This is a genomic window from Microvirga terricola, assembly GCF_011777495.1.
Lineage (GTDB): Bacteria > Pseudomonadota > Alphaproteobacteria > Rhizobiales > Beijerinckiaceae > Microvirga > Microvirga terricola.
The window spans coordinates 622,344-736,526 of the sequence record NZ_JAATJS010000002.1; the positions used below are offsets into that span (position 1 = coordinate 622,344).

At 62.4% G+C, this 114,183-nt stretch carries 106 protein-coding genes, 1 tRNA gene, 1 other RNA gene and 2 pseudogenes (2 of these 110 running past the window's edge); 61 read left to right on the forward strand and 49 right to left on the reverse strand.

From position 1 onward, the window contains the following. From ftsZ to HB375_RS07370, 8 genes are all read left to right on the forward strand, one after another. On the forward strand, positions 1-373 hold the end of the coding sequence (gene ftsZ / locus HB375_RS07335) for a cell division protein FtsZ (protein WP_167672310.1). Its footprint begins 1,367 nt before the window's first position; 373 of the gene's 1,740 nt are visible here — the last part of the coding sequence; its start codon lies beyond the left edge, outside the window; its stop codon occupies positions 371-373. A gap of 277 nt (positions 374-650) precedes the next feature. Further along, a complete protein-coding gene (lpxC, locus tag HB375_RS07340) occupies positions 651-1,598 on the forward strand; it encodes a UDP-3-O-acyl-N-acetylglucosamine deacetylase (RefSeq protein ID WP_167672311.1) in 948 nt (315 codons plus the stop codon). A gap of 176 nt (positions 1,599-1,774) precedes the next feature. After that, complete coding sequence (locus HB375_RS07345) at positions 1,775-2,671, forward strand: outer membrane protein assembly factor BamD (protein WP_167672312.1); 897 nt, start codon at positions 1,775-1,777, stop codon at positions 2,669-2,671. A gap of 12 nt (positions 2,672-2,683) precedes the next feature. Continuing rightward, positions 2,684-4,357, forward strand: coding sequence for a DNA repair protein RecN (gene recN, locus HB375_RS07350; protein ID WP_167672313.1), 1,674 nt, complete (start codon positions 2,684-2,686; stop codon positions 4,355-4,357). A gap of 100 nt (positions 4,358-4,457) precedes the next feature. Beyond that, entirely contained in the window at positions 4,458-6,614 is a 2,157-nt protein-coding gene (gene ligA / locus HB375_RS07355; RefSeq protein ID WP_167672314.1) for an NAD-dependent DNA ligase LigA, read from the forward strand. Between the two features lie 152 nt (positions 6,615-6,766). Next, the gene (locus tag HB375_RS07360) at positions 6,767-7,630 is read left to right on the forward strand and encodes an AraC family transcriptional regulator (RefSeq protein WP_167672315.1); all 864 of its coding nucleotides are present in this window, start codon (positions 6,767-6,769) and stop codon (positions 7,628-7,630) included. A 65-nt stretch (positions 7,631-7,695) separates the two neighbouring features. Beyond that, complete coding sequence (locus HB375_RS07365; RefSeq protein ID WP_167672316.1) at positions 7,696-8,406, forward strand: AzlC family ABC transporter permease; 711 nt, start codon at positions 7,696-7,698, stop codon at positions 8,404-8,406. After that, entirely contained in the window at positions 8,403-8,702 is a 300-nt protein-coding gene (locus HB375_RS07370) for an AzlD family protein (RefSeq protein ID WP_167672317.1), read from the forward strand. Before HB375_RS07365 ends, HB375_RS07370 begins: the two co-directional genes overlap by 4 nt. Here HB375_RS07370 and HB375_RS07375 read toward each other — a convergent pair. Further along, a complete protein-coding gene (locus HB375_RS07375) occupies positions 8,699-10,519 on the reverse strand; it encodes an aminopeptidase P family protein (RefSeq protein WP_167672318.1) in 1,821 nt (606 codons plus the stop codon). The two genes, HB375_RS07370 and HB375_RS07375, sit on opposite strands and share 4 nt — an antisense overlap. A gap of 289 nt (positions 10,520-10,808) precedes the next feature. Between HB375_RS07375 and HB375_RS07380 the strand changes: the two genes are divergently transcribed. Further along, positions 10,809-11,033 carry a hypothetical protein gene (locus HB375_RS07380; RefSeq protein WP_167672319.1) on the forward strand — a complete coding sequence of 75 codons (225 nt, stop codon included), beginning with the start codon at positions 10,809-10,811 and terminating at the stop codon, positions 11,031-11,033. Between the two features lie 162 nt (positions 11,034-11,195). On the opposite strand, the gene HB375_RS07385 is transcribed toward HB375_RS07380, so the two are convergent. The 3 genes from HB375_RS07385 to HB375_RS07395 form a co-directional block, all read right to left on the reverse strand. Next, a complete protein-coding gene (locus HB375_RS07385) occupies positions 11,196-12,125 on the reverse strand; it encodes a 50S ribosomal protein L11 methyltransferase (protein WP_167672320.1) in 930 nt (309 codons plus the stop codon). Between the two features lie 128 nt (positions 12,126-12,253). After that, entirely contained in the window at positions 12,254-13,951 is a 1,698-nt protein-coding gene (locus HB375_RS07390; protein WP_167672321.1) for a sensor domain-containing diguanylate cyclase, read from the reverse strand. Between the two features lie 397 nt (positions 13,952-14,348). Beyond that, on the reverse strand, positions 14,349-16,721 hold the full coding sequence (locus tag HB375_RS07395; RefSeq protein WP_205800086.1) for an ATP-dependent helicase: 2,373 nt from the start codon (positions 16,719-16,721) through the stop codon (positions 14,349-14,351). Positions 16,722-16,800: 79 nt separating this feature from the next. Between HB375_RS07395 and HB375_RS07400 the strand changes: the two genes are divergently transcribed. Beyond that, positions 16,801-17,118 (forward strand): hypothetical protein, encoded by a 318-nt coding sequence (locus HB375_RS07400; RefSeq protein ID WP_246728378.1) that lies wholly within the window; start codon positions 16,801-16,803, stop codon positions 17,116-17,118. A gap of 26 nt (positions 17,119-17,144) precedes the next feature. On the opposite strand, the gene HB375_RS07405 is transcribed toward HB375_RS07400, so the two are convergent. Continuing rightward, positions 17,145-17,687 carry a thioesterase family protein gene (locus tag HB375_RS07405; protein ID WP_167672322.1) on the reverse strand — a complete coding sequence of 181 codons (543 nt, stop codon included), beginning with the start codon at positions 17,685-17,687 and terminating at the stop codon, positions 17,145-17,147. A gap of 182 nt (positions 17,688-17,869) precedes the next feature. Between HB375_RS07405 and HB375_RS07410 the strand changes: the two genes are divergently transcribed. Both HB375_RS07410 and HB375_RS07415 read left to right on the forward strand, forming a co-directional pair. Next, positions 17,870-19,285, forward strand: a complete 1,416-nt coding sequence (locus HB375_RS07410; protein WP_167672323.1) for an FAD-binding oxidoreductase — start codon at positions 17,870-17,872, stop codon at positions 19,283-19,285. An 84-nt stretch (positions 19,286-19,369) separates the two neighbouring features. Beyond that, positions 19,370-22,873: an AsmA family protein gene (locus tag HB375_RS07415; protein ID WP_167672324.1), complete on the forward strand. Its 3,504-nt coding sequence runs from the start codon at positions 19,370-19,372 to the stop codon at positions 22,871-22,873. A gap of 9 nt (positions 22,874-22,882) precedes the next feature. Here the strand turns inward: HB375_RS07415 and HB375_RS07420 are convergent, their stop codons facing one another. The 6 genes from HB375_RS07420 to ssrA form a co-directional block, all read right to left on the reverse strand. Continuing rightward, positions 22,883-23,116: a ribbon-helix-helix domain-containing protein gene (locus HB375_RS07420; protein ID WP_167672325.1), complete on the reverse strand. Its 234-nt coding sequence runs from the start codon at positions 23,114-23,116 to the stop codon at positions 22,883-22,885. Positions 23,117-23,118: 2 nt separating this feature from the next. Next, positions 23,119-23,304 carry a DUF4169 family protein gene (locus HB375_RS07425; protein ID WP_167672326.1) on the reverse strand — a complete coding sequence of 62 codons (186 nt, stop codon included), beginning with the start codon at positions 23,302-23,304 and terminating at the stop codon, positions 23,119-23,121. Between the two features lie 17 nt (positions 23,305-23,321). Further along, the gene (gene fumC / locus HB375_RS07430) at positions 23,322-24,710 is read right to left on the reverse strand and encodes a class II fumarate hydratase (protein WP_167672327.1); all 1,389 of its coding nucleotides are present in this window, start codon (positions 24,708-24,710) and stop codon (positions 23,322-23,324) included. A 196-nt stretch (positions 24,711-24,906) separates the two neighbouring features. Next, the gene (locus HB375_RS07435; protein ID WP_343232375.1) at positions 24,907-27,045 is read right to left on the reverse strand and encodes a hybrid sensor histidine kinase/response regulator; all 2,139 of its coding nucleotides are present in this window, start codon (positions 27,043-27,045) and stop codon (positions 24,907-24,909) included. Between the two features lie 124 nt (positions 27,046-27,169). Then, positions 27,170-27,781 carry an SspB family protein gene (locus HB375_RS07440; RefSeq protein ID WP_167672329.1) on the reverse strand — a complete coding sequence of 204 codons (612 nt, stop codon included), beginning with the start codon at positions 27,779-27,781 and terminating at the stop codon, positions 27,170-27,172. Positions 27,782-27,803: 22 nt separating this feature from the next. Continuing rightward, positions 27,804-28,160: a transfer-messenger RNA gene (ssrA, locus tag HB375_RS07445) on the reverse strand. 80 nt (positions 28,161-28,240) lie between these two features. Between ssrA and HB375_RS07450 the strand changes: the two genes are divergently transcribed. From HB375_RS07450 to HB375_RS07485, 8 genes and pseudogenes are all read left to right on the forward strand, one after another. Next, positions 28,241-29,035 (forward strand): thymidylate synthase, encoded by a 795-nt coding sequence (locus HB375_RS07450; RefSeq protein ID WP_167672330.1) that lies wholly within the window; start codon positions 28,241-28,243, stop codon positions 29,033-29,035. A gap of 7 nt (positions 29,036-29,042) precedes the next feature. After that, positions 29,043-29,348: a DUF2293 domain-containing protein gene (locus HB375_RS07455; RefSeq protein WP_167672331.1), complete on the forward strand. Its 306-nt coding sequence runs from the start codon at positions 29,043-29,045 to the stop codon at positions 29,346-29,348. Positions 29,349-29,363: 15 nt separating this feature from the next. Then, a pseudogene (locus tag HB375_RS07460) lies at positions 29,364-29,864 on the forward strand (GNAT family N-acetyltransferase); the annotation flags it as partial. 92 nt (positions 29,865-29,956) lie between these two features. Beyond that, positions 29,957-30,469 (forward strand): dihydrofolate reductase, encoded by a 513-nt coding sequence (locus HB375_RS07465; protein ID WP_167672333.1) that lies wholly within the window; start codon positions 29,957-29,959, stop codon positions 30,467-30,469. A 134-nt stretch (positions 30,470-30,603) separates the two neighbouring features. Then, positions 30,604-31,752 (forward strand): FtsH protease activity modulator HflK, encoded by a 1,149-nt coding sequence (gene hflK / locus HB375_RS07470; RefSeq protein WP_167672334.1) that lies wholly within the window; start codon positions 30,604-30,606, stop codon positions 31,750-31,752. Further along, on the forward strand, positions 31,749-32,660 hold the full coding sequence (gene hflC / locus HB375_RS07475) for a protease modulator HflC (RefSeq protein ID WP_167672335.1): 912 nt from the start codon (positions 31,749-31,751) through the stop codon (positions 32,658-32,660). The genes hflK and hflC overlap by 4 nt, the downstream gene beginning before the upstream one ends. A 12-nt stretch (positions 32,661-32,672) precedes the next feature. Then, entirely contained in the window at positions 32,673-32,864 is a 192-nt protein-coding gene (locus HB375_RS07480) for a DUF2065 domain-containing protein (RefSeq protein ID WP_167672336.1), read from the forward strand. Between the two features lie 189 nt (positions 32,865-33,053). Continuing rightward, on the forward strand, positions 33,054-34,571 hold the full coding sequence (locus HB375_RS07485) for a DegQ family serine endoprotease (RefSeq protein ID WP_205800087.1): 1,518 nt from the start codon (positions 33,054-33,056) through the stop codon (positions 34,569-34,571). An 85-nt stretch (positions 34,572-34,656) separates the two neighbouring features. On the opposite strand, the gene serB is transcribed toward HB375_RS07485, so the two are convergent. Then, entirely contained in the window at positions 34,657-35,565 is a 909-nt protein-coding gene (gene serB / locus HB375_RS07490) for a phosphoserine phosphatase SerB (protein ID WP_167672337.1), read from the reverse strand. Between the two features lie 15 nt (positions 35,566-35,580). Between serB and miaA the strand changes: the two genes are divergently transcribed. Next, positions 35,581-36,513, forward strand: a complete 933-nt coding sequence (gene miaA, locus HB375_RS07495; protein ID WP_167672338.1) for a tRNA (adenosine(37)-N6)-dimethylallyltransferase MiaA — start codon at positions 35,581-35,583, stop codon at positions 36,511-36,513. Here miaA and HB375_RS07500 read toward each other — a convergent pair. Then, on the reverse strand, positions 36,491-37,318 hold the full coding sequence (locus HB375_RS07500; protein WP_167672340.1) for an RMD1 family protein: 828 nt from the start codon (positions 37,316-37,318) through the stop codon (positions 36,491-36,493). The genes miaA and HB375_RS07500 overlap by 23 nt on opposite strands. 284 nt (positions 37,319-37,602) lie before the next feature. Here HB375_RS07500 and HB375_RS07505 point away from each other — a divergent pair, with 284 nt between their 5' ends. Both HB375_RS07505 and ilvN read left to right on the forward strand, forming a co-directional pair. Beyond that, a complete protein-coding gene (locus HB375_RS07505; protein ID WP_167672341.1) occupies positions 37,603-39,375 on the forward strand; it encodes an acetolactate synthase 3 large subunit in 1,773 nt (590 codons plus the stop codon). 72 nt (positions 39,376-39,447) lie between these two features. Continuing rightward, positions 39,448-39,990, forward strand: a complete 543-nt coding sequence (gene ilvN / locus HB375_RS07510) for an acetolactate synthase small subunit (protein ID WP_167672342.1) — start codon at positions 39,448-39,450, stop codon at positions 39,988-39,990. On the opposite strand, the gene HB375_RS07515 is transcribed toward ilvN, so the two are convergent. Beyond that, complete coding sequence (locus HB375_RS07515; protein WP_167672343.1) at positions 39,991-40,536, reverse strand: DUF924 family protein; 546 nt, start codon at positions 40,534-40,536, stop codon at positions 39,991-39,993. A 281-nt stretch (positions 40,537-40,817) separates the two neighbouring features. Between HB375_RS07515 and ilvC the strand changes: the two genes are divergently transcribed. After that, the gene (ilvC, locus tag HB375_RS07520) at positions 40,818-41,837 is read left to right on the forward strand and encodes a ketol-acid reductoisomerase (RefSeq protein WP_167672344.1); all 1,020 of its coding nucleotides are present in this window, start codon (positions 40,818-40,820) and stop codon (positions 41,835-41,837) included. Between the two features lie 67 nt (positions 41,838-41,904). Here the strand turns inward: ilvC and HB375_RS07525 are convergent, their stop codons facing one another. Both HB375_RS07525 and HB375_RS07530 read right to left on the reverse strand, forming a co-directional pair. After that, positions 41,905-42,249 (reverse strand): hypothetical protein, encoded by a 345-nt coding sequence (locus HB375_RS07525; protein ID WP_167672345.1) that lies wholly within the window; start codon positions 42,247-42,249, stop codon positions 41,905-41,907. 140 nt (positions 42,250-42,389) lie between these two features. Beyond that, positions 42,390-42,911 (reverse strand): DedA family protein, encoded by a 522-nt coding sequence (locus HB375_RS07530; RefSeq protein WP_167672346.1) that lies wholly within the window; start codon positions 42,909-42,911, stop codon positions 42,390-42,392. A 146-nt stretch (positions 42,912-43,057) separates the two neighbouring features. On the opposite strand from HB375_RS07530, the gene pdxY reads away from it, so the two are divergent. From pdxY to HB375_RS07565, 7 genes are all read left to right on the forward strand, one after another. After that, positions 43,058-43,906 carry a pyridoxal kinase PdxY gene (gene pdxY, locus HB375_RS07535; RefSeq protein WP_167672347.1) on the forward strand — a complete coding sequence of 283 codons (849 nt, stop codon included), beginning with the start codon at positions 43,058-43,060 and terminating at the stop codon, positions 43,904-43,906. Positions 43,907-43,910: 4 nt separating this feature from the next. Next, positions 43,911-44,816, forward strand: coding sequence for a PhzF family phenazine biosynthesis protein (locus HB375_RS07540; RefSeq protein ID WP_167672348.1), 906 nt, complete (start codon positions 43,911-43,913; stop codon positions 44,814-44,816). After that, complete coding sequence (locus HB375_RS07545; RefSeq protein ID WP_167672349.1) at positions 44,813-45,544, forward strand: NUDIX hydrolase; 732 nt, start codon at positions 44,813-44,815, stop codon at positions 45,542-45,544. The genes HB375_RS07540 and HB375_RS07545 overlap by 4 nt, the downstream gene beginning before the upstream one ends. 357 nt (positions 45,545-45,901) lie before the next feature. After that, positions 45,902-47,467: a 2-isopropylmalate synthase gene (locus HB375_RS07550; protein WP_167672350.1), complete on the forward strand. Its 1,566-nt coding sequence runs from the start codon at positions 45,902-45,904 to the stop codon at positions 47,465-47,467. A 717-nt stretch (positions 47,468-48,184) separates the two neighbouring features. Further along, entirely contained in the window at positions 48,185-50,539 is a 2,355-nt protein-coding gene (locus tag HB375_RS07555; protein ID WP_167672351.1) for a DGQHR domain-containing protein, read from the forward strand. Continuing rightward, positions 50,536-51,342 carry a DNA adenine methylase gene (locus HB375_RS07560; protein ID WP_167672352.1) on the forward strand — a complete coding sequence of 269 codons (807 nt, stop codon included), beginning with the start codon at positions 50,536-50,538 and terminating at the stop codon, positions 51,340-51,342. Before HB375_RS07555 ends, HB375_RS07560 begins: the two co-directional genes overlap by 4 nt. Before the next feature lie 317 nt (positions 51,343-51,659). Next, entirely contained in the window at positions 51,660-52,031 is a 372-nt protein-coding gene (locus tag HB375_RS07565; RefSeq protein ID WP_167672353.1) for a helix-turn-helix domain-containing protein, read from the forward strand. Positions 52,032-52,040: 9 nt separating this feature from the next. On the opposite strand, the gene HB375_RS07570 is transcribed toward HB375_RS07565, so the two are convergent. Further along, positions 52,041-52,511 carry an Lrp/AsnC family transcriptional regulator gene (locus HB375_RS07570; RefSeq protein ID WP_167672354.1) on the reverse strand — a complete coding sequence of 157 codons (471 nt, stop codon included), beginning with the start codon at positions 52,509-52,511 and terminating at the stop codon, positions 52,041-52,043. Between the two features lie 116 nt (positions 52,512-52,627). On the opposite strand from HB375_RS07570, the gene phhA reads away from it, so the two are divergent. After that, positions 52,628-53,485, forward strand: coding sequence for a phenylalanine 4-monooxygenase (gene phhA / locus HB375_RS07575; RefSeq protein ID WP_167672355.1), 858 nt, complete (start codon positions 52,628-52,630; stop codon positions 53,483-53,485). Positions 53,486-53,609: 124 nt separating this feature from the next. Beyond that, positions 53,610-53,685, forward strand: a tRNA-Lys gene (locus HB375_RS07580). A 245-nt stretch (positions 53,686-53,930) separates the two neighbouring features. Here the strand turns inward: HB375_RS07580 and HB375_RS07585 are convergent. Together HB375_RS07585 and HB375_RS07590 are read right to left on the reverse strand one after the other, a co-directional pair. Beyond that, a complete protein-coding gene (locus HB375_RS07585; RefSeq protein ID WP_167672356.1) occupies positions 53,931-54,407 on the reverse strand; it encodes an SRPBCC domain-containing protein in 477 nt (158 codons plus the stop codon). 2 nt (positions 54,408-54,409) lie between these two features. Continuing rightward, complete coding sequence (locus HB375_RS07590) at positions 54,410-54,754, reverse strand: ArsR/SmtB family transcription factor (protein WP_167672357.1); 345 nt, start codon at positions 54,752-54,754, stop codon at positions 54,410-54,412. 256 nt (positions 54,755-55,010) lie between these two features. Here HB375_RS07590 and HB375_RS07595 point away from each other — a divergent pair, with 256 nt between their 5' ends. Beyond that, positions 55,011-56,492 (forward strand): sensor domain-containing diguanylate cyclase, encoded by a 1,482-nt coding sequence (locus HB375_RS07595; RefSeq protein ID WP_167672358.1) that lies wholly within the window; start codon positions 55,011-55,013, stop codon positions 56,490-56,492. Positions 56,493-56,560: 68 nt separating this feature from the next. Here HB375_RS07595 and HB375_RS07600 read toward each other — a convergent pair whose 3' ends face one another. The 11 genes from HB375_RS07600 to HB375_RS07650 all read right to left on the reverse strand — a co-directional run bounded on the left by HB375_RS07600 (position 56,561) and on the right by HB375_RS07650 (position 66,411). Further along, a complete protein-coding gene (locus HB375_RS07600; protein ID WP_246728379.1) occupies positions 56,561-56,992 on the reverse strand; it encodes a hypothetical protein in 432 nt (143 codons plus the stop codon). Positions 56,993-57,319: 327 nt separating this feature from the next. Further along, positions 57,320-57,787 (reverse strand): transcription elongation factor GreA, encoded by a 468-nt coding sequence (greA, locus tag HB375_RS07605; RefSeq protein WP_167672360.1) that lies wholly within the window; start codon positions 57,785-57,787, stop codon positions 57,320-57,322. Positions 57,788-57,841: 54 nt separating this feature from the next. Then, a complete protein-coding gene (locus HB375_RS07610) occupies positions 57,842-58,879 on the reverse strand; it encodes a branched-chain amino acid ABC transporter permease (protein WP_425515167.1) in 1,038 nt (345 codons plus the stop codon). An 80-nt stretch (positions 58,880-58,959) separates the two neighbouring features. Then, positions 58,960-59,982, reverse strand: coding sequence for a branched-chain amino acid ABC transporter permease (locus HB375_RS07615; protein WP_167672362.1), 1,023 nt, complete (start codon positions 59,980-59,982; stop codon positions 58,960-58,962). Next, positions 59,979-60,704 (reverse strand): ATP-binding cassette domain-containing protein, encoded by a 726-nt coding sequence (locus HB375_RS07620; protein WP_167672363.1) that lies wholly within the window; start codon positions 60,702-60,704, stop codon positions 59,979-59,981. The genes HB375_RS07615 and HB375_RS07620 overlap by 4 nt, the downstream gene beginning before the upstream one ends. Then, complete coding sequence (locus tag HB375_RS07625; protein ID WP_343232367.1) at positions 60,701-61,474, reverse strand: ABC transporter ATP-binding protein; 774 nt, start codon at positions 61,472-61,474, stop codon at positions 60,701-60,703. Before HB375_RS07625 ends, HB375_RS07620 begins: the two co-directional genes overlap by 4 nt. A gap of 9 nt (positions 61,475-61,483) precedes the next feature. Beyond that, positions 61,484-62,674 carry a substrate-binding domain-containing protein gene (locus tag HB375_RS07630; RefSeq protein WP_167672364.1) on the reverse strand — a complete coding sequence of 397 codons (1,191 nt, stop codon included), beginning with the start codon at positions 62,672-62,674 and terminating at the stop codon, positions 61,484-61,486. A gap of 106 nt (positions 62,675-62,780) precedes the next feature. After that, complete coding sequence (locus HB375_RS07635; RefSeq protein WP_167672365.1) at positions 62,781-63,716, reverse strand: DMT family transporter; 936 nt, start codon at positions 63,714-63,716, stop codon at positions 62,781-62,783. 159 nt (positions 63,717-63,875) lie between these two features. After that, positions 63,876-64,712 (reverse strand): universal stress protein, encoded by an 837-nt coding sequence (locus HB375_RS07640; RefSeq protein ID WP_167672366.1) that lies wholly within the window; start codon positions 64,710-64,712, stop codon positions 63,876-63,878. A 50-nt stretch (positions 64,713-64,762) separates the two neighbouring features. Next, positions 64,763-65,560 carry a GNAT family N-acetyltransferase gene (locus HB375_RS07645; RefSeq protein ID WP_167672367.1) on the reverse strand — a complete coding sequence of 266 codons (798 nt, stop codon included), beginning with the start codon at positions 65,558-65,560 and terminating at the stop codon, positions 64,763-64,765. Positions 65,561-65,589: 29 nt separating this feature from the next. Continuing rightward, positions 65,590-66,411: a polyphosphate kinase 2 family protein gene (locus HB375_RS07650; RefSeq protein ID WP_167672368.1), complete on the reverse strand. Its 822-nt coding sequence runs from the start codon at positions 66,409-66,411 to the stop codon at positions 65,590-65,592. 106 nt (positions 66,412-66,517) lie between these two features. On the opposite strand from HB375_RS07650, the gene HB375_RS07655 reads away from it, so the two are divergent. Both HB375_RS07655 and HB375_RS07660 read left to right on the forward strand, forming a co-directional pair. Then, on the forward strand, positions 66,518-67,171 hold the full coding sequence (locus tag HB375_RS07655; protein WP_246728380.1) for a glutathione S-transferase family protein: 654 nt from the start codon (positions 66,518-66,520) through the stop codon (positions 67,169-67,171). Positions 67,172-67,257: 86 nt separating this feature from the next. Then, positions 67,258-67,596, forward strand: a complete 339-nt coding sequence (locus HB375_RS07660; protein WP_167672369.1) for a GYD domain-containing protein — start codon at positions 67,258-67,260, stop codon at positions 67,594-67,596. Positions 67,597-67,610: 14 nt separating this feature from the next. Here the strand turns inward: HB375_RS07660 and ligD are convergent, their stop codons facing one another. The 8 genes and pseudogenes from ligD to HB375_RS07695 form a co-directional block, all read right to left on the reverse strand. After that, positions 67,611-68,528: a non-homologous end-joining DNA ligase gene (ligD, locus tag HB375_RS18130; protein ID WP_246728381.1), complete on the reverse strand. Its 918-nt coding sequence runs from the start codon at positions 68,526-68,528 to the stop codon at positions 67,611-67,613. An 8-nt stretch (positions 68,529-68,536) separates the two neighbouring features. Further along, a pseudogene (locus HB375_RS18135) lies at positions 68,537-69,103 on the reverse strand (DNA polymerase ligase N-terminal domain-containing protein); the annotation flags it as partial. A gap of 43 nt (positions 69,104-69,146) precedes the next feature. Then, positions 69,147-70,775: an ABC transporter ATP-binding protein gene (locus HB375_RS07670; protein WP_167672370.1), complete on the reverse strand. Its 1,629-nt coding sequence runs from the start codon at positions 70,773-70,775 to the stop codon at positions 69,147-69,149. A gap of 1 nt (position 70,776) precedes the next feature. Next, positions 70,777-71,913: an ABC transporter permease gene (locus tag HB375_RS07675; protein WP_167672371.1), complete on the reverse strand. Its 1,137-nt coding sequence runs from the start codon at positions 71,911-71,913 to the stop codon at positions 70,777-70,779. 8 nt (positions 71,914-71,921) lie between these two features. Beyond that, positions 71,922-72,842: an ABC transporter permease subunit gene (locus HB375_RS07680; protein ID WP_167672372.1), complete on the reverse strand. Its 921-nt coding sequence runs from the start codon at positions 72,840-72,842 to the stop codon at positions 71,922-71,924. Between the two features lie 79 nt (positions 72,843-72,921). Further along, on the reverse strand, positions 72,922-74,505 hold the full coding sequence (locus tag HB375_RS07685; protein WP_167672373.1) for a peptide ABC transporter substrate-binding protein: 1,584 nt from the start codon (positions 74,503-74,505) through the stop codon (positions 72,922-72,924). Positions 74,506-74,663: 158 nt separating this feature from the next. After that, positions 74,664-75,098, reverse strand: coding sequence for a GlcG/HbpS family heme-binding protein (locus HB375_RS07690; protein ID WP_167672374.1), 435 nt, complete (start codon positions 75,096-75,098; stop codon positions 74,664-74,666). A gap of 54 nt (positions 75,099-75,152) precedes the next feature. Then, positions 75,153-76,379 carry a urate hydroxylase PuuD gene (locus HB375_RS07695; RefSeq protein WP_167672375.1) on the reverse strand — a complete coding sequence of 409 codons (1,227 nt, stop codon included), beginning with the start codon at positions 76,377-76,379 and terminating at the stop codon, positions 75,153-75,155. A gap of 191 nt (positions 76,380-76,570) precedes the next feature. Between HB375_RS07695 and uraH the strand changes: the two genes are divergently transcribed. From uraH to HB375_RS18355, 7 genes are all read left to right on the forward strand, one after another. Continuing rightward, the gene (gene uraH, locus HB375_RS07700; RefSeq protein WP_167672376.1) at positions 76,571-76,924 is read left to right on the forward strand and encodes a hydroxyisourate hydrolase; all 354 of its coding nucleotides are present in this window, start codon (positions 76,571-76,573) and stop codon (positions 76,922-76,924) included. A gap of 2 nt (positions 76,925-76,926) precedes the next feature. Further along, complete coding sequence (puuE, locus tag HB375_RS07705; RefSeq protein WP_167672377.1) at positions 76,927-78,369, forward strand: allantoinase PuuE; 1,443 nt, start codon at positions 76,927-76,929, stop codon at positions 78,367-78,369. Between the two features lie 109 nt (positions 78,370-78,478). Next, positions 78,479-78,925, forward strand: a complete 447-nt coding sequence (gene lysM / locus HB375_RS07710; RefSeq protein ID WP_167672378.1) for a peptidoglycan-binding protein LysM — start codon at positions 78,479-78,481, stop codon at positions 78,923-78,925. Positions 78,926-78,988: 63 nt separating this feature from the next. Further along, entirely contained in the window at positions 78,989-79,309 is a 321-nt protein-coding gene (locus HB375_RS07715; protein WP_343232368.1) for a rhodanese-like domain-containing protein, read from the forward strand. Between the two features lie 135 nt (positions 79,310-79,444). Beyond that, the gene (locus HB375_RS07720) at positions 79,445-79,879 is read left to right on the forward strand and encodes a c-type cytochrome (RefSeq protein WP_167672379.1); all 435 of its coding nucleotides are present in this window, start codon (positions 79,445-79,447) and stop codon (positions 79,877-79,879) included. A gap of 59 nt (positions 79,880-79,938) precedes the next feature. Further along, on the forward strand, positions 79,939-80,871 hold the full coding sequence (locus HB375_RS07725; protein WP_167672380.1) for a cytochrome c: 933 nt from the start codon (positions 79,939-79,941) through the stop codon (positions 80,869-80,871). A 97-nt stretch (positions 80,872-80,968) separates the two neighbouring features. Continuing rightward, positions 80,969-81,706 (forward strand): CatB-related O-acetyltransferase, encoded by a 738-nt coding sequence (locus tag HB375_RS18355; RefSeq protein WP_167672381.1) that lies wholly within the window; start codon positions 80,969-80,971, stop codon positions 81,704-81,706. On the opposite strand, the gene HB375_RS07735 is transcribed toward HB375_RS18355, so the two are convergent. Continuing rightward, positions 81,696-82,313, reverse strand: coding sequence for a helix-turn-helix domain-containing protein (locus HB375_RS07735; RefSeq protein WP_167672382.1), 618 nt, complete (start codon positions 82,311-82,313; stop codon positions 81,696-81,698). The genes HB375_RS18355 and HB375_RS07735 overlap by 11 nt on opposite strands. Positions 82,314-82,423: 110 nt before the next feature. Then, a complete protein-coding gene (locus HB375_RS07740) occupies positions 82,424-83,356 on the reverse strand; it encodes an EamA family transporter (RefSeq protein ID WP_167672383.1) in 933 nt (310 codons plus the stop codon). A 196-nt stretch (positions 83,357-83,552) separates the two neighbouring features. Here HB375_RS07740 and HB375_RS07745 point away from each other — a divergent pair, with 196 nt between their 5' ends. The 4 genes from HB375_RS07745 to HB375_RS07760 all read left to right on the forward strand — a co-directional run bounded on the left by HB375_RS07745 (position 83,553) and on the right by HB375_RS07760 (position 87,934). Further along, complete coding sequence (locus tag HB375_RS07745; protein WP_167672384.1) at positions 83,553-84,368, forward strand: UDP-2,3-diacylglucosamine diphosphatase; 816 nt, start codon at positions 83,553-83,555, stop codon at positions 84,366-84,368. Then, positions 84,368-85,375, forward strand: a complete 1,008-nt coding sequence (locus HB375_RS07750; RefSeq protein ID WP_167672539.1) for a glycosyltransferase family 4 protein — start codon at positions 84,368-84,370, stop codon at positions 85,373-85,375. The genes HB375_RS07745 and HB375_RS07750 overlap by 1 nt, the downstream gene beginning before the upstream one ends. A 207-nt stretch (positions 85,376-85,582) precedes the next feature. Continuing rightward, positions 85,583-86,758, forward strand: a complete 1,176-nt coding sequence (locus HB375_RS07755; RefSeq protein WP_167672385.1) for an MFS transporter — start codon at positions 85,583-85,585, stop codon at positions 86,756-86,758. A 33-nt stretch (positions 86,759-86,791) separates the two neighbouring features. Further along, on the forward strand, positions 86,792-87,934 hold the full coding sequence (locus HB375_RS07760) for an MFS transporter (protein ID WP_167672386.1): 1,143 nt from the start codon (positions 86,792-86,794) through the stop codon (positions 87,932-87,934). Here HB375_RS07760 and dgcA read toward each other — a convergent pair. Next, the gene (dgcA, locus tag HB375_RS07765; protein ID WP_167672387.1) at positions 87,913-88,896 is read right to left on the reverse strand and encodes an N-acetyl-D-Glu racemase DgcA; all 984 of its coding nucleotides are present in this window, start codon (positions 88,894-88,896) and stop codon (positions 87,913-87,915) included. The genes HB375_RS07760 and dgcA overlap by 22 nt on opposite strands. Positions 88,897-88,981: 85 nt before the next feature. Here dgcA and HB375_RS07770 point away from each other — a divergent pair, with 85 nt between their 5' ends. The 4 genes from HB375_RS07770 to HB375_RS07785 are packed head-to-tail and all read left to right on the forward strand — an operon-like array spanning position 88,982 to position 92,956. After that, positions 88,982-90,127, forward strand: coding sequence for an MlaE family lipid ABC transporter permease subunit (locus HB375_RS07770; protein ID WP_425515166.1), 1,146 nt, complete (start codon positions 88,982-88,984; stop codon positions 90,125-90,127). Between the two features lie 4 nt (positions 90,128-90,131). Further along, positions 90,132-90,932: an ABC transporter ATP-binding protein gene (locus tag HB375_RS07775; RefSeq protein WP_205800088.1), complete on the forward strand. Its 801-nt coding sequence runs from the start codon at positions 90,132-90,134 to the stop codon at positions 90,930-90,932. An 8-nt stretch (positions 90,933-90,940) separates the two neighbouring features. Then, the gene (locus HB375_RS07780) at positions 90,941-92,275 is read left to right on the forward strand and encodes an MlaD family protein (RefSeq protein WP_167672389.1); all 1,335 of its coding nucleotides are present in this window, start codon (positions 90,941-90,943) and stop codon (positions 92,273-92,275) included. Between the two features lie 3 nt (positions 92,276-92,278). Then, entirely contained in the window at positions 92,279-92,956 is a 678-nt protein-coding gene (locus HB375_RS07785; RefSeq protein ID WP_246728383.1) for an ABC-type transport auxiliary lipoprotein family protein, read from the forward strand. Between the two features lie 112 nt (positions 92,957-93,068). Here the strand turns inward: HB375_RS07785 and HB375_RS07790 are convergent, their stop codons facing one another. Further along, positions 93,069-97,718, reverse strand: coding sequence for an apolipoprotein A-IV repeat region-like domain-containing protein (locus tag HB375_RS07790; RefSeq protein ID WP_167672390.1), 4,650 nt, complete (start codon positions 97,716-97,718; stop codon positions 93,069-93,071). Positions 97,719-98,034: 316 nt separating this feature from the next. On the opposite strand from HB375_RS07790, the gene HB375_RS07795 reads away from it, so the two are divergent. Together HB375_RS07795 and HB375_RS07800 are read left to right on the forward strand one after the other, a co-directional pair. Next, positions 98,035-98,355 (forward strand): 2Fe-2S iron-sulfur cluster-binding protein, encoded by a 321-nt coding sequence (locus HB375_RS07795; protein ID WP_167672391.1) that lies wholly within the window; start codon positions 98,035-98,037, stop codon positions 98,353-98,355. Positions 98,356-98,372: 17 nt separating this feature from the next. Next, the gene (locus tag HB375_RS07800; RefSeq protein WP_167672392.1) at positions 98,373-98,798 is read left to right on the forward strand and encodes a universal stress protein; all 426 of its coding nucleotides are present in this window, start codon (positions 98,373-98,375) and stop codon (positions 98,796-98,798) included. Between the two features lie 81 nt (positions 98,799-98,879). Here HB375_RS07800 and HB375_RS07805 read toward each other — a convergent pair whose 3' ends face one another. The 6 genes from HB375_RS07805 to HB375_RS07830 form a co-directional block, all read right to left on the reverse strand. After that, a complete protein-coding gene (locus HB375_RS07805) occupies positions 98,880-99,449 on the reverse strand; it encodes a hypothetical protein (protein ID WP_167672393.1) in 570 nt (189 codons plus the stop codon). A gap of 1 nt (position 99,450) precedes the next feature. Further along, positions 99,451-100,623 carry a vWA domain-containing protein gene (locus HB375_RS07810; RefSeq protein ID WP_167672394.1) on the reverse strand — a complete coding sequence of 391 codons (1,173 nt, stop codon included), beginning with the start codon at positions 100,621-100,623 and terminating at the stop codon, positions 99,451-99,453. A gap of 3 nt (positions 100,624-100,626) precedes the next feature. Then, a complete protein-coding gene (locus HB375_RS07815; RefSeq protein ID WP_167672395.1) occupies positions 100,627-102,423 on the reverse strand; it encodes a cation:proton antiporter domain-containing protein in 1,797 nt (598 codons plus the stop codon). Positions 102,424-102,687: 264 nt separating this feature from the next. Further along, positions 102,688-103,350 carry a glycerol-3-phosphate 1-O-acyltransferase PlsY gene (gene plsY / locus HB375_RS07820; protein ID WP_167672396.1) on the reverse strand — a complete coding sequence of 221 codons (663 nt, stop codon included), beginning with the start codon at positions 103,348-103,350 and terminating at the stop codon, positions 102,688-102,690. Positions 103,351-103,475: 125 nt separating this feature from the next. Then, a complete protein-coding gene (locus HB375_RS07825; RefSeq protein ID WP_167672397.1) occupies positions 103,476-104,762 on the reverse strand; it encodes a cystathionine gamma-synthase family protein in 1,287 nt (428 codons plus the stop codon). 62 nt (positions 104,763-104,824) lie between these two features. Next, complete coding sequence (locus HB375_RS07830; protein WP_167672398.1) at positions 104,825-105,652, reverse strand: COG3904 family protein; 828 nt, start codon at positions 105,650-105,652, stop codon at positions 104,825-104,827. A 136-nt stretch (positions 105,653-105,788) separates the two neighbouring features. Between HB375_RS07830 and HB375_RS07835 the strand changes: the two genes are divergently transcribed. The 8 genes from HB375_RS07835 (at position 105,789) to dksA (ending at position 113,921) form a co-directional block, all read left to right on the forward strand. Further along, the gene (locus HB375_RS07835) at positions 105,789-106,631 is read left to right on the forward strand and encodes an AAA family ATPase (protein ID WP_167672399.1); all 843 of its coding nucleotides are present in this window, start codon (positions 105,789-105,791) and stop codon (positions 106,629-106,631) included. Then, positions 106,632-107,165 carry a SixA phosphatase family protein gene (locus HB375_RS07840; RefSeq protein WP_246728384.1) on the forward strand — a complete coding sequence of 178 codons (534 nt, stop codon included), beginning with the start codon at positions 106,632-106,634 and terminating at the stop codon, positions 107,163-107,165. It abuts the gene before it with no gap. A gap of 63 nt (positions 107,166-107,228) precedes the next feature. Continuing rightward, positions 107,229-108,326, forward strand: a complete 1,098-nt coding sequence (locus HB375_RS07845; protein ID WP_167672400.1) for a hypothetical protein — start codon at positions 107,229-107,231, stop codon at positions 108,324-108,326. A 72-nt stretch (positions 108,327-108,398) separates the two neighbouring features. Continuing rightward, positions 108,399-109,847: a YcjX family protein gene (locus tag HB375_RS07850; protein WP_167672401.1), complete on the forward strand. Its 1,449-nt coding sequence runs from the start codon at positions 108,399-108,401 to the stop codon at positions 109,845-109,847. Then, positions 109,844-110,830, forward strand: a complete 987-nt coding sequence (locus HB375_RS07855) for a YcjF family protein (protein ID WP_167672402.1) — start codon at positions 109,844-109,846, stop codon at positions 110,828-110,830. Before HB375_RS07850 ends, HB375_RS07855 begins: the two co-directional genes overlap by 4 nt. A gap of 119 nt (positions 110,831-110,949) precedes the next feature. Next, the gene (locus HB375_RS07860) at positions 110,950-112,323 is read left to right on the forward strand and encodes an MBOAT family O-acyltransferase (RefSeq protein WP_167672403.1); all 1,374 of its coding nucleotides are present in this window, start codon (positions 110,950-110,952) and stop codon (positions 112,321-112,323) included. Further along, on the forward strand, positions 112,298-113,326 hold the full coding sequence (locus tag HB375_RS07865; RefSeq protein WP_167672404.1) for a hypothetical protein: 1,029 nt from the start codon (positions 112,298-112,300) through the stop codon (positions 113,324-113,326). Before HB375_RS07860 ends, HB375_RS07865 begins: the two co-directional genes overlap by 26 nt. A 175-nt stretch (positions 113,327-113,501) precedes the next feature. Continuing rightward, complete coding sequence (gene dksA, locus HB375_RS07870) at positions 113,502-113,921, forward strand: RNA polymerase-binding protein DksA (protein ID WP_167672405.1); 420 nt, start codon at positions 113,502-113,504, stop codon at positions 113,919-113,921. An 85-nt stretch (positions 113,922-114,006) separates the two neighbouring features. On the opposite strand, the gene HB375_RS07875 is transcribed toward dksA, so the two are convergent. After that, a protein-coding gene (locus HB375_RS07875) for a hypothetical protein (RefSeq protein ID WP_343232370.1) crosses the window boundary here: on the reverse strand, positions 114,007-114,183 show its 3' end. The gene runs 966 nt beyond the window's last position; 177 of the gene's 1,143 nt are visible here — the last part of the coding sequence; the start codon falls outside the window, past its right edge; its stop codon occupies positions 114,007-114,009.

The window sequence follows — 114,183 nt, forward strand, 5'->3', positions numbered from 1 at the left end:
GGCCATCCGCCCCGCCCGGATGCCGCGAATCGATGAGCTGCCGATCCCGGCGCAGAATCAGATCCGCGCCAGCCGCGGCGAGGGCGAGCTGCCCCACGAGCAGAAGCGCGTCTCGCTGCTGCAGCGCCTCGCCGGCTTCGGCCGGAAGGAAGAGGCACACCACGCTCCCGTGGAGCCTGTAATGCAGCGTCCTGCTCCGGAAGCTCCGCGTCAGCCGATGTCGTCGGTTCATGCGGAGTACGCCAAGCGGCCGGCCGCCCCGCAGGGTCACCGCCCGCAGGTCGAATCGCAGGGCCGGATGGCTCCCGCGCAGCGCAACATGGAAGACGACCAGCTGGAGATTCCCGCTTTCCTCCGCCGTCAGGCGAACTGATCGGGCCCACGCTTGTAACAGGAACGCCCCCGGCCGGACGACGGCTGGGGGGGTTCATTTTTTAATGCAATTAAATCAATAGTTTACCAAATGTTCAGTTTGTAACAGACGGTAACCAAGCGTGATTTGGCCTAGCCTGATGCGGGGACTATGTTCCACCCCAGTCAAAGAGGGCGCGTTCATCATGAGCCGCGCATCAGGAAGAGTAACAACGGACGCCATTTTCCCCGGGCGGGTTGATCCCCACGCGAGGCTGAAACGTTCGAGGCCAAAGATAATGAAGCAAAGCCAACAAACCACGCTTCGAGCCGCCGCCACCCTCGTGGGAGCGGGTGTCCATTCCGGCGATGAGGTGAAGATGACTCTTCACCCGGCTGAAGCGAATCATGGCATTGCCTTCCTCCGCACCAATCTTCCCGGCGGTCTCGACCGGCTGATCGATGCCCGGCATCTCGCCGTGACCGCCACCGAACTCTGCACCGTCATCGGCGACCGCGAGAGCGGCGCGGTGGCGACGATCGAGCATCTGATGGCCGCTCTGTCCGGCCTTGGCGTCGACAACGTGCTGGTCGAAATCGACGGCCCCGAAGTTCCGATCCTCGACGGCAGCTCCGCGCCGTTCATCGATGCCATCGATCAGGTCGGCCTGACGGTTCAGAATGCGACCCGCCGCTATATCAAGGTTCTCAAGCCCGTCCGTGTGACCCAAGGCAAGGCCTTCGCCGAACTGGCCCCGAACGACCGGGCGTTCCACCTCGACGTGGAAATCGACTTCCAGACCCCGGTCATCGGCCGCCAGCGCAAGGCCATCGACCTGTCGCCGTCGGTCTTTCGCCGTGAAATTTCCCGTGCCCGCACCTTCGGCTTCATGAGCGATGTCGAGAAGCTGTGGAGCGCCGGCTTCGCCCTCGGGGCGTCGCTGGAGAACACGGTCGCCATCGGCGAGGACGGGATCATGAATCCCGAGGGCCTGCGCTACGGCGACGAGTTCGTGCGTCACAAGATTCTCGATGCGGTGGGCGACCTGTCGCTGGCCGGCCTTCCGCTGTTGGGGACCTACAAGTCCTATTGCGGCGGCCATCGCCTGAACTTCTCGGTGCTCGAGGAGCTGTTCTCGAATCGTTCGAACTACGCCATCGTGGATGGCGCTGCGCGCCGCGAGCCGGGCTATGCCGAGATCGGCAACGGCATCGCTATGCCCGCCTTCGCGCCGGAAGTTCACTAAGCGCATTCCGTCATTTCCCGCGTCTTGGTGCATCGCCCCTTGATGGGCGTTCGATGGGCCCGGGACTTGCGTTCGGGCTTGTCGGATAGGGGGTTGGCTCTTTCCCCGCGCATGGGTTAAAGAGCATTTGGTGCATTCTCGCCATTTCGGGCACGTTTTTCGGAGGGCCGCGAAGTATGTCTGTCGCGAAGGTTTATAAGGGCATGAAGGACGTTGCGGTTCGCGCCCTGGTCGTCGGCGCTTGCGGGTTCGTGCTCGCGGGTTGCGATACTCTTTCGTCGATCAACCCGTTCGACAAGGGCGAGGTCTACAAGCCCGAAGTCGTGGCCGACATTCCTGCGGAGCAGATCTATAACGACGGTCTTGCCCGCCTCCAGAAGAAGGACTTTGAGAGCGCGGCCAAGAAATTCCGCGATCTCGATAAGCAATATCCCTATTCCGATTGGGCCCGGAAGGGTCTGGTCATGGAGACTTACGCCAACTACGAGGGCGGGCTCTATGAAGAGGCGATCGCTTCGGGCAAGCGCTATCTGCAGTCCCATGGCAACTCGCCCGAGGCGGCCTACGTCCAGTACCTCATGGCGTCGTCCTATTACGACCAAATTCCGGACATCACCCGCGACCAGGAGAAGTCCGAGCGCGCGATTCTCGTGCTGCAGGAGCTGATCCAGCGCTATCCGAATTCCGAATACACCGCCGACGCAAAGAAGAAGATTCAGGTCGCGAGCGACCAGCTCGCCGCCAAGGAGCTGGAAGTCGGCCGCTTCTATCTCCAGAAGCGCAATTACTCCGGCGCCATCAACCGCTTCCGCATGGTGGTTTCGCGCTATCAGACGACCCGCCACGTGGAAGAGGCGCTTGAGCGTCTCGCCGAGGCCTATATGGCCATGGGCATCGTCAACGAGGCGCAGACTGCGGCCGCCGTTCTCGGCCACAACTTCCCGGACAGCTCCTGGTACAAGGATGCCTATGCGCTGCTGACCAAGGGCGGCGTCGAGCCGCGTGAGGATTCCGAGTCCTGGATCAGCAAGGCGTTCCGTGGCGTTCCGCAGGTCGGCCAGAAGGCGGGTTAAACCTCTCCTCCCATGCTGATCCAGCTTGCGATTCGCGACATCGTCCTCATCGACAAGCTCGAACTTCATTTCGAGGAGGGCTTGAGCGTCCTCACGGGTGAAACCGGCGCGGGCAAGTCCATTCTGCTCGATGCTTTTGCCCTGGCCCTCGGCGGACGGGGCGACGGCAGCCTTGTTCGGCATGGCGAGGCGCAGGGGCAGGTCACGGCCGTCTTCGATTGTTCTCTCGACCATCCGGCCCGTCGTGTCGCGGCGGATGCCGATATCGATGTGGAGGGCGATCTCATCCTGCGCCGGGTTCAGGTGGCGGATGGGCGCACGCGCGCCTTCGTCAACGATCAGCCGGTCAGCGTGCAGGTACTCAAGGCCATTGGCGCGGCTTTGGTCGAAATTCACGGCCAGCACGATGATCGCGCCTTAGTCGATCCCGTCACCCATCGCGCGATCCTCGACGCCTTCGGTGGCCTGGCGAGCGAGGTTCAGGCGGTCGGCGAGGCGGCGCGCAGGGTGCGTGAGGCGCGTCAGGCCCTTCAGGACCACAAGAGCCGCGTTGAAAAAGCCCGCAAGGAGGCCGACTTCCTCCGCCACGCCGTGGAAGAGCTGACCAAGCTCGCCCCGAAGGCCGGCGAGGAGGAGGCTCTCGCCGGGCGCCGCGTCGTCATGATGCAATCGGAGAAGGTCGCGCAGGACCTGAACGAGGCGTTCGAGACACTTGCGGGCAGCGCATCCCCCATCCCCGAATTGTCGGCGGCGCTTCGCAAGCTCGAACGGCGCGCGACGCAGGCCCCCAACCTCGTCGATCCGAGCGTCAAGGCGCTGGACGCGGCCCTCGTCGCCCTCGATGAGGCGCGCGGCACGCTGGAAGAAGCCATCCGCGCCACGGAATTCGACCCGCGCGAGTTGGAACAGGCGGAGGAGCGTCTCTTTGCCCTGCGCGCCGCCGCCCGCAAATATGACGTGCCCGTCGATGAATTGGCCGCTTTGAGGCAGCGTTTCATCGAGGATGTCGCGGCCATCGACGCGGGAGAGGAAAAGCTCGGTGGGCTGGAAAGCGCCCTAAAAGAGGCGGACAAGGCTTATCTTGCCGCCGCCAAAATCCTGTCCGCCGGTCGCCGCAAGGCGGCCCAGGCGCTCGATGCGGCGGTTCAGGCGGAGCTGCCGCCGCTCAAATTGGAGCGGGCGCGCTTCATCACCGAAATCGCGACCGACGAGGACAGCCGCGACCCCAACGGGTTCGAGCGTGTGGAATTCTGGGCGCAGACCAATCCCGGCACCCGGCCCGGTCCCTTGATGAAGGTGGCATCCGGCGGCGAATTGTCCCGCTTCATGCTGGCGCTGAAGGTCGTGCTGGCCGACAAGGGCTCCGCCCCGACCCTCGTTTTCGACGAGATCGACACCGGCGTCGGCGGCGCGGTGGCGGACGCCATCGGCCAGCGCCTCTCGCGCCTCTCGCAGCGGGTGCAGGTCATGGCCGTGACCCACGCGCCGCAGGTGGCGGCCCGGGCCGAGAGCCATTTCCTGATCGCCAAGGAGGGCGTGAAGGGCTCCGACCGGGTGGCGACCCGCGTGCTGCCGCTCGAAGACACGCCCCGCAAGGAAGAAATCGCCCGCATGCTCGCCGGCGCGACGATCACCGAGGAAGCCCGTGCGGCGGCCGCGCGGCTGTTGGAAGCGGCGCTTTCTTAAGCGGACATATCGTCGTCATTCTGCGGTGGTGGTTAGGCGGGCATCTGGCGACTCCCGCGCCGCGCGCTATGGTTCACCAAAGCTCATTCTCGATTCGACCATGGCCGCATTCAGACACTCGCCCGATACCCCCGTTGATCAACTGACGCTTCGCCAGGCGCGCGCCGAGCATGACGCGCTCGGGCAGGATATCGCGGAGCACGACAAGCGGTATTACGAGGAAGACGCGCCCACCGTCTCGGACGCGGACTACGATGCGCTGCGCCTGCGCTATGAGGCGCTGGAGGCACAGTTCCCTGAGCTGACCTCGGAAGAGAGCCTGACCCAAAAGGTCGGTGCGAAGCCCTCCGAAAAATTCGCCAAGATCCGACACAGCGTGCCGATGCTCTCGCTCGCGAACGCCTTTGCGGATGAAGACGTGCGGGATTTTGTGGAGCGCATCCGGCGCTTCCTGCATCTCGGCGCGGACACGCCGCTTGCCTTCACGTCGGAGCCGAAGATCGATGGCCTCTCGCTGAGCCTGCGCTATGTGGATGGCAAGCTCGTGAGCGCCGCGACGCGCGGCGACGGAGAGGAGGGTGAGGACGTCACCGCGAATGCCCGCACGGTGCACGACATTCCGCACGAATTGCACGGCCATGGCGTGCCGGACATCTGCGAGGTGCGCGGCGAGGTTTATCTTTCGCATGCGGATTTCGCCGCCATCAACGAGCGGCAGGTGGCGGCTGGCAAGCCAATTTTCGCGAACCCGCGTAACGCGGCGGCGGGCAGCCTGCGCCAGCTCGATCCGAGCATCACCCGCTCGCGGCCCTTAAAATTCTTCGCCTATGCGTGGGGGCAGATCAGCGCCGAACTCGCCACGACGCAGCATGGCATGATCGAGCGCTTTGAAGCATTCGGGTTCAAGACCAATCCGTTGACGCGCCGCTACACGTCGGTCGAAGGTTTGCTCGAGCACTACCACGAGATAGAAACCGAGCGCGCCAATCTCGGCTACGACATCGACGGCGTCGTCTATAAGGTCGATGACCTGAGCTATCAGCGCCGCCTTGGCTTCGTCTCACGCTCGCCGCGCTGGGCGCTGGCGCACAAATTCCCGGCGCAAAAGGCCGTGACGGTGCTCGAAGACATCGAGATCAATGTCGGCCGCACCGGCTCGCTCAACCCCATCGCGAAGCTCAAGCCCGTCACGGTCGGCGGTGTCGTGGTGTCCAATGCGACACTGCACAACGAGGATTACATCCGCGGCATCGGCGGCAATGGCGAGCCCATCCGCAACGGAGTCGATATTCGCATCGGCGATACGGTCGTGGTGCTGCGCGCGGGCGATGTCATTCCGAAAGTGCTCGACGTGGTGCTCGACAAGCGCCAGCCGGATTCGAAGCCCTATGTCTTCCCCACCATTTGTCCGGCCTGCGGCAGTCATGCGGTGCGCGAACTCAATCCCCGAACGGGTCGCGAAGATTCCGTGCGCCGTTGCACGGGAGGCCTCATCTGCCCCGCGCAGGCGCGTGAACGCTTGAAGCATTTCGTCTCGCGCAACGCCTTCGATATCGAGGGCCTCGGCTGGCAGCGCATTGAAGAGCTTTATGACGACGACCTCATCAAGAGCCCGCAGGATATTTTCACGCTTCAAGCGCGCAATGCGCAAAAGCTGACGCGACTCGAGAACAAGGAAGGGTGGGGCACCACAAGCGTCGGCAATCTTTTTGTCGCCATCGAGGAGCGCCGGACGATTCCGCTGAACCGCTTCATCTTCTCGCTCGGCATTCCGCATGTGGGTGAAACGTCGGCCAAATTGCTCGCGCGCCATTTCGGCACCTTCGAGGCTCTTCGCGAAGCAGCGAAGCAGGCGGCGGATCCGGCGTCGGAGGCTCACGCCGATCTCACCTCCATCGGTGGCATTGGCCCGGTGGTGGCGGAGACCATCGTCGAGTTTTTCCGCGAGAAGCACAACGAAGAGATGCTCGATGCGCTTCTTGAGCAAGTGACCGCCGTTCCCATCGAAGCGGCGGCATCCGATTCCCCCGTTGCGGGCAAGACCGTGGTCTTCACCGGCTCGCTTGAACAGATGACCCGCGAGGAAGCCAAGGCCATGGCCGAGCGCCTGGGGGCCAAGGTCGCGGGCTCCGTCTCCAAGAAGACCGATATCGTCGTGGCAGGCCCGGGGGCCGGCTCGAAGCTCGACAAGGCGCGAGAATTCGGTGTCCAGGTCATGGATGAGGATGGGTGGTTCGCGCTCGTCGGGCGAAACTAGAACATTTCCTAACGAAGTGGACACCGGTTCGGCGAAGAAAATGCCGAAAAAACAATAAGATAGATCATCCGATCTGATCCTGTCAGGTCGGAAAGTGCGCGACAGCAATCCTGTCCAAGACGCGCCGCCATCGATGTGGCATGGTGGCGGCGATGACAGTGATGACTCCGGAAGTGTCTCTCGATCCGGAACTGGCGGCGGGCGACGAAACCTTTTTCTGGCGAGTGCCGCGCCACCACGGCCTCGGATGCTTGCGCGCGACCTTTCGCCGGCACAGCTACGCCCGTCACACCCACGACACTTATGCGATAGCGGCGGTTCTTTCAGGCTGCGAAACCTTTTTCCATCGCGGCGAGCAGCGTTATGTGTGGGCCGGTTCCATTGCCATCGTCTGCCCGGATGAGATTCATGACGGCGAGCCCTATGGCGGCGGCTTCGAATATCGGACCTTCTACCCCTCGCAGGAGCTGATGCAGGAGATCGCCGAGGACATCGTGGGGCGACCGCTCTCCCGCCCTCCCTGGTTCCGGCAATCGGTCATCGTCGACCCCGAGCTTGCGCGCGCCCATGCCGACCTTCACGCCTGCCTGTGCCATGACAATGTCTGGACCTGCGAGATGGAGCAGGACACGCGCCTTGTCGCGTTTCTCGCGGGCCTGATCGTCCGCTGGGCCGATCTCGACGGGGTGCCGCCGGTCCGTTGCGAAAGCAAGGGCATTGTGCGCGTCCGCGACTACCTTGAAGCCAATCTGGCCCGAGACGTGGAGTTGGCGGAGCTCGCCAAGCTCGCAGGGCTCTCGCGCAGCCATTTCATCCGCGCCTTCCAGCGCGAGACGGGCCTGACCCCGCATGCCTATTTGCTGGACAGGCGCTTCCGCGCCGCCACCCGGTTGTTGGGGCGAGGTAATGCGCCGGGCGATGTGGCGGCGGCCTGCGGCTTCTTCGACCAGAGCCATCTCAACCGGGTGTTCAAGGCACGCATGGGCGTGACACCGGGGACTTTTCGCGCGGCGTGACACGGCACTTTTATCCAAGACGACTCGCCCTTCCTCGCCCATAAGGCGAGAAAAGCGAGTATCTCATGGATCAAGCCAATCCGTTGTCGTCAACCTTCGGACGCGAAGCGCGGGCCGGCCTGCGCGACATCGCGCCTGCCGCCATTGCGGCCATTCCCATCGGCCTTCTCTTCGGCGCCGTTGCCATCGCCAAGGGGCTGACGCCGACTGAAGTTGCCTTCATGTCGGCGACCGTTTTCGCGGGCGGCGCGCAATTCGCCGCCATCGAGGCTTGGGTTCATCCGGCCCCCATCGCGGCCCTGGCCTTTGCGACTTTTCTCATCAATGCACGCCATGTGCTGATGGGCGCGTCCATCGGCCCTAAGATCAAGCTGACCAGGCCGCAAAAGTTCGTCGCCCTGTTTTTCATGACCGACGAGACCTGGGCGCTGTCGGAGCGGCGCGCGCTCGATCGGCCTGTGACGGCTGCCTATTGGGTGGCGATTTCGGCGGCGCTCTACATCAACTGGCTCGCTTCGACGACCGTCGGTGCGGTGCTCGGCTCGTTTCTCGGTGATCCGGCCCGGCTCGGTGCGGATTTCGCCTTCACGGCGCTGTTCATCGGATTGGTCGCGGGCTTCGGCAAAAGCCGCGTCACGCTGGTGACGGCGGCTGTCAGCGCGGTCGTCTCGGCGCTCGTTCATCACTTCATCGGCGCGCCGTGGCACGTGGCGTCCGGCGCGCTCGCCGGAATTGCCGCCGCCTATTGCGCTGCTGATCGGGAGGTGCGCTCATGAGCATCGACATGACGACGTTCGGTGCCATCCTCGCCATGGCAATCGTCACCTACTTCACTCGCATTGCCGGGCTTTTCGTCGCCGACCGCCTGGTGCTCAGCGGGCGTGCGAAAGCGGCCTTTGACGCCATTCCGCCCGCCGTGTTGATCGCGGTCATCGCGCCGACCGCGCTGACGACGGGATGGGCTGAAGCCATCGCCGCCGCCATCACCGCCTTCGTGGCGTTCCGTCTGCCGTTGCTGGCGACGGTCGCGGTCGGTGTGGTGTCCGTCGTGCTGCTGCGCGGCGTGCTCTAACCGATGGCGCGCGTCGCGTCCTCAAGCCATGCGCGCGTTTCCGCATCGAGCTTGCCCGAGAGCTTCTCACGCACCTGTGCGTGATAGGCGTTGAGCCACGCGATCTCGTCCACTGTCATCAGCGACGGTTCGACGAGGCGCAGGTCAATGGGGGAGAAGGTCAGCGTCTCGAAACCCATCATCTCGCGGTCGCCGCCTTCGATCTTGCGCGGCTCGACGAGGATCAAGTTTTCGATGCGGATGCCGTAGGCGTCCTTTTTGTAGAAACCGGGCTCGTTGGACAGCATCATGCCGATTTCGAGGGGCGTGGTGCCGATTTTCGCGATGCGCTGCGGACCTTCATGCACCGAGAGATAGCTGCCGATGCCGTGGCCGGTGCCGTGGTCGAAATCGAGACCCGCTTCCCACAACGGCTGACGTGCGAAGGAATCGATCTGCGCGCCGGTCGTGCCTTTCGGAAAAACCGCGCGCGCAATCGCGATGTGGCCCTTCAGGACGCGCGTAAAGCGGTCCTTCATCTCCGCCGTCGGCTGGCCGACGACGATGGTGCGGGTGATGTCCGTGGTGCCGTCTTCATATTGCGCGCCGGAATCGATCAGGAAAATCTGATTTTTCTCGATGGGCCGGTTGCTGGAGCGCGTGACGCGGTAATGGGGCAGGGCGGCGTTGGGGCCCGCGCCGGAAATGCTCGGGAACGACACGTTCTTGAGAGCACCTGTCTCGACGCGGAAGGCTTCGAGAGCTTCCACGGCGTCGATCTCAGTCAGCGCGCCTTTCGGCGCTTCCTTGTCGAGCCAGGCGAGGAAGCGGGCCACCGCCACGCCGTCGCGCAGGTGCGCCGCGTGCGAACCGGCGATTTCCGCCTGGTTCTTGACCGCCTTCATCAGGGAGATCGGATCAGCGCCGACATCGATCTTGCCGCCAGCAGCTTCGAGGCGGCGGGCGACCGCGACCGAACCGGTGGCGGAATCGACGCGGATCTTGCCGCCCTTGTGGCCGAGCGCATCGAGCGCGCTCTGGAAGCCGCAGATCTCCACGAAATGCGCCAGATCGCCGACTGCCGCGCCAGCCTCATTGGTGATCTTCGTGGGGTCGAAGAAAAGGCTCGCAGGGCCTTCGGCGGGAATGATGGCGTAACCAAGCGGGAGCGGCGTGTGGCCCACATCGCCGCCGCGCAGGTTGAAGGTCCAGGCGAGATTGTGCGGATCGGACACCACGATGGCATCGAGCTTCGCCTCGACCATCTTCTTGCGGATGCGTTCGAGCTTCGAGCGGGCTTCTTCGCCAGCATATTCGATGGGGTGGGGACGGACCGGAGCCTGCGGCGGAGCAGGGCGGTCGATCCAGATCACATCCACCAGATTGAGATCGACGGGAGCAAGCTCGCCGCCAGCGCGGGCCACCGCCTGCTCAAGGCGCTTGAGTCCGTCGGAGGTCAGCAGCCACGGATCGTAAGCCAGCGTCGCGCCGGAGGGTAGGTTCGTTGCGATCCAGTCTTCCGCCGACATTTCTGCCAACTGGACCGGGGTGATGGCTGATGTGTCGACTTGCTCCGCCGCCTGCACGGTGTAGCGTCCATCCACCACGAGCGCGGCCTTGTGCTGGAGCACGATGGCTGTGCCGGCGGAGCCGGTGAAGCCCGTCAGCCACGCCAGACGCTCGGCGCTCTTCGGCACATACTCGCCCTGATGCTCGTCGGCGCGGGGAATGATGAACCCCTCGAAGCCGCGGCGGCTCAGTTCCGCCCGCAATTTCGCGATGCGCGCCGGGCCTTGAGCCGGGGAAGTGGTGTCGTCGAAGGTCTGGAACTGGGCCATTTTGGGTGAAACCGGGGTTCAGGGATGATGCGGGCGACACGCTAGGCGGGAGAAGGCACCGCTGCAACCGTCATGCCGCGCTGAAGGTTGCCCTCTCGGGAGCTCGTTGCGTCTCGGCTATGCACGGAGTGCCTGGGTTTCAGGCTTTCACGAAAGAGAACTGCAAAGAAGGCATAGGTATCATGTCCGCCGATATCTGACGGAAAAGGTCGGAGCGGCTTACCTTTAAAGCAACGATAAAACGAGGAACGCTGAAGGGTCTTCATACCAACCTGTTGGAGATAGACCCATGACCACAGCCGTTTTTGCCCCCAGCCTTGCGAGTGGTATTCAGACCTCATCCGGCGCTTCGACCGTGATCAAGCGCTTCGTCAACGCCCTCGTCGAAAGCCGCATCAGGAGCGCCGAAATCGAAATGCGCCGTCACCGGGCGCTCATTCGTGACCTCGGCGGCCGGCAAGACTTCGCGGCCCAGTTCCTCACGCAGGACGATGTCCTGCCCTACAAACTCTGAGAGGAGAAAACCATGATGATCGCTGCCCTTCTCAAAGTCATGCGCGACATCTGCATCGAAACCTTTGAGCTTCGGCAGGCGATGGCTCAGCGCTATCGCTATGTGACTGTCGAATGAGCTGGCGGGCCCGGAGAACGAAAATCCGCTTTCCGGGTCAGTCTCTCAATGAACAATCCGGCGGGGCCGCGGATGTGCGCCGCCCCGCTTCATGACCAGGGCAGCCCAGCCTTCCAGGTCGTAGCGGCGCTGCAGGTGCCATCCTTGCGCGGAGTAGGCCGAGAGCACGCCCGGCACGTCGCGAGCGAGCAATCCGGACAGGATCAACGTGCCGTCATTCGTCGCGACGCGGGCGAGCGACGGGGCGAGGATGCGCAGGGGCTTCGCCAGGATATTGGCGAAGATCAGGTCGAAATGACCGGGGCGGTCAGCGTCCGCGTGACGGACGCCGGGGCCAACGAACAGCTTCATCAGCGACCCGATACCGTTGAGCCGTGCGTTCTCGCGGGCGACGCGGATCGCTTCGGAGTCGATGTCACCGGCAACCACCGGCCGCTTGAGAAGCTTCGCCGCTGCGAAGGCCAGGATTCCCGTGCCGGTGCCGACATCGAGGATGTGGCGGGGCTTGCGCAGCTTCACTTCGTCGACGAAGGCTAGCAGGCAGCCCCTTGTGGTGCCGTGATGGCCCGTGCCGAAGGCGAGCGCGGCCTCGATTTCGATGGCGGCATCGTTCGGCCGCCGCTGGTCGCGGTCATGTGAGCCATGCACGAGCACGCGTCCAGCCCGCACGGGCGTGAGGCCCTCAAGCGAGGCTTTCACCCAATCCTGCTGCTCCAGCGGTTCAAAGACGCCCTTATCCGCCTCGGCCCCGACGACGGGCCGCACGAGGTCACGGATGGCAGCTTCGTCCGGCTGGCGAGCGAAATACGCCTCCAGCAGCCACGGCCCATCGTCCTCGATCTCGAAGGCGGCGACGGCGGTCTCGGTCGGATCGAAGATCTCGCCGATCAGTTCCGTCATGGCCCGTGCGGAATTGGCATCGGTGGTGATGCGGAAAACATGGGTCGGGCGGTTGGGGTGCAATCCTTCGAGCATTGGCATCCGCTTAGAGCATTTTCGGCAGAAGCGGGAATCCGCTCTGCGTCCGCGACAGTGAGACGATCGAGAGCCTCGTGATCGGAGAGGGCTCTAGCACTGCTCGCGCCGCAGGTCACCCTTTTGCGTCAGGCGGCGGATGTGGCCAGTTGCAGCTGAAGCTCGTCGATGACGGCCCGGTTCCGGCCGGCGGCCTTGGCCTGATAGAGCGCGGTGTCGGCGCGCTCGATGACGTCCTGCACGTCGCGGTCGCTCTCGCGGACGATGGCGCCGCCGACGCTTGCGGTTACCGAGAGCCATTTGTCCTGATGCAGGGTGGAGGTGCTTTCAATGGCGCGGCGCAGCTTTTGAGCGATAACCGGAACCTCGTCGCGCCCGGCCTCACGCACCAAGACAATGAATTCCTCGCCGCCAAAGCGCGCCAACCGGTCCGTTGACCGCAGGGCTCGCTTCATGGCGTGGCCGACGGTCCGGATCACATCATCTCCTGCGCCATGGCCAAAGGTGTCGTTGACGGATTTGAAGAAATCCAGGTCGATCATCAGAATGGCGAAGCTTTCGTCCCGACTTCTGTAATCTTTGAAGGCCTCATTGCCGATGCTGTCGAAGCCGCGGCGATTGAGCAGGCCGGACAGGGCATCAGTCTCAGCAAGTTTCACGAGCGCAGTGATGTCTTTCTCGTGTTGCGAGGAGGCTTCCGCAATGCGTTGTTCTGCGGTGCCCGCGCGGCGGAGAAGTGAGCGAAGAACGGCGGAGAGGCGCACGATTTCCGCCGATCCGCCGGTGCGGGGCAGGGAGGTCACGTTCGGGTCGCGGCCGATGCTGTCGGCGGCCTCGATGATCCGCCGCAAGGGGTCCGCCACGCCGCGCGCGATGATGAGCGCGAAGATGAGACCGAAGCACGCGACGATTCCGTCGATGGTCAGGATGGTCATGACGATGCCGTGGGCGGCCGCGAAGGCGATCTTGTCCGGCTGGCGCGAAATGACGATCCAGCCGAGCCCCGGATAGTCGCGATAGCCGGAGGTGAGAGCGAACCCGGTCAGAACAGCCTCGTTTTCCGTCACGTCTTCGAAAGCGCCGTTCTGCTCGCGGCGCATGTTCTCGATCTCCTCCGGCGAGAACGGCTTCTCGCCCAAGGCGGCGCGGCCGAGAGTAACGGTTCCGTCGGATGACAGAATCCAGACGGACTTGCCGCGCTTCTTCTCCGGCAGGGCGAAAAGGACGCGACGCTGTTCTCTGGCCCAGTTCCAACTCAGGTGCGCACCGAGGACGCCGATGAGTTCACCCTTGCTGTCGTGAACGGGCATGGCGATGTCGATGAGACGGAGGGGCTCTCCGTTAGCACTCGAGGGGACAAGGCTTGCAAGCAGCTTGGCTTCGTGGACGTCGCCGACCATCGGAGCCTTCAGCCCTTCCCGAAACCACGGCCGCTCCTGAACGGATTGTCCTTCAAGCATGCCGCGTGTTGCCGCTCGCACTGTTCCATCGGGCGTAGCAAAGCCGAGCCAGGCATAATCGGGGAGGGAATTTTGGAACTGCTCGAGAAGCCGACGTGTGGTGGCGGAGTCTCCTGTCCAGACTTCCCGCAAGGGCGTCATCTCGGCAAGGTTCTGTACCTCGCGGAAACGCTCGTACATGTTGCGGTCAAGGAGGGCGGCCATTGACGCAGCCGTCTCGGCGGCGTCGTGCATGACGATTTCCCGGGTACGTTGCTGCACGACATAGGAGGCGCCGATGGCCGCCGCGGATACCAGGGCTATGCAGAGCAGACCGACCAGGATGGTGATCTGCCGTCGCAAAGACAGGTTCCGCATGATCGCCATGGCCATTCCCTAAAGTTCGCCCCCGCAAAACCTAGTAGCCGGCCCTGGCTCGAAGCTTTCGGTGGCCCATCTAAGTTTTCTTTAGTTGCGCGGGTCTTAACTTGGTATTTCTTAAGGTCAACTAAAGTTTTGTGACTTTGGTTATTCATTGGAATGGGAAATGATGGGAAGGTCGGCCTTCCGCTGCGCTCGAAATATTCTTACACAAACATCGACTTGGTATCTTTCGACCGTTCAAGTCATTGAATTTGTTTAGCCTTATGTTCGGCTGCAAAACGGGGCAGTATGCGCGCGGGGCGTGGATAGCGCCTGCGGTTAAGACTTCGCGGCCTCTTGCGAAACGGCGGGAGAGGATTCTTAAAAGCCGATTCAAAACGACGTGCTGGCGGTCCAGGCGTCAGCCCAACCGCTCCACGAAGCTGTCGAGCACCATCTTGCGTCCAGCCTTGTCGAACTCGACGGTCAGCTTGTTGCCATCGACCGCTTCGACGGTACCAGGGCCGAATTTGGAATGCAGGACGCGGCCGCCGACAGCAAAAGTGGAGGCTGCCCCGGTCGATTTTGCCACCAGCTCGCCCTCAATCAACATCGGCCCGCGCCGCTCGCCGCCGCGCGCGAACGTGCTGCCGCTCTCAGTTTGAGCGCGATGGGCTTGGGCGCGCTGCCATCCTGGCGTCTGGTAGGATGAGCCACTGAACGGAGCCATGCGATCGAAGCGCGAGCCGCCGAACCCGCCTTGTGAAAAGTTCGCGGGCGCCTCGACGATTTCCACGCTTGCTTCGGGCAGGTCGTCGATGAAGCGGCTTGGCACTGTGGAGTTCCAAAGGCCGTGAATGCGCCGGTTGGAGGCGAAGTAGATCTTGGCCATCCGCCGCGCGCGGGTGAGGCCCACATGGGCGAGGCGGCGCTCTTCTTCCAATCCGGCGCGTCCGCTCTCATCGAGAGCGCGCTGGTTGGGAAAGAGGCCTTCCTCCCAACCGGGCAGAAACACCGTGTTGAATTCAAGGCCCTTGGCCGCGTGCAGCGTCATCAGACTGACGCGCTCCGACGTGTCGGTCTCATTGGCTTCCATGACGAGCGACACGTGCTCAAGGAAGCTTTGCAGATCAGGGAATTCTTCCATGGAGCGCACAAGCTCCTTGAGGTTTTCCAGCCGTCCCGCCGCATCGGCCGATTTATCTTTCTGCCACATGTCGGTGTAGCCGGATTCCTCCAACACCATCTGCGCGAGGTCTGACTGTGTCATCGTCTCCGACAGCTTCGCCCAGCGCCCGAAGGAGATGAGGAGATCGCGCAGCGCGCCGCGCGGCTTCGGCTTCAACTCGTCGGTTTCCACAATGAAGCGGGCGGCTTCCGTCAGCGGCACGCGGGCGGCGCGGGCGTGGTTGTGCAGCACCTGAACCGTCGCGTCGCCCAGTCCGCGCTTCGGCACGTTGACGATACGCTCGAAAGCCAGATCATCGGCGGGCTGGTTCACGACACGTAGATAAGCGAGCGCATCGCGAATTTCCGCGCGCTCGTAGAAACGCGGACCGCCGATGACGCGATAGGGTACGCCGAGCGTCACGAGCCGCTCTTCGATCTCGCGCATCTGCGCCGAGATTCGCACCAGGATCGCGATTTCTGACAGCGGGTGCCGCTTGGCATGTAGCGCTTCGATCTCCTCGCAGATCAGGCGGGCCTCATCTTCGGAATCCCACGCGCCGGTGATGGTTACCTTTTCGCCGGGCTCGTCCTCGGTGCGGAGAGTCTTGCCGAGACGGCCCTGGTTCTTGGCGATGAGGAAGGATGCGGCTGCAAGAATGTGGCCGGTCGAACGATAGTTGCGCTCCAGCCGGATGACGGTCGCGCCGGGAAAGTCGTGATCGAAACGCAGGATGTTGTCGACCTCGGCCCCGCGCCAGCCATAGATCGACTGGTCGTCATCGCCGACGCAGCAAAGGTTCTTCCGCGCCTGGGCGAGAAGGCGCAGCCAGAGATACTGCGCGACGTTGGTGTCCTGGTACTCGTCCACCAGCATGTAGCGGAAACGGTTCTGGTATTGCTGGAGAATATCCGGGTGCTCGCGCCACAGGCGCAAGCATTCCAGCAAAAGATCGCCGAAATCGACGGCGTTCAGAACCTTCAGTCGGTCCTGATAAGCGGTATAGAGCTTGCCGCCTTTGCCCTGGGCGAAGGCTCCAGCTTCCCCGGCCGGAATCTGCGCTGGGCCCAGGCCGCGATTCTTCCAGCCGTCAATCAGGGATGCGAGCTGGCGTGCGGGCCAGCGCTTTTCATCAATGCCTTCCGCCTCGATCACCTGCTTCATCAGGCGAAGCTGGTCATCGGTGCCGAGAATGGTGAAGTCGGAGCGCAAGCCCACCAGCTCCGCATGGCGGCGCAGGATCTTGGTGCCGATGGAGTGGAACGTGCCGAGCCATTGCATGCCCTCAGCCACCGGGCCGATGAGCGCCGCGACACGCTCGCGCATCTCGCGCGCGGCCTTGTTCGTGAACGTGACGGCCAGGATGTCGAAGGGGCGAGCCTTGCCGGTCGCGATGAGGTGCGCGATGCGCGTGGTGAGCACGCGTGTCTTGCCGGTGCCAGCGCCTGCAAGCACCAGAACGGGACCCTCGGTTGCCTCTACGGCGGCGCGCTGCTCCGGGTTCAGGCCGGCGAGATAGGGCGATTGCGGAGCCACCGCCGCGCGGGCACGGGCGCTCAGGGAGCCGGATGCGGGCTCGTGCGTCAGGTCGTCCTGCGGCTCAGGTCTGGACTCAGGCTGATTCATCGGCGCGACCATGGATCAAAACGCGAACGGCGTCGAGGGCGGAATGGTGGCAAACCTGCCGCATCCGGACGCTTATTGAATGGATTATCCGTTCATTCCATATGGTGGTTGTCCGGCTCTCGGAGGAAACCTGATGCGCGCATTCGTGGCAGCCGCCGTTTTGATCAGCATCATCCTGCCCGCTCAGGCGCAGGAGCAACTGCCTCTCACCAGCCGTCCCGAACAGCGGGTGAGGGGCATCAACCGCTCGATCCAGCAGGAGGAGCGTCTGCGCCGGATCGAACAGCAAAATCGGTTCGAGCAAAACCAGATTCAGCAGAGACTGGATCGGCAGCAGACCTTTTCAAATCCTTCGTCGCCAAGATTTCGCAACTGCCCGGCGGGCTCCATCTGCTAGCGAACTACTAGCGAACGATCCGCCGTTCAGTGCCGCGTACCCGAGGTCACGAGCTGCTCGTTGAGAGCGGACTTGTTCGGAATGCCGATGACCCGTCCCAGCACTTCAGGTCTGGCGAGGCGGGAATGGGCCGCTTTCATGACCGCGAGATTGGCCATGATATCCTCCGGGAACGGCGTAACCTTGCGGGTTCGCATATCCATGTGGAGGGAGAGGCCCTCGGAGGTGGCTGCCACCCAGCCTTCTGTCGCGTGGCGGATTTCCAGGTAGAAATGCACACGCTTCTCATCGAAATCGACAAGCTGGAGCGTCACGCGCACGGGGTCGCGCATCTTCAATTCGCGCTTATAGAGGGTGTGAATCTCGGCCGCGAAGAAAGAGCCCCGGCGCTCCTCGAGATAATCCGGCCCCAGTCCCACGAGGCCGAAACCTTCCTCCACGGCCCTGTCGAAGAGCACGTGGTAATAGGCCATGTTCATGTGGCCGTTATAGTCGATCCAGGCAGGCAGGACCTCCATCGTCGAGGAGACGAAGGGTGCGAAGAAGATCGGCGTCCGCTTCTTCTCCATGGTCAGCGCCTGCTCCCCGTTTCGGTCATACCGTCACCGATCTCCTGTTCGATGTGAAACATTAGATCACGTTCGGCGGCGATGCATATGGGTATGAGCGACTTTGTCATGCAGAGTGTTGTCTTTGCAACGCTTTTGGTAGCTATGGTTTATTCAAAATCTCAGCGAGATCTGAAACATTCATGAACGCGCCTCTCTCCTCCGCCCGCTCAAAGCCCACTGACGCCACCATCGCCGCGATCACGGCGGAGCTTGCGAGGCGCTACGGCGACCGGGTTGTCACCTCCACCGCTGTGCGCGAGCAACATGGGCATACGCTGACCTGGGTGAAGAACCAGCCGCCAGATCTCGTGGTCTATCCTCGCACGACCGACGAGGTCTCCGACATCGTCAAGCTCTGTGCGGCGCACGATGTTCCTGTCATTCCCTTCGGAACGGGGACCTCGCTGGAGGGACACATCAACGCACCCTTCGGCGGAGTGTCAGTCGATGTGAGCCTGATGATGCGGATTGTCGCAGTCCACGAAGAGGACCTCGATTGCGTCGTCGAGGCCGGCGTGACGCGCAAGGAATTGAACGAGTCCTTACGCGACAAGGGGCTGTTCTTCCCCATCGATCCGGGCGCTGACGCCTCCATCGGCGGCATGGTCGCAACCCGGGCATCCGGCACCAATGCGGTGCGCTATGGGACGATGAAGGACGTCGTTCTATCGCTCACGGTCGTGTTGCCGGATGGCGAGATCGTGAAGACCGCGAGCCGGGCCAAGAAGAGTTCGGCGGGTTATGACCTGACCCGCCTCTTCATCGGCTCGGAGGGGACGCTCGGCATCATCACGGAAATCACCCTGAAGCTTTCGGGCATTCCGGAGGCGATTTCCGCAGGAATCTGCGCGTTTCCGTCGGTTAAGGCTGCCTGCGACGCAGTGATCATGACGATCCAATCGGGTATTCCAGTCGCGCGCATCGAGTTGCTCGACGAGGTGCAGGTGAGGGCGGTCAATCTGCATTCCAAGCTCGGCCTGCCGGAAAGCCCGCTTCTCCTCCTGGAGTTCCACGGCACCGATGCAGGCGTGAAGGAGCAGGCGGAGCGTTTCGGCGAGATCGCGGCGGAGTTCGAGGGTGGCCCCTTCGAATGGGCGACAAAACCCGAGGAGCGGTCACGGCTCTGGCAGGCTCGTCATGACGCCTATTGGGCGGCGCGGGGCCTGCGACCGGGGGCGCAATCGGTTGCAACGGACGTATGCGTCCCCATCTCGCGTCTGGCAGAGTGCGTCGATGAGACCAAGCGTGACATTTTGGATAGCGGGTTGATTGCCCCTATTGTCGGACATGTGGGCGACGGTAATTTCCATGTTCAGCCGCTTGTCGATACGGACGATCCGGCGGAAGTCGCCGCTTGCGAGGCTTTCGTCGACCGACTCGTGCGCCGGGCGCTGGCCATGGAGGGCACTTGCACAGGTGAACACGGGGTCGGCCAGAAGAAGATGAAATATCTCGAGATCGAGCATGGACCGGCAGCCTTGGGCCTCATGCGTGTCTTGAAACAGGCGGTCGACCCGCTCAACATCATGAACCCAGGTAAGGTTATTGCGTTTTGACAGTGGAAGCCTCTGTCGGCGCGCTCCCGCTAACCGTGTCGCTGGGATAAACCTCAGGCGACGAACCGGAGAAAAGGCCGCCTCTTGCGCGATATCCTGACGATTATCGCAGCCATCGTGATCCTGATCCTCACGGCTGCGGTTGCTGCCCCGCCCTTCATCGATTGGGATGCCCACCGCGGCGTCATCGACCGGGTCCTGTCGCGTGCCTCCGGCACAGAGGCGCAGACCCGTGGGCGGATTGCTGTTCGTCTGCTGCCGTCGCCCAAAATCCGTGTGGAGCACCTGAGCCTGGCGGGAAAGACGCCGGACTCGCCGAGCCTCGCCGCCGATCTCGTCTGGGCCGAGCTGGCGCTGGCGCCTTTGCTGCGGGGCGAGGTGCGGGTGACCCAGACGCGCATCGGACGGGTCGATCTTCATGTCCCCGTGTCCGCCGATGGCGGCTGGCGGTTGCCGCCCGAATTCCTCTCGGGTCGTGCCGGAGGTCGCGAATGGGCCATCGACAACCTCGCCGTTGCGCATCTCCTGGTCACGACCCAGACGCCGAGCACCGGCCGAACGGACCAAATCTATGTCGAGAATGTCCGTATCGCGGGTCAGAAGCTCGCCGGGCCCTGGCGAGTCGAGGGCGTGGCCGCGGGCGTTCCTTTCCGTGTCGTGACAGGCGAGGTGACGCCGGAGAAGACGCTTCAGGTCAAGCTTGCGGGCGGCGGTGACATCCATCCGCGCTTCGACATCGATGCGAAATTCATCCTCGACGGAGACGAGGTGACGCCGAGCATCGCCGGCAAGGCAAAATTCCTGCTCGGGCCACCGGCTCAGGTAGCCGCGGCGGGTATTCCGATCCCGATCATCATCGAGACGCAGTTCCGGACCGAGGGGAAAAACCTCGCCCTCGACCCGGTCAGCGTCGAAGCCGGGGAAGGGGGCGCGAGCCTACGCATGACCGGCGCAGGAAGCGTGCAGCTGAAAGATCCGCATGTGAGCCTCAAGCTCGAGGGCCGGCGGCTCGATGCGGACAGCTTCCTCCTGTCCTCGAACGGCCAGGATTTCACGACCCGGCTCCAGCAATGGACCATCCCGCCGACGACCTTCCCCATCGATCTAGACCTGAAGATCGACAGTATCGGCCTGGGCCAGGAGGATCTGTCAAACGCCGCCTTACGCCTGTCGCTCCTCGGCGGAAAAGCACGGGTGGACCGGATCGAGTTCCAGGCTCCCGGGGATACGCGGGTCGCGCTGCAGGGTGAGCTCGGCTCGAAGGTGCAGGGCGGCATCGCCGGCAAGGTGGCGCTTGCTTCCAACGCCTCTGACCGTCTGGCGCGCTACCTCAACCGCATCAACATTCGCTCGCCGTTCCTGAGGATCCTTGACGGACGCCCCTTCGAGATGTCGTCGGACGTTGCGGTGGTGAGCCCCGTTCTGTCCTTCAACCGGATGCGCGTGAAGACGGGCGATGCGGTCCTGACGGGCAATCTCCGCTATACCGCGCCGGAGCCTGAGGGACGCGGCAAGCTCGAGGCGCAGGTCGGCATCCAGAACTTGAATCTCGACCAATTGCCGCGCGTCTCCAGCATCTTCGAGACCACGAAGAACATGGATGTCGGGTTTATCCTCGATGCGCGCGGCGTCAGCGCGGGTAAAGACCACAGCAACGGCCGCATTTCGGCGCGGGTTCTCTCCGACGGCCCGGCGCTTCTCGTGGAGTCGCTCGATATCGTCGATCTCGCCGGGGCCAATGCCCGCGTGAGCGGCCGCATCGCGCCCGATGGGACCGGCCGGATCGAAGGAAAAGTGACCGCGCAACGAGCCGCGCCTCTCGTCGACCTTTTGGGCAGTGTGTGGATCGGCGGCATCTCGAAACTCGTGCCGTCGTTCGTGCGCGATGGATCGCTCGATCTGAATGTCGTGACGGAGCGCATTGGCGCCGTGCCAGACCTGTCGCGCACCCGCCTTCGGACGACGGTGAAGGGAAGCGTTGCGGGAGGTAGCTTCGAAGGGCACATCGATGGTCTGGACGGGCGCACCGAAAATCTCGCCGTCAGCCTCGCGACCGACAAGACGGGCCGGTGGGTGAGCCGTCCGAATGCACCGGGACTCGATCGGCCCTCGACCATCGACCTGCGCGGCACGCGGACAAGCTCCGGCCTGTTCAACATGACCATTGCCGGCGATGTGGGCGGCGTGAAAGTCGCGACCAGCCGTCCCTTCGCACTCAGCGCCGATGACGACGTGGTAGACAGCGGCGAGGCCGAGCTTTCGACCTCCGATCTGACGCCCTTTATGGCCCTGCTGGGTGAGGGGGCTATGGGCGGTTCCTCGGCTGTACCCGCGAAGGCGCGGGTGACTCTGGGCCGGGAGCGCGATGCCACCCTGTTCGACATTTCCGGGCAGGTCGCGGGCAATCCCGTCCAGGGACGTCTGTCGGCCCGCTCGCGGTCGGACATCGCCGGTGAGATTTCCGTCGAAAAGCTGTCCCTGCCGTGGCTCGTCAGCGCCTTCGCGCTGGACACTCCTGTGACCGAAGGCACTGCAGCCTCGCCCTGGTCTACTGCCCGCTTCGGCGACAACATGCGCTCGCTCGTCGGCGGCCATGTGCTGTTCCGGGCCGCGCAACTAGACCTCGGACGCGGGGTGATGGGTACACGCGCAAACTTCGCGGTCGAAACGATGCCCGACGGCATCACAATCAAGAGCCTGGACGTCATGCTCGGCACCGGACGGCTAACGGGCTCCGCGACGATTACCCGTCAGGGCAGCCTTGCCACTGTGGTGGGCGATGCGACCTTGCGGGATGTGCCACTCTGGTCACTCGTCGGCGCGACGCCGATTGATGCGTCCCTGTCGGGGCCGTTGAAATTTGGCACGGCCGCGGAGAACGTTTCGGGTCTGATTGCCAATCTCGGCGCGGCGGGCGACTGGCGCATCGCGAACCTGCGCGTTCCGGCTGCCGATCCGTCGGCCTTCGACCGCTCGCTGAAAAAGGTTCTGGCTGATAGCGATCCGCTCCGCGAGGGCAAGGCCGAGGGTATCCTCGGCGGGGAATTGAACCGCGCTCCCCTCATGGCCTCTGCGGTAACGACCTCAGCCGCCATTGTCGGCGGGGCGTTGCGCCTGTCGCCCTTCGTCGTCGAGAATGGCCCCTCCGTCTGGCAGGGTGCAGTCACCTACGACCTGAAGAACCTGACCTTTGAGACGCGGGGGGCGCTGACCGCAAAGGCATCGCCCGCCGTCTGGAGCGGAGCACCGCCCTCCATCGGGCTGAACTGGCGCGGCTCGTTCACCTCGCCGACCCGCGAGGTCGATGTCAGCCCCTTCCGCAACGGCCTTGCCGCTATCGTGCTGAAACGCGAGCTGGAAAAGATCGAGGCGTTCGAAAAAGCGGCCGCCGAACGGCAGCGCCAGTTGGAGGCGGAGCGGCAGCGCGCCAAGGCCGCGGCTGAAGAGGCGGCCCGTCTCCAAGCCCAGAGGCAGAACAGCGAAGAGCCCGCGCCGGACCCGGCGTCATCGCCGTTCGCCCTGCCGCCATTGACGCCGGCGATTGAGTTGAAGCCGCCGCCGTCGGTTCAGGGACGACCTGGCGGTTAGCGCATTTGCTCAGCGTGTTTCCGGCCCCGAGACCGCCTGCAGGCTTCTCAGCACATGGACACGGATGGCGGATGAGAGGTTCTGCTCGCCGCGCTCGGCATCGATCAGCCCGATGAGCGCCTGAACGGAGAGGGATTGCTTGTCGGCGATCTGCCGCAGGGCTTCCCAGAACGGCTCTTCCAAAGAAATGCTCGTCCGGTGTCCGGCAATGGAGACGGAGTGTTTGACGATGCCCGCGCCCATGGTCAGGGTGTCTCGTCATCGCGTTTGAGGGCGTCGAGCCGGCGCTCGGCCAGCTCGCGCTCCGCCTTCGTCTTCTCGCGCTCGGCCTTGGTGCGGCCGAAGAGAATGCGGTTTTCGGTAGCGCGGGCCTCTTTGTCGGCCCGCGCCTTCTGTTTGCGCGCCTGGCGCAGATTGACGATCTCGGCCATGGGGCCTCGATTCACCCTTATTGCGGCGCCAGCATCGTTTCGGGCCGCACGACGGCCTCGAAATCGGCTTCCGAGACACCGGCCTTGAGAGCTTCTTCCTTCAGGGTCGTGCCGTTCTTGTGCGCCGCCTTGGCGATGGCAGCCGCCTTGTCGTAGCCGATGAGGGGCGCAAGCGCCGTCACCAGCATCAATGAGCGCTGCATCAGCTCGCCGATGCGGTCGTGGTTCGGCTCGATGCCGACGACGCAGTTATCCGTGAAGCTAATCGCGCCATCTGCCAGCAAGCGGATCGACTGCAGCACCGCGGCCGCGATGACCGGCTTGAACACGTTCAGTTCGAAATGGCCCTGGCTGCCCGCGAAGGTCACAGTGGTCTGGTTGCCCGCCACCTGAGCGCAGAGCATGGTCAGGGCCTCGGCTTGGGTCGGGTTGACCTTGCCGGGCATGATCGACGAGCCGGGCTCGTTCTCGGGCAGCGAAATCTCGCCCAGGCCCGAGCGCGGGCCGGAGCCCATCAGGCGGATATCGTTGGCGATCTTGAACAGGCCCGCCGCGAGGCTCGCCAGCGCGCCCTGCGTGAAGACCAGCGCGTCATGCGTTGCCAGCGCTTCGAACTTGTTCGGGGCTGAGGTGAAGGGCAGGGCGGTCAGCTCCTTGACCTTCCCGGCGAAGCGCTCGGCGAATTCGGGATGGGCATTGAGGCCCGTGCCGACGGCGGTGCCGCCCTGCGCCAGCGCATAGAGCCCCGGCAGGGTTACTTCGATGCGGGCGATGGCAAGCTCGACCTGCGCGGCGTAGCCCGAGAATTCCTGGCCGAGGGTGACCGGCGTCGCGTCCTGAAGGTGCGTGCGGCCGATCTTGACGATGTCTTTGAAGGCGACTTCCTTCTGCTTCAGCGCCTTCAGCAGGTGTCGCAGCGCGGGGAAGAGGCGGTCGTTGATCTCGCGCGCCACGGCGATGTGCATGGCAGTCGGGAACGAGTCGTTCGACGACTGGCCCATATTAACGTGATCGTTCGGGTGAACCGGCTTCTTGGAGCCGCGCTCGCCGCCGAGGCGCTCGATGGCGATGTTCGAGAGCACCTCGTTCATGTTCATGTTGGACTGAGTGCCCGAGCCCGTCTGCCAGATAACCAGCGGAAACTCGTCGTCATACTTGCCCTGGACCACATCGGCCGCAGCCGCGGTGATTGCGTCTGCGAGGCGCCCTTCGAGCTTGCCGAGGTCCTTGTTCACCAGGGCCGCAGCCTGCTTCACGATGGCAAGCGCGTGGACGAGGGGGAGCGGCATCCGCTCGCCGCCAATGCGGAAGTTCTGGATCGAGCGCTGGGTCTGGGCGCCCCAGAGCTTGTCGGCGGGAACTTCGATGGGGCCGAAGGTATCTGTTTCGATGCGGGTGGACGACATCCTGGACCTCTTAACATGGGGTTGGGTGTTCATATCCCAAAGTTTCGCGCTCGCAACTCCTCAAGAAGCATCGACGCCTTACAAAATCTCACAATTGAAACCCGCAAAATGCTAGGCTTTCAGCCAGTTCGCGCCGGCCTCCCGAATTCTCTTCGCCTTTTTGCCAATCGCCCGGCAGCGCGCCGACTGCGTCCGGTCACGCCTGAGACGGTCGGGACCGAGCCTGGCACAAAGAATCCTGAACGGTTTTCAGCAGGGTTTCGAGGCCGAAAGGCTTCAGGACCAGGGGGACGTTCTGCAAATGCTTCTCGGTCAGACGCTCGACATTGGCATAGCCGGTCATCAGGATGACCGGGATATCGGGCCTGTTCTTCCTTGCAGCCTGGATGAAGCCCAGGCCGTCGAGATTGGGCATCGCGAAGTCGGCGATGATCAGCGCGATATCGTCGTGCAGTCGCAGCATGATCAGGCCTTTCTCGCCACTCTCGGCATGGCTGACCCGGTATCCGACCGTCCGCAAGCTCTCGACAACGAAAGCCCGAACGCCGGGATCGTCGTCGACGACCAGAAGATGCGTTCCGGCTCCGTGGAACTCCGCAAGGGACGCTTTTGAGGCTTCCAATTGCGGTGCGGATTGTGTGCGCGGGAGATAGAGGGCGATCTCTGTGCCGCGTCCGGCCTCGCTGTGAAGCGTAACGCTGCCGCCCTGTTGTTTGACGAAGCCGTAAATCTGGCTGAGCCCCAGGCCCGTGCCTTTGCCGACCTCCTTGGTCGTGAAGAAGGGCTCGAAGACCTTGGCGTGCAATTCCTCTGGAATGCCGACGCCGGTGTCGCTAACGGAAATTCGGACGTACTCGCCGATGGCGAGATCTTCGGGTACGGCGGGGCTTTTGACATTGCGCGCGGCGATGATGAGCGTCCCGCCCGATGGCATCGCGTCCCGCGCATTGATGGCAAGATTCAGAAGCGCCGTTTCCAGCTGCACCTTATCGGTGACGACCGGCCAGAGCCCTTCCTCCAAATCGGTTTCGATGGTGATGTTCGGCCCGATGGTGCGCTTCAGCAGGTCGCGCATCTGTCTGATCGTCTGCGGCAGGTCCGTCGATTCGAGTGAGAGCGACTGTTTGCGCGCGAAAGCGAGAAGCTGGCGCACCAGCTTGGCGCCCCGCTCTCCGGCCTGGATGGCATTTTCGAGCAGATGATCCACGCGCGGCTCGGAAATCCTTTTCTGCGCGAGCTCGAGATTCCCGATGACGATGGCAAGAAGATTGTTGAAGTCGTGTGCAACGCCTCCGGTGAGTTGGCCGATGGCTTCCATGCGTTGAGCCTGTCGGCGTTGGGCTTCGCTTTGTTCGAGCGCGCGCGTGCGTTCCTGGACGAGCCTTTCGAGATGCTCGCGATAGTCGCGCAGTTCATCCTCGGCGTGCTTCTGCTCGGTGATGTCGTTGCCTTGGATGAGGATGCCGACAGTCGACCCACTCCGGTCGAAGATCGGTTGAAAGACAATGTCGTAAAAGCCCTCTGTTGGCGGCTCCGAGAGCTTTGGCTGGAAAAAAACTCGAATGCCGCGGCCGACATAGGGCTGCCCGCTCGCGTAAACCTGATCGAGAATCTCCACGTAGCCTTGCTGTGCGATCTCCGGCAATGCTTCCGCGACGGTTTTGCCCACGACGTCGTGGCGGCCGACGACTTGGAGATAAGCGCGGTTTGCCAACTCGTAGACGTGATCGGGGCCGCTCAGAACGGCGATAAAGCCGGGGGCTTGCTCAAAAAGGCTCCGCAGATGCTTCTGCTCCTCGCGGAGTTCTTCGTTGACTTCCTCCACCGCCTGCGCCCGTCTGAGGATCTCGCCCTCAATCATCTCGGAAACGCCGCGGGTTTGTCCGGTCTGGAAATTGGCGCGCCGCAGTCTGTGAAGCTCGGTGACATCCACCGGAAAGTGGAGAATGAAGGTCAACTCGCCGGCCTCGTTCAGCAGAGGCGTATTGGTCACGCTCCAGTATCGCTCCTCGAAGCGGCCGTCGGGCAGCGTGATGTCATAATGAATGATCGGGATATAGTCGGGCTGGCGACGTTCGATAACGCGCTCGAGCGACCATCTTAGCTTTTCGATGTCGACTTCGGCTCGCTCGTCAGCCGGTTTTGAAAAGGCTTCGAAGATGTTGCGCCCGATAATGTCGTCGCGGCGACGCATCGCAAGTCGCAGAAGCGCGTCGTTTGTCTCGACGATCGTGAAGTCAGGCGACAGCAGCGCGCAAGCGTTCGGGCTTGCGTTGTACAGCGCTTTGAAATCGACGGGTGGGTAGGCGCGGGAGCCCGGCAGATTGACCTCCAGATCTTGAAAGGCCCGGTCCCCCTAAGAAGGCCCTCAAGGCTCACAGACAAAGAGTTAAGCGAGAATATATGCCGCCATATCCCGAGTCGAGATCGCCTCACGCGTCGTTATTGTCTCAGGGGCCTCAATTCTTCTTACGAAAAGCATCGAGGCTGACGACCTCGGCGCTGCCCGAAGAAGCGGATTCCGTCGCAGCGAGTTGGGCGGCTTTTTCAGCGTCGCTTGCGCTTTCGACCGGAGCAGGCGACTCGGTTTTCTTCTTTTCCGATACCTTGTCGGCGGACGTCTTGCGCGGTTGCTTCAACGCGACCGGTTCGGAGCCATTTCTTTGAACCGGTTGAGGTGCAACGGGTACTTCCGCCTCTTCCTTGTCCTCGTCCTCTCCGTCGAACTTCAGCCCGAACTGCACGGAAGGATCAAAGAAACCGGTCAGTGCATCGAAGGGGACGAGCAGCCGCTCCGGCACGCCGGAGAACGACAGGCCGATTTCGAAAGAGTGCTCGGTGACGCCAAGGTCCCAGAACTGGTGCTGCATGACAATCGTCATCTCCTGCGGATATTTTTCACGCAGGCGGTTCGAGAGCCGCACGCCCGGAAAATCGGTGCGGAAGGAGATGTAGAAGTGATGCTCGCCCGGAAGACCGTCCTTCCCGGCATCGATCAACACTTTGCGCACAACGCCCCTCAGGGCGTCCTGCACCAGGAGATCGTAGCGGATCAGGTCTTTACCGGCCATATGGGAGCCCTTGAAAAAAGAAAGTGGAGGCTTCTGTTGCCAGGTGCCTCCGAACCCCGCCTAACGGTGCTAACCGCTAGGACTTTGAGTCGGCTTTAGGGACCGCTTACGCAGCCACTGCAACCGGAGCATAGTTGTCGTTGGCAACTATTGAATCGGCCCGATAACGGCGGAACCATTCCGAGCAAAAGTCTACCCTTTACGCCCTCGTCGATCCTATTTCGCCCCCGCCAAAACCCATGCAGAGCCTGGGTTTTGGTGGAGGCGCCGGGTACCGCCCCCGGGTCCGATGGGTTTATTCCGATAGCCGTTTATCGCCATAGCCAGCCTTGCGGCGGGCAGTGGCAATATAAGAAAGGCAAAACCATTTTGAAAGAGCGGGGGACAAGTTCGCCGGGGACGAGATGGCCTCTCGGAAGGCACGGCCCCGCTGGCGTAGGATTAAGGCGAGGAGCCATCATGCAAGCCTATCACGATCTTCTTCGCCGCATCATGGATGAAGGCGTCCGCAAGGATGACCGGACCGGAACCGGGACGATTTCCGTCTTCGGCCACCAGATGCGGTTCGATCTGAGCCAGGGCTTTCCGCTGGTGACGACGAAGAAGCTGCATCTGCGCTCGATCGTGCATGAGCTTCTGTGGTTCCTGAAGGGCGATACCAATACCCGCTATCTCCGGGACAACGGCGTCACGATTTGGGACGAATGGGCCGACGAGAACGGCGATCTCGGGCCTGTCTACGGCAAGCAATGGCGCTCATGGGCGAAGCCGGATGGCGGCGCCGTCGACCAGATCCAATGGGTGCTCGACGAAATCCGCCGCAATCCCGATTCGCGTCGGCTGATCGTCTCGGCCTGGAATCCCGCCGATCTCGACAAGATGGCGCTCGCGCCCTGCCATTGCCTGTTCCAGTTCTACGTCGCGGAAGGACGCCTGTCCTGCCAGCTTTATCAGCGCTCGGCGGACGTTTTCCTTGGCGTGCCGTTCAACATCGCATCCTACGCGTTGCTCGCGCATATGATGGCGCAGGCGACGGGCTTGCAGGTGGGCGATTTCGTGCATTCCTTCGGCGACGCGCATCTCTATCTCAACCATCTGGAACAGGCGCGCCTGCAACTGACGCGCGAGCCGCGCCCGCTGCCGAAGCTGCGCCTCAATCCTGCGGTGCGCTCGCTCTTCGACTTCACCTTCGACGACATCGCGATCGAAGATTATGACCCGCACCCAGCCATCAAGGCCCCCGTCGCAGTCTAAGCCATCGATGAACCGGCGGGAGGCGATCGAGAGCGCCGTCCGCATTCTCGCGCCACGCATTCCGCGCCACGAATTCGAATCGGTCACGGACCATGCGCTCGGGAGTAGGGGGCTTCACACCGCCTCGCCCGAGACGGCGGCGTGGTTGTCGCTGGTGGCCTATATCCGGCATCGGTTCACGGATTACGACAGCCTGCTCGATGAAGGCTACGACGTGGAGAGCGCGCGCTTCTTCGTGCTCGACGAGATGAACGCGATTTTGGAGGGCTGGGCCTCGCCGCGCCGTGTGCAGGCGGAGGATGAGCCGGAATAAGCTCGACAGTGCCGATCGGCTTCGGCACAAGGAGGCATGACACTTTCCATCCGCCGAGCCGAAGCGCGCGACGCTTCCCTTGTTTTCGATTTCATCCGCGAACTTGCCGAATACGAGAAGCTCGCCCACGAGGTTGATGCGACCGAGGCGGACATCGCCGCGGCTCTTTTCGCCCAACAGCCTCGTGTTTTCGCGGATATCGCGGAATGGGACGGCGAGCCTGCGGGCTTCGCCCTCTGGTTCTACAACTTCTCCACGTTCCGGGGGCGGCACGGCATCTATCTGGAAGATCTGTTTGTGCGGCCGGATTTCCGCTCAAAGGGCATCGGCAAGGCGCTGCTGCGACATCTCGCCCGCCGTTGTGTCGCGGAGGGGCTTCCCCGCCTGGAATGGTGGGTGCTCGATTGGAATGAGCCCGCCTTGCGCTTCTACCGCTCCATCGGTGCGCTTCCGATGGACGAATGGACGGTCCAGCGCGTCACGGGCGAGGCCTTGGCGGAGTTGGCGGCAGGGTAGTCGCGTTGACTCCTCCCTTGTCGCGGCTTGCCGCGGATCGAATTTCCGACAAACTTGCCGCATGGATCAAACAGAATCGGGCGCCGCGCACCATGACACTTCCCCTCATCCTCGTCGTCGCCGTGGCCGATAACGGCGTCATCGGGCGCGACAACAAGCTGCTCTGGCGGCTAAAGACCGATATGCGTCGCTTCAAGGATCTGACCTGGGGCAAGCCGATGATCATGGGGCGCAAGACGTTCCAATCTATCGGTCGGCCGCTGCCGGGGCGTGAGACCATCGTCCTGACCCGTGACCCAAACTTTTCCGCCGAGGGCGTGAAGGTTGTCCGGACGTGGGAAGAGGCCGTCACGGAGGGTGAGGCGCTGGCGGCAACGATGGGGGCCGACGCCGTCGTGGTGGCCGGAGGCTCGGAAATCTATGCCATTGGTCTGCCGCAGGTGCAGAAAATCTACCTGACCGAGGTTCACACGGCCCCGGAGGGCGATGCGGTGTTTCCGGATTACGACCGCTCCCGCTTCAGGGAAACCGCTCGCGTCGACCACCCCAAGGGGCCCGACAATGAGCATTCGTTTACCTTCATCGACCTCGAACGGCGTTCATAACCGCTGCTCAGGTTGACGAAAGTCGCAACGATCACCAATTCGCAGCCTTGACAGGCGTGTGAACCAACACCCACAACCGGCTCTTATCCATCGGCTCAATCGGCCGGTCTTTTCAAAGTGAGGAAAGGCGACCTATGCCTTGGAGTAACCAAAGCGGCGGCGGAGGCCCCTGGGGCCAGCGTGGCGGATCTGGCGGCGGCAAGAGCCCCTGGGGCTCGGGCCCGCAGGGCAATGGAACGCCCCCGGATCTTGAGGACATCCTGCGTCGCGGCCAGGACCGTCTGAAGGATTTCATTCCCGGCGGCTCGATGGGCGGCAAGGGCTTCGCCATTCTTATCCTCGGCGTGATCGCCGTTTGGCTCCTGACCGGTTTCTATACGGTCCGGCCGAACGAGGTCGGCATCAACATGATCTTCGGCAAGTACACGCACACCAGCGGCGAAGGTCTGAGGTATAATCTTCCCTATCCCATCGGCCGGGTGCTCAAGCCCAACGTCACCGAGCAGCAGCGCATCGAGATCGGCTACCGCTCCGTTGGCAGCACTCAGGGCCGCTCGCGCGACATGCTTGAAGAAAGCCTGATGCTGACGGGCGACGAGAACATCGTCGATATCGATTTCGATGTGGTCTGGCAGGTCAATGCCGCGCGCGCACAGGACTTCGTGTTCAAGCTGCAGAACCCCCAGGGCACGGTCAAATCCGTGGCGGAAAGCGCCATGCGCGAAGTCGTCGGACGGCGCAACATCCAGGCCATTCTCACCACCGAACAGGCCAGCGTCTCTCAGGAAGTGCGCCAGATCATGCAGCAGACCTTGGATGCCTATGAAGCCGGTGTGCTGGTCAACGTCGTGCAGCTTCAGGCCGTGCAGCCGCCATCCGAAGTCCGACAAGCCTTCTTTGACGTGAACGCCGCACAGCAGGATGCAGTTCGCGTTCAGAACGAGGCGGAAACCTTCGCGAGCCGCGTCGTTCCGGAAGCGCGCGGCGATGCAGCCCGCACGGTCCAGCAGGCGGAAGCCTATCGCGAGCAATCGGTGGCCGATGCGACCGGTCAGGCAGCTCGCTTCAAGTCGGTCTATGAGGAATACCGCAAGGCCCCGGCCGTGAGCCGCGAGCGCATTTTCCTCGAGACGATGGAGCGCGTTCTCGGCGGCGTAGACAAGGTCATTATCGATCAGAAAGGGCAGGGGGTTGTGCCGTTCCTGCCTCTCAACGAGATGCAACGGCGGCAGCAGTCTCAGCCTCAGGGTGGCGCGGCCGGCCAGCAGGGAGCGACGCGATGAACAACGCGACTCTTCGCACGGGCTTGCTGATCCTGGCCGGTTTGGCCGCGATCGTGCTGTTCAGTTCGATCTTCATCGTCCAGCAGACGCAGTACGCACTCGTGCTTCGTTTCGGCGCGGTGCAATCTGAAATCCGCGATCCGGGCGTGCATTTCAAAATGCCGCTCGTCGACAACGTGACGTATTTCGACAAGCGGATTCTCGATCTCGACCTGCCGGTCCAGACCGTGCTGTCGGCCGACCGGCAAAATCTAGAGGTTGATGCCTTCACGCGTTACCGCATCGTCGATCCGCTCAAGTTCTATCAGGCGGTCAACAGCATCGCTGTGGCCAACCAGCGCCTTGCGAGCTTCACGAACTCGGCTATGCGCAACGTCCTGGCGAATGCCTCCCGCGATGCCATCGTGCGGACCGAGCGTGCGCATCTGATGAACCGCATCCAGGAAGACGTGAACAAGCAGACGCGCAATCTCGGCATTGAGATGATCGACGTCCGCCTGACCCGCGTCGATCTGCCCGCGGCGAACAGCCAGGCGGTCTATCAGCGCATGCGCACGGAGCGTGAGCGGGAAGCTGCCGACCTGCGGGCCAACGGCCAGCAGCGGGCGCAGACCATTCGCGCCAAGGCGGAGCGTGACGCCACGGTCATACGTGCGGAGGCGAACCGCCAGGCAGAGGAATTGCGCGGTCTGGGTGATGCGGATAAAAATCGGATTCTGGCCGAGGCTTTTGGCCAGGACCCGGATTTCTTCGCTTTCTATCGGTCGATGCAGGCGTATGAGGCGGGTCTCAAATCAGGAGATACGCGCCTCGTGCTGAGCCCGGATTCCGAATTCTTCCGCTACTTTAACAGCGCGTCCGGCCGTGGGGGCCCGGCCTCTTCGGCCCGGCCTGCACCCGCGCAATAAAAAAGCGCGCATATGCTGGATCTTATCGCAGCCCTCGGCCTCGCTCTCGCGGTCGAGGGCCTTTTGTTCGCGGCATTCCCTGACGGAATGCGCCGGGCCATGTACGAGGCCGCCCACAGCCCCAGCGACCGGATGAGGCTTGTCGGCATCATTTCGGCCGTCGTCGGCCTCGGCGTCATCTGGCTTGTCCGGCAGTTCGGCTAGAGCATGATCGAGACCCGTGGACACCGGTTGTTCGCTCGGATCATGCGGCAAAAGCAAACGAGAGCTTGATCGTGTTTCAAAGAGACATGATCAAGCTCTCGACGCTGGCCCCGCTTCCGCCGCAATCGGCGCTTGAATGACAGAACACGACAACGATCTATGTCCATATTCTCCAAGAGAGGATCTTCGATGACCTTCGCCATGAACGCGCTGGCGCCGACCGTTTCGACGCCGCCTCAGCGTCCCCTGCGCCGGCTGGCCGCATCCTGCTTCGCAGTCCTGACCTTTTTAGCGACGGCGATGCCGGTCGCTGTCCAGGCCCGCGGCGCCCCGGAATCCTTCGCCGATCTGGCGGAGGAGGTGACGAGCGCGGTCGTCAACATTTCCGCCTCGACCACGGTTGAAACCCGCAACCGCACGCTGCCTCAGCTGCCGCCCGGAACGCCGTTCGAGGACCTGTTCGAGGAATTCTTCAATCGTCGCGGTCAGGGCCAAGGCCAGGGCAACGGCGACAACGTTCCGCGCCCGCGTCGGTCGAACTCCCTCGGCTCGGGCTTCGTCATCGACCCCTCGGGCATCGTGGTGACCAACAATCACGTGATCGGCGATGCCAACGACATCAGCGTCATCTTCTCCGACGGCACACGCCTCAAGGCCGAGATCATCGGCAAAGACACGAAGGTTGACCTGGCGGTTCTCAAAGTGAAGTCCGACAAGCCGCTGAAGGCGGTCAAGTTCGGTGATTCCGACGCCTTGCGCCCCGGCGATTGGGTGCTGGCGATTGGTAACCCGTTCGGCCTCGGCGGCTCTGTGACCGCCGGCATCATTTCGGCGCGCGGCCGAAACATCGATTCCGGGCCGTACGACAACTACATCCAGACCGACGCTGCGATTAACAAGGGCAATTCCGGCGGTCCGCTGTTCAACATGAACGGCGAGGTCATTGGCATCAACACGGCCATTCTCTCGCCGACCGGCGGCTCAGTCGGCATCGGCTTTGCCGTGCCTGCCTCGTCGGCGGTCCCCGTTATTGATCAGCTCCGCCAGTTCGGCGAGACCCGTCGCGGCTGGCTCGGTGTCCGTATCCAGAACGTGGATGATGCGACGGCTGAAGCGCTCAATCTCGGCTCCGCCCGCGGTGCGCTGATCGCCGGTATCGACGACAAGGGCCCGGCCAAGCCCGCCGGTCTCCAGGTCGGCGACGTCATCACTCGCTTTGACGGCAAGGACGTGAAGGATTCCCGCGATCTGCCACGGATCGTCGCCTCTACCCCGGTCGGCAAGGCTGTGGAAGTCACCATCGTCCGCAAGGGCGCGGAGATGAAGAAGCAGGTCACGCTGGGTCGTCTGGAAGACGGCGAGAAGCAGGCCAACGCCCAGCAGCCCTCTACCGAAACCCCGACGGCTACCCGTCAGGCTCTCGGCCTCAACCTCTCGGGCATCACCGACGACCTGCGCCGCCGCTACAACCTCAAGGACGACGCGAAGGGCGTGGTCATCACCCGCGTCGACCCGAACTCGTCTGCCGCCGACAAACGCATCCAGGCGGGCGAGGTGATCGTCGAGATTAACCAGGAGCCGGTCTCGTCTCCTGCCGACGTGACCAAGAAGATCGATGCCTTGAAGAGCCAGGGCCGCAAGTCTGCGCTGCTGCTCGTTGCCAACGCGCAGGGCGAAGTGCGCTTCGTGGCGTTGTCGATCGAGTAAAGACAAGCGGAGCTTCAAAGAGAAAAAGGCGGCTTCTGGGCCGCCTTTTTTGTTGGGCTGTGTCGAAAGGGCGAAGGACGCCTCGTCAGTTTCCAACCATGTCCTGCTCCCGATATCCCTGCGCGTAAAGCAAGGCAGAGAGATCCGCGTGGTCGATCCTCGCGTGGGCTACGGCGGCGACAGCGGGTTTGGCGTGGAAGGCGACGCCGAGGCCTGCTTCGCCGAGCATGGCAAGGTCGTTGGCGCCGTCGCCCACGGCCATGGTCTCGCTGGGGCGAAGCTTGAGGTGGTCGCGCAGTTCGATCAGGGTGGCGAGCTTGGCCTCGCGACCGAGAATGGGCTCGGTCACCTCGCCCGCAAGCTTTTCACCCTCGATGACGAGAATGTTGGATCGGTGCTCGTGGAAACCGATCTTGGCCGCGACGGGGCCGGTGAACAGGGTGAAGCCGCCGGAGACGAGACAGGTATAGGCGCCGTTGGCGCGCATGGTCTGCACCAAGGCCTGGCCGCCGGGGGTGAGAGTGATGCGGCGCTCGATGATCTCGTCCACGACGCCCACCGGCAGGTTCTGGAGGAGGGCGACACGCTCCCGAAGCGCGGGCTCGAAGGCGATCTCGCCGCGCATCGCCCGCTCGGTAATCTCCGACACTTCCGCCTTGAGGCCCACGAAGTCGGCCAGTTCGTCGATGCATTCTTGGCCGATCATGGTGGAGTCCATATCCGCCAGGAACAGTCGCTTACGCCTGCCGTTCAAGGGCTGGATGATGATGTCGATGGGCTCGTCGTGAAGCGCTGCGCGCAACTCCGTCTCGATCGTTTTGGCCTCCGCCGGGGCGGTGAGGGTCAGGTCGACGGCGATTCCACTTGCCAGAACCGAGCGTTCCGTCTCTTGTCCCAGCGCCTCGGCGGCTAACGCCACCGCCCGGTCGGTCACAGCAGGGTTCGACGGGTTGGCGACGAGTGTCGCGACGAGAAGATTCTGGGGAGACGCCATCGTGAGGACCGCAGGGTGAGAGACGTTCGGATCGGCGCGGTTCTCATTGCAGGGCCGACCGCATCAGGCAAGTCCGCATTGGGCGTCAAACTGGCCCAAGCCCTGAATGGGGTGGTGATCAACGCCGATTCCATGCAGGTCTATCGGGATTTGCACGTGCTGACCGCGCGTCCGACGCCGGAGGAGGAGGCGCAGGCTCCGCACCGACTCTATGGCCATGTGGATGCCGCCATCAATTTCTCGGTCGGGCGCTATGTCGCCGATGCGGTCGAGGTTCTGCGGGACGTGCAAGACAAGCAATTGCCGATCTTCGTCGGCGGAACCGGGCTCTACTTCAAGGCGCTCACCGAAGGCCTGTCCGACATGCCCTCCGTGCCGGACGAGGTGCGCGAAGAGATTCGTCGGGAGAGCGAGGGCCTCGAAACGCCAGAGCTTCATCGAATCCTTTCAGAGAGGGACCCCCTGACGGCGGCGACCTTGCGCCCGTCCGACCGCTTGCGCGTTCAGCGGGCGCTTGAGGTTTTTGCGGCGACTGGACAACCGCTCGTGTCCTTCCACGGCGCGCGCCAGCCGGGCCCGTTGAGCGACGTGTCTGTGGTCAAGCTCTTCCTTGAACCGGAGCGGGAGGAATTACGCCAGCGCATCGACCGGCGTTTCCTCGCCATGATGGATGACGGCGCGCTCGATGAGGTGCGGCGGATTGGCGAGCGCAACCTCGACCCGATGCTGCCCGCCATGCGCGCCCACGGCGTGCCAGGGCTCCTGGCTCATCTGCGTGGCGAGCTTTCCCTCGATGAAGCTATCGCGCGCGGACAGGGCGACACGCGGCGTTACGCCAAGCGCCAGTTCACCTGGTTCCGACACCAGTTGCCGGACTGGACTTGGGTGCCGCCGGAGCAGGGATTTGAGGCCGTCATGGACCGCTTCAATGCCCGAAGCGGCCTGTGAACATCTGATAGAACGAGATGAAGATCTCGAACACGATCAGCAGCACGATGATCAGTTCGAGGCGGAGCGAGCGCTCGGTGTCGATGAGATCCGTCAGCGCCTGGGCCGTGTCGCCGATCACTTCGAGCTTGCGATGGAGGGAGGTGGCACGCTCCCTCAGTTCATATTCGTCCTCCAGACGCGCATAGAGGCGCTCCAGGTCGGGGCGGTCCCAGAGCACGTCCGGCTTTTCCTCCACCGCGACGCGGCCCGAGACGCGCTGGCGCACCAAAAGGGCGTGGCCGACATGCTTGAGGATTTCGCGGCGGCCGCCGGGCCGGCGGCCCTGTTCGGCCAGATGGCGCGCGAACGGCTCCACCACGTCGAAGACCGCGGCGGCCTCGCGCTCGTCGCGAGAAAGCGAGGCGCTTTTCGCGAGCGCGTCTGCGATCACGATCAGGCGCTCGGTAGAGAGCTGCCTGATGTAAATCGGCCCGCCCGGAGGGATCTGGTCGTCCTTGTCGGGGGAAATTTCGATGACGGCGGTTTCTTCCTCGTGCCGCGCGAATTCGCCGACGATGCGCTGGCCGAGGCCCCGGATAACTTCATCCTCCTCGATGGGGGTGAGGCCTACGAGAACGGCGACGCCGTAACGGAAGAGGGCGACGAAGCCCTCTTGCCCCGCCCGGAAGGCGAGGGGGGCGGAGGAGAGGACATCGCTGCGCTCGAGGCCCGCGATATCGAGGCGGTCGCCCAGCAAAAGGGCGCGGGCCGCGATACGCTGGCCTTGCACGGGAGCGCCGGTTGCGGATACGTTTTGTGTCATGACAAGCTTTTCGAAATGGTCGCGTCAGCATAAAAGCTAGACTGTTTCCTGCCAAATTCGATGACGCTTGACCGAATGAAACACATCGGCTAGCGTCTGCGCAACTTTTGAACTTAAGAGCGGCATTCATGCGCAAGCTTATTCTCGTAGTACGGGCGCCATCGACGGAGCGGGATTGATCCCCGCAGGTCCGGCGATGGCGCACAGGCCCCCTCAGGGGCCTTTTTTATTGCCCAAATCCCAAAGCACCCCGAAAAAAGACAGACCCCGACGGAGCGAGTGACATGAGCGAGACGATGACCGGAGCCGAAATGGTGATCCGAGCCCTGCAGGACCAGGGAGTCGAGCATATTTTCGGTTACCCGGGCGGCGCGGTACTCCCCATCTACGACGCCCTTTTCCATCAGGAGGCCGTCAAGCACATCCTCGTGCGGCACGAGCAGGCCGCCCTGCATGCGGCGGAGGGCTACGCCCGCTCCTCTGGCAAAGTCGGCGTGGCTTTGGTGACCTCCGGTCCCGGCGCAACGAACGCGGTGACGGGGCTTGCCGATGCGATGATGGATTCGATCCCGCTGGTCTGCATCACGGGGCAGGTGCCGACCCACCTCATCGGCTCGGATGCATTCCAGGAGTGCGACACGGTTGGCATTACGCGCCATTGCACGAAGCACAACTATCTCGTGAAATCGATCGATGAGCTGCCGCGCATCTTGCACGAGGCCTTCTACGTTGCTGCCAACGGGCGTCCGGGCCCGGTGGTCATCGACCTGCCGAAGGACATCCAGTTCAAATCGGCACCCTATGTTCGTCCGACCAACAACCAGCACAAGACCTATCGCCCGACCGTGAAGGGCGACATGGACAAGATCCGCGCTGCCGTCGAGCTGATGGCGAACGCGAAGCGTCCGATCTTTTATACCGGCGGCGGCGTCATCAATTCCGGGCCCCACGCATCGGCCCTGTTGCGCGAACTGGCGCAGCTCACGGGCTTCCCAGTGACGTCGACCTTGATGGGCCTTGGCGCTTATCCTGCTTCCGACCGGCAGTTTCTCGGCATGGTCGGCATGCACGGCACCTACGAGTCTAATCTCGCGATGCATGAGTGCGACGTGATGATCAATATCGGCGCGCGTTTCGATGACCGCGTCACTGGCCGCCTCGATGCCTTCTCGCCTTATTCCAAGCGCATCCATGTGGACATCGACCCGTCCTCGATCAACAAGAACGTCAAGGTTGATATTCCGATCATTGGTGACTGTGCTCATGTGCTGGAGGACATGGTGCGCCTGTGGCGCCAGACCGCGCAGCAGGTGGACAAGGTCGCCCTGAAGGATTGGTGGAACAAGATCGAGGGCTGGCGCCAACGCAATTGCCTAGCCTACCGCAGCTCGTCCGACGTGATCATGCCGCAATACGCGGTTCAGCGCCTCTACGAGCTGACCAAGGATCGCGAAACCTACGTCACGACTGAGGTCGGACAGCACCAGATGTTCGCCGCTCAGTACTTCCGGTTCGAGGAGCCGAACCGTTGGATGACCTCCGGCGGCCACGGAACCATGGGCTATGGCCTGCCCGCTGCGATCGGTGCACAATTGGCGCATCCGAACGCGCTCGTCATCGACATCGCCGGCGAAGCCTCGATTCAGATGATGTTGCAGGAAATGTCGACGGCCATGCAATATCGCCTGCCGGTGAAGATCTTCATCCTGAACAATCAGTTCATGGGGATGATCCGCCAGTGGCAGGATCTGCTGCATGGCGGACGTCACTCCGAAAGCTATTCGGATTCGCTGCCGGACTTCGTGAAACTTGCAGAAGCTTATGGCGGTGTCGGCATTCGCTGCGACAAGCCGGCCGATCTCGATGCGGCGATCATGGAGATGATCAACATCAACAAACCGGTGATCTTCGACTGTGTCGTTCACAAGACCGAGAACTGCTTCCCGATGATCCCATCGGGCAAGGCGCACAACGAAATGCTGCTCAACGACTATCTCGGCGAAACCGGAACCGACATCGGTTCCGTCATCGACGAGAAGGGCAAGATGCTGGTGTAATTTTGAGCAAAAACCCCTCTCCAGCCGGAGAGGGGAAAGACCTGGAACGCTAGCCGAAAAAATTCACGAACCATGATTCAAATGAGCACCCATTACCCCGACGCGACCCGCATCGAACCCATCAACCGGCACACGTTGGCCGTCGTCGTCGACAACGAGCCGGGTGTCCTTGCCCGCATCGCGGGCCTGTTTTCGGGGCGCGGCTACAACATCGAGAGCCTGACGGTCACGGAGACGGAACACGAGGCTCACATCTCGCGCATCACCATCGTGACGGCGGGCACCAACAGCATCATCGAGCAGATCAAGAGCCATCTCGAGCGCCTCGTGCCGGTACATCGGGTCGTCGACCTAACGCTGACCGGCGAGGCGGTGGAGCGCGAGCTTTGCTTGGTGAAGGTGGTCGGTAAGGGCGATCACCGTGTGGAGGCTATGCGGTTGGCTTCCGCCTTCGGCGCGCGGACCTTGGATGCCACGCTGACCTCGTTCGTCTACGAACTCACGGGCACGACGGATGAGGTCGAGCGCTTCATCAAGCTCATGACGGCGGTCGGCCTCGTGGAAGTCTCACGCACCGGCGTCGCCGCCATGGCGCGCGGGGCGGATGGGATGTAGTCACCCCCTGAAGTCGCTCTCCTTCAAAAACGCTTCCTCTTCCGTCGTTGTCATTCGCTCCAGAATGACGTTGCGGTGCGGGAAGCGGCCGAAGCGGGCGACGATGTCGTGATGGTGGCGTGCCCATTTGAGCGAGTCCTCTCCGAGGGTTTCGTTCAAGGCCACCGAGCGTTTCTGATCCTGCAAGGATTCGGAATGCATGAACGGCAGGTAGAAGAAACGGCGGAGTTCCGGCTCCGCCTGCCGGTCAAAGCCTTTCTCGATAGCCCTTTGGGCTACGAGAACGGCAGCTGGATCGGTTTTGTAGACGTCCGGCGTTCCGCGGAACATGTTTCGCGGGAATTGGTCGAGAAGGAGAACGACGGCAAGCGCCCCGTCAGGGGTGGCTTCCCACGAAGTGAGAGCGTCCTGCGCAACAGCTTCATAGGTGGGAAGGAAGCGAGTCCGGCAGGCGTGATCGAAGGCATCGTCCTTTGAGAACCACTTGTCGGGCCCGGCTTCGCGCCAAAAGGAGAGGACTTCATCGGGAGTGGCGAGACGCTGCATGGCTTGTCCGTCGGTGGTTTCGGTTCTCCCGCCTATTTAAGGTGTCGGGGAGAGTTTTTCACTCTCCGGTTCCGGATCGCTCGTAGGTCGAAAGCGGCCCTTGCCTTGCACGACGTGCAGACAGGGTTCGCATTTTTCCTACAAGCGAAGACTTGTCAGCGCAGCTTTCATCGCTACAAGCGGCGCTGGACAATCCGAATGTTGCGCGGCATCAAGATGCAGGCGTGGCGGAAACGAAGAGCGGGGGCGAAAATCCCCTTAACGACAAGGACTTGAGGACCATGCGTGTCTATTACGATCGCGACGCGGATATCAACCTGATCAAGGGCAAGAAGGTCGCCATCGTCGGCTATGGCAGCCAGGGCCATGCCCACACCCTGAACCTGCGCGATTCCGGCGTGAAGGACATCGCCGTTGCTCTCCGCAAGGGTTCGCCCTCCGCCGCGAAGGCCGAAAAGGAAGGCATCAAGGTCATGGAAGTGGCCGAGGCCGCCAAGTGGGCCGACGTGGTCATGATGCTGACCCCTGACGAGCTGCAGGCCGACATCTATCGCGACGATCTGCAGGCCAACATGAAGAAGGGCGCGGCGCTGCTCTTCGCCCACGGCCTCAACGTCCACTTCAACCTCATCGAGCCCCGCAAGGACCTCGACGTGCTGATGGTCGCGCCGAAGGGCCCCGGCCACACGGTGCGCTCGGAGTACCTGCGCGGCGGCGGCGTGCCGACCCTCATCGCGATCCATCAGGACGCTACGGGCAACGCCCATGACATCGCGCTCTCTTATGCGTCCGCCAATGGCGGTGGCCGCGCGGGCATCATCGAGACGACCTTCAAGGAAGAGTGCGAAACCGACCTCTTCGGCGAGCAGGTCGTGCTCTGCGGCGGTCTGGTCGAGCTGATCAAGGCCGGCTTCGAGACCCTGGTCGAGGCGGGCTACGCCCCCGAGATGGCCTATTTCGAGTGCCTGCACGAAGTGAAGCTGATCGTCGACCTCATCTACGAGGGCGGCATCGCCAACATGAACTACTCGATCTCCAACACCGCCGAATACGGCGAGTATGTCACCGGCCCGCGCATCATCACGCCGGACACCAAGGCCGAGATGAAGCGCGTTCTCACCGACATTCAGACCGGCAAGTTCACCCGCGACTGGATGCTGGAAAACAAGGTCAACCAGACCTCCTTCAAGGCCGTGCGCGCCCGCAACGCCGCGCATCAGATCGAGGAAGTCGGCACGCGCCTGCGCGCCATGATGCCCTGGATCAAGGAAAAGGCTCTGGTCGACAAGGCCAAGAACTGATTGCCGGACAGGCAAACGAAAAGGGGCGGGTTTTCCGCCCCTTTTTTGTTTCCCGTTCCGGTGTGGCTTAGAGGCCGTAGCGGAGGAGGATGACGACGGCTCCGAGAATGCAGAGAACCGGGGCAAGCCGCTCGACGCGGTGCTTGAAGAACGCGAAGATGCCCCAGCACACCAGGAGCGCGAGGCACAGTCGCCATAAGCTCTGGGCCAGATAGTCGATGCCTGTCATACCCGGTGCAGAGCCGCCCGAGGTCCAACTCTCCGTCATCCAGATGATGGAATAGGCGATGCCGGCGATCCACCAGCCGTAGTGGCGCCATGAGAGGGGAAGGCCGGTGAGGCCCGTCGCCTCGTCCTCGGCCGTGGAATCATCGTCGTACCAATGATTTCGATTGTGCGAATGTTGATGCATAATGTTACTTCTGAAATGCTGCAGTGAGCATTGAGTAACATTGTTCGCAGCTTCCGGCCCCGCACGAACGGGGAGGGTCAGTCAAAAAATCTGACGAACGTTAGGGAATCCGGTCTGTTGCCTTAGGGCAATCGGGCAAATCACCAAAGCAGATACTGTGCCAATCCTGCTCCCGGCGCGAGAATCGCGAAGGCCCACACGGAGGCGGATGCGAGGTTGGCGGCCTGGAACAAGAGGCCCGGCATCAGGAAAATCCCGGCGATCAGCGCGACCACCGCGCGGGTCGGGCCGAAGAAGCGGCCGAAGAAGATGGCCCACGGCCCGAGCCGATGAAAGAACGCCTCGCCGCGCACCGCAAGGTGAGGGTGCTGGGACAACGGCCAGAGGTGATAGGCCGATTCCTTGAAATGGCGACCGACTTCGTAAGAAACCCAATTGCCGCAGACCGCGCCGATGGCCGCGCCGAGCCATGTCTGCCAGAACGGGATCTCCGCAGCCGCGAGAACGAACCCCACCGTGATCATGATGGTCATGGTCGGCAGGACCAACGAGACGAACGCGAGCGACTCGCCGAACGTCATGAGCGCGAGAAGGAAGGGGGCATAAGCCTGGTGATTGCGCACGAAATCGACGATGGCGGTCTTGATGCTCGCGAAGTCCATGAAGGCTCCAACCTGTCCTCTCCGGGAAGAGGGTTTATCTTTGGCGGAAGAGGGTATTCATTCATTCTGATGAATTCGATCGCATTCCGCAATTTGATGCGCAGCCGCCGACGCGCTAACCGGAATCGTGCAGCGAGGTTCTGGCTATGAATGTTCTCTCGATTCAATCCCATGTCGCTTATGGTCACGTCGGCAACGCATCCGCTGTCTTTCCCATGCAGCGATTGGGGGTCGAGGTGTGGCCGATCCACACCGTGCAGTTCTCGAACCATACCGGTTATGGCTCGTGGAAGGGCCGCGTCTTCGACGGACCGGCCATCGAAGAGTTGCTTGATGGCATCGCCGATCGGGGTGTGCTGGAGCGCTGCAACGGGGTGCTTTCCGGCTATATGGGGTCGGCCGATATCGGCAATGCGATCCTTTCCGCTGTCGGGCGTGTCCGCGCGCTCAATCCGGATGCGCTCTATTGCTGCGATCCGGTGATCGGCGATGTGGGGCGCGGCATCTTCGTCCGTCCCGGCATTCCGGAATTCATGCGCGATCAGGCGGTCCAGGCTGCCGATATCGTGACGCCGAACCAGTTCGAGCTCGATTTTCTGTCGGGCCGGACGACGGGGACCTTGAACGAGGTAAAGCAGGCGGTGAGCGAGGTGCAGGCGCTGGGTCCGAAAGCCGTCCTGGTGACCTCCGTCGAAACCCGCGAGACGCCCTCCGACGCGGTTGATCTGATCGCCGGCGAGGCAGGCCGCTTCTGGCGGGTGCGGACGCCCAAGCTGGGCGTCTCGGTCAACGGTGCGGGCGATGCGATTGCTGCGCTGTTCTTCGTCCATTACGCGCGCAGCCGTTCCGCGGCGAAGGCGCTCGCGGAAGCCTCGGCTTCCGTCTACGGCCTGTTGAAGCGCACGGAGGAGGCGGGCTCCCGCGAGATCCTCACGATTGCGGCGCAGGACGAATTCGTATCTCCGACCTACCGCTTCAACACCGAGGAAGTTTGAGCCCATGTCTCGCCGCTATGTGACCCTCGACGTCTTTACCAAAAAGCCATTCACCGGGAATCCTCTGGCCGTGGTTCTCGACTCGCAGGGTCTCGATACGGACGAGATGCAGACCATCGCCAAGGAGTTCAATCTCTCCGAGACGGTCTTCGTGGCGCCGCCCACCGACCCGCGCCATCGCGCCGATATCCGCATCTTTACGCCGGGGCGGGAATTGCCTTTCGCCGGTCACCCGACCGTCGGTACCGCAGTGCTTCTGGCGCTCCTCGACCGCAAGGGTGAGAAGGGCGCCGTCGCTTTCGGCTTGAAGGAGCAGGTGGGCGTGGTTCCTTGTGCGGTCGAGGTCGAGAGCGCCGTGATGGGCATGGCGCGGTTCCGGCTTCCGCGCCTTCCCACGACATGGGGGGATGGCAAGGAGACAAGCGACTGCGCCTGGGCGCTCGGGCTCGATCCAAAGGAGATTGGCTTCGACCGCCATGTGCCGAGCCGCCATTCGGGCGGCGTCGCTTACGATCTGCTCCCGGTGGCATCGCTCGATGCGCTGGCACGCTCGAAGCCGCAGGGCGAGGCCTTTGACAAGGCGTTCAGTGACAGCGACCACCCGGCCGCCTATGTCTATGCGCGTGTTCCTGGTGCGACCGGACTTCGTTTCCGCGCGCGCATGTTCGGTCCCGGAATGGGCATTGCCGAGGACCCCGCGACCGGATCCGCGGTCGCGGCGTTTGCGGGTACGCTCATGCAATGCGAGCCGCTTGGTGATGGCGAGCACGACATCGTCATCGAGCAGGGCGTCGAAATGGGCCGCCCGAGCGAGATCGCCCTGCAGATGGTGATCGAGAAAGGGGCGCTCGTTTCCGCCGAGATCGGCGGCCATGCGATCATGGTCAGCCGCGGAGAGCTTTTGGGATGAATCAGGCCGTTCGCATGACGCGGGACGTGAAGATCACCCGGGTCGCCGACGTGAAGGCTCGCTTCGAGCCTTTGGACTGGCCGTGGGCGAAGCAGAACCAGGACGAGATTGCGGCCAACTGGCAGCGCCGCCTCCAAAAGACGCCCAAGATGTTCAACGGGCGCGTGCTGCTGTTGCGCGACATCGAGGTGATGCCGGAGCTGTGCCGCAACACCTACTTTGAGGTCGATTACGCCGACATGCTTGGCTGGATCGATCTGGGCCATCCCGATCCTACCATCGCCAACGGGTTTGCCATGGGCGCGCTGCGCGGGTCCGATGGAGCCTTCATCTGCGGCGTCATGAGCGGCGACACGGCCAACGGGGGGCGCGTCTATTTTCCCGCCGGAACGCCCGACCGGGCCGATATGCAGCCTGACGGCTCGGTCGATCTCGCAACCAGCCTGACCCGCGAGCTTTTCGAGGAGACCGGGCTGTCGGAGGCCGATTATCACGTCGAGGACGAGTGGATCGTCGTGCAGCGCTGGCCCGCTATCGCGCTGATGCGCATGGTCACGCTTTATGTCCCGGCGGAGGAGGGGGCGAGGCTTATTCGCGCCAATATCGCCGCCCAGGACGAGCCCGAATTGTCGGATGTCCGGATCATCCGTGGGGCAGGGGACATCGACCCGCAACGGATGCCGCTTTTCCTGCAGTCGTTCTTCCGCTGGAGCTTCGATCAGCGATAAGCCGTACCGGCGGCGCGACAGGTTCTGTCGCGGTGGCAAGTTTCCGCTTTTCGGATGTTGCATTCGCTTGCCATCGGCCCGAAGCGCCTTTACAAACGGCGCATCGATCGCGGCATGGGTCCGCGACGTTCAGGAGGAACGGGAAGCGATGTCCATCGGCTCCCCCAGCGCAATGACGATCAGCCCCGCTTTCGCGGCCGGTCGCGCGCGCCTCCTTGGCCTCCTTCTCCTTAGTCGCCCCTGAGGGTCGGCTGGGCGTTGCCGCCTGGGCTCTCAGGGGTTTCGAGAACAGGAAACCAATCTTGAGCGGCACCATGCTTGGCATTCGGGTCGCTCACCCCGAGAAGGACTTTTAGAATGACCGCTTCTTCCGCCGCCGGCTCTTCCAAAGACCGCGTATTGATCTTCGACACCACCCTGCGCGACGGCGAGCAATGCCCCGGCGCGACCATGACGCTGGAAGAGAAGCTCGAGGTGGCCGACCTGCTCGATGCCATGGGCGTCGACATCATCGAGGCGGGCTTCCCCATTGCCTCCAACGGCGATTTCGAGGCCGTGTCCCTCATCGCCAAGCGCATCAAGAACGCGACCGTCGCGGGTCTCGCCCGCGCCATTTCCGCCGACATCGCCCGCGCCGGTGAGGCCGTGCGTCACGCGGCCCGGCCGCGCATCCACACCTTCGTCTCCACCTCGCCGATCCATTTGGCGCACCAGATGCGTAAGACGGAAGAGGAGGTGCTGGAGATCATCACCAAGACGGTGACCCAGGCCCGCAACCTCGTCGACAACATCGAGTGGTCGGCGATGGATGCCACGCGCACGCCCATCGACTATCTGTGCCGCTGCGTGGATGCCGCCATCAAGGCCGGCGCCACCACCATCAACCTGCCCGACACCGTGGGCTATGCGACGCCGGATGAATATCGCGCCATGTTCAAGGCGGTGCGCGAGCGCGTGCCGAATGCGGACAAGGCGATCTTCTCCGCCCATTGCCACAACGATCTCGGCCTCGCGGTCGCGAACTCGCTGGCAGCTTTGGAAGGCGGCGCGCGGCAGATCGAATGCACCCTCAACGGCATCGGCGAGCGCGCGGGCAATGCGGCGCTGGAAGAAGTCGTGATGGCGATCAAGACCCGCGGCGACGTGCTGCCCTACGAGACCGGCATCGAAGCCACGATGCTGACGCGCGCCTCGAAGCTCGCGTCCGCCGCCACCTCGTTCCCGGTGCAGTACAACAAGGCCATCGTGGGCCGGAACGCCTTCGCGCATGAAAGCGGCATCCACCAGGACGGCATGCTGAAGAACGCGCAGACCTACGAGATCATGACGCCGGAGAGCGTCGGCGTGTCCAAGACCTCGCTCGTCATGGGCAAGCATTCGGGCCGCGCGGCGTTCCGCAACAAGCTGGAAGAGCTGGGCTACAGCCTGTCCGACAACCAGTTCCAGGATGCGTTCGAGCGTTTCAAGGATCTCGCCGACCGCAAGAAGCACGTCTACGACGAGGATATCGAGGCGCTGGTCGACCAGAACATCGCCACCGCCCATGACCGCATCAAGCTGGTGTCGCTCTCCATCGTCGCCGGCACGCGCGGCCCGCAGCGCGCCACCATGCGCCTCCAGGTCGACGGCAAGACCGTGATCGAGGAGCAGGAGGGCAACGGCCCGGTGGATGCCACCTTCAACGCCATCAAGGCGCTGGTGCCGCACGAGGCCGTGCTGGAGCTTTATCAGGTCCACGCCGTGACCGAGGGCACCGATGCGCAGGCGGAAGTCTCCGTGCGCCTCTCGGCGGATGGCCGCAGCGTCACCGCCCGCGCCGCCGACCCGGACACGCTCGTCGCTTCCGCCCAGGCCTATCTCGGCGCGCTCAACAAGCTGTTGAGCCGGGGCGCTCGCCTGCACGCGCAACACGCGGCTGAATAAACCTTCGAGAACGAAACACCGGATCAGGGCTCGCTCGGCGAGCCCTTTTCTTTTGGCGCACCTCTTCGTCATCCCCGGGCTTGTCCCGGGGATCCACGTCTTTGTCGGCGGCCGCGTCTCAAGACGTGGATGGCCGGATCAAGTCCGGCCATGACGGGTGGGAGCCGTGTGGAATTCCTGTTCCCCTGAGATGTCAAAGAGCAAGCGCCTTCGGGCTCGGAGCAGGACTGCTCCGGGCCTGAAGGGCAATCGAGGGAGGCGCGGTGTGCGGTCCGGCTCGATGGCAGAGTGTTAAGGAGAGCCGGCTGGCACCCCGCGCACGGTTCTTTTAGGCGGACAGGCGGCGTTGGCTCCTGAACTGGCCGTGGCGGAACCGCCAGCAAGGACGGAACGGCCACGCACCTGCCTGAGCCCTCAGCTGATGCCTGGGCCTCCCGCCGGGTGGGGGTGCGTTTCCCCCAGCCGCGGGACCGTGCCCGACCCCACAATTCACGACGCCTCGCGAGCGCGCCCCTCATTGGGCCGGGACACCCCATACATGGCTCATGTTGGGAATGTTGTCAAGAACAAAATAAGAACATGCGGCGCGGCGGAGGTGGTGAAGCGGCCTGCACAACTTATGCACGCAAACGAAAGAGGTTGCCTTGACAATCAATATATCGGCGGGCTTCCTGCGGATAAGTCTTTCAGTTCGGACGAACTAGTGCAGCTGTTCTCATGACCATAGCTGATCCCCTTGAAAAAGCGCTTATCGTGCAAGTTGAAGACAGCAAGACGAACTTCCTCGCGTCTCTCTTAGATAATGAGACGGCTTTGGCTTCAGAATACCGGACGCGTAATAGTGCTTTTGATTTTAAGAGTGTTCATCCCGCCGATGTAAGTACTGAGGAAGCTCGAGGCTGGGCAGTGCAACGCCCAGGAAAGCGGGCTACCAGACTTAAGCGCCGGAAAAGCCATGATAAATCGTTCGACGATAGTGTTTGGTGCTTGCTGCGCACCATGGGCTATGGAACCCTGAACGATGGTAATTTTAAAATTACCTTTACTCGTAGTGATGGCTCGATAGGTAGGAAGCAGATCGATGTCTACGCCGAGGATAGCGAAACCGCGCTTGTAATCGAGTGTAAGTCGCGAGAAGAGCGTGGGCGACGCTCTCTGCAAAAGGACATTCAAGATACCATATCGCTACAACAATATTTCCGAGACTCCATTAACAAGCGGTTCAGGGGTAAGGAAAAGCCGAAAATTGTATGGGTCTACGCGACCAGTAATATTTTGTGGTCCGTACAGGATATTGAACGCGCTGAGTTGGGCGACATCAAGATCGTTACGGAAAACGAGCTGCAGTATTTTGATGCGTTCGTGAAGCACATGGGGCCGGCCGGGAAATATCAAATCCTCGGCGAGTTCCTAAAGGGCCAGAAGGTGCCGGGCCTCACAAATGTCAAACTGCCTGCGATTCGAGGTAAGATTGGCGGCGAGGTATTTTACAGCTTCGCCACCACACCTCGGAATTTGCTGAAGATTGCGTTTATCAATCATCAGGCTCTGAATCATCCAGACGGACGTCCCGCGTATCAAAGGATGATCTCGTCGACGCGGATCAAACAAATCGGCGCCTTCATAGAGAAAGGCGGATTCTTCCCGACCAACATTTTGGTAAATTTCTCCGATGCGCCTCGCTTTGATTTGATTTCTAATAGTGAGAACACCGATCCAAACCTCAAATTCGGCTGGATCACATTGCCATCGAAATATCGTTCGGCGTGGATCATCGACGGCCAACACCGGCTATATGGATTTTCCCATCTAGATGAAAAATATCTGGATCAAAGCCTATTCGTTCTGGCCTTCGAGAGAATGTCAGTTCAGAAGGAAGCTGATCTCTTTATAACGATCAATCACAAGCAGAAGAGTGTTCCGAAGAGCTTGCTGGTAAGCCTGCTGGCCGATATTCGATTGGGGGATAGTGACCCATCGACCGCACTATCTGCACTCGGTTCCGCTGTCGTAAGAACATTAAATACTGACAAGGCGAGCCCGCTGGCACGGCGCTTTGCTACCCCGGGGGTGCCACCGGAGCCGAGCCAGAATCTCACGGTATCAGAAGCTGTGAACGGTTTGCGGCGATCCGGCCTAATTGGCAAAGTTGCGGGCACGATACTTGCCCCTGGGCCGCTTTCTGGTGCGACTGATGAAGACACGGTCAAACGAGCTGCCAAAGTTCTGAATGCCTACTTTGAGGACGCTAGGGCAGCCAATTCAAAGCGTTGGGAGGCTGGTCGAGATGCATTCATAGCTGTGAACCCCGGCATACGCGCTCATCTCAGTGTGGTTGCCGAAGCTATGTCCTATCTCTCAGAACATAAATCGCTTGATTTTCCGCTTATGGCGCCGGAAGACGTCGCAAAGCACATCACAACGTTTTGCTCACCGATCTTCACCTTCATCAAGGAAGCTTCTGACGATGAGGTGCGGAGCAAGTTCTCTCGAAAGTTCGGTGAAGGCGGCGTCAAAGAATACACCTACCACCTGATGCAAATCCTTACTGAGGCCCATAGCGATTTTGGTACAGAAGAGTTCCAACGGTGGGTTCAACAAAGTGCCTCGGAAAAAATTGATGAGGTGAACCAGTTTCTGATGAAGCTCGCTGAGCGGCTGACGAACTGTGTAATCAACACATTGAAAGAAGTTCACGGTATGCACCGGCTTCCCAGTGATGAGCCGGCGTTTTGGGAGATCGGTGTTCAGAGCGAGCGTATCCGGCGAAATGCGTTTGAAGCTCAGCAGAACGACAAGACGCGCCGAAAGGCCAAAGAAGCCTATCTCAACATTGTTGATCTAATCGAGATTGTTAAGCAACCCAACAATTGGGACCATTTTGAACATGTCTTTAAAAATCCGCGCCCTGATGAACGCGCTGGCCAAAAATACTATCTTGGATGGATCCAAACGTTTAATGAGCTTCGGAATATTGCTGCCCATAAGAATCAGTTGAAGATTTACACGGATCAGGATCTCGAATTCGTCGAGTGGCTACGGACTGAAGTTGATCCGAAGGTCCCGAGATGACGAGGCAGGCGCTCAAGCCATTCCTAAAATGGGCGGGCGGAAAACGCTGGCTGTTCGAAACCGGCCAGTTCACGCTTCCGACCGTCACAGGTAGATATATAGAACCGTTTCTAGGTGGCGGAGCGGTATTCTTTGCGAATCGGCCTAAAAAAGCGATTCTCAGCGACTCGAATGACCGGTTGATCGAGCTTTTTGTAGTGATTCGGGACGAACTGAAAGAGTTCGAAGCGTTGCTACGAAAACATGCCAATTCACATTCGAAAGAATATTATTATGAGATGCGCTCGAAAAGGCTTAGAAAACCAACAGCCCGCGCAGCGCAATTCCTTTATCTCAACCGTACATGTTGGAACGGTCTTTATCGAGAAAACCTGAAAGGGCAGTTCAATGTCCCGATCGGTACAAAGCAAACGGTAATTTTTGATACAGACGATTTTTCGGCTTGGTCGAAGGCGCTGCAGGGAGCGCGTGTAGAGCATCGTGATTTCGAGGTCGCGATCGACGAAGCCAGGGAAGGGGACTTTATATTCGTTGATCCACCTTACACCGTTCGACACAATATGAATGGCTTCGTAAAGTATAATCAAAAAATATTTGCCTGGTGCGATCAGGTTCGCTTGCGCAACGCGCTCCAGCGTGCGTCCGAGCGAGGCGCCTCATTCGCCATGACAAATGCAGATCACGAGAGCATTAAAGATCTGTATGCCGGTTTTGGGTATCAACGGCAGCTTGGGCGTCATAGCGTGATTGCCGGCCAGTCCGTTCACCGCGCCTATTCGACGGAATTACTCATCACGGGGTGATTTCGAGCCCAAACTAACTCACTGACTTGACTCTTGATTGGCTTGTCAGCCTCCCCCCACCCATTGACCCATCGCCCCTTTCACGTGTTATCTCGATGCCGGAGCCGGGCGCACCCGGTTCTGGGGCTTAAGAACCCCACTCAGAGCGGCCGGCATCGGCCGTCAATGATGCCTTCCTTGCCTTATGGCCGGAGAGGCGATGGCGCATGTCCAGGGCGAAAGCCTAAAGGTCATCGCGGCCGTCTCTGGGCGGTTTCTTAACTCCCCGACCACCAGCGCCGCTGGTGGTCGATCACCGCCACAGGGGGAGTTTTTCAATGAGCAAAGCGCACTTTCCGGCCAAAGTCCCAAGCAGCGCCGACCGGCGCATCGGCCAGCGCATCCGCTTGCGTCGGCTGGACCTCGGGATGAGCCAGGAGAGGCTGGCGGAGACGTTGGGGCTCACCTTTCAGCAGGTGCAAAAATACGAGAACGGCAAGAACCGCGTCAGCGCGGGCCGGTTGCAGGAGATCGCGCGGGCGCTCGGTGTGTCGGTGACATTCTTCTATGACGACGAGGACTTGCCACCGATCGGGCAGGGGACGCCGTACAGCGTCTCGCTGCTCAGGGCCTTCGGCGCCATCGCGCATCCCGACCTGCGCCGGCAGGCGCTGGCGGTCGTGCAGGCGATTGCCGGGGTGAAGGCGTAAAGCGCCGTCTCAGTCCAAAACCGGGATCGGCCCTGCCGACTTGATGCTCGACAGGACGAAGCTTGAGCGCACATCCGCCACGCCGGGCAGGGTGAGCAGGCGGTTCATGGTGAATTCGCCAAAGCTTTCGATGTCCTTCGCGACCGCGTGGACGATCAGGTCCACCTCGCCCGCGAGCGCGTGGCAGGCGATGACCTCCTCATAATCCTTCAGCCGCTCCACCAGCCGCGTGCGCCAGCCGGGCTCCGATTGCTCGAGCTTGATGAACACGAAAGCCTCCACCTCAAAGCCGAGGGCCTTGCGGTTCACCACCGCGCGGTAGCCTTCGATGATCCTGTCCTCTTCCAGCGTTTTCAGTCGCCTGAGACACGGCGAGGCGGCAAGGCCGACTTTCTCGGCGAGCGCCGCATTGGTGATGCGCCCGTCGCTTTGGAGAATGCGCAGGATACGGCGGTCGGAGGGGGAGAGGGGGCGTTTCATCGGCATGCTCGCAAAACGGGTCAGATGATGACCTATCGGAGCTTAATCCGGTTTCAATCCGGCGAACAATGACCTTCCTGGGGTGATATTCTGCGGCAAAAGCGGAGGAAGAACCCATGAACAGCGCCACCGGCAGCAACGATCCTCGCGACTATCTCGTCCCGCAAGGCTTCGAGGCCTACACCGACACCGATCATGCCACCTGGCGCACGCTCGCGACGCGCCAGCGGGAGATTCTGAAGGGCCGCATCGCGGATCAGTTTCTGGAGGGGCTCGACCGACTCGGCATCGGCGAGACAGGCATTCCCGACTTCCGCGTCATGAACGAGCGGCTGCGGGCCGCGACGGGCTGGGAGGTGGTAGCGGTGCCGGGGCTCATCCCCGATCTCGCCTTCTTCCGCCTTCTCGCTGACCGCAAGTTTCCGGCGGGCTTCTGGATCCGCAAGCCCGAGCAGATCGACTACATCGAGGAGCCGGACGTCTTCCACGACGTGTTCGGGCACGTGCCGCTGATCATGCAGCCGGTTTATGCCGACTATCTCGAAGCCTACGGCAAGGCGGGCCTCGTCGCCGCCGAGCACGGGGCCTTGAAGCGCCTCGCGCGGCTTTACTGGTACACGGTGGAATTCGGGCTGGCGCAGACGCCTCAGGGTCTGCGCATCGTCGGCGCGGGCATTGCGTCATCGCCGTCCGAGACGGTCTTTTCGCTGGACAGCGCTTCGCCCAACCGGATCGGATTCGACCTCGCCCGCGTCATGCGCACGCTCTACCGGATCGACGACTTTCAGGAGACCTATTTCGTTCTCGATGGAATCGACGCCTGGCCGAGCCTCGATCTCGACCGGCTCATCCCGCTGTGGAAGGAATTGGAGGGGCAAGAGGACATCAAGCCCGGCGATCTGCAGCCCGAGGACCGCATTTTGACCAAGGGCGACGGCAGCTATCACCGTGCCAAACCAAAATCCGCCGCGTGAGCGAAAAAACCGTCGCAAGAGGGTAGACAGAGGCCACAGGGTTTGTTACACGCACGGCCTCTTCAGCGGGAACCAAGCCGTTGAGCGAAATAAAGTGTCTTTCACCAGACACTTAGAAGTAAGTGGGCGCATAGCTCAGTTGGTAGAGCAGCTGACTCTTAATCAGCGGGTCCTAGGTTCGAGCCCTAGTGCGCCCACCACTTATTTCCCAAGAAATTAAAACAGTTGCGGGCAGGCCGGGTTTTCGTGAGAGCGAACGGTCATGGTTCGTGTCGCCGCCGAGCGGCTATGCAGGCGTCAACGGCGGCGCATCCGTGTCTTGCTTTTCTCTCGGACCGCAACTGCTCCTGTCGATGCCGCCGACTCGAAAGTTGGCGGCATCGTAAACGATGGCATGGGCTGGCATGGGAGCGCCCCACGACGCCCGAGCGACCGGATCAGCTTTTCAGGCGGCCGCGGCCGCAGTAAGCTCCTTTGCGAGCTGTTCCAAGAGCCACTTGCTCCCTTCTGCACGCCCTTCGATGTTTCCGTCGAGATAAGCTCCCTGTTCGGTTAGGACGAGACGGGTTCGCCCTTCGCCTTCGGCATGAAACTCGGTGGTCAGGAGGGACGATGATAGCGGCGCACCATCCACGGTCATGGAGTAGGCGATAATGACGCGGTCATTCTCCTGAACGTCGAGAAACGTCGTGTCGTTGGTTAAAACAGTTTCGGCTCCGGGCGGGCTGAATTTGCTAGACTCCGTAGCCCCGGATCGTGCCTGTTCCGCCGGCCGATATTCATGAACGGTCCAGCCATTCGATCGGATCAACCAACGATGGCGCGCTTCTGCTTCGGTGTAGGCTGAAAACACTCGTGAAAGCGGGGCATCATAGACACGTTCAAGCGTGAAACTTCCATGGGTGATCTTTGCCAGGGTCATTTTCATTTCTCCTTGGATGTTATTTCAGTCTCATCGAGATACGCCGCCAGGTGATCCAGCTTGCGTTCCCATTGCGTGCGTTGAGCAGCAGCCCAACTCTCCAAGTCCTTCAGAGCACCCGGCTTCAGCGTGACAGTCCGAACGCGCCCGATCTTTTGCGTTTCGATCAGCCTCGCGGTTTCGAGAATCGCAAGATGCTGCATGACGGCCGGCAACGACATGGGAGTGACGGTCGCCAAGCTGCTGACAGAGGCCGGGCCGGTGGCGAGCCGTTCAACGATGGCACGTCTGGCAGGCTCGGAGAGTGCGTGGAGCAGGGTGTCTATTGGCTTCAGATAGTTAGGCATGCGCTTAACTAATAAGCCGTCGTCCTTGCTGTCAACAAAAACTTAGGTGCCGGCCTAAGTAATGATGATCTCCCAGCGGCCGGGCTCACCGACGCCCATCCGAATTCCTGGCTTGAGTATAATTTTAAGGTTTCTAACGCTACGGAATGTGAAGCAATTGGATTCGCTCGTTGCAGGAAGTCTGCGAAGAGGCGTTCCAATATTACGCAGATGCTGAATAAGACCGACTGCCCGGTCCACAGCCGATAGGCCCATCATGCAGCATTCCAACGACGCCCGTTTCCCTCATCCCGCGCTGAACGAGGACGCTGAGATGTTCGACCTCGCTCCCGTCTCGCTCTGGCTGGAGGATTACAGCGGCCTGAAAAGCCTTTTTGCGGAATGGCGCGCGGCGGGCGTGGCGTCGCTTCGGGATTTCCTGAACGAGGATCCGGCGCGGGTGCAGGCTTGCTCGGATCGTATCCGCGTCATCAAGGTCAACCAGAAGACGCTCTCGCTCTTCGAGGCGGAGGACGTCTCGCATCTCGTGGAAAATCTCGGGCAGATTTTCCGCAACGACATGCTCAAGACCCATATCGAGGAGCTGGTCCAGCTCTGGAACGGCGAGACCGAGTTCTTCAGTAACACCGTCAATTACACGCTCTCGGGCCAGCGGCTCGATATCCAGCTCAAAGGCACCATTCTGCCGGGCTACGAGCAGGGCTGGGACCGGGTTCTCGTCGCCATCGAGGATGTGACGGATCGCGAGACGGCGCGGCGCAAGCTGTCCGTCAGCGAGGAGTACGCGCGCGGATTGTTCGAGCATTCTCCGGTCTCGCTATGGGTTGAGGATTTCAGCAGCGTCAAGCGGCTGCTCGAGGAGGTGCGCGCCAAGGGAATTATCGACTTTCGCGTCTTTACGGATGTGCATCCCGAATTCGTCGAACGGTGCATGAGCGAAATCCGTGTCATCGACGTCAACAAGCACACGCTCGAACTCTTTGCCGCGCCCGACAAGCCGACCCTGCTGCGTCAGCTAGGTGACGTGTTCCGCGACGACATGCGAGAGCCTTTCCGAGAGCAGCTGATCGATCTGTGGCAGGGAAAGATTTTTCAGCAGCGGGAAGTCGTCAATTACTCGCTCGATGGCAACGAACTCTATCTCCACATGCAGTTCTCCGTGCTGCCCGGATATGAGCGTGATTGGTCGTTGGTCCAAGTCGGTCTGACCGACATCACCGCTCGCAAAAAGGCTGAGGCCTATCTGGAATATCTCGGCAAGCACGATGTTCTGACGAAGCTCTATAACCGCTCCTTCTACGCCGATGAATTGAACCGTCTGGAACGCAAAGGGCCGTTCCCGGTGACGGTCATCGTAATCGACCTCAACGGCCTCAAAGCCGCGAACGACCAGTTGGGCCATGCGGCCGGAGACGCTCTGCTGCGCCGCGCGGGCGAGGTCCTGAACGGCGCGGTGGAAAAGCCCGCTTACGCCGCGCGTATCGGCGGCGACGAGTTCGCGGTGCTCCTGCCCGGAACCGACGAGCGGGAAGGTCTCGTCATGATGGAAAGCATCGAGCAGCTGGTGGAGATCAACAACCAGTTCTATTCCGGCCTGGCGCTCAGTCTCTCGATGGGAGCGGCGACCAGCCAGCCGGGAGAGCGGCTCGAGGCGGTCGTGAAGCGGGCGGACATGCTGATGTATGAAGCGAAGCGCGCTTACTACGCTGCGACGAACGACAGGCGTTCTAATCCCTGATCCCCGGGAATGTCGCGTCATGACCGCGATGGGACCGTCGCGGTCGGAACAAGACGATTTGCCGTGGCTTAGTGCCCGGTTTCTTTCTCGGTCTCCGGCGCTCCGGGCGCGGTAAAGACCCAGCTGATCCCGCTCCGATCCTGCGGAGTGAGATAGATGTGCCCGTCCGTGATCTTCTCCACTGTGCAGGGATAAGCCCGCCGATCGCCGGGAGGGCGATAGATGACGGTCGCGCCGACTTCGATGTTGTCCGAAGGGGTCAGAAGCGCTGGCGAGTCCACTTTCTGGTCAAAAGATCGCTTTTCTGGCGCGGAGGGAGTCGGCTCGCCCGTCTTCTCAGCCCGGTAGCGGTCGAGAGCTGCGATGGCCGCCCGCGCCCGATCCCGATAGCGCTCGTGAACGACACGGAGAACGGGGCCCTGCTCGCGGCCGGGATACCAGGTCGTTCCTCCGAGCTTTGCAAGTTCTTCCGCGACGACCTCGACCTCAGCTTCATCCATTTGGTGTCTATCCTCCATCGCCTCGAAAAGTCACAGGCTGGCACCTGTCTAGCCCGGCTCCATTGCGCGAGGGTGTCACTAATTCTTAGTAGGTACCACTATATAACTTAAAGTTAAGTAAGAAAAAATCAGAGTCACGAGGTTCCGCAAGTCTCATATCACGATTGCGGTATCTATAAGTTCTTGCCGTTTGATTTTTGATATTTGATAATGTTACTTAAGAGAGTGCCGTGCGGAATCAAGTGGCGGAGTCGAATTTTGCTCCGTCCCGGTATGACAACGTCACCTTGAAGCTGCCTGCGACGCAGATTGTCGTAGCGCTGGCGCTCACTCAATCTTGATGATCTTCGCCTCGCCATGGGTCAGAGGCACCATGTCGCCGACCTCCTTGCCCATCAGCGCTCGTGCGAGGGGGGAGACGTAAGGAATGGTGCCCCGCGCAGGGTCGGCCTCGTCCTCTCCGACAATTCGGTAGGTTTGCCTGCGCCCGTCGTCGCGCTCGAAGGTGACGCGCGATCCGAAGCGGACATGCGAGGTATCGGGCGAGGGGGGAATGACCTCCGCCGAGGACTTGCGATGCGACCAGTAACGCAAGTCCCGCGAGACGCGAGATATCTCGGCCCGGTCCTCGACCTTCTGCGCTTCGGCCAGGCGCAGCCTCAAGGCTTCGATCTCATGGTTGATCCAGATAGAGCCTTCCGGGGTTACAAGATTGGCGTGAGGGCTGATCGGCCGGTCCGGCAGGTCCTCATAGGCTTCACCGCCTTCGGCTTCGCGAACAAAGGCACCACTCATCGATCATCCTCCGCATATTGAAGGATAAACGATTTTGCCACGGCCTTGGTTCGATCAGTTTCGCTTGCCCTGGCGAAGGCGTCCGACGATGCCGCCGGGGAAGGCGTAAACGCTGATGACGAACAGCGCGCCGAGCCACAGAAGCCAGCGATCCGGGTGGATGAGGTTGGGCAGGAGCGGAATGCCCGCCAGCGCCTTGCTGCCGGCCTCCATGAGCACCTGCAGATAGCTCTGGGCGAGCACGAAGAGCGCTGCCCCGATGATGGCGCCATACATGGTGCCCATGCCGCCGATCACCACCATGAGCAGGATGTCGATCATGATCGCGAAGGAGAGCGTGGTGTCCGGTCCGTTGTAGCGGAGCCAGAGGGCCAGCAGCGCGCCTGCGACCGTCGCGGCGAGCGCCGAGATAACGGAGGCGGCGGTGCGGTAGGCTACCACCCGGTAGCCGAGCGCCTCGGCGCGGAACTCGTTCTCTCGGATCGCCTGCAACACGCGCCCGAAGGGCGAGTTCACGATGCGCAGCATGAGCAGGAACATGCCCATCGCGACAAAGAAGAGGAGATAGTAGGCAACGATGCGCCCGTTGATCATGACGCCGAAAACCGGCTCCGCGAACGGGCGGAAGGCGGGGCGCAGGGCATAAGGCAGCTGGAAGGACAATCCGTCCTCGCCGCCGGTGATGCCCGACATCTGCGAGGCCAGAACCGCCATGGCGGAAGCGACGGCCAGCGTGATCATGGAAAAGAAGATCGCCCGCACGCGCAGGGACAACAGGCCGATGGCAATGGCAAGGATTGCCGAAGTGCACAGCGCCGCGACAAGGCCGATGGCGGCAGAGCCCCAATCGGCCCCGAGCTTTTCCAGGCCGATGGCGATGCCATAGCCGCCGATGCCGAAGAACATGGTGTGGGCGAAGGAGACGATGCCCGAATATCCGAGCAGCAGGTCATAGCTCGCGACCAGCACGATGAAGACGCAGATCTTCGCCGCCGTGCTCAACGGCTGGCTGCCCGAAAAGAGGAAGGGCGTCAGCGCCAGAACCAGAACGATGGCGATGAGAATGAACGACAGCGCGCGGGAGCGCGGCATGTCGGAAGAGAGGAGGCCGGCGAGAAGCCCGCCGCGCGGGCGGGCTTCATCGAAGGATGCGGGGATGGCGGGAGTCGCGGTCATCGGCGTGCTACCGGAAAGAGACCCTGCGGGCGCCAGATCAGCACCAGGGCCATAACGAGGATGTTGGAGATCAGGGCCAGTTTGGGCGCGAGGAAGCCGACATAGTTGGCGACGAGGGCAACGAGGATCGAGCCCACGAAGCAGCCGCCGACGGAGCCGAGCCCGCCGATGATGATGACGATGAAGACGAGAACCATCACTTCCATGCCCATGCCGGCGGTGAGCGTCTGGCGATAGAACGCCCACATGACGCCGCCGAGGCCTGCAAGGGCGGAACCCGCCACGAACACGCTGACGAACAGGCGACGGATGCGGTAGCCCAAAGCCTCGACCATCTCAGGGTTCTCGACGCCCGCGCGGATCAGAAGACCGATGCGCGTGCGGTTGAGCAGCAGCTGCATCCCGAGGAACACCAGGAGGCCGATGCCGACGGCGACCACGCGATAGCGCTCCATGACGATGTCGCCGATCACGAACGCGCCGCGTAAGGTCTCGGGGAGGCGGATCGGGATGGGCGAGGCGCCCCAAAGGGCGTGGATCGCCTGCTCGGTCACGATCAGGCCGCCCATGGTGACCAGAATCTGTTTCAGATGGCTGCCATAGACCGGGCGGACGATGACCCGCTCGAAAACCGCGCCGACGATGCCGGTCACCGCCATGGCGGTCACGATGCACAGGAGAAGCAACGCGAGATTGAGACCGACGGAATCCGCCGCGCCCCATCCGGCAAGTGGTCCAAGCACGAGGAGCGTGGCGTAGGCGCCGAGCGAGATGAACACGCCGTGGCCGAAATTGATGATGTCCATCAGGCCGAAGACGAGGGTGAGGCCGGAAGCCATGAGAAAGATCATCATGCCCATGGCAAGCCCGGCGACGGTCAGCGTGACCCAGGCCGAGGGAGAGCCGATGAAGGGCAGGGCGAGAAGCGCAAGCGCCGGCACGAGGGCCAGCGGCATCCAATCCGTCTTGGTGCGCGGTAACTCGGTCGGAGCGGTGGTTTCAGCGGTGATGTCGGTCATTGGTGGGCATCCAGGCTGAGGCCGAGCAGGCGTTGTTGCAGGGCTTGATCGGCCACGAGGTCGCTCATGGCGCCCGAGTGCACGATGCGCCCGTCATCCATCACCAGCACATTGTCGCCGAGCGCTGAAGCCGCGTAAAAGTTCTGCTCCACGAGCAGGATCGTTTCGCCCGCTTCTTTCAGTGCGCGGAACGCCTCGATCATGCTGCGCACCATCACAGGTGCGAGGCCCTTGGTCGGCTCGTCGACGAGGAGCAGGCGGCGCGGCTCCGCGATGGCGCGGGCAATCGCAAGCATCTGCTTCTGGCCGCCGGAGAGATTGCCCGCGGGCAGGTTCCAGAACCGCTTGAGGGCGGGAAAGAGGCCGAGCATCCAGTCGAGCCGCGCACTGTCCACCGGGCCGCTGCGGGCGGCAAGCACGATGTTCTCGCGCACCGTGAGATCGGTGAAGATCGCCATGGATTCCGGCACATAGGCAATGCCGCCCTGCGCGACGCTGGGCGTCGAGCATCGCGTGATGTCGCGCCCATCAAAACGAATGCTGCCGGAAGAGGCCCGCCACAATCCCATGATCGTGCGCAACGTCGTGGTCTTGCCTGCGCCGTTGCGGCCGAGAAGCATGGTCAATTGGCCCGCGGGGATATCGCAGGTCACGCCGTGCAGGATGTGATAGGGCCCGATATGGGTGTGAACGTCTTGCAATCGGAGAAGCGGCTCGCTCACGGGCGCACCTCCACGCCGAGATAGGCTTCCTGCACGACAGGCGACGCGATCACGGTTGCAGGATCGCCATCGGCCACAAGCGTGCCGTTGTGCAGCACGACGATGCGGTCGGCGAGCGAGCGCACCACGTCCATCTTGTGCTCCACGAGAAGCACGGTCGCGTCGCCGCGCTGCTTGATGTCATGAATCAGTTCGAGCACGGTCGGCACTTCATCGACGCTCATGCCGGCTGTCGGCTCGTCGAACATGAATACCTTCGGCTCCATGGCGATGAGCAACGCCACTTCGAGCTTGCGCTGATCGCCGTGCGAAAGGGTTTTCGGAGCCACATGGCGCTTGTCGGCCAGGCGCACGCGCTCGAGGATCGCTTCCGCCTTCTCGATCAGATCGCGGCGGCTGTTCCACACCTTGAAGAGGGACCAGCCTGCATCCGCGCGGCTTTGCACCGCAAGACGCACGTTTTCCAGCGCGGTCAATTGCGGAAAGAGATTGGTCAATTGGAAGGCGCGACCCAGCCCGCGATGGGCGCGGGCGGACGGCGCGAGGTTCGTGACGTCCTCGCCTTCCACTAGCACCTCTCCCGCGCTCGCGCGCAGCTGCCCGGAAACGAGGTTGAAATAGGTTGTCTTGCCGGCCCCGTTCGGCCCGACGATGGCCGTCAGGGTGCCGGGCGAAAAGCGGCAGGAAACGTTGTTGACGGCCACATGGCCGCCAAACCGAATGGTAAGCCCGCGCGTTTCCAGCGCGGGCGTTGTCGTTTTCTGAGTCACGGTGTCAGATCAGCGCTTGTTCCGAACCGGGATCGGCATCTTGTCGGCCGGGATGGTGTTGACGAGATCGAGCAGGTCGTTCGCGTCCTTGCCATCAGCCTTCACTTTGAAGTGATACATGGCCTGCAGCGCCTGGTGATCTTCCTTGCGGAAGGTCATCGTGCCCTTCGGCGTCTCGAAGCTCATGCCTTCCATGGCCTTGATGAGCTTTTCGGTGTCGGTGCCGCCGGCCTTCTCGATAGCCGTGAGAGCCGCAGATGCCGCCGCGAAACCGCCCGCCGTGAAGAAGTCCGGCGGTGCGTTGAAGCGCTTCTGGTGCTCGGCCACGAGCCAGTCGTTCATCGGGTTCTTGGGGAACGCATAGTAGTAATAAACCGCGCCTTCCATGCCGGGATAGTTCTTGTAGATCTGCATGGCCGGCAGGATGTTGCCACCCGGCGCGATCTCGATGCCGAAGCGCTCGGGCTTCAGGTCGGCGATCTTCGGCAGCGGGTGCTGGCCCGCCCAGATGATGTTGATGATCTTCTTGCCCGGCTTGTCCTTGAGCGCGTCGAAGATGCGCTGCGCGGAGGCGGTAAAGTCGGTTGCGTTCTGGGGCGCGTATTCCTCGAACACGATTTTGGCATTCGGGCGAATTTCGGCCAGCGCGCTCTTGAGCGCGGCGACACCGTCTTTACCGAAGGCGTAATCTTGCGCGAGCGTCGCAATCGACACGTCGCCGCTCGCCGGAACGGCTGCGGCCGCGCCATAAGCGTCCTGCGTCGAGTTGCGGGCGGTGCGGAAGATGAAGCGGTTCCACTTTTCGCCAGTGATCGCGTCGGCGACAGCCGGCTCGACGATCAGCACCTTGCCGTTTTCTTCCGCGACCGGAAGCATGGCGAGCGCGGCTGCCGACGAAGTGGTGCCGATGGCGAGATCGACCTTGTCGTCGTTATAGGCCTGCTCCAGCAGGGTCTTAGCGAGGTCGGCCTTGAGCTGGTCATCCTTGACGATGACCGAGATCTTGCGACCGCCAACGGCCATCGTACCCTTGGTGAGGTATTCCAACCCCATCATGAAACCGGCTTCGGTCTGCTTGGCGTAAGCCTCGAGCGGACCCGTCTTGCCGGCGATGAGCGCGATCTTGATGTCCTGGGCGAACGCGGTCGAGGTCAGCAAAAGACTTGCCGCGGCGGTAGCGATTGAAAGCTTTAGGCGCATTCGACTCCCCATATATTGTTGCGCCATTGACGATCCGCGGTCGCGTCGTGTCAAGTTCAACTCTTGGACTTCTGTGGAGATTATTTAGGCAGCTCAATGCCCTGCGTCATGCTTCCGGCAGAATCGGCGCTTCGATGTCGGACGCCGGGCGTGCCCGCCGCGCGGCGCGATGCTCCAGCACCATCAGCACCAAGCCGGATGCGCAAATGACGCTCGCGCCGACAAGCGTCCAGAAGCCAACGATGTCGCCAAACGCGAGATAGCCGAGCACGATGGCCCATACAATCAGCGTGTACTGATATGGCGCGACGATGGAGGCCGGTGCGATCTTCAACGAGCGGTTGGTGCAGGCATGTCCTGCCATCGACACGATGCCGAGGAGAAACAGCACCGCGAGTTCGAGAAAAGACGGCATCACCCATGCGAAAGGCGCGGTCACAGCTCCAAAGATCAGCGCGCCGAGGATCTGCCCGAGCACGAGCGTCGCGTCATGCGTGTCACGCAGCTGGCGCGTCGTGATCATCAGCATGGAATAGGACAGGCTGCCCGCGAGCGCGACCAACGCGGGGAGCGTCAGCGTCGCCTCCGAAGGCCGCAGCGTGATGAGGACGCCAATGAATCCAGCGCCGATGGCGGCGATGCGTGGCCAGTCGAGTTTTTCTCCGAGCCAGAAGACGCCCAGCGCCGCCACATAGATCGGGGCCGCGAGATAGTAGGTCATCACATCGGCCAGCGGCAGATACGTGACCGCCCAATAGAAGCAGGCGACTTCGACAGTGGAGAAGACGATGCGTAAGCCATGCAGGCCGGGCCGCGACGGAACTGCGAGTGGTACCTTCTGCTTGCGCATAAGCGGAAAGAGCACTGCGAGCGCCGCAATGCTGCGTATCAGAAGCAACTGGCCGACCGAATAGGTGGCAACCAGCCATTTCCCCATCACGTCGTTGACGGAGAACAGGAAAACGCCGAGCAGCATGAAGCCGATGCCGGCGAGCGATGCTGACCGGAGCGTCGAGGCGGACATGGCCTTGGGCCGGTTCATCGCGCATCACCGCAACAAGTGTTCACCGGCGATAGAACGATTTCCGCAAAAGGCGGCATGGAAAAGCTCTTGAGAATCCTGCAACAGGCGCAGGCAACCGGGGCGCATTCATGGGTGAAGCGTCGGCGATTCACAAGTCTCGGAGGTAGAGATGCCCCCTCAATGCGCCATCAGGACGGGAATTTGCGTCTGATTGAGGATGTGGCTCGTCGCGCCGCCGAAGAACATCTGGCGCAAGCGGCTTTGCGTATATGCGCCTTTGACGAGAAGGTCGCAGCCGAGCGCTTCCGCCTCCGACAGGATCGTCTCGCCTGGCTTGCCGGCCGGGTCCGGCACGGTCAGCGCCTCGGCGGTCATCCCGTGAATGCGCAAGGATCGCACCAGTTCTGTTGCGGATGGGCCGGGGACGCCCCAATCTTCGAGTTCTAGGACGATGACGCGGCGTGCCTTGGCGAGAAGCGGCATCGCGCCCTGCACCGCGCGGGCTGTCTCGGTGCTGCGGTTCCAGGCGATCACGACGGTCTGGCCGAACGAGGCGGGTGTCTTTGGCGGTGCGATGAGAACCGGGCGGCCGGTTTCGAACAGGGCCGCTTCGACCGTGGAAAGCCGCGTATGGCCGTTCGTGCCATCGGGGCGTCCGACCACGGTGACATCGAAGACGCGCCCGTAAGCACCCAGAAACGCGTCTTCCACCAATCCATCCTGCCGCCAGGCATAGCCTAAGCCCGCCAGAACGGACGCAGCGCGGGAAACCTGTTTCGTGACCATGAAGGCCTCGAAACGCTGCCGGCACGCCTGCGCGATCTCCATCCGGTTTTCCGGGGTAATCGGCGAGGGAACGCCGATGGCGATGTCCACCGGGAGCACCACCGGGTAATCCGGCGTGACCGCAATGCCCTCGATGTAGCTGTCGAAAGCCCGCCCGAGCAGAAGGGCCGTTTCGAGGATCGGTTCCACGATGCCGTGGTCTTCGATGGGGACGAGGATGCTTTTCATAAAGATATTGTCGCGCTCAAACCCATCCTCGGCAAGCCCACCGGCTAAGGTTATGAGGCGGGCGGTGACCAAATGAAGGGTGTGATGACCGACAGACGCCGGAAGCCCCGCCGCTCCAAGATGGGAAGGCTCATCGGGCTGCAATCGACCGTCAGCCAGCGGCAGCCGCGCGCCAAGGCCTCGCGGGCGCGGGCGGCGACGAGGGCGGAATAGACGCCTTTGCCCCGCCATTCCGCCAGCGTCGAGCCACCGAACAGACCGCCGAAGGTATCGCCGCGCTTGTGCCGCATCCAGCCGACGCTAATGGGTTCGTCATTCGCATAGGCGGCATAGATCGACAGGCTGTCAGGGGCTGCTCGCTTTTCCTGCGCGATGGTCTCTGCGAGCCACGCGGCACTCTCGGAATCCCCATAAACCGCGCCGTTGACGGTCGCGATATCCGCGCACGCGGCTGGATCGTCGAGCCGCTCGATGCGGATGCCGGCGGGGAGGGGCCTATCACCAGGATCTTGCGCGACATCGAAGGCGACGAGGGTTTCAGCGTCGTCCGGCACGAAGCCTGCTGCTTGAAGCCGCGCGCCGAGGTCGAAGGGTTCGTCGTGGCTGAAATGCTTCCACTCGAAAGCGCGCCCCTGTGATCCGAAGAAGGCGGTTTGCTCGGCTATGGCGGCATCTGCGTTCGCGCTGTCGAGGCCGGTCCAGAGAACCGCGTTGTCGTGCGCCTGCTCGCCCGGTCCGATCAGGCGAACCACCTGACCCGCCAGCTCCGTGACGTATCCTGGCGAAAGCTGCCCAATCCAGGCGCGGACCTCGGAATCATAGAGGCTCAAGAGTGCTTTGTCGGTCATTTCGCTCGTCCCTGGACCGTGCCGCGTTTTTACACGATCTTGAAGTCGCTCGGCTTCCACGAAACGGCGGGGTAGCGCGGGTTCATGTCTTCGAGCGTCGCCCTCACGATCGATGCGATCGCGGCGTTGCGGACCCATTTGTGGTCGCCGGGGATGACATGCCACGGGGCCCACTTAGTCGAGCAGCGATGCAGCATGGTCTCGTAGGCGTCCTCGAACTCGTTCCAGAGTTTGCGGTCATCGAGATCGCCGGGGTTGAACTTCCAGTGTTTCTTCGGATTGTCGAGGCGCTCCTGCAAACGCTCGGCCTGCTCCTTCTTTGAAATGTGAAGCATGAACTTGAGAATCGTCGTGCCGTTCTCCATCAGCATGCGCTCAAAGTCGTTGACCTGGTCGTAGCGCTTTTCGATAGCCTCCTTCGGCGCGAGGCTTTTCACCTTCGCGATGAGAACGTCCTCGTAATGCGAGCGGTTGAAAATGCCGACGGTGCCGCGTCGCGGGCAGGCGGCGTGCGCGCGCCAGAGAAAGTCATGCGCCAGTTCGTTCTCGGTCGGCTGTTTAAACGCCGTCACCGAAACGCCGACGGGGCCTGCCGTATTGAACACGCCACGAATGGTTCCGTCCTTGCCGGCGGTATCCATGCCTTGCAGCACGATCAGGAGAGAGCGGGTCCCCTCTGCATAGAGACGATCCTGCAGTTGATCGATCTCCTGCGCCATAATGGCGGTTTCTGCTTCAGTTCTAACCTGATCGTCGAAACCGCATTTGTCGTGCGCGTCTCGCTCCTTCAACTTGATCCGGTCACCGGGCTTGATCTGGAGCTTCTTGATTGCGTCTTGCAGTGAACCCATCCGGGTCTCCCCTTGGTCTTCCCCACAACGATAGAGCAACTAATGGCGAAAGGAAGACAGTCTTTACCCGGCGCGGGCGCCAGCCTATCAAGGCGCTCTCCCTGCGATGACGAAGGTCGATCCGATGCTTGCTCTCTACTACGCCCCTGGCCTTGCCAGCTTCTTACCCCACGCGATGCTGCGCGAAGCCGGAGCAGATTTCGAGTTGCGCTTCATCGACCGCGATAACGATGCGCATAAGGGCGAGGCCTATCGCAAGCTTAACCCCAACGGTCTGATCCCGGTTTTGGTCGACGGTGAAAACGTGGTTTTCGAGACGGCTGCCATCGCCCTGCACATTGCCGACAAGTTCCCCGTATCAGGCCTCGCACCGGCTCTCGGCAGCGCAGAGCGGAGCCAGTTCTACAAGTGGATGGTCCATCTCACGAACACCGTGCAGCCGGAATATCGCGTCTGGTTCTATCCGCATCAGCACGTGGTGGATGAAGCCGCCATCCCGAGCGTGAAGGAAGCCGCAGGTCAGCGCCTCAACCGGATGTTCGACCTGATTTCCGAGCAACTCGGCGACAAGACATGGCTGCTGGGTGACCGTTTTTCCGCAGCCGATCTCTTCCTGTTCATGCTGATCCGCTGGAGCCGCAACATGCCGCGCCCGGCTCGCACCCTGCCGAACCTCGGCCGCTTCGCTGAGCGCGTCTTCGCCCGCCCCGCCGTGCAGGAAACCCTCAAGGCCGAAGGCATCACGGCTCCCTTCTTTTAAGTCTCGCCGCGCCGCCATTGACATCCATCAAATGAGACGGCGCGCCTCTATGCGAGGATTTTCTCCCTTTCGAAGGAGATTGAGGCATGCCGATTTTCATCACGCAGGGACGTTTTACGCAGCAAGCCTTGAAGGGCATGTTGGCGCGACCGGAAGACCGGGCCGAGGCGGTTGGGGAATTTATCGCAAAAGCCGGCGGACGGATGATCGCCTATTACATGACCTTTGGGGAGTACGATTTTCTCACCATCTCCGAAGGACCTTTCGACGGCGCTGCGACGGGGGCCATCGTTGCGGGCGCGAGCGGCGCGGTCACTGACCTCAAAACCACCTTCGCCATGACATCCGCCGAGATGAAGGCTGCCTTCACCAAAGCCGGCTCGATCACGGCGTCGTTTCATCCCGCCGGGGTGCCGCTGCCCTGACCTGATTATTGCGATTACCCCGGTAAGACCTGATCGATGCGGCCCATGTCGGACCAAGGGTCTTGCCGGAGGTTTGCCAGGCGCTCCCCTAGGTTCGCGACTGTGAAACCATTCGGTCTGAGATCCGGGGAAAGCTCGTCCCAGGCAACCGGTGTCGCAACCGGCGCGCCTTCTCGAGCGCGTGTCGAATAGGGCGCGATGGCGGTGGCTTCGCGGGTGTTGCGCAGATAGTCGATGAAGATCCGGCCACCGCGTTTGCGCTTGGCCGACATCGCCGTGTAGCGATCCGGCTCATCGGCGGCCATGGCCTGCGCGATGCGGCGCGTAAAAGCTGCTGCCTCCGGCCACGAGGCCTTCGGCTTGAGAGGCACCACGACGTGAAGGCCTTTGCCGCCGGTTGTCTTGACGAAGCTCTCTAGCTTCGTGCTCCGCAGCCGCTCGCGCATCGCAAGCGCCGCCTCGATCACGCGCGGCCAAGCAACGCCATCGCCGGGGTCGAAATCGAAGATGAGGCGATCTGGATGTTCCAGATCGGTGATCGTCGCGCCCCAAACGTGCATTTCCAGGACGCCCGCCTGAACAAGAGCGACGACGCCCTTGATGTCGCCAACCGACAGCACGGTCTGCTCGCCTTTCTTGGCGGGAACCCGCGTCCGGTGAATGAAGGCGCTCGACCGTGTCCAGGGGTGGCGCTGGACGAAGCAATTCTTGTGTGAACCGGAAGGGCACCGCACGAGGGTGAGAGGGCGGTCGATCAGATGCGGCAGGAGCCAATCCGCAATGCCGACATAGAACTCCGCCAGTTCCTGTTTCGTCAGCCCTTGCTGCTCCCAAAGCACGCGGTCGGGATGGGTGAGGGGGACACCGGCAACTTCAAGCGCCGAAGGCGTGCGGCTCGCCCGTCGGGCGCGTGTTTGCGCGACATCGTTCATGAGCCGGTCTCTTCGGCGATCTCTTGAAGCGAGCGGCCGGTTTTGGCGGAGTCGGGAGCCTCTTCCAGAATGTCCGGCTCGTCCTCGCTGCGGGCATAGGCGTCGTCGCCTTTGATGAGGAGCCAGGACTCTTGATGCCGGTGCGGGCGAGGGGCTATGCGGATGAGATGCCACGCCCCGCGCAGCTTCTTGCCTTTCAAGGTGAAGTTCAGGCGGCCTTTGGCATAGCCGTCTTCCGGGTCGCCCTCCGGTTCCCAGATGCCGCGATCCCAGATCATGACCGTTCCCGCGCCATATTGGCCCTCAGGAATCGTACCTTCGAAATCGCCGTAATCGAGAGGATGGTCTTCAGTATGCACGGCGAGGCGCTTCTCGCCTGTGACGAGGCTCGGGCCCTTCGTCACCGCCCAGCTCTTCAGGACGCCGTCGAGCTCCAGCCGAAAATCGTAGTGCAAGTGGGAAGCATCATGCTTCTGCACGACATAAGAAGAGCCGCCTCGCCGAGCGGTGCGGCCCGACGGCTCCGATGTCTTCGTGAAGTCGCGCTTGGCGCGATAGGCGGCGAGCCTTGCCATGGCGCGGAGTCAAATCCCGCGCCATGGTGATGGTTCCGGTGGTTTAAGAGGCCAGGCTTCTCGCCTCGGCCTTCGCGTTCTCGGTGAGGAAGGCGGCCGCGATGAGGTCGCGGGTGTAGTCTTCCTTCGGTCGGTCGAAGATCTGCTCGGCGGTTCCGCGCTCCACGACCTTGCCGGTCTTCATGACCATGATCTCGTCGGAAAGCGCACGCACCACCGCGAGGTCGTGGCTGATGAAGACGTAAGCCAAGCCATGAGCCTTCTGCAGCTCACGCAGCAGCTCCACGATCTCCTTCTGCACCGAGCGGTCGAGCGCCGAAGTCGGCTCGTCGAGGACGACGAGCTTCGGATGCAGGATCATCGCGCGGGCAATAGCGATGCGCTGGCGCTGGCCACCTGAGAATTCATGCGGGAAGCGGTTGCGCCACGCCGGATCGAGCCGCACTTCCTCGAAGGCCTGTGCGGCGCGCCGGTCGCGCTCTTTTCGGGAAATGCTCGGCTCGTGAACGAGAAGACCTTCGGTCACGATCTCGCCCGACGTCATGCGGGGAGAGAGCGAGCCGAAGGGGTCCTGGAACACCAGCTGCAGGTGACGCCTCAAAGGACGCATGCCGCCGCGGTCGAGCGGCATCAGGTTGCGATCCTCGAACCGCACCATGCCGGAGGCGGGTTGCAGCCGCAGGATCGCGCGCCCCAGCGTCGACTTGCCCGAACCGGACTCACCCACGACGCCAACGGTTTCACCGGCACGGACCGACAGGCTGACGCCGTCGACCGCGCGGAGGACATGGCCGGCCTTGCCGAAGAAGCTCTTCTTCAGGCCGAAAGTGACCTGAACGTCCTTGGCTTCCAGAACCATCGGCGCACCGGCCGGCACGGGCTCCTTGCGGCCGGTCGGCTCCGCGTCGATGAGCATCTGCGTGTAGGGATGCTTCGGCGCAGCGAATATATCGCCGGTCTTGCCGCTCTCGACCACCTCGCCACGCTTCATGACATAGGTGCGGTCGGCGAAGCGGCGCACGATACCGAGATCGTGCGTGATGAATACGATCGACATACCGAGGCGCTTCTGAAGATCGCTCAAGAGTTCGAGGATCTTCGCCTGCACCGTCACGTCGAGCGCCGTCGTCGGCTCGTCCGCGATCAGAACGTCGGGATTGTTGGCAAGCGCCATGGCGATCATGACGCGCTGACGCTGGCCGCCCGACATTTCGTGCGGGTAGGAGTCGATGCGCCGTTCCGGATCGGGAATGCGCACGAGCTCCAGAAGCTCGATCGCGCGCTTGCGCGCCCGAGCCTTGTTCAAGCCGCCATGGGTGGTGAGCGGAAGCGCCAGCTGATCGCCGATCTTGTAGAGCGGATCGAGCGAGGTCATCGGCTCCTGGAAGATCATGGTGAGCTTGGAGCCGCGATAGTGGTTGAGCTTGTTGGGCGACAGGCCCACCAGCTCCTCGCCGCGATACTTTACCGAGCCTTCGGCCCAGCCGTTCGAGGCGAGAAGCCCCATGACGGACATCATGGTCTGGCTCTTGCCCGAGCCGGACTCGCCGACAATGGCGACGGTTTCACCCGCATTGACGTCGATATCGATGCCCTTCACCGCATGCAGGGTGCCGTCGCCTGTGCGGAAACGGACGTGAAGGTTGCGGACCGCAAGAACAGGTTGGGCCATATCAACGGTCCTTCGGATCGAGCGCATCGCGCAAGCCGTCGCCAATGAAGTTCAAACAGAACAGGATCGCGACGAGAGTGACGGAGGGATAAATCAGCATCCAGGTTGCACCCTGGATGTTCTTGGCGCCTTCGGAGATCAGCACGCCAAGACTGGTGTTAGGCTCTTGAACGCCGAGGCCCAGGAAGGAGAGAAAGCTCTCGAGCAGGATCACCTTCGGAACCAGCAGAGTCATATAGACGACGACCGGACCCAGCGTGTTGGGAATGACGTGACGACGGATGATGCCCTTCGTCTCGACACCGAGCGCTTCGGCCGCCTGCACGTATTCCTGCCGCTTGATCGACAGTGTCTGACCGCGAACGATGCGGGCCATGTCGAGCCATTCGACCGCGCCGACCGCGATGAACATCAGCACGAAGTTGCGGCCGAAGAACACCACCAGCATGATCACGAAGAAGATGAATGGCAGCGAGTAGAGAACATCGACTGCACGCATCATCACGAGATCAGCCCGGCCTCCGAGATACCCAGACGTTGCGCCGTAAGCCACACCGATCACGATGGCGACGAAAGTGGCGAGCAGGCCGATGGCGAGCGAAACCTGCCCGGCCTTCATGGTGCGGGTGAGAAGATCGCGCCCGTTCGTGTCCGTCCCGAAGAAAAAGTATTTCCGCTTCAGGGGCACCTCGACGACGATGCGCTTTCCTTCATCGGCGCGCTCGAGGACTTTCGCCGCGCCGAAGAGGTCTGACCGCTCGAAATAAGCGAGCAACCGCTCGTCGATAGGACGTTGGCCGACAAGGGTCATCTGCACGTCGTCACCCTTGATGGTGATGTTCTCGGCCTTCGCACGGACACGCGCGCCGATACGTTCGATATTCGGCTCGATCTGATCGGGCTTGGGATAGGACGAGAGGCTCGCCGGGACCTTCACGTAGTCAGGATAGACCTTGTCGAACGGGTGTCCCGTCACGAACGGCCCGAAAATGCAGGCGAACGCGATGAGGCCCAAGAGGATGATGCTGCCGAACGCCGCCTTGTTGCGGACGAGGCGGCCACGCGCCTCCACCCAAAGCGAGCGCCCGACGACCGGGTCTTTCAATGTTTCAGCAGGAAGAACTGCGCCTTCAGCCATGGGACAACTCAATCGTAGCGAATGCGCGGATCGATGATCGCGTAGAGGATATCGACCACGAGGTTGAACAGGAGCACGAACACGGCGACGACGACCACAGTGCCCATGACGAGCGTGTAGTCGCGGTTCAGCGCGCCTTCGACGAAGTAGCGTCCGACGCCCGGCAGGCCGAAGATGGTTTCCACCACCACCGAACCCGTGAGCAGCGCGGCGGCCGCGGGGCCGAGGTAGGAGACGACCGGCAAGGCCGCGCCGCGAAGCGCATGTTTGACGATGGTCAGCGACGGCAGGCCCAGCGAGCGCAGCGTGCGGATGTGGTTGGAGCGCAGGTTCTCGATCATGGCCGCGCGGGTCATGCGCGCCACCACCGCGATTTGCGGCAGGGCCAGCACAAGCACCGGCATCACGAGATTGGCAGGAGAGCCGTTGTTCCAGCCCGCAATCGGCAGGACAGCCAGCGCCAAACCGAACACGATCTGGAAGATCGGCGCGACGACGAAATTCGGGATGGTCAACCCGAGCGCCCCGAGGCCGGTCACGAGGTAGTCGATGCCGCTGTTCTGGCGCAGGGCGGCAATGGCCCCCAGCGTGCCGCCGACGAGAACGGCGAGCGTCAGGGCAAGGCTGCCGAGGGTCATGGAGACCGGAAGGCCGCGAGCGAACAGTTCAGCGACGGAAAAGTCGCGGAGATAGAAGGATGGGCCGAAGTCACCCTTCAGAACAGCGCTCAGATAGAGCCAGTACTGTTCGATGAGAGGGCGATCAAGCTGGTAGATCCGGTTGAGGTTCTCCATCACCTTCGCTTCGAGGGGGCGTTCCAGGTCGAACGGGCCACCGGGCGCAAGGCGGATGAGGAAGAATGCGATCGTGACGATCACAAATAGCGTCGGGATAGCCGACAAGAGTCGGCGGAAGATGTACGAGAGCACGCGAAGGCCTCCATGCTCAGGACAGCAAAAAACAAAAAGGGGTGGCCCGTCAGAGACGAGCCACCCCGTTGCTTAAAGCTTATTGGTCCTTCGAGAGGAAGCGCGACGGATAGACGCCGCGGGTGTTCATGACGAAGCCCTTGATCTTCGGCGAGATCAGCTGCGCCTTGCCGTAGTACATGACCGGAATCCAGGGCATGTCCTTCATGAGGATGGTCTCAGCCTTCTTCATGAGATCCGCGCGCTTGGACAGGTCCAGTTCGGTCGCCGCCTGCTTCAGAAGGCCGTCGAACTCCGGATTATTGTACTTGCCGTAGTTGAAGCCCTTGTTATCGCTCTGCAGCAGGAACAGGAAGTTGTTCGGATCCGAGTAGTCCGCGATCCAGCCGTAGCGGGCCACGTCGAAGTCGCCGCCATCACGCAGGTAAGCGAAGTGCGTCTTGCCGTCCGTGTTGATGAACGACGTCTCGACGCCGATCTGCTTCCACTGCTCGGCCACGGCCACAACCGTGTTGCGGTTGTTGTCGGTGGTGTTGTAGCGGATTTCGACCTTCAGCGGCTTGCCGGGGCCGAAGCCCGCGGCCTTCAGGAGGTCCTTGGCCTTCGCCTCACGGTCGATCGGCGACATGTCCTTGTAGTCCATGTAGGCCGGCTCGCCGTAATTGCCCACGCCCGGAGGCATGAAGGAGTAGCCCGGCTGCATGGTCTGGCCCCAGATCTGCTCGGCGATGAACTCGCGGTCGAGACCCATCGAGAGCGCCTGGCGCACGCGTGCATCGCTGAGCGGTGCCTTGGACGAATTCACGACGAGGAACCAGGTGCCGAGATACGGGCCGAGCCTCACCTGATCCTTGAAACGCTCCTTGAGCGACTTGATCTGGTCACCCGGAAGGTCGTCGGTGGTGTCGAGCTGGCCGGCTTCGTAACGACGCACGGCTGCCGCGAAATCCGGTGCCGGGTAGTACATGACCGTGTCGATCTTGACGTCTTTCGCGCCGTAGTAGGCGTCGTTCTTCGCGAGCTTTATGTGCGAGTTCGGGACGAACTCGGTGAGCTTGTAAGCGCCGTTCGACACGAGGTTGCCCGGCTTCACGAAGTCCTTGCCGAACTTCTCGACCGAACCCTGATGAACTGGAAGGCTGGTTTGGTGCGTCAGGAGCTCGATGAAGTACGGGGTCGCCGCTTCGAGCTTGATCTCGACGGTCTTGTCGTCGATGGCGCGCACGCCGAGATCTTCGACCTTGCCCTGGCCCTTGTTGATCTTCTCGGCGTTCAGGATCGGGTAGAGGATGTTCGAGTACTTGGCGCCCGTTTCCGGGTTCATGATGCGGCGGTAGGAGTACACGAAGTCCGAGGCCTTCACCGGGTCGCCGTTCGACCACTTGATGCCGTCACGGAGCTTGAAGGTGTAGGTCTTGCCGTCAGCGCTGATGTCCCACTTTTCGGCCTGGCCGGGAACGGCTTCGCCCTTGGCGTTGTAGGTCACGAGGCCTTCGAGCAGGTCGCGCAGGATGTGCGATTCCTGCACGGTCGAGGTCTTGTGGGTGTCGAGTGTCTCGGGCTCACCGGTATTGGCTCGGTTGTAAACGACCTCGGCCGATGCCGAGCCCATGAGTGCTGCCGTCGCGACGGAGGCGAGGGCCAAAGTTTTCAACCATGACATTAGACGTGTTCCCTTTGTGGTTTTGCCTTAGGGTTTAGAAATATTTCGGTCCAAGCGCTGAAGCGTGACCTTGTCCCATTTGTTGTTCAAACAACCGTTTCTGTCCAGTGCCCCATTTCGCTCCAATAAAATCAAGGGCTTAGGGGTGTGGAGAAACGTCATGCGCCGGCGTCGAAGACCAGCCCGGCGGCCTCGATGCCCGCCGCCGCCGCAATTTCGTCGTTATCGGATGTATCGCCTGACACTCCGACCGAGCCGAGGATTCGTCCCTTCGCGTCCTTGATCAGCACGCCACCGGGCACGGGGACGAGTTGGCCGCCGACCGCGTGGGTCGCTGCGGCGACGAAATAGGGACGGTCGGTCGCCATCTTGTGCAGCGCCCGCGAGCCGACGCCGAGGGAGAGGGCCCCATAGGCCTTGCCCATGGCGATCTCGGCCCGCTTCAGGCTGGTGCCGTCTTCGGAGGCGAGGGCCTTGAGCGCGCCGCGCTCGTCGTAGACGACGATGGCGAGCGCCTTGAACGACTTCTCGCGCGCGGTCTTGAGCGCCGCCGACACGATGGTCTGCGCCGTCTGTAGGGTGAGTTCGGGCATTCTGGGGTCCCCTCCTTGAGAGCCAGTTTTTGAGGCGTGAATAAACGAAGCTATTTAGCGCGTCACCGCGTCCTTTTGTGCCAGCCAGGCCGCGACGGTTGTGCGCTCCTCTAGCGTCATCTCGGTGATGTTGTTGGGCGGCATGGCATGGGTCAGGACGCTCTGCACCCTGATCTGATCCGCATGGCGGGCGATCTCCTCCGGCGTATCGAGGCGTACACCCTTGGGCGCGACAGGAATGCCCTCCCAAACGGGCTCGGCCGCATGGCACATGGAGCAGCGGGATTGAATGGCAAGCGTCGCCTCTTCGAACGAGGCCGCGAGGGTCGCCGGCGTCGCCTCCACCGGAGTGCTTGCCAGATTGGCATTGCCGGGCTTGCCGATGATCGAGAGCCAGATTGCGGCGATGAGGCAGGCTGCCGCGACGCCCCATGTCCACCAGGGCGACCCCTTGTCGGCATGGCGAGAATTGAAGAAATGGCGCAAAGCCGCGCCGGCGATGACCACAAGCCCGATGATGGCCACCGAATAGCGGGACGACCATGCCAGCGGGTAATGGTTCGAGAGCATCAGGAAGATGACGGGAAGCGTCAGGTAGTTGTTGTGGGTCGAGCGCAGCTTCGCTTCCTTGCCGAGCATCGGATCGGGCAGGCGCCCCGCTAGCAGGTCGGCAACCACCTTCTTCTGGTTCGGGATAATGATGAAGAACACGCTCGCCGACATCCAGGTCGCGATCATCGCACCCGTATGCAGGAAGGCGGCGCGGCCGTTATAGACATGCGTGAAGAAATAAGCCGCTGCCAGAATATAGAAGAACAGCACGATCCCGAGGGCGATGGCGTTCTTGCCGAGGGGCGACCGGCAAAGGCCTTCATACACGAACCAGCTGAGCGCCAGGGACACGATGCCGATGCCGACCGCCTGCCACGGAGCCAGCGCGCGGATCGCTGGATCGATCATGTAAAGATCGGCATGGAGGTAATAAGCCCAGACCAGCAGGAAAAAGCCGGTGATCCAGGTGGCGTAGCTTTCCCATTTGAACCAGGTCAGCTCCTTCGGCATCTCCGGCGGCGCAACGAGATATTTGCGCATGTTGTAGAAGCCGCCGCCATGAACCTGCCAAGCTTCGCCGCCAACCCCTTGCGGCAGGCCATCGCGCTTCTTCAGGCTCAGATCCAGATGGATGAAGTAAAAAGACGAGCCAATCCAGGCAATGGCGGTAATGACGTGCGTCCAGCGAAGAAGCTGGCTGATCCATTCGGAGATTTGTGGGTCGATCATGCGGCCACGTGCGAAAATGACGGAAAGGAGAGCCTAGGGGCGCTTTGCGCTTTGCGAAAGACCTGCCGTTAGGCTTTTTCAACAGGAACCGCTTCAGGAAAATTCAAGCCCTCGGTGCCGGCTTTCACTCACCGCTTGACGGCGGCGGGCGGCGCCGGAACATTCGTACCCCATCTTTGATCGAGGTTCTCATGGGCCGCCTGTCCACCCACGTCCTGGATACCGCCAATGGCAGGCCCGCCAAAGGCATCGCCGTCGAACTTTTCGCGATAGAGGGAGGGGGGCGTCGTTCGGTCCTTCGTACGACGACCAACGCCGATGGGCGCACCGACGCGCCGCTCATGACGGGCGACGCGTTCCGTACCGGGGTTTACGAACTCGTGTTCGAGGTGGGGGCGTATTTCAAGACGATGGGCACGGCGCTCGCCGACCCGCCTTTCCTCGATATCGTTCCAATCCGCTTTTCCATCGCCGAAGCAGATGGGCACTATCATGTGCCACTTCTCGTCTCGCCTTGGAGCTATTCAACCTACCGGGGAAGCTGACCATGGCTGACGCATCTTATCCTCGCGACCTCGTCGGCTATGGCCGAAACCCGCCGCATGCCGATTGGCCGAACGGTGCGCGCATCTGCGTGCAGTTCGTGATCAATTATGAGGAAGGCGGCGAGAACAGCATTCTGCACGGCGACCGGGCTTCCGAAGCATTCCTGTCCGAGATCGTCGGCGCTGCTGCTTGGCCGGGCCAGCGGCACATGAGCATGGAATCGATCTACGAATACGGCTCCCGCGCCGGGTTCTGGCGACTGTGGCGGATGTTCACCGAGCGCGGCATGCCGGTCACCGTCTATGGCGTCGTGACGGCCCTGATGCGCAATCCCGAGGCGGTCGCCGCCATGAAGGAGGCAGATTGGGAAATCGCCAGCCACGGCCTCAAGTGGATCGACTACAAGGACTTTTCCTCCGACGAGGAGCGGGCCCATCTCAAGGAGGCGATCCGCATCCACACCGAGGTTACGGGAGCGCGGCCGACCGGCTGGTACACGGGCCGCACCTCGGAGCATACGATCCGCCTGGTGGCGGAGGAGGGCGGCTTTCTCTATTGCGCCGATTCCTATGCGGATGAACTTCCCTACTGGGACGAAAGCACCAAGAATCCGCAGCTGATCGTGCCTTATACGCTCGACGCCAACGACATGCGTTTCGCGACGCCGCAGGGGTTCAATTCGGGCGATCAGTTCTTTTCCTATCTGAAGGATTCCTTCGACACGCTCTACGCCGAGGGCGCGACCGCGCCAAAGATGATGTCGGTGGGCCTGCATTGCCGCCTCGTCGGCCGTCCCGGCCGCGCCGCCGCGCTGGCGCGGTTTCTCGACTACGTCGCCTCCCACGAGGATGTCTGGGTCGCCAAGCGTATCGATATCGCGCGGCACTGGATCCGGCACCATCGCCCGGCAAGCCTCAAGCCCAGCACGATGAGCAAGGCCGTCTTCGTGGAGCTTTATGGCGACATCTTCGAGCACTCGCCCTGGATCGCCGAGAAGGCCTACGATTCAGGCTTGTCCTCGGCGCAGGACACCGCCGAGGGCCTCCACGCCACGATGGTTCATGTGCTCTCCGAGGCGACTCGCGACCAGAAGCTGACATTGATCCGGGCGCATCCCGATCTCGCCGGCCGCCTGAAGCTCGCCGAACTCACCGAAGATTCCCGTGGCGAGCAGGCTTCTGCCGGCCTTGACAGCCTTACGGAGGCGGAACGCGACCGGTTTCTTTCGCTCAACGACGCCTACAAGCAGAAATTCGGGTTCCCCTTCATCATGGCGGTCAAAGGACGGACGAAGGACGAAATCCTGGCGGCCTTCGAGGAACGGGTCGCCCATGACGCGGATCGCGAGTTCGACACGGCAGTGGTCCAGATCGAGCTGATCGCCCTGTTGCGCCTGAAGGATCGCTTGCCGTCCTTGGCGGATGTGTTCTCGTCGCTGGCTTAGGGGACCTTAACTCCTTCGCGCCCGCGTCCAAGCGGAACTGGCCTTTGCGTCCACGCGTCTTCGTGGCGGCTTGGTCATGTGTGCCAGGCCCGTGCGAGAGGAGAGGGACATGGGCTTGTTCACGTTCATCAAGGAGGCGGGAGCCAAGATTTTTGGTGGGAGTGCCGAGGCGGCGACCGCGGACAAGTTGAAACAGGAAGTTCAAAGCCACGGCTTCGATGCCAACAAACTTGGAATCGAGGTCAACGGCGATAAGGTCAAGCTGTCGGGGCAGGCGGTCAGTCAGGAGGAGGCCGAGAAAATCATCCTGTCTCTTGGCAACACCTTCGGAGTCGCTGAGGTGGACACGAGCAGTCTCCAGATCCAGACGCCCGGAAGCCAATCGACCATGTACACGGTCCAGAAGGGCGATACCCTGTGGGCTATCGCCGAGAAGCATTACGGCAAGGGCCACGGCGCGAAATATACGGAAATCGTGAAGGCCAATTCGCCCCCGGTCAAAAACCCCGACATGATCCAGCCGGGCTGGGTGCTACGCATTCCGGCGATGGCATAAGGACTATCGCGACGGCTATCCTTTGTGCGAAATCATAGGACCCATGAACGCACGGAGGAGCCTGTGACCGGAGCCGGAAATCCAATCGTCGATCTCGACCGCGACGCCATCAAGAAAGCGCTGAGCGAGGGCTCGGTCCTGCTCGTCGATGTCCGGGAGCCGCACGAGTATGCGGCGGGCCATATTCCGGGTGCGATTTCCCACCCGCTATCCGCCTTCGACCCATCGTCCCTGCCGCAGGGCAAGCGGATCGTCTTCTCCTGTGCCGCGGGCGTTCGCTCGGTTCGCGCCATTGAATTCGCCCAAGTTGCGGGGCTCGATCTGCGGGAGCATTACAAGGGCGGCTTCAAGGATTGGGCGCTGGCCGGCGAGCCCATTGAATAATGGAAGCCGGCTCATCACGCAGATGTGTTCCCATTCCCCTGTTGCCGGAATCGTACAAAATATGCGGTAGTTACAGCTAAGGCGGGAATGGTTCGTCAAAAATGCCATTGCTCGCGCCAACGTGGGGAACATCGTATGAAGCGTGTAATTCTTGTGGCTGGCCTTCTGGCCCTGGGCGTCACTGCGGCCCTTGCCGAGAGCAGCGTTGTCGAGCAGCGCCAGGCTCTCATGAAGCAGATGGGCGGTGAGACCAAGACCACCGGCGGTATGCTGCGGGGTCAGGAGCCCTTCGACCTCGCCAAGGCCCAGGCGGCCCTCAAGACCATTTCGACGAACGCAAAAAAGGCGTCGAGCCTTTTCCCCGAGTCCTCCAAGGCCACGACTGAGAAGACCGAGGCTCTCCCTGCCATTTGGGACAGCAAGGCCACATTCGACTCCAGCTTCTCGAAGCTGGAACAGGACGCTCAGGCCGCGATGTCTTCCATCAAGGACGAAGCCTCCTTCAAGGCCGAGTTCCCGAAAGTTCTGCAAAACTGCGGCACCTGCCACAAGACCTTCCGCAAGGGCTAAGCCCGACAGGATGCGATCCGGGCGGCCTTGTGCCGCCCGTTTCATTTCGGAGAACACGTATGCGTAAGGCGTTGGCGGGCCTGTTTGTTTTGGCTGTGTGCGGAGGGCTGGGGTTCCTGGCGCTGACGACACCAACCGCCTACCGCCTTCTTCGCGGCGAGCATCCGGCGCCCAGCACCGGTCGTCAGCCCGACTTGAGTAACGGTCGTACGCTATTCTTTGCAGGCGGCTGCTCCTCATGCCATGCCGTGCCCGGACAGGAGGATCGCACGCGTCTCGGCGGCGGCCTGGCGTTGACGACGCCTTTCGGGACCTTCCATACGCCGAACATCTCGCCCCATAAGCGGGATGGTATCGGCTCGTGGAGTGTCGCCGATTTCGTGCGCGCCATGCGCGAAGGCGTGTCGCCCGAGGGGGAGCATTATTATCCGGCCTTTCCCTACACCTCTTATCAGCACATGACGCCGGACGATCTGTCCGACCTGTTCGCGTTCCTGATGACGCTGTCTGCGGTCGAAGGCGAGGCGCCGCCGCATGAGCTGCCGTTTCCGTTCAACGTCCGCAGGGGACTGGGCCTCTGGAAACTGGCCTTCTTGGACGGCGCGCTTTTGAAGCCCGATCCGAACAAATCCCCCGAGTTGAACCGTGGCGCCTACTTGGTGGAAGGCGCGGGCCACTGCGCGGAATGCCATAGCGAGCGCAACATCGCCGGCGCGATCATGGCGGATCGTCGCTTTGCGGGCGGACCGGACCCGGAAGGCAAGGGCGTCGTTCCCAACATCACCGCCGGCCCCGGCGGCGTGGGCGGCTGGACGCTCGAGGAAATGACGGCGCTTCTAAAGTCAGGAGAGACGCCGAACTTCGACACGGTCGGCGGCTCGATGGTGTCGGTGGTGCACAACATCGCTCAATTGCCCGAGAGCGACCGGCAAGCCATGGCCGAATATATCCTCTCGTTGCCGCAGAGGACGGCATACAAAAAGCCGGAATAGGTCGTTTCCCAAAGCAAAGCGCGCTGGAAGTACTTCCAATTTTAACGTTGTATCGATACAGAGAAATGTAACGCCATTTCGTATCGATACTCGTCCCATGCAGCAAGAAAAAGTCAGTGTGAAAGAGCTCTTGCTGAAGCACGGGCTCGACATGGGTGGGACATTCGACGAGAGCTTCGTGTGGGAGCCGCCGGTCAAGATCTATTCGGCGACCAATCTCATGAATGTCTTCATGGGGGCCTACTCCTACACGGCTCCGAAGGGTGGCATCGCCTATGCCGTCATCGGGCGCTATTGTTCCATCGGTGACGGCGTCCTCATTCGTGGAAGCGCGCACCCGACCCAGTGGCTCACGTCTCACCCCTTTAGCCACAGGAACATCTACCCGAAATTCGTCGCCTACGAGCCGCCCTTCACCTTTGACGCCTACCCCAAGATCACCCGCATCGGACACGATGTCTGGATCGGCGCGCGGGCGCTCATCCTTCCCGGCGTGACAATCGGCAACGGCGCAATCATCGGCGCGGGAGCGGTGGTGGCGAAGGATGTGCCGGATTATGCGGTCGTCGTCGGCAATCCCGGTCGCGTGGTGAAGTATCGCTTCGATGAGGCGACCATCAAGCGCCTCCAGAAGGTGGCCTGGTGGCAATACGACCTGCCGAAGATGCTCGCCGGCAAGGCCAGCCTGCCGCTCGACAATCCTGCGGCGATGCTGGATTTTTTTGAGAACCCGATCATCTCGCTAGAGCGGCTCAAGCCGCAGCCGACGCAGCTCTTCGTCAAGGACGGCAACACCTACCTGAGGACCGTCGATCCTGAAAAGGTCAGTCCATAACGGCCGCTTTGAGGATGCAGACCATGGTCGCCCGGCCCGGCGTATCGCTGACGCAGCGCACCGAATGGGGGCGGTCGCAGCGATAGCGCAGGGTCTCGCCAGCCTTTGCCCGCTGGGTTGCGCCGCCGACCTCGACTTCAAACTCGCCTTCGAGAACCGAGAGACACTCTACCGAACCGCGCTGGTGGCTGTCGGAATCGAGCACGCCGCCGGCGTCGGATTGCACGTCGTACCATTGCAGCCATTCGATGGTCTTCAGCCATCCGATGATGGCGAGGCGCATCTTGCCGTCTTCCGAGACGAGGATCGGGGTGTCGGCGCGGGAGGATTTTTCGATGAAGGGCTCTTCATCGCTGGTCGCGAGCACCCGCTCGATGGAGACGTCGAGAGCCTGGCTCAGCCGCCAGATCGTGGCCAGCGTGGGATTGGTTTCGTTCCGCTCGATCTGGCTGATGATGGACTTGGCCACGCCGGATTGCTCGGCGAGTTCCGACAGGGACAGGTTGTAGGCCTTGCGCAGCCGCTGAATGGTCTTGCCCATGTGGCCCGACAAAACCTGCGCGCCGGTATCCAGATCCCGGTGCCTCTCTTTGCCTTCGACGCCCATGTGACTTGCCTCTGTCCTGAAAGACCGAACGTTTGTTCCTCAAAACGGTTTTGGGGTAACTGGCAGGACGGGTCAAGCGCTGGCTGTGTCCCAGGGCTGGGAAGATCGGCTTAGCCGCCACTTCTCTGGGATGCGATTTCCAGGTCTCTCGCCCTTTGCACGCCGAGATGGTGTTCTCGCCAGACGATGAAAAGGCCCGTGGCGGCGACGATGGACGCTCCGATGACCATGGTCAGGGTCGGCAGATCGCCAAAGACGAACCAGCCGAACAGCAAGGCCCAGATCATGGTGGTGTATTCGAAGGGTGCGATGACCGAGGTATCGGCGAAGCGGTAGCTCTGCGTGACCAGGATCTGGCCGATCCCGCCCAAAAAGCCGCCGAGGGCAAGAAGCAGCATGTCCGGCCCATCTGGCATCTTCCAGCCCAGGACGATGGTGCATAGCGACAGGGTGGAGGCGAGGATGAAGAAATAGAAGACGATGGCCCCGGTCTTTTCCGTTTGGGTCAGGCGCCGCACCTGAATCATCGCGCCCGCCGAACAGAAAGCGCCGAGAAGGGCGCAAAGCGCGCCGAAGGTCGGTCCCGCGGCCAGGCCGCCGGAGAAGGTTTCGAGTTTCAGGTAGGGCGACAGCATGATGAGAACGCCCACGAACCCGACCGCCACCGCTGTCCAGCGATAGAAGCGGACTTGCTCGTTCAGCAGCAGCGCGGCCAGGATGACGACGATGAGAGGCGAAGCGTAGCCGATAGCGATGGTGTCGTGGAGTGGCAGATAGGCGAGGGTGACGAAGCCGAGATACATGCCGCAGGTGCCGATGATCCCGCGCAGGAAATGGCCAGGAACGTTGTTTGTCCGCACCGCATTGATGAGATCGCCCTGCCAGCCCAGCCACATGAGAAGCGGGATGAGGGCCAGGGTCGAGCGGAAGAAAACAATCTCGCCGACGGGATAGCGGGTCGTGAGCGTCTTCAGCCCGGCCGACATCATTGTGAAGGCGAGGGCGGACAGGACTTTGAGGGTAATCCCCAGAAGAGGTTTCACGGGCTTTGAGTCGCTTCAGTCGAGAAACGCAAACAATCACGATGCGTCCCTAACGTGAAGTGCTATTCGGTCTAAAGTGCCTGCGTTCTGTGCATGAAGACGGCGCCAGCTGTCACAAATCCGCAAGGCAAACGTCACAAGGCCGCAAAGCGAATCCTGTTTGGCTGACGCAAGCCAAGCCAAGTGAGGACGTCGCATGGCCGAGGATTTCGAAGCTGTCCGCGTGCGTACGCTGTTCCTGTCCGATCTCCATCTGGGGACCAAGGGATGTCAGGCTGCGTCGCTCTTGAACTTTCTCAAGCACTACGATGCCGACACGATTTATCTCGTGGGGGACATCGTCGACGGCTGGAGGCTCAAATCGGGCTGGTATTGGCCGCAGGCGCACAACGACGTGGTGCAGAAGCTTTTGCGCAAGGTCCGCAAAGGCACCCGCCTGATCTACATCCCCGGCAACCACGACGAATTCTTACGCGACTATATCGGCATCAGCCTCGGTGGCGTGGAACTCGCCGATTACGCCCTCCACGAGGCCGCTGATGGCAAGCGCTATCTCGTCATCCACGGTGACCAGTTCGATCTCGTCGTGCGCCACGCGCGCTGGCTCGCTTTGCTGGGCGATGGGGCTTACACCGCGGCGCTCTTCGTCAATACCTACCTCAACATCGCGCGGCGCAAGCTCGGGCTGACGTACTGGTCCTTGTCGTCGTGGGCCAAGATGAGGGTCAAGAACGCGGTGAACTTCATCAGCCGCTTCGAGGAACTGCTTGCCACGGAAGCGAAAAGGCACGACGCGGACGGCGTCATCTGCGGCCATATCCATCACGCCGCGATGCACGACGATTTCGGCGTGCGTTATGTGAATACCGGCGACTGGGTGGAATCCTGCACAGCCATCGTCGAGCATTATGACGGCACCTTCCAGCTGATCCGCTGGACCGAGATGCAAAAGGCCAAGCAAGCCACGCCGCGCCTGAGCGCGCCGGCGGTCCCACAGCAGAAGGCCGCGTGATGCGTCTCCTGATCGCGACCGATGCGTGGCGACCTCAGATCAACGGGGTCGTGCGCTCGCTGGAATACATGGCGGCGGAGGCACCGGGCTTCGGTGCCCAGGTCACGTTCCTGACCCCGGAGCGCTTCCGGTCCTGCCCGATGCCGACCTATCCGGAGATCCGCCTTTCGCTCGCCGCGCCGGGCGCGGTTGCGCGCTTTATTGAAGATGTCGACCCGACCCATGTCCACATCGCGACCGAGGGGCCTATCGGTCTTGCGACGAGATGGGTCTGCCGGCGGCAGCAGCGGGCCTTCACGACGAGCTATCACACCCGCTTTCCTGAGTACCTGTCTGCCCGCGTGCCGATCCCCGAAGCGTGGTCCTACAGCGCGATCCGGCGGTTTCACAACGGCGGCCGGGCCGTGATGGTCAGCACGCCGTCGCTGGAGCGCGAACTCTTAGGCCGCGGGTTCCGCAATATCCGGCGCTGGACGCGGGGCGTGGATACGCAGCTCTTCCGCCCGCGTAACGAGCGCATTCTCGATGCCGCCAGCCCGATCTTTCTCTATGTCGGACGGGTCGCGGTGGAGAAAAACCTCGAAGCCTTTCTTTCCTTCGACCTTCCCGGAACCAAGGTCGTGGTTGGCGACGGCCCGGCGCGCGCTGAGCTGGAGGGCAAATTTCCCACGGCCCGTTTCCTCGGCGCGCTCGCCGGGGAGGATCTGGCGCGGATTTATGCCTCCTCCGATGTCTTCGTCTTTCCGAGCCTCACCGATACTTTCGGTATCGTGCTGCTGGAAGCGCTGGCCTCCGGGCTTCCCATTGCGGCCTATCCGGTGACGGGCCCGCTGGACGTGGTCGGTGCTTCAGGCTGCGGTGTTCTCAATGACGACCTGCGCGAGGCGGCTCTGGCGGCGCTCGACATCCCGAAGGATCGATGCCGCAGCTACGGCGAGACATTCACGTGGCGTGAAAGCGCACGGCAGTTCTTCTCCAACATCGAGCAAGCGCACGCGGAAGCATAAACCGTAAGGTCCTGTTGCTATCCGCACGACGGAAGGTGACGAGCGCGCCTCAATCGGGCATTGTGGTGCTATCGCCTCGACGATTCTTCACGACGCCAGTCCGCCGGACGCCTGAGGCCGCCAAATCGCCCGCAGTTTGTTCTTCCGGTCAACGGCCGTGTCCTTGCGTCTTTCGCCAACCACTTGCGACCTCGGAAAGAGCGGAGCGTGACACCGTCTTTGCGAAACCCAGCCTTGCGCCTGTCGGCCCTGCAGGCGGCCAGTTTCATCAGCCACGGAGTCTATCTGCCGTTCTTTCCCTTGTGGTTGCAAAGCAAGGGGCTCTCGGCGGTGCTCATCGGCTTCGTGGTCGCGATTCCCATTATCGTCCGCGTTCTGGCGACGGCTCCACTCTTGAGCCTCGCCGACAGGTCATTCGGAGCGCGACGTCTGCTTCTCGCCAGCCATGCGGGACAGATCGTGGGCTTTCCGCTCCTCATGATGGCGCAGAACGATGTCGCGATCATCGCGCTCGTGGCGCTTGTTTCTGTGGCACAGGCAGCGATCATTCCGGGTAACGACCTCGTCTGCACCTCTGCCGTGCAGCACAGCCCCGGTCTGAACTACGGCCGCATCCGCGGGTGCGGATCGGTCGCGTTCTTCATCACCAATATCGTGGCGGGGTATCTGATCGGCGCTTTCGGGCCCGGCATTGTGGTCGTCGCGCTCTCTTTCATTCCGTTCCTCGGCATCACCGCCACATTGCTCGCGGTTCCTCGTGAAATGCCGGGCGCACCGGTTCGGGCGGAGGCGGGGAAGGCTTCCAAGTCCAAGGCGCTGCCGCAGGTCCTATGGTTCGTCATGATCGCCGCTGCTCTCACGCAGGGCAGCCACGGCGCGCTGAACGCCTTCGCCAGCATCCACTGGCAGAAGCTTGGGTTTTCCGATTCCACGATCGGCTATTTCTGGGCGACCGGTGTGATCGCGGAAATCATGGTCTTCATGTTCCTGGGCCGTGCGGTGGGGCGAGGCTCGGGGCTCTGGCTCATTCTGGCCGGATCGGCGGCTGGCATGATCCGTTTTGCTCTCCTTGCCTTGAATCCGGGCGCGGCCGTCACCTTTGCCCTCCAGGCCCTGCATTGCCTCACCTTCGGCGCGACGCATCTTGGGACCATGGCGGCTCTGACGGCCTTGTCTCCGCGCCATGCGAAAGGCCGGGCGCAAGGGATCTACGGTTCGCTGGCCGCCCTTACGACAGCAGGAACGACCATCGCAAGCGGCATGATCTACAAGGAGCAGGGGGCGATGATCTTTGCCGCGATGGTTCCCCTGGCCGCCATGGGATTCGTTCTGACACTCGTTGCCGCGCGGCGCTTGCAAGCCGGCGTCCAGGCGGAGGGCTGAGAGGTGTCTGAAGCGCGGCGTCTCGAGCTCCGCTTGTCCCTCCTCCAGGCGGCGTGCTTCCTTGGCCCCGGCTTTTTCCTGCCTTTCTTTCCCATCTGGCTGCAGGGCAGGTCGCTGTCGCCATCCATCATCGGCATTGTGGTGGCGATTCCGATCGTCGTGCGGACCTTCGTGACCGCACCCCTTGTGAGCCTCGCGGATGGACCGCTTGGCGCGCGTCGCCTCCTGCTGATAAGTCTGACTGGCCAGCTGCTTGGCTTTCCGCTTCTGATGCTGGCGCAGGACGGCGCAACCATCATGGTCTTGGTGGCGATGATTGCCGTGACGCAAGCCGGGATCATCCCGATCAACGACCTTGTCATCACCTCGGCGATTCACCGTCACAAGGTCCTTGATTACGGGCGCATGCGCGGCATCGGCTCGATGGCGTTTGTGGTGGCCAATATCGCGGCGGGGTACCTGGTCGGCGCCTTCGGGCCGAATGCAGTCCTCGTCGCGCTTTCCCTGTTTCCGCTCCTCGGCCTCGCGGCCGCCCTATTTGCCGTTCCGCATGACATACACGAGCCATCGACACGGCGCGGGGACCAGACGACGCCCGATTCCCGCAAACTGCCCCAAGTCTTGTGGATCCTCATCATCGCCACGGCGCTCACTCAGGGAAGCCACGGCGCGCTGAATGGGTTCGCCAGCATCCATTGGCAGAAGCTCGGCATTCCCGATGCCACGATCGGCTATTTCTGGGCCGTCGGTGTAATCGCTGAAATTATGGTGTTCATGCTACTCGGCCGGGCGGTCGGCCGGGGATACGGCTTGGGCCTCATGCTGATAGGGTCATCCGCCGCAATCGTGCGCTTCTCGATTCTTGCCCTCAATCCCGGTGTCGAGGTGACTCTCGTTCTTCAGGCCATGCACGGCCTGTCGTTTGGCGCGACGCATCTCGGGACCATGGCGGCTCTCTCCACGCTTTCTCCGGTCCAGGCGCGGGGGCGGGCGCAGGGCGTCTATGCCTCCCTGGCCTGTTTCACGAACGCCGTCACCACGGTGGCCAGCGGCATGATCTACAAGGATGTCGGGGCGGCAATCTTTGCTGCGATGGTCCCGATGGCGGTCATGGGCCTCGCGCTCACTATGGTCGCCGCCACGCAGCTGAAGGCTCAGCCCCAAAGGGAGGGCTGAGGCGGATAGACGATGCTGCCCTCGTAGACGAGGCCGGGTTCGCGGTCCCGCGCCAGCAACAGCGGGCCGTCGAGATCCACAAACCGCGCACGGGGCGCAAGCACCATGGCGGGCGCCATCGCGAGCGAGGTTCCGACCATGCACCCGATCATGATCGAAAGCCCCCGCGCCTCGGCGGCATCCGCGAGCGCTAGCGCCTCGGTCAGGCCGCCGGTCTTGTCGAGTTTGATGTTGACCGCGTCATAAAGGCCGACCAGCCGGTCGAGGCTTGGCCGGTCATGCACGCTCTCGTCCGCGCAGATCGCGACAGGACGCTCGATCTTGCCGAGGAAGCCGTCGTTCTTGGCGGGCAGGGGCTGTTCGACCAGGGCGAAACCGGCATCCGCGCAGGCCTTGAAATGCGCGGCGAGATTGTCCTCGGTCCAGCCTTCGTTGGCGTCGGCGATCAGCGTCGCGTTCGGGGCAGCCTTGCGCACGGCGGCGATGCGTTCGAGATCGCCACCGGGTGCGCCGAACTTGACCTTCAGGATCGGCCGCTCCGCCGCCTTCGCCGCGGCCTCCGCCATGGCTTCCGGCGTATCGAGGCTGATCGTGTAGGCCGTGGTGGCCGGCGACCACCGATTGACCCCCGCTGTGATGTGGGCGCGGACGCCGGAGCGCTTGGCGTCCAGATCCCAAAGTGCGCAATCGACCGCGTTGCGGGCCGCGCCGGCGGGCATGACGTTCTGCAGGGCTTCGCGGGTCAGCCCCGCCTCGATTTGCGGCCGCAGCGCCTCGATGGCGGCGGCGACCCCTTCCACCGACTCGCCATAGCGCGGGTAGGGCACGCATTCGCCATGGCCGACCACCCCGTCCTCGGTAATCGTGGCGGTGACGACCACGGCTTCCGTCCGCGAGCCGCGGGCGATGGTGAATTTCCCGGCAATCGGAAACCTGTCGATAGTAACGGTGAGGCTGCGCATTCTTTCTACTTCTCGTTAACTTCGGCTCGACTTGTGCCGCATCCGCACGGTATCACCAAGCGGAATCGATGCCGGAAGGATGATCGTGGCGCAGAGCATCTTGGCTCAAGAGCCGCAAGTCAAAATCGAGCGCGCCGGAGACAACGTCACGGCGAAACTCGCCGGTCACTGGACCGCCGAGTACGCCGCGCTGGTCGAGAGCCTTGCCGTCGAGATCGAGGCTGAGGCCGGACAGCACCATGTCATCGTCGATCTTCGCCAGGTCGAGCGGCTCGACACGCTTGGCGCGTGGGTTCTGGACCGGACCCGGCACGAACTGGGCGCTCACGGGGCTTCCGCCGATTTCGCCAATGCCAGTCCCGAGCAGCAGATTCTTCTCGACGAGGTCGCTTATCGCGGCTTCCACGCACCGGAGAAGGTCAAGAGCTCGAAGATCGTTGATTTCCTGGTCGATGTGGGCAAGGTTGTCACGGGCGCGGGCCGCGACCTCATCGATGGCGTCGCCTTCCTGGGGGAACTCGTCTCCGCGCTCCTGCGGGTCACCATCCGCCTTCGCCGCTTCCGGGGCACGGCGGTCGTCAATCAGTTGGAGCAGATCGCCTATCGCGGCGTGCCGATCATCGTGCTGATTTCGTTCCTGGTCGGCTGCATCATTGCGCAACAGGGCATTTTCCAGTTGCAGCGGTTCGGCGCGACGCCCTTCGTCGTCGACCTGACGGGCATTCTGATCTTGCGCGAATTGGGCGTTCTTCTCACCTCGATCATGGTCGCAGGCCGGTCGGGCTCGGCCTTCACAGCCGAGATCGGCTCCATGAAAATGCGCGAGGAGATCGATGCCTTAAGAGTGATGGGGCTCGACCCGATGGAAGTCCTGATCATTCCACGCATCCTGGCGCTGGTGATCGGCTTGCCGCTTCTCACCTTCATCGCGGCCATCGCGGCCTTGTCCGGGGGTGGCATAACGTCCTGGTTTTATGGAGATATCAGCCCGGATGTCTTCCTGTCGCGTCTGCGCGCCGCCGTGGGGATGAACACTTTCATGGTCGGCATGATCAAAGCGCCCTTCATGGCACTCGTGATCGGGATTATCGCGACCATCGAGGGGCTGGCGGTGGCCGGGTCCGCCGAATCCCTTGGCCGTCACGTGACTTCCTCGGTCGTGAAGGCCATCTTCATGGTGATCGTTCTCGACGGTCTGTTCGCCATGTTCTTTGCGGCCATCAGGTACTGAACCGATGCTCGACAGACATCAGCCCGTTTCGGACACGAACCGCGAAGTGGTGATCCGCGTGCGCGGGGTCGAGGTCGGATTCGGGGACAAAACGATTCTCAAGGGGCTCGATCTCGACGTTTATCGTGGGGAGATCCTCGGCTTTGTCGGTGCATCGGGCCAGGGCAAGTCGGTCCTGACCCGTGCGATCCTGGGCCTCGTGCCCAAGCGAGGAGGCACCATCGAGGTGCTGGGGCAGAACCTTGATGAGTTGTCGCCCTCCGAGAGGCGCCTGCTGGAGCGCCGCTTCGGCGTCCTCTTTCAGCAGGGTGCGCTGTTCTCGGCTTTGACGGTCAAGCAGAACATCCAAGTCCCGATGCGGGAATACCTGTCGCTCTCGGACCGGCTGCTCGACGAGCTGGCCATGCTGAAGATTGAGATGGTCGGCCTCAACCCGGACGCAGCCGATAAGCTTCCCTCGGAACTGTCCGGCGGCATGATCAAACGCGCAGCCCTGGCACGCGCCCTCGCGCTCGACCCGGATATCCTTTTCCTCGACGAGCCGACCTCGGGCCTCGATCCCATCGGCGCGGGGGAATTCGACGAACTTATCGCTACGTTACAGCGGACTTTGGGCCTGACCGTCTTCATGGTAACGCACGATTTGGATAGTCTTTACACGGTCTGCGACCGAATCGCGGCTCTGGGCGAGGGTAAAATTCTGGCGGAAGGGCCCATTGAGACGATGGTTGCATCGGATCACCCCTGGCTTCGGGCCTATTTCCACGGCAAGCGGGCGCGTGCGGCCCTGGCCAGCGACGCTTAAGGATTGAGATGGAAACGCGTGCAAATTACGCCCTGATCGGTCTGTTCACCCTGTCGGTGATCGCGGCGGCGTTCCTCTTCGTCTATTGGTTTTCCGGCGGCGAGCGCGGTCAGGCTCGGCAGACGGTCCGCATTGTTTTCTCGGGCTCGGTTTCCGGCCTGTCGAAGGGCTCGACCGTCTCGTTCAACGGCTTGCGTGTGGGCGAGGTGACGGAGATCAACCTTCTGCCCGAAGATCCGCGCCGCGTCGTCGCCATCGTGCAGGTCGACAGGAGCACGCCCATCCGCTCGGACACCCGTGCGCGCCTCGAATATCAGGGGCTGACGGGCGTCGCCACGATTGCCCTTTCCGGTGGCGAGCCTAGCGCGCCGCCCCTTACGCCGGGGCCGGGGCAGCCTTTGCCCACCATCTTTGCCGACAGATCCGATTTCCAGGACCTGATCGAGACGGCCCGCAACATCGCTCGTCGCGCGGACGACGTGCTTGAGCGCATCGGACGCGTGGTCGCGGACAACGAAGGTTCGATCAATCGCACCGTGCAGAACGTCGAGCGCTTCTCGCAGGCTCTCGGCGAGAACGCTGATGGCATCGACCGCTTCCTGGCTCAGGTGGGGCAGGCGGCGGAGAAGGTTGGGCCTCTGGCTGAGAAGCTGGAAACGCTCGCCACCAACCTGGACGAGGTTGTGCGCTCGGTCGACCGCCAGCGCGTCACCCGCATCCTTGAGAACGTTGACAAATTCACCGAGACGCTCGGGGAAAGCCAGCAAGCCGTCCACGACGCCCTGCGGGATGCGGCAAGCCTCGTCGGTCGCCTGAACGAGTCCGCGCCGAAGCTCGATACGGCGCTCGACGAGATCGGCAAGATCGCCAAGTCCATCGATCCGACGAAGGTCGGGCGCACCATCGACAATGTGGACGTGTTCACGCAGACCCTGCGCCAGCGCAGCCCCGACGTGGACAGGGCCATCGTCGAGGCGCGCTCCATCACCGAAAAGCTCAACAAGTCCGCCGACCGTATCGACAGCGTGCTGGCATCGGCCGAGAAGTTCCTGGGCTCGGCTACGGGCGAAGCAGGGAAGGGGGCGTTCGACGAGGTTCGTGAAGCCGCCAAGTCCGTGCGTATTCTCGCCGATGACTTGAACCGGCGCACCGAGGGTATTTTGTTGGGCGTCGGCCGGTTCGCGAATACGGGATTGCCGGAATACGAGGCGCTCGCGATTGAGGGTCGCAAGACACTGAACGACATCAGCCGCGCAGTGCGGAGCATCGAGCGTAATCCACAGCAGTTCATTTTCGGTGGTGATGGCCGCTCGTCTATCCCCCAATACAATGGGCGGCGCTAAATCATGATGACCATGTCCGGAACGCCAGTGCTTCGCCCCTTCCTTCGCCGCGTTCGGCCTTCGCGGCGGCTTGCGCACGCGGTACTCGTCGCCGGGCTCGCGGGGGCGTGCTCTTCACCTACGCCGGCGCCGACAACCTTCGACCTCTCCGCTCCTGCCGCCCGGGTCAGGGGGAACACCGGCGTTCAGATTTTGGTGGTGGAGCCGGCTGCCCTGCAGGTTCTTTCGAACCAGCAAATTATCGTGAAGGACGCCTATGGCACCATCTCCTTCCTCGGAGGAGGGCAGTGGTCGGACAACCTGCCTCGGCTGGTCCAGACACGCCTGATCAATACTTTTGAGAACTCCTCGCAAATCCGTAACGTCTCGCGGCCTTCGAGCGGCGCCACCGCCGATGCGCAGCTCATTTCCGAGTTGCGGAGTTTCGAGCTCGCTTCCGCGACCGGTGAGGCGGTGGTTGAGATTTCCGCAAAGCTCGTGAGCGAGCCTTCGGGCCGCATCGTCAATGGCCGCATCTTCCGCGCCCGCGTTCCGGCGGGAGCCGCCGAGGCCGGCTATGCGGCAAGGGCGCTCGATGAGGCGCTTTCCATCGTCATGATCGACATCGTCCGCTGGGTCAGCGGGACCAGCATTCCGCGGCGCGACGAGGTCAGCCAGACGACGGCTACGCCGCCGGTCTAAGGACAGGCGAGGGTAGCAGTCTCACAGCTGGCCTTCGGTTCTTTTCTCATTCACCAAAACAAAAACGCGGCCCTGAGGCCGCGTTTTTATTATTCAGTTCTGGCTGCTCGGCTTAGTCGAACCGGCCGCTGGCGTGGGCCAGCATCGTGTAGACCTTGCCGGTTTCCGACGTGAGATACGTCTTCGTCAGCATCGAGTCCCGGTCGTCGCGGGAGACTTCCGCGAGCAGACGCTCGAACTCTTCCACGTAGCGGTCGACGGTCTGCTTGAACTCGTCGTCGCGACGGTACTTGCGGCGGATCTCGTCGAAGGTCTGCTGACCCTGCAGGGTGTAGAGACGACGGGTGAACACGTTGCTCTCACCGCGCTTGTAGCGATCCCACAGCTCGACGGCCGCATCATGATCGATCATCCGGGCGATATCGACCGAGATGGAGTCGAGGGACTCGAGGCTGTTGACGCGCGACCGATCGGTACGGCCGGGGGTACGGAGTTCCTCCTCATCGCGCGAGGCGCGGTTCAGAAGATCCGACAGCCAGCCGCCACGAGCACCAGCCTCGCGGGCCGGAGCTTCTTCGCGGCGCGGAGCCGGAGCAGCGGGTTGGGCCGGGCGAACCGGCGCAGGCGCAGCCGGAGCCACCAGTGCCGGGGCGACCTTCGGCTCGGCCTGAACCTGACGGGCCACGGTTTGGAGCGGAGCCGGGGCAGGGGCCACGACGCGGGCTTCAGGAGCCGCGACAGCAGAGACCGCAGCGACCGGCGCCTCGTTCACGCGGCGGGGCTGAACCGCGGGGGCGGCGTCCACGACGCGGTTGGAGCGCGAGACCAGAGCCGACAGCTCGTTGAGGGCCTTGATCTGGTCGGCAACCACGCGGCGCATGTTGGCGGTGGTTTCCTGGGTTTCCTGCGGCAGCTCGACAACGCCGCGGCGGAGCTCCGCCCGGGTAGTCTCAAGCTCGCGCTGGATCTGGCCCGTCATGCCGCGCAGCTCGCCCATCGTATCGCGGAACTTCGAGGTCGCATTGTTGAGGGCCTCGGCCATTTCGGCAGCGGCTTGCTCATAGGTCGTGCGTAGGGCGGCGGCGGTGCGCTCGCCTTCCGCGCCCGTCGAGGTACGGATCCGCTCGAACTGTTCGCCGATGGCGCTGGTGGTCGCCTCGGCGCTGTCGGCGAGGACGGCGCCGATCTGGCGAGCCTTGTTCTCCGCGTTCTGGAGCGAGCCTTCCACGAGGGTGCTGAAGGTGCGGGTGACCACCTCGAGATCCTGCGAACGCTCGTTGATGCGACCGAGAAGCTCGTTGAGAGCGTCTTGGCGGCCATTCAACGCCGTGCTGATGCGGGCCTCGGCGCGCTCCAGAGCGGAAGCGGCGTCGGTGATGTTTTGCATCTGCTCGCGGGTGCCCTCGGTCAGCGCGCGGCCGCGCTCTTCCAGGCTGTAGGCGAGTTCGGTGGCCTGCTGGATCGCGCCGGAGGACACGCTGCGCAGCGCATCGACCTGATCCGCGACCTGATCGGAGGCGCGCGCCGTCTGAGACGCAATTTCCGAAAGGAGGGTTTCGATCTGCTGGACGCGTCCTGCAAGACCGTCCTCGATGGCGCCGAGATTGCCGCTCGCGCTGGCCGAAACCTGCTGGAGGAGGGTGTTGGCCTCCTGAAGGCGGCCGAGCACATCCGTCAGCTCGCCGCGCAGGCGGGCGTTGGTTTCCACGAGGGTGTCGACGGAGCGCGTCGTGCCATCGTCGATGGCTGCACGCATCGCCTCGGTCGACTGCATGTAGGATGCGGTCAGCTCCATGGTGCGCTCCTGGAGCGACGACAGCATGGTGCTGCTGCGCTCTTCCAGGCTGCGCAGGGCGTTCTCGCTGATCGCCGCAACCTCGCGACCGATGGCGTCGCCGCTGTCGCTGAGGCTCGCCACGAGGGACGCGCCTTGGGTGTCGAAGATGCTGCGGATCTCGCCGATCTGATTGCCCAGCGAGCCGAGAACGGCGTGACCCTTCTCGTCGATCGTTTCGACAACACCATCGAGGCGGTTGACGACGCGATCCTCGAACAGAGCGACGCGCTGATCGAGCGTCGTGGCGATTTCTTCGGCGCGGTTGCCGAGAGTCTGGTTGATCTCGAACGCGCGGCTGCCGAGCGTTTCGCTGATCTGGTCGGCCTTGGAGGCCAGCGCCTCGGCAATGGCTCCGCTCTTGGCATCAAGCGCTTGACCGATTTCATCGACGCGGGTCTGCAGGGACTGGGCGACATCGCGGCCGCCTTCGGCCATGACGCGGGCCAGCTCGCCGGTCCGCACCACCAGCGCTTCATTGAGCGCGGAGGAACGAGCACCGAGCGTCTGATCGACGCGCTCGACGATGGTGTCGAAGTTCGCCGTGATCTCCGTGGAGCGGCGGGTAGCGTGCTCCTCAAGAGCCGTCAGCTGGCTCTCGATGGCAGTGGTCGCCTCACGAGCGCGCTCGGAGAACGCCTCGGCCATGGTGCGGCCCTGTACGGTGATGAGACGCTCCATTTCCTCGAAACGGCCACCGATGGTGTCGGTCAGCGTGCCCACATCGCGGGAAATGCGATCGGCCACTTCGCCGCCGCGGCCCATGACGTCCTCGAAGGCGGCGAGGCGAGAGCCGAGGGTCTCCTCCATCTCGCGGCCACGGGTATCGACCGTGTTGGCCAGGTTGTCGGCTGTGCGGTTGAGCGCCTCGTTGACGCGCGCTCCCTGCGTCGCGATGGCGAGGACGATGTCCTTGCCGGCGCCGGCCAGACGGGTCTGGGCTTCTTCCGCATGACGCGCGAGGGTTTCCGAGAATTCCTGGCCGCGAGTCTGGAACGCGCCCTGGAACTCCTCGACCTTCTCGCCCATGAGGGACGTGATCTTCTCGCCGGCCTGCGAAAGGCTGGCCTCGAGAGCCTCGCCCTGCACGGTCACGGACTCGCTGACACGCTGGCTTGCGGTTTCGAGACGGTTGGCAAGGTCCTCGACGCGGTTGCCAATGGCTTCATCGGCCAAGCGGACGGCGCTGTGGAGATGCTCGCGCACCTCGCCACCACGCTGAGCGATTTCCTGGCTGACTTCGGCGGCGGTCGTCGCGAGACGCTCGCGGAACTCGTTGCCGCGCACGACGATCTCTTCCACGACCTCGGTGCCGGTCGCAGTGAGCTGCTCACGCAGAGCGCCACCGCGGCTCGCGAGTTCCTCGATGAGAGTGCCGGCGGTTTCAGAGAATTCGGTGCGCAGCGTGTTGCCGCTCGTGGCGAGTTCCTGAACGAGGGACGCGCCGGTAGAGGAAAGCTGCTCGCGCACGAGGTTGCCGCGCGTCACGATCTCTTCGCTGATGGACGAGCCTGCTGCCGCAATCTGGTCGCGCATTTCCGTGGTGCGCGCCGTGATATCGTCGGCGATGACATTGCCGGTTGCGGCGAGTTTCTCGGTGATCTCGCTGCCACGCAGCGCGAAGCTCTCTTCAAGGTTGTGCGCGGTGCTCTCGAAAGCCTCGCGCACATCGTTGCCTTGCTGAGCCAGCGCATCGATGACGCCGCGGCCCGTTTCGGCAAGCGTGCGGGTCACCTGGCTCGCGCCGTCCTGGAGGTGGCGGGTGAGGAGGTCGCCAGTACGCTCGAATGCGCCAGTGACGTCCTGCGCCTTGCTCTCCAGAGCCGTGGTGATGACGGTTCCGACCTGAGCGATGCCGGTCTTGATGTCCTCGCTGGTGCCGGAAAGACGGTCCACCAGTTCGACGCCGCGGCTCGCCATTTCTTCGACGACGCGCTCGCCTGCACGGCCAAGAGCCTGCGTAATCTGCTCGCCGCGCTGCTCGAGCGAGTCCGTGACGCGGCCGCCCGCGCCGTCGACGGCGGAGACGACGCGCTCGGCGGCTTCATCGAGATCGCGCGTAAGGTTCTGGTGCGTGCCGGTGATGGCGGTGCGGACGCGCTCAGCATTGGTGACGATCGACTCGCGCTGGGTGACCAGTTCATCGATCAGCGAGCGAATGCGGATTTCGTTGTCCGAATAGGCACGCTCAAGGGTAGAAATCTCGCTGCGGACGAGGGTTTCGAGCTCGCCGGCGCGGGCCAATGCCCGCTCCACGCCATCGCCGACAGCAGCGACTTCGCGACGGACGGCCTGCGACACGGAGAGCACCGCGTCGGTCGAAAAGTTTTCAGGCTGCGCCAGACGAACCGCCACTTCGCCGACCGCGCGGGCGACGAGCTTCATCTCCTGCGACCGGACCGTCAGCATCGCCGCGATGAAGAAAAGGATGACGGGTGCGAGAAGAACGAACGCTCCGATCGACAATTGTGCGGGCGAGAACGCCGAAAGAAGTTCCTGCGGCGCGGTGATGCCTTGCGAATAAACGACGGCCGCACCGCCGCCGAGCCAGAGCAGGGAGGCAAGGGTCGCAACGTTGTAGGCGAAGCGGGAGGGGCGGACCTGCAGGGCCTGAAGCATCACGCCGACATTTTGCCGGTCGTCGTTGGCGACGGCGTTCCGATCCGGCGCGACGAAGCCGGAGCGCGACACCTCGTCGGAGCGGTCACGATTGTCCACGCGCATCGACGCCTCCGGCCCGATGCCGAACGGCCCTTTGGTGAAGTCGTGATCGTCGATATCCGGAAGCTTGGGGGCTTCGCGCGAGCCGATCCGGTCCAGATCTTCCGCGCCGGAAGAACTGAGGGAGTCATCGAGATTGAGCGCCTGTTCGACAGCAGACAAAGCTGCCTCTGCCGGGTCTTTCATCTTTTTCTTTTCGCTCGCCATAATTTGCCTCGCGACGCAATAGATATTGGGAGAAGCCGATCCCATTCCGCCCCCATGACGGGAATGCTCGACTTCAGCCCGTTCGGATGAGCCTTCGAGGGCGCATCCGTTGGAAACCTGCCATTTACCAAACAATTTTAGCGACGGGTGGCGGGGATTGAAACCCAATATCCCTTGCCACTTGCGAACGTCGTTAACGGCTCAGTTACCAGCGTTTGCCCGTCAAAAATGTGGCGCAATGATGGCGAGACGCAGCTCGATCTCGTATTCCTGCGCGCCTTCGCTTAAATATGCGCCGGTTAGTCAGAGGTCCGCAATGATCAGCATTACTTTCATCGATTCCGAGGGCACGGCCCGCACCGTCGAGGCGGAGGAGGGATCGACCGTCATGGAGATCGCCATCCGGAACGGCATTCCCGGAATTGAGGCAGAATGTGGTGGCGCGTGTTCCTGCGCGACATGTCACGTCTATGTCGCCGAAGAGTGGGAAGCCGTGACCGGGCAACCGCAGCCGATGGAGGAAGATATGCTTGACTTTGCGTTCGACGTCCGTCCGAATTCGCGGCTGTCGTGTCAGATCCGCGTGAGGCCGGAGCTTGATGGCCTCGTTGTTTACACCCCCTCGCGGCAAGGCTGACCTGGAGAAATATCATTATGTTTAAAACGATCCTCGTCCCCGTCGATCTCGGCGAAATTGAAGCGTCGAAACCGGCTATCGCCAAAGCCGTCGAACTTGCTCAAAGCACAGAAGGCACGCTTCGCCTGATCTACGTGCGCTCCATCGTGCCGGTCACGTACATGGAGTTCATGCCGCCGACCTTCGACGAGGAGCAGCAGGGCGAGTCTGAAAAGAAGCTGGCCGACTTGGCTGCGGGCGTCGATCTGCCGTCGGAGCGCGTTTCCGCTGTGGTCCGGCTTGGGTCGATCTATAATGAAGTTCTCGACGAGGCCGAGAAGACCGGCTCGGATCTCATCGTCATCGGCTCGCATCGCCCGACGATGGCAACCTTCCTGCTCGGTTCGAACGCCTCGACCATCGTTCGCCACGCCAAATGCTCGGTGCTCGTCGTTCGCACCTAAACGGCTTCTGAATTCGCGGGGCGCGGATCATCCGCGCCCTCGCCGGACGGCGGCATTCCGCAAGACTAGCCGTCAAAGTTCCTAAGGCGTGTCCGGCAGCAGCTCGGCCGGCGGGGCGTCGGGCTGGAAGGGGCGGGGTTTGTTGAGGCGGATCATCGGCTCGATCTGCCAGATGCCAACGACAGCAAATAGACCGCCGAGCAGTGCGACGCTGGTCGCGCCCATCTGGAAGGCGCGCCAGATCAGGTAGGCCATGGCCAACAGCGAGGCAGCGGACATGATCGCCGTCGCGGCCCAGAGCCACCAGGGCTTTCCGGCGATGAAGCGGGCGTCGGGATTGGCGCGGGCGATGGCCTCGAAAAGGTTCTTCGTGAAGGCGCGGTATTCCGTAGTCAGCTCTTCGGCCTGGACCAGGTTCTTCCAGCTGAGCGAGCCGAAGGCGAAAGTCTTGCCGTCCTTCAGAGTGACCTTGGTCCGAAAAACCCGCTGCGCCAGCCTTCCGGGTTCGTAGGTCATGCGCACGGTCTCCACCGCGCCGAGACGGACCTCCTGGACCTTGCGGCCGGAATCGACGGTCAGCCGGTCGTCCTTCAGGGTGAAGCCGATGGGGCCGCCCACGGGGCGAGGGTTGTGCTCGTAGGTCTTTTTCACGTCAGCGGACCAGTTCCCGCATCGCCTGATCGATGCCTTCGAGGTTGAGCGGATACATGCGGTCGGAGAAGAGCTGCCGCATGAGGGCGATGGATTGCGTATAGCCCCAATGGGGCTTCGTCACGGGGTTCAGCCACACCGCCTTGGGGAAGTGGCCGAGGAGACGTTGCAGCCATACCTGACCCGGCTCCTCGTTCCAATGCTCCACGGAGCCGCCGGGCATGGTGATTTCGTAGGGGCTCATGGAGGCATCACCCACGAACACCACGCGATAGTCGGACGGATAGGTGCGGATCACGTCGAGGGTCGGGATGACCTGATCGAAGCGGCGACGGTTTTCCTTCCAGAGATTCTCATAGACGCAGTTGTGAAAGTAGAAGTGCTCAAAGTGCTTGAATTCGAGCCGTGCTGCGGAAAAAAGCTCCTCCGCGATCTCGATGTGCCAGTCCATGGACCCGCCGACATCGAGAAAGAGCAAAACCTTCACCGCGTTGCGCCGCTCGGGCCGCAGGCGAACATCGAGATAGCCTTTGTGGGCGGTCTCGTGGATCGTCTCATCGAGGTCGAGTTCCTCCGCCGCGCCAGTGCGGGCGAAGCGGCGCAGGCGGCGGAGTGCAACGCGCATGTTGCGCACGCCGAGTTCGACGGTGTCGTCGAAATCCTTGAACTCGCGCTTGTCCCAGACTTTCACGGCGCGGAAGTTGCGGTTCTTGTCCTGGCCGATGCGGATGCCTTCGGGGTTGTAGCCGTACGCGCCGAAAGGTGAGGTGCCGGCGGTGCCGATCCACTTGTTGCCGCCCTGGTGCCGTCCTTGCTGCTCCTTCAAGCGCTCTTTGAGTGTCTCAAAAAGCTTATCCCAGCCCATGGCTTCGATCTGGCGCTTTTCCTCATCGGTGAGGTAGCGCTCTGCGAGCTTGCGCAGCCACTCTTCGGGGATCCCGGCTTCTATCGCCTGAGCCAGATTCTCGAAGCCCTTGAAGACACGGCCAAAGACCTGGTCGAACTTGTCGAAATGGCGCTCGTCCTTCACCAGGCAGGCGCGGGATAGATAATAAAAGTCCTCCACCTTCTTGTCGGCGAGGTCCTTCTCCAGCGCTTCGAGCAGGGACAAGTATTCCCGCAATGAGACCGGAATCTTTGCTGCGCGCAGCTCCGTGAAGAAGGTCAGGAACATGGCTCACTTGCCAACCGTGCGCCGCGCCCTGAACTCGACCCGCTCGGGATCGCGCCGCGTGTTGCTCTGGCGCAGGATGGCCCTGAACTCGTCGCGCCGCTCGTGAATGGAGGCGATGACGAGGCCCATCGGCACGCCGATATCGGTCAGCACCGCCTCGCTCAGTTGCAGCGAAGCCTCGATGGTTTCCGGCACTGCGTCGTCGACGCCGAGTTCGTAGAGCTGCGTCGCGTGCTTCGCGTCCCTGGCGCGGGCGACGATGGTGATGTCGGAACGCTCCGTCCGTGCCGCCGCCACCACGCCCTCGATGGCGGTCGGCGTGTCGAGCGTCACGACGAGCGCCGGCGCGCGGTCGATGCCGCAGGCGCGCAGGAACTCCGGATAGGAGCCGTCGCCGAAATAGACCGGCTTGCCCGCCTTGCGCTGCGCTGCGACCCGCGCGGGGTCGATGTCGATGGCGAGATAAGGAATCTTGTGGCGTTCCAGCATGTCCGCCACCAGCTGGCCGACGCGCCCGTAGCCCGCGACGATGACGCGGCCCACCTCGTCGGCGGGCGGCGGCGTCGCGGCCTCTGGATCGAGCGCCTGCGGCTTCTCAAGGCGGCGGCTCAAGGGCCGGCTGACGCGGGCGAGGATCGGAATGGCGATCATGGTGAGCGTGATCACCAGAAGAATGCTCTGGCCCACATGCGTGGGAACAAGCCCAGCCGCCATGGCGCTGCCGATGATGACGAGGCCGAATTCGCCGCCGGGGCCAAGCAGAAGGCTCATCTCGGCAGACTCGGCGGCGCTCAGGCCGAAGGGGCGGGCGAGCGCGAAGATGATGCCGCTCTTGATGACGATGAGCAGGGACGCCACCGCGAGGATCAGCAGCGGCTCTGCAAGAAAACGCGACACGTCGAGTCGCATCCCCACCGAGACGAAGAACACGCCGAGCAGCAGCCCCTTGAACGGCTGGATCGTAGCATCGACCGCGCGGCGATATTCGGTCTCCGCGAGCAGCACGCCTGCAATGAACGCGCCCAGCGCCATGGACAGGCCGCTCACCGCCGCGATCAGGCTGGTCACGAGCACCACGAGCAGGCTCGCCGCCATGAAAAGCTCGGAACTCTTGGTCGCCGATACGAGCTGGAAGAACGGACGCAGCACGACGCGTCCGAGCCCAACCAGGAGCGCCAGCGCCAGAGCCGCTTGCAGCAGCGCGCCGGCGAAAGAGGAGGCCGTCACCTCCGGCTGGCCCGTATCGAGCACGGCGATGGTGAACAGGATCGGCGCGACGGCAAGATCCTGGAAGAGCAGGGCGGAAAAGCTCGCGCGCCCCGCCGCTGTCTTGAGCCGCCGTTGCTCCACCATGACCGGGATCACGATGGCGGTAGAGGACAGGGCAAGCGCTAGGCCCACAATCGCTGCCCCCGCGACCGAGCCGATGGACTTGAAAGCGAGAAGGCCCAGCGCCAGCGCGCACAGTGCCACCTGCAGCGATCCGAATCCGAACACCAGCCGTCGCAACGTGCGCAGACGTTGCCAGGAGAGTTCAATGCCGATGGTGAAGAGCAAAAATACCACGCCGAATTCGGCGAGGACGGACGTTCCTTCCTGGTTGGACAGGGTTAGCCAGCCGACCCAGGGATGCGACGGCACCAGCTTTCCTAGCCCATAAGGCCCTAGAAGCGCGCCCACTCCGAGAAACCCGAGCACGGGGCTGATTCTCAGGCGATGAAAGAGCGGAACGACGACGGCCGCCGTTGCCAAGAAAAGAATGGGTTCCTGATAGGAATGCAGATCTAACGCAACTGCCATAAGCTCCGTCCGGTTCAGGCCATCATGGGGACAGGAACGGCCCAAGCGCAAGGTTGAATTCTGTGCATCTTGAAAAGCTTAGCTTCAGGCCGATGCACAGGGGATGAACGGGTGGGACGAGGCGGGGAGGGGGCGGGCGGCGCGAGGGTGAGGCCTCTCCTCGCCCTTGCGGGGAGGAGTTGGAGGTGGGGGCGGAAAGTCAGAGCGTAGGGCTGGACCGTCAGAGCGCTCACGGGCTCATCTCGAGGGATCCAGCGCGGCCGGTCAAAGACGTATGGCCGGGTCAGGCCCCGATCTCGCTGCCACAAAAGTAAGTTTGTTTTCTGTTCCTGAAAGCAACCTTTGTATATTTTCCCTGTGCTTGAAAATAACAATAAGCGCTATTAGGAATGCAAATATTTGAAAATAAAAAGTATTGTCAAACACAGGTATGACTGAAAGAACCACAAAAAGCATTGTGGCGCATATTGTGCCTAAAGACACATAACGGGTTAATGCTACTATTATTACAAAAGAGCCAAGGCATATAAGAGCCATAACCCAGTCAATCATAAACAGCACAGTCACTGCTGTAAGTGCTCCCTTTCCTCCTTTAAACCTAAAATATACCGGCCAGTTATGCCCCAGAATCGCTCCTGCGCCTGCTGCTAAGAGGCTTACGCAATTGATCGCGCCTCCCGAAGAAGCATAGACGCCGAGGCGCAGCCCAATTAAACAGGCAATTATCCCTTTTAAAATATCTCCTGCGAGGACAAACACCGCAGCAGATTTCCCAAGTACCCTCAAGGTATTGGTGAGCCCGGCATTTTTGCTTCCGTGGCTTCTTATGTCCTTGCCGTATATTTTCCCTACAATCACAGCTGTATTAAGGCTGCCTAAAAGGTAGCCAAAGGCTAAGGCCGCAAAGATTTTTAAGCCCTCAATCATCAAACTTGTCCCTTGTTACCTGCCAGCTCGTGGGATTGCGGCTTGATGAGATCGAGGCCGCGTAGATCAATTTGTCAGATCCTGCCGCGGGGGAGGGGAGCCGCCTGAGCGACTCCCCTCGTTTTTTACCCCAGCGTCGCCAGCGCCTGTGCGAAATCGGCCACCAGATCGTCCGGGTGCTCGATGCCGATGGAAACGCGGATCGTCGCGTCGGTGACGCCGAGGCGATCGCGGGTGGCTTTCGGCACGCCGGAATGGGTGGTCGACGCCGGGTGGGAGATGAGGGACTCCGTTCCGCCCAAGCTCACCGCGAGCTTGAAAACCTGAAGGGCGTTGAGCACCTTGAAGGCCTCCGCCTCGCCGCCCTTCACGTCGAAGGAGAAGGTCGAGCCGGGGGCATCGCTCTGCGCCTCGTAGACCTCTTTCGCGCGGGAGCCTTCCGGCAGATAGGCGAGGTGGTGCACCTTCACGACGTTGGGATGCTCGTGCAGGAATTTGGCGACGATCTCCGCGTTGTGGTTCGCGGCCGACATGCGCAAAGCCAGCGTTTCGAGCGAACGGCCGATCATCCAGCAGGAATGCGGATCGAGCTGTGTGCCGATGGCGGAGCGCAGCAGGCGCACGGTCTTCATCAACTCCTTGGAGCCGAGCGCCGCGCCGGCAATCAGGTCCGAATGGCCGCCGACATACTTTGTCAGCGAATAGACCGAGATGTCAGCCCCATCGCGCAGCGGCTTCTGGAAAAGCGGGCCGAGCAGCGTGTTGTCGCACACGATGATGGGCCGGTGCCCCTGAACTGCTGCGATCTCGTCGGCGATGGTCTTGATCAACGCCACGTCGACCAGCGTGTTGAGCGGGTTCGAGGGCGTTTCGATCATGATGATGGCAACGCGGCCCTTGCCTTGTGCCTCCTTCGCTGCGGCGCGGATGCTGTTACCGTCGACGCCATCGGCGAAGCCGACGGCCTTGATGTCGAGATTGGCGAGCGTCTTGGCGATCAGCGTCTCCGTGCCGCCGTAAAGCGGCTGCGAATGCAGGATTACATCGCCCGGCTTTGCGAAGGCGAGAATGGTGGTGGAGATCGCCGACATACCAGAGGAGAACAGAAGGCCCGCTTCCGCTTCCTCGAAGATCGCAAGGCGGTCTTCGACGATTTCCGCATTCGGGTGATTGAAGCGCGAATAGACGAGACCCGCCGTCTCGCCCTTCGGCGGTTCGCGGCGTCCGGCGACGTAGTCGAAAAACTCCTTGCCGTGCTCGGCGCTGGTGAACACGAAGGTGGAGGTCAAAAAGACCGGCGGCTTGACCGCGCCCTCGGAAAGGGTCGGATCGTAGCCATAGCCCAGCATCAGCGTTTCGGGCTTGAGCTTGTGATTCCCGATCCGGTCCTTGTGGTAACGGTTATAAGGCATGGGGCGCTCCTTGATATCTTTCTGATTGCGAGCTTATCAGCCTTCGCCGCCGATGGCTCTCCTCAAAGAGACGCCCTTTCGGGGTTGCGACGAGGGGTGCCGGGCTTCTCGGCTGCAACCGGCGGTGTTGTTTTTTCAAGAAAAAGCACGGGTCGCTGCCGGTCCGACGGCGTGCTGAGGGCGGAATCGATCGTCACAACGCTCCACAGGCTTTGATTGCGCGGACTAACCCATGCGATGCTGCGATAGGGCGTCGCCAAGGCCAGCACCGCAAGGCGCAGGTCCACGCCCATCGTATCAAGATGTCTCAGATAAGCGGCAGTAAAGCGATGGAGGCCCTCCACGCTGTTCTGGTCCATCGGCTTGGATTCCGATTTCTTTTCCTTGCTGTTCTCTTGGCCGTTCTCTTGCTTGAGCAGGAAGTCAGGCATCCAACTATGAACGCCCAATCTGGAATCCTTCGGCATGCTGCGGGTGGTGCCGCCAACATAGGCGACGACACAGGCCGAGGCGCACGTGCCGGGATCGATCTCAACCTCGCCGTTGCGGATGACGGCACGTCCGACGATCGTCTTGGCTTTCAGGATTCGCAGGGTTTCCCCGAGCTTCCCCGCCGCCGTCATGCTGCCGCCGGGCGAATCGAAGATGAAATAGACCTTCTTCTTGAACCGGCCGCGCCAGACGAAGTCGTAATAGGCCTTGGTCGTGTTCTTGCTGAAGGTGCCGGAGACCTGCACGATGCTGCAATCATCGCAGATCGAGGACGTATCGAGAGCGGTGAAGGTCAGCTCGCGGCGGCGATCGTCTTTTCCTTTGTCGTCCTGAGCCTGGGCGTTGCCGGACGCAAGGACGAGAAAGGCGACTACAAACGCAAACAGCAAAAAGGGCATGGACACCATTCCGAAACGGTCGCCTCATGCTGGTCCAAGACAAAGAGAAATGAAAGAGTGTTTCAATCGACGAAACTGACTTGTCCCGACCGCGCTCTTTCCGCATCTTCACGGGCCATGAGAGAGGAACCGCTTGATGCGCTTTGAGGGCACGGAAACATATGTGGCGACCGAAGACCTGACGGTGGCCGTCAATGCGGCGATTGTGCTGGAGCGTCCGCTTCTAGTGAAGGGCGAGCCCGGCACCGGCAAATCGGTGCTGGCGGAGGAAATCGCCAAGGCTCTCAACGCGCCGCTTCTGACCTGGCACATCAAGTCCACCACCAAGGCCCAGCAGGGACTTTATGAATACGACGCGGTGTCGCGCCTGCGCGACAGCCAGCTCGGCGACAGCCGTGTGTCCGACATCCGCAACTACATCAAGCGCGGCAAGCTGTGGGAGGCGTTTGCGTCCGAGGCGCGGCCGGTGCTGCTCATCGACGAGATCGACAAGGCGGATATCGAGTTTCCGAACGATCTGCTGCTCGAACTCGACCGCATGGAGTTCCACGTCTACGAGACTGGCGAGACGGTGAGGGCTTTGAGGCGGCCCATCGTCGTCATCACCTCCAACAACGAGAAGGAATTGCCGGACGCCTTTTTGCGCCGCTGCTTCTTCCATTACATCAAGTTTCCGGATGCGGAGACAATGGCCCAGATCGTCGAGGTGCATTATCCCGGCATCAAGCGTCGCCTGATCGAGGAGGCTTTGAAGATCTTTTTCGATGTCCGCGAGGTGCCGAGCTTGAAGAAAAAGCCTTCGACCTCCGAACTGCTCGATTGGCTCAAGCTTCTCGTCTCCGAGGATATCGGCCCCGAGCAATTGCGCGAGCGCGACACGCGAAAGCTCATCCCGCCGCTTCATGGAGCGCTTTTGAAGAACGAGCAGGATGTGAGCCTGTTTGAAAAGCTCGCTTTTATCGCGCGGCGGGAGCGCTGAATGGCCATGCGTCGTCTGCTTCTCCTTCGCCACGCCAAGTCCGATAGGCCGCCGGGCCTGCTCGATTTCGACAGGCCGCTTGCCAGGCGCGGGCAGGAGGCGGCGACGTTGATGGGGAAATATCTGAAACACGAGAAGCTGCGGCCCGATCTCGTGCTGTTGTCCCCGTCGAAGCGCACGGAACAGACCTGGACATTCGTCGAGCCTCATGTGGGAGGAGAACCGGAGATCCGTCGTGAGCGGCGCATCTATGAGGCTCCCGTCGCCACGCTTCTCAAGGTCCTGCACGCGGTGGAGCCTGAGTTCCACGACGTGCTGATGATCGGCCACAATCCCGGCTTCGAGGACCTCGCGACGTTTCTCATCGGCCATGGCGAGAGGGATAACGTTCACCGCATCGCGCTGAAATATCCGACCGCCGGCCTCGCGGTGATCGACTTTGCCCATGGGAAATGGGCCGAGATCGGAGCGCGGCAGGGCCGCCTCGAGCGCTTCGTGACGCCGAAATCCTTGGGCTCCGACGAGGACGATTAGCGAACCTTTCGGGGTGAGCGTCGTTCTGCCTGAACGCTCCGACGAGGGAGTCCAGGTTGCGTCATGACGCCCCAAACCTTCCTTGCGCTGCTGCTCGCACTGCGCGCCGCTCTGCCAGGCGAGCCGGTCCGGCGGGGTCAAGATGCGCCTCCGCCCGGTGAGGGGGTGCGGGCGTTTCCGGTGCGCTATGAGGCCGAGAATCGTGCAGTGACGAACTGGCGGCTCGAGGCCGCCGAGGCGCTGGAGCCGAAGCCGGTCGCGCTTCTGGCCTCGCTCCTCAGTCTCGAACGGCCTTTCGTGACGCGCTGCGTCAAGCTCAACAACTATTGGTGCATCAAGAGCGCCCGGTGGGATGGCGAGATCGCCACCGACAAGGACGGGCATGTGGGCTTCGCCTCTGCCGATCAGGGGGCGAATGCGGCGGTCGCCCTGCTACGGCGCTATTATCTTCAGTTCAGGCGAAAATCCGCCCTCGACATCGTGCGGCGCTGGGCCCCGCCGGAATGCGGCGTCGCCACAAGCATCGGCGGCCTCGCATCGTTGGCGGTGAACGGCATCGGCAATACGCTGCGGGCGCGCTATCTCGCCTCCCATCGTATCGGTCAGGTGACCCAGACGAGCGCGGTGGCCAAGATTTCGGGGGCATCGCTGCCGACACCGCCGGCGCGACCAGCCCGCCCAGCACCGCCACGCGTGTCGGTCGTGCCGCTGGCGCACCTGCCGGAATATCATGTGCCGGATATCGCGGAGGGCATGGGCGAGCATCGAAGGCTGCCTCCGCAGCAACCGCGGTCTTTGCGGCAGGCGAGGGCGCAGCCTCAAGCGAGGCCGGTGGCTCAAACGCCGCCACCCTTGCCGACGCCGCGTCCGAAGCCCCCGGTCAAGGTCGCCGAGGCCGTCCCGACCTGCGCGCCGGATGAGCAGCGCCTGCGCAACTATGCCAACGCCATCGTGGAGGGCCTCGGCATCGGGCCGACCGACGATCTCAAGCTTTTTGCGGATGACGGCACGCCTTTGCCGAACTTGAGCCCGGTCATGCTCGCCATGTCGGGCTTCGAGCTTGGGCTTCTGCGTGCGAGTTCCGATCTTGTGGACAGGGCGATCCAGCATGTAGCCCGCAAGGCCGAGGCTGAGGCGAAGACCAGGACGGCGCAGGATTGACGGCCTTCGTCTTGCGCGCCTGCCGGTCAGGCCCCACCTTCAAGCGTGGCTTGAGAGAACAGGTTTATTGTCGTGTCCGTGATCACCGACCTCGCTTCCCGCGCCGGATCAGCCGCGCAATCGCTGTGGGAAGCCTCCGGACAGTTGATCCAGCCTTCGCTGCGCCTCGGCGTGACGGGCCTCGCGCGCTCCGGCAAGACGGTGTTCACGACGGCTTTGGTGCATCATCTGACGCGCGGCACGAACCTTCCGGCCTTTCGCGCCTCCGCCGAGGGGCGCATCAGGCGGGCGCATCTGGCGCATCAGCCGGATGATGCGATTCCCCGCTTTCCGTACGAAGAGCACATGGCGGCGCTGACCGAAGGCCGCCGCTGGCCGCTTTCCACCAGCCGCATCAGCGAGCTGCGCGTCGATATCGAATACGAGCGCAAGACCGGCTGGCGCACGGGGACCGCGTCGCTCGCCCTCGACATCGTGGATTATCCCGGCGAATGGCTGCTCGATCTGGCGCTGCTGGAGGCGGGTTATGCGCAATGGTCGAAGCAGACCATCGAGGCGAGCTATCGCGGCGACCGTGCCCGCGTCGCCGGGCCGTGGCACGCGGCTCTGAAAACCTTCGATCCCGCAGGCCCCGCCGACGAGGTTCTGGCGGCGAAAGCGAGTGACTCCTTCAAGGAATACCTCACCGCATTGCGTGCTGGCGAAGAGGCGGTGGCGACGACCCCGCCGGGGCGGTTCCTCATGCCGGGCGACCTTGCCGGTTCGCCCGCTCTGACCTTCGCGCCGCTCGATCTGCCATCTGGCCAACCCATCGCGCCAGGGAGTTTCGCGGCGCTCATGGAGCGGCGGTTCGAGGCCTACAAGACCCATGTGGTGAAGCCGTTCTTTCGCGATCACTTTCAGCGCATCGACCGGCAGATCGTGCTGGTGGACGTGCTCGCCGCCATCGATGCCGGGCCTGCTGCGTTGGCGGAACTGGAAGAAGCGCTTGATCAGGTGCTCATGGCTTTTCGCATCGGGCGCAACACCCTCATGTCGCGGCTCTTTTCGCCGCGCGCCGATAGGGTTCTGTTTGCCGCGACCAAGGCCGACCACATCCACCACACGGATCATGACAGACTCGATGCGATCCTGCGTCTTCTCGTGAACCGCGCCGCACGGCGCACGGAGGCGGCCGGCGCGCGTGTCGGCACGGTGGCGCTGGCTTCGGTGCGCGCGACGCGCGAAACCACGATCCGCGAAGGGCGCGAGACCTTGCGCGCGGTGGCGGGCACGCCCGAAGCGGGCGAGCGTGTCGGGGATGAGGTTTTCGACGGCGAGGCCGAGGCGGCAATCTTTCCCGGCGAATTGCCGGAGACGGCGGAAGAGGTCTTTCAGGGCGCGGTGCCGCCGGGCTCACTTCGCTTCCCGCGTTTCAGGCCGCCAAAACTTGCCGTCGATGCGGCGGCCCGCATGGCCAAGATGCCCCATATCCGCCTCGACCGCGCCCTTGAATTCCTGCTGGGGGACCGTTTCGCATGACCCGCCGACCCCGCGCCTTCCGCCTCGACGATCCGAATGTGGAAAGCGGCGCGATCCAAGTGACGGAAGAACCTTTCGACGCCATCGAGGCCGCCGATGGCATCGTCGTGCCAATGGGCGAGAAACGCCGCGCCCCGTGGGTCGGCATTCTGCTCTCGGCCCTCTCAGGGTTGATCGTGCTGGGCTTAGGCCTCGGCATCGAAAGGCTGATCGTCGATCTTTACGCCGTTGCACCCTGGCTCGGCTGGGTGGCGCTGGCGCTCACCGCCATCGCGGCGCTGGCGTTTGCGGTCATCATCGGCCGCGAATTTTTAGGCATCTGGCGGGAGAAGAAGATCGAGCGTCTGCGTGAAGCCACCGTCGACGCGCTCTCCGTCAAGGACCACAAGGCCGCCAAGGGCATCGTGGCCGATCTTGTCGACCTTTATGGCGGGAGAGCCAGCGCCGTGCAGGGAAGTGCGCGGCTCAAAGGTCTTTCGGACGAGATCATCGACGCCGATGACCGCCTTGCGATTGCCGAGCGCGAGCTTCTGGCTCCCCTCGATGCGCAGGCCAAGCGCGCCATCGCGGCGGCGGCGAAACAGGTCTCACTGGTCACGGCGGTGAGCCCGCGCGCCATCGTCGACGTGGCGTTCGTGATCTTCGCCGCCGTGCGTCTGCTGCGGACGCTGGCGCGGATTTATGGCGGGCGGCCAGGGCTCTTCGGGTTCCTGCGACTCGCGAAAGCCGCCTTCAATCATCTCGCCGTCACCGGCGGCATGGCGGTGGGCGACAGCCTCATGCAGCAGGTGCTGGGCCTCGGGCTTGCCGCCCGCATTTCCGCGAAACTGGGGGAGGGGGTGCTGAACGGCCTGATGACCGCCCGATTCGGTTTGGCGGCACTCTCCGTCTGCCGCCCGCTGCCCTTCATCCGCGAGGAGCCGCCGAAAATCGCCGACGTTGCCGGAGAACTGGCGAAACGGGCGGAATCGGCAGCGGTTTGAGAGTCTGCCACGGCAACGCTTTGCTGTTTCAAAAGTTGACGTGCGGCATTCATTCCCGCACAAGGACGCCCTTCAAGGCGCGCAGGGGAGCGTGACGCGCCGTTCAAGGACGTTCGGCGATGCTCTTCAACTCGTTCATCTTCCTGTGCGGCTTTCTGCCGATTGCGCTTCTTGTGCACTGGCTCGTCGAGCGGTTCCGCCCCGACTGGCGGCTGCCGGTGCTGCTGCTTCTGTCGCTGGGTTTCTACAGCTATTGGGATTGGCGTTTTGCACCGCTGCTCGTCGCTTCGGTGGTGATCAATTGGTTTGTGGCTGAAGCCTTCATGCGCTCGGGGCGGGATATTCTGATCCCGCTTGCGATCACTGCGAACCTGATCGTTCTGGCGATCTTCAAATATTTCAATTTCTTCGCTGACATGGCGAACCTGATTCCGGGCCTGCAGGCGTCTCACTGGGACCTAGCGCTGCCGCTCGGCATCTCCTTCTTCACCTTCCATCACATCATGTATTTGACGGATTTGAAGAAGGGCAAAGCGCCTCGCTACGATCTCGTCCGCTATGGCCTTTACATCGCCTTCTTCCCGCAGGTTCTCGCAGGGCCCCTGGTGCGCTGGAGCGAGATCATGCACCAGTTTGAGGAGCGGCCTTATCAACGCCCCGACGCGGAAGAACGTTTCGCGCGCGGCCTGATGCTCCTCGTCGTCGGCCTCGCCAAGAAGGTGTTTCTGGGCGACCAGCTGGCGGACTACACCAACGCCATTTTTCAGATCGCGCAGACCGGCGGCCCGATTGGCGTGGGCGAGGCACTGCAAGGCGCGTTGGGCTTCACCTTCCAGGTCTATTTCGACTTCTCCGGCTACACCGACATGGCGCTCGGCATAGCGCTGATGTTCGGCGTTGTGCTGCCCCAAAACTTCGATGCGCCGTATCGCGCCACGTCGCTGCAGGATTTCTGGCGGCGCTGGCACATGACCCTCTCGCGTTTCTTGCGCGACTACCTCTACATCGCGCTCGGCGGCAGCCGGAAAGGCTTGGTCATCCAGCTTGCCGCGCTGACGGCGACGATGGCGCTTGGCGGACTGTGGCACGGCGCGGGCTGGACCTTCGTGGTGTGGGGCGCGCTGCATGGCGTGGGCCTGAGCGCCGCAGTGCTGTGGCGCAAGGCGGGGCTCACCATGCCGAGTATCCTCGGTTGGGCTTTGACCTTCACCTTCTTCGTGTTGACGTTGCTTATTTTCCGCTCCGGCAGCTTCGAGGTGGCAGCGCACATGTACAAGGGGCTGTTCGGCTTCGGCGCGGAGGGCTTCAATATCAAGTGGCGCGCGCTCGTGCTGGCCGCGGCGATTTCGATGATCGGCCCGACCTCCTGGACCGTGATACACAAGCTGCCCGCGAATCGTTGGGTCGCGATTGCTTTCGCGGTTCTCTTCACGGTCGTGCTGTTCAAAATCGGTGACGATGCGAACTATGAATTCATCTACTTCCAGTTCTAAGTCCACATCCTGGCGGGGTTTCTCGATCACGCTTCTGGCCGCGACGGCTGTCATCGTCAGCGCCATCGTCGGTCTGGCCTATGTGGTCGATCCCTATGACACCGGGCGCTCGCCTCTGTTCTCCAAGGCGGGCGTGCGGCCGCAGGGACCGCGCACGGCCAATCCGAGCCGGGGCCGCGATCCCGTCTTCAACGCCATGATCTCGGGCAATTCGCGCATCCAGATGCTCTCGCCCGAGAAGCTGAATGAGGCGACCGGGCTCAATTTCGTCCAGCTCTCGGTGCCGGGCTCGGGTCCGAAGGAGCATCTGACGCTGATCGAGTGGTTCCTGCGCCATCGCCAAGAGCCACCGAAGGCGCTGGTGGTGAGTGTCGACGATCTCTGGTGCACGTCCGATCCGGCCTTGCCGAACGACAAACCGTTTCCGTTCTGGCTCTACAGCACCGACCCGCTGGAATATGCGCGCGGCCTCGTGCGCTACGACATTCTGGAGGAGATGCCGCGCCGCTTCACCTATGTGTTCGGCAAGAAGGCGGAGCGCGCGCGCCCGGACGGCTATTGGGACTATGAGCCCGAATACATCCGCCTCGGCTACACGACGAAGCCGGAGATCCGGAAGCGGCTTGAGCAGACACCCCACGCTAAGGATCCGCGCCTGGAGCGCGACCCGATGGAGGGCAGGCGGCAATTTCCGGCCATCGAGCGGCTGAAGGACATCGCCCTGTCGCTGCCGAAAGACACACCACTCGTCCTCATCATGCCACCCGCCTACAAGAACCTGATGCCGCTGCCCAACACCGAGGCCGCCTTCATCGACCGGGCCTGCAAGACCGCCGCGGCTTCCGTCGCGCAGGTCCACGGCAAGACGGCGGTGGTGGATTGGCGCGTCGACCGGCCCGAAAATCGCGATCCCGAGCTTTTCTTCGACATGATGCACTACCGGCACCCCATCGCGAGGGCGATGGAGGCGGATGTATCCGAGGCGCTGCGTCGGCTGCGTTGAATTTCAACCGGGTGCGGCAAATAGTTCTATTTTCGGCTGTTTCCTTGTTTCGTAACAGCCGAATGGCGAAGTATCTGGTCTTATTAGACAAAACGGTGACGCTGAAGTGCGTTGTCGGCGGCTTCGGTACACTATATACGGGCCGCACGGTTCATCGGGGATAGAACGGCCGAACATGACAGACATCGTAATCGATGAGGGTTATCGACCGACTGAGGACGAGCCCTTCATGAATGAACGGCAGCGGGAGTATTTCAGGCGAAAGCTTATCAGGTGGAAAGGCGATATTCTCAGGGAAGCTCAGGAAACCCTGGCGACCTTGCAGAGCGAGAACGAGAATCACCCCGATCTCGCGGATCGCGCCTCCTCCGAAACCGACCGCGCCATCGAGCTTCGCGCCCGCGACCGTCAGCGTAAGCTCATCGCCAAGATCGACGCCGCCCTCGCGCGGATCGATGACGGCTCCTACGGCTATTGTGAGGAAACCGGCGATCCGATTTCCCTCAAGCGGCTCGAAGCCCGCCCCATCGCGACCCTGTCGCTGGAAGCCCAGGAACGTCACGAGCGCAACGAACGCGTCTATCGCGACGACTAGAACGACAAGAATCCTCTCCTAGAAAAGCGAAAGGGCTCCGGTGACGGAGCCCTTTTTGTTGGTGCCGAGGAGGGGCCTTTCGACCTTACTCCTTCTTGCCGGGTTCCATGGGCCGGCCGAGCAGGCGGGCGAATTCCGCTTCGATCTCCTCGACGGAGAACGGATCGGCCGCCTTCTTGGCTGGCGCGGGCGCGGCAGGCTCGGCCGCTTTCGGCTGGACCGGAGACAGCGGAGCCTGGACAACCGGTTCGGGCTCGCTGAC

Bases quoted from the DNA above. Each gene is read 5' to 3' on its own strand.
- lpxC (WP_167672311.1), top strand. From the start codon at position 651: ATGAAGCAAAGCCAACAAACCACGCTTCGAGCCGCCGCCACCCTCGTG.
- HB375_RS07345 (WP_167672312.1), top strand. From the start codon at position 1,775: ATGTCTGTCGCGAAGGTTTATAAGGGCATGAAGGACGTTGCGGTTCGC.
- recN (WP_167672313.1), top strand. From the start codon at position 2,684: ATGCTGATCCAGCTTGCGATTCGCGACATCGTCCTCATCGACAAGCTC.
- ligA (WP_167672314.1), top strand. From the start codon at position 4,458: ATGGCCGCATTCAGACACTCGCCCGATACCCCCGTTGATCAACTGACG.
- HB375_RS07360 (WP_167672315.1), top strand. From the start codon at position 6,767: ATGACAGTGATGACTCCGGAAGTGTCTCTCGATCCGGAACTGGCGGCG.
- HB375_RS07365 (WP_167672316.1), top strand. From the start codon at position 7,696: ATGGATCAAGCCAATCCGTTGTCGTCAACCTTCGGACGCGAAGCGCGG.
- HB375_RS07370 (WP_167672317.1), top strand. From the start codon at position 8,403: ATGAGCATCGACATGACGACGTTCGGTGCCATCCTCGCCATGGCAATC.
- HB375_RS07375 (WP_167672318.1), bottom strand. From the start codon at position 10,519: ATGGCCCAGTTCCAGACCTTCGACGACACCACTTCCCCGGCTCAAGGC.
- HB375_RS07380 (WP_167672319.1), top strand. From the start codon at position 10,809: ATGACCACAGCCGTTTTTGCCCCCAGCCTTGCGAGTGGTATTCAGACC.
- HB375_RS07385 (WP_167672320.1), bottom strand. From the start codon at position 12,125: ATGCTCGAAGGATTGCACCCCAACCGCCCGACCCATGTTTTCCGCATC.
- HB375_RS07390 (WP_167672321.1), bottom strand. From the start codon at position 13,951: ATGGCGATCATGCGGAACCTGTCTTTGCGACGGCAGATCACCATCCTG.
- HB375_RS07395 (WP_205800086.1), bottom strand. From the start codon at position 16,721: ATGAATCAGCCTGAGTCCAGACCTGAGCCGCAGGACGACCTGACGCAC.
- HB375_RS07400 (WP_246728378.1), top strand. From the start codon at position 16,801: ATGGATTATCCGTTCATTCCATATGGTGGTTGTCCGGCTCTCGGAGGA.
- HB375_RS07405 (WP_167672322.1), bottom strand. From the start codon at position 17,687: ATGGAGAAGAAGCGGACGCCGATCTTCTTCGCACCCTTCGTCTCCTCG.
- HB375_RS07410 (WP_167672323.1), top strand. From the start codon at position 17,870: ATGAACGCGCCTCTCTCCTCCGCCCGCTCAAAGCCCACTGACGCCACC.
- HB375_RS07420 (WP_167672325.1), bottom strand. From the start codon at position 23,116: ATGGGCGCGGGCATCGTCAAACACTCCGTCTCCATTGCCGGACACCGG.
- HB375_RS07425 (WP_167672326.1), bottom strand. From the start codon at position 23,304: ATGGCCGAGATCGTCAATCTGCGCCAGGCGCGCAAACAGAAGGCGCGG.
- fumC (WP_167672327.1), bottom strand. From the start codon at position 24,710: ATGTCGTCCACCCGCATCGAAACAGATACCTTCGGCCCCATCGAAGTT.
- HB375_RS07440 (WP_167672329.1), bottom strand. From the start codon at position 27,781: ATGGCCGGTAAAGACCTGATCCGCTACGATCTCCTGGTGCAGGACGCC.
- HB375_RS07450 (WP_167672330.1), top strand. From the start codon at position 28,241: ATGCAAGCCTATCACGATCTTCTTCGCCGCATCATGGATGAAGGCGTC.
- HB375_RS07455 (WP_167672331.1), top strand. From the start codon at position 29,043: ATGAACCGGCGGGAGGCGATCGAGAGCGCCGTCCGCATTCTCGCGCCA.
- HB375_RS07465 (WP_167672333.1), top strand. From the start codon at position 29,957: ATGACACTTCCCCTCATCCTCGTCGTCGCCGTGGCCGATAACGGCGTC.
- hflK (WP_167672334.1), top strand. From the start codon at position 30,604: ATGCCTTGGAGTAACCAAAGCGGCGGCGGAGGCCCCTGGGGCCAGCGT.
- hflC (WP_167672335.1), top strand. From the start codon at position 31,749: ATGAACAACGCGACTCTTCGCACGGGCTTGCTGATCCTGGCCGGTTTG.
- HB375_RS07480 (WP_167672336.1), top strand. From the start codon at position 32,673: ATGCTGGATCTTATCGCAGCCCTCGGCCTCGCTCTCGCGGTCGAGGGC.
- HB375_RS07485 (WP_205800087.1), top strand. From the start codon at position 33,054: ATGACCTTCGCCATGAACGCGCTGGCGCCGACCGTTTCGACGCCGCCT.
- serB (WP_167672337.1), bottom strand. From the start codon at position 35,565: ATGGCGTCTCCCCAGAATCTTCTCGTCGCGACACTCGTCGCCAACCCG.
- HB375_RS07500 (WP_167672340.1), bottom strand. From the start codon at position 37,318: ATGACACAAAACGTATCCGCAACCGGCGCTCCCGTGCAAGGCCAGCGT.
- HB375_RS07505 (WP_167672341.1), top strand. From the start codon at position 37,603: ATGAGCGAGACGATGACCGGAGCCGAAATGGTGATCCGAGCCCTGCAG.
- ilvN (WP_167672342.1), top strand. From the start codon at position 39,448: ATGATTCAAATGAGCACCCATTACCCCGACGCGACCCGCATCGAACCC.
- HB375_RS07515 (WP_167672343.1), bottom strand. From the start codon at position 40,536: ATGCAGCGTCTCGCCACTCCCGATGAAGTCCTCTCCTTTTGGCGCGAA.
- ilvC (WP_167672344.1), top strand. From the start codon at position 40,818: ATGCGTGTCTATTACGATCGCGACGCGGATATCAACCTGATCAAGGGC.
- HB375_RS07525 (WP_167672345.1), bottom strand. From the start codon at position 42,249: ATGCATCAACATTCGCACAATCGAAATCATTGGTACGACGATGATTCC.
- HB375_RS07530 (WP_167672346.1), bottom strand. From the start codon at position 42,911: ATGGACTTCGCGAGCATCAAGACCGCCATCGTCGATTTCGTGCGCAAT.
- pdxY (WP_167672347.1), top strand. From the start codon at position 43,058: ATGAATGTTCTCTCGATTCAATCCCATGTCGCTTATGGTCACGTCGGC.
- HB375_RS07540 (WP_167672348.1), top strand. From the start codon at position 43,911: ATGTCTCGCCGCTATGTGACCCTCGACGTCTTTACCAAAAAGCCATTC.
- HB375_RS07545 (WP_167672349.1), top strand. From the start codon at position 44,813: ATGAATCAGGCCGTTCGCATGACGCGGGACGTGAAGATCACCCGGGTC.
- HB375_RS07550 (WP_167672350.1), top strand. From the start codon at position 45,902: ATGACCGCTTCTTCCGCCGCCGGCTCTTCCAAAGACCGCGTATTGATC.
- HB375_RS07555 (WP_167672351.1), top strand. From the start codon at position 48,185: ATGACCATAGCTGATCCCCTTGAAAAAGCGCTTATCGTGCAAGTTGAA.
- HB375_RS07560 (WP_167672352.1), top strand. From the start codon at position 50,536: ATGACGAGGCAGGCGCTCAAGCCATTCCTAAAATGGGCGGGCGGAAAA.
- HB375_RS07565 (WP_167672353.1), top strand. From the start codon at position 51,660: ATGAGCAAAGCGCACTTTCCGGCCAAAGTCCCAAGCAGCGCCGACCGG.
- HB375_RS07570 (WP_167672354.1), bottom strand. From the start codon at position 52,511: ATGAAACGCCCCCTCTCCCCCTCCGACCGCCGTATCCTGCGCATTCTC.
- phhA (WP_167672355.1), top strand. From the start codon at position 52,628: ATGAACAGCGCCACCGGCAGCAACGATCCTCGCGACTATCTCGTCCCG.
- HB375_RS07585 (WP_167672356.1), bottom strand. From the start codon at position 54,407: ATGACCCTGGCAAAGATCACCCATGGAAGTTTCACGCTTGAACGTGTC.
- HB375_RS07590 (WP_167672357.1), bottom strand. From the start codon at position 54,754: ATGCCTAACTATCTGAAGCCAATAGACACCCTGCTCCACGCACTCTCC.
- HB375_RS07595 (WP_167672358.1), top strand. From the start codon at position 55,011: ATGCAGCATTCCAACGACGCCCGTTTCCCTCATCCCGCGCTGAACGAG.
- HB375_RS07600 (WP_246728379.1), bottom strand. From the start codon at position 56,992: ATGGATGAAGCTGAGGTCGAGGTCGTCGCGGAAGAACTTGCAAAGCTC.
- greA (WP_167672360.1), bottom strand. From the start codon at position 57,787: ATGAGTGGTGCCTTTGTTCGCGAAGCCGAAGGCGGTGAAGCCTATGAG.
- HB375_RS07610 (WP_425515167.1), bottom strand. From the start codon at position 58,879: ATGCCGCGCTCCCGCGCGCTGTCGTTCATTCTCATCGCCATCGTTCTG.
- HB375_RS07615 (WP_167672362.1), bottom strand. From the start codon at position 59,982: ATGACCGACATCACCGCTGAAACCACCGCTCCGACCGAGTTACCGCGC.
- HB375_RS07630 (WP_167672364.1), bottom strand. From the start codon at position 62,674: ATGCGCCTAAAGCTTTCAATCGCTACCGCCGCGGCAAGTCTTTTGCTG.
- HB375_RS07635 (WP_167672365.1), bottom strand. From the start codon at position 63,716: ATGAACCGGCCCAAGGCCATGTCCGCCTCGACGCTCCGGTCAGCATCG.
- HB375_RS07640 (WP_167672366.1), bottom strand. From the start codon at position 64,712: ATGAAAAGCATCCTCGTCCCCATCGAAGACCACGGCATCGTGGAACCG.
- HB375_RS07645 (WP_167672367.1), bottom strand. From the start codon at position 65,560: ATGACCGACAAAGCACTCTTGAGCCTCTATGATTCCGAGGTCCGCGCC.
- HB375_RS07650 (WP_167672368.1), bottom strand. From the start codon at position 66,411: ATGGGTTCACTGCAAGACGCAATCAAGAAGCTCCAGATCAAGCCCGGT.
- HB375_RS07655 (WP_246728380.1), top strand. From the start codon at position 66,518: ATGACGAAGGTCGATCCGATGCTTGCTCTCTACTACGCCCCTGGCCTT.
- HB375_RS07660 (WP_167672369.1), top strand. From the start codon at position 67,258: ATGCCGATTTTCATCACGCAGGGACGTTTTACGCAGCAAGCCTTGAAG.
- ligD (WP_246728381.1), bottom strand. From the start codon at position 68,528: ATGAACGATGTCGCGCAAACACGCGCCCGACGGGCGAGCCGCACGCCT.
- HB375_RS07670 (WP_167672370.1), bottom strand. From the start codon at position 70,775: ATGGCCCAACCTGTTCTTGCGGTCCGCAACCTTCACGTCCGTTTCCGC.
- HB375_RS07675 (WP_167672371.1), bottom strand. From the start codon at position 71,913: ATGGCTGAAGGCGCAGTTCTTCCTGCTGAAACATTGAAAGACCCGGTC.
- HB375_RS07685 (WP_167672373.1), bottom strand. From the start codon at position 74,505: ATGTCATGGTTGAAAACTTTGGCCCTCGCCTCCGTCGCGACGGCAGCA.
- HB375_RS07690 (WP_167672374.1), bottom strand. From the start codon at position 75,098: ATGCCCGAACTCACCCTACAGACGGCGCAGACCATCGTGTCGGCGGCG.
- HB375_RS07695 (WP_167672375.1), bottom strand. From the start codon at position 76,379: ATGATCGACCCACAAATCTCCGAATGGATCAGCCAGCTTCTTCGCTGG.
- uraH (WP_167672376.1), top strand. From the start codon at position 76,571: ATGGGCCGCCTGTCCACCCACGTCCTGGATACCGCCAATGGCAGGCCC.
- puuE (WP_167672377.1), top strand. From the start codon at position 76,927: ATGGCTGACGCATCTTATCCTCGCGACCTCGTCGGCTATGGCCGAAAC.
- lysM (WP_167672378.1), top strand. From the start codon at position 78,479: ATGGGCTTGTTCACGTTCATCAAGGAGGCGGGAGCCAAGATTTTTGGT.
- HB375_RS07720 (WP_167672379.1), top strand. From the start codon at position 79,445: ATGAAGCGTGTAATTCTTGTGGCTGGCCTTCTGGCCCTGGGCGTCACT.
- HB375_RS07725 (WP_167672380.1), top strand. From the start codon at position 79,939: ATGCGTAAGGCGTTGGCGGGCCTGTTTGTTTTGGCTGTGTGCGGAGGG.
- HB375_RS18355 (WP_167672381.1), top strand. From the start codon at position 80,969: ATGCAGCAAGAAAAAGTCAGTGTGAAAGAGCTCTTGCTGAAGCACGGG.
- HB375_RS07735 (WP_167672382.1), bottom strand. From the start codon at position 82,313: ATGGGCGTCGAAGGCAAAGAGAGGCACCGGGATCTGGATACCGGCGCG.
- HB375_RS07745 (WP_167672384.1), top strand. From the start codon at position 83,553: ATGGCCGAGGATTTCGAAGCTGTCCGCGTGCGTACGCTGTTCCTGTCC.
- HB375_RS07750 (WP_167672539.1), top strand. From the start codon at position 84,368: ATGCGTCTCCTGATCGCGACCGATGCGTGGCGACCTCAGATCAACGGG.
- dgcA (WP_167672387.1), bottom strand. From the start codon at position 88,896: ATGCGCAGCCTCACCGTTACTATCGACAGGTTTCCGATTGCCGGGAAA.
- HB375_RS07775 (WP_205800088.1), top strand. From the start codon at position 90,132: ATGCTCGACAGACATCAGCCCGTTTCGGACACGAACCGCGAAGTGGTG.
- HB375_RS07780 (WP_167672389.1), top strand. From the start codon at position 90,941: ATGGAAACGCGTGCAAATTACGCCCTGATCGGTCTGTTCACCCTGTCG.
- HB375_RS07785 (WP_246728383.1), top strand. From the start codon at position 92,279: ATGATGACCATGTCCGGAACGCCAGTGCTTCGCCCCTTCCTTCGCCGC.
- HB375_RS07790 (WP_167672390.1), bottom strand. From the start codon at position 97,718: ATGGCGAGCGAAAAGAAAAAGATGAAAGACCCGGCAGAGGCAGCTTTG.
- HB375_RS07795 (WP_167672391.1), top strand. From the start codon at position 98,035: ATGATCAGCATTACTTTCATCGATTCCGAGGGCACGGCCCGCACCGTC.
- HB375_RS07800 (WP_167672392.1), top strand. From the start codon at position 98,373: ATGTTTAAAACGATCCTCGTCCCCGTCGATCTCGGCGAAATTGAAGCG.
- HB375_RS07810 (WP_167672394.1), bottom strand. From the start codon at position 100,623: ATGTTCCTGACCTTCTTCACGGAGCTGCGCGCAGCAAAGATTCCGGTC.
- HB375_RS07815 (WP_167672395.1), bottom strand. From the start codon at position 102,423: ATGGCAGTTGCGTTAGATCTGCATTCCTATCAGGAACCCATTCTTTTC.
- plsY (WP_167672396.1), bottom strand. From the start codon at position 103,350: ATGATTGAGGGCTTAAAAATCTTTGCGGCCTTAGCCTTTGGCTACCTT.
- HB375_RS07825 (WP_167672397.1), bottom strand. From the start codon at position 104,762: ATGCCTTATAACCGTTACCACAAGGACCGGATCGGGAATCACAAGCTC.
- HB375_RS07830 (WP_167672398.1), bottom strand. From the start codon at position 105,652: ATGCCCTTTTTGCTGTTTGCGTTTGTAGTCGCCTTTCTCGTCCTTGCG.
- HB375_RS07835 (WP_167672399.1), top strand. From the start codon at position 105,789: ATGCGCTTTGAGGGCACGGAAACATATGTGGCGACCGAAGACCTGACG.
- HB375_RS07840 (WP_246728384.1), top strand. From the start codon at position 106,632: ATGGCCATGCGTCGTCTGCTTCTCCTTCGCCACGCCAAGTCCGATAGG.
- HB375_RS07845 (WP_167672400.1), top strand. From the start codon at position 107,229: ATGACGCCCCAAACCTTCCTTGCGCTGCTGCTCGCACTGCGCGCCGCT.
- HB375_RS07855 (WP_167672402.1), top strand. From the start codon at position 109,844: ATGACCCGCCGACCCCGCGCCTTCCGCCTCGACGATCCGAATGTGGAA.
- HB375_RS07860 (WP_167672403.1), top strand. From the start codon at position 110,950: ATGCTCTTCAACTCGTTCATCTTCCTGTGCGGCTTTCTGCCGATTGCG.
- HB375_RS07865 (WP_167672404.1), top strand. From the start codon at position 112,298: ATGAATTCATCTACTTCCAGTTCTAAGTCCACATCCTGGCGGGGTTTC.
- dksA (WP_167672405.1), top strand. From the start codon at position 113,502: ATGACAGACATCGTAATCGATGAGGGTTATCGACCGACTGAGGACGAG.